General features: G+C 63.8%; 104 protein-coding genes, 5 tRNA genes, 1 pseudogene and 1 CRISPR repeat array (2 of these 111 cut by a window edge). Of the genes and pseudogenes, 42 read left to right on the top strand and 68 right to left on the bottom strand.

Annotated elements, in window-relative coordinates; all coding sequences use genetic code 11:
• On the bottom strand, window positions 1-2,132 hold the 5' end (the start) of the coding sequence (locus ACP8ML_RS11825) for a S8 family serine peptidase (RefSeq protein ID WP_486702949.1). Its footprint begins 3,190 nt before the window's first position; only the first 2,132 of its 5,322 coding nucleotides appear in the window; it begins with the start codon at window positions 2,130-2,132; its stop codon lies beyond the left edge, outside the window.
• Between the two features lie 598 nt (window positions 2,133-2,730).
• Between ACP8ML_RS11825 and rpsF the strand changes: the two genes are divergently transcribed.
• From rpsF to rplI, 4 genes are all read left to right on the top strand, one after another.
• Window positions 2,731-3,021, top strand: coding sequence for a 30S ribosomal protein S6 (rpsF, locus tag ACP8ML_RS11820; RefSeq protein ID WP_016666442.1), 291 nt, complete (start codon window positions 2,731-2,733; stop codon window positions 3,019-3,021).
• A 114-nt stretch (window positions 3,022-3,135) separates the two neighbouring features.
• On the top strand, window positions 3,136-3,726 hold the full coding sequence (locus ACP8ML_RS11815; RefSeq protein ID WP_016666441.1) for a single-stranded DNA-binding protein: 591 nt from the start codon (window positions 3,136-3,138) through the stop codon (window positions 3,724-3,726).
• Between the two features lie 145 nt (window positions 3,727-3,871).
• Complete coding sequence (gene rpsR / locus ACP8ML_RS11810) at window positions 3,872-4,111, top strand: 30S ribosomal protein S18 (protein ID WP_486702948.1); 240 nt, start codon at window positions 3,872-3,874, stop codon at window positions 4,109-4,111.
• Window positions 4,112-4,125: 14 nt separating this feature from the next.
• Window positions 4,126-4,575: a 50S ribosomal protein L9 gene (rplI, locus tag ACP8ML_RS11805; RefSeq protein ID WP_004809776.1), complete on the top strand. Its 450-nt coding sequence runs from the start codon at window positions 4,126-4,128 to the stop codon at window positions 4,573-4,575.
• A gap of 135 nt (window positions 4,576-4,710) precedes the next feature.
• Here the strand turns inward: rplI and ACP8ML_RS11800 are convergent, their stop codons facing one another.
• Window positions 4,711-6,078 carry an MFS transporter gene (locus ACP8ML_RS11800; protein ID WP_486702947.1) on the bottom strand — a complete coding sequence of 456 codons (1,368 nt, stop codon included), beginning with the start codon at window positions 6,076-6,078 and terminating at the stop codon, window positions 4,711-4,713.
• 97 nt (window positions 6,079-6,175) lie between these two features.
• On the opposite strand from ACP8ML_RS11800, the gene ACP8ML_RS11795 reads away from it, so the two are divergent.
• The 3 genes from ACP8ML_RS11795 (at window position 6,176) to ACP8ML_RS11785 (ending at window position 8,802) form a co-directional block, all read left to right on the top strand.
• A complete protein-coding gene (locus tag ACP8ML_RS11795; RefSeq protein WP_486702946.1) occupies window positions 6,176-6,883 on the top strand; it encodes a hypothetical protein in 708 nt (235 codons plus the stop codon).
• Between the two features lie 271 nt (window positions 6,884-7,154).
• Window positions 7,155-7,673, top strand: coding sequence for a ferritin (locus tag ACP8ML_RS11790; protein ID WP_065673122.1), 519 nt, complete (start codon window positions 7,155-7,157; stop codon window positions 7,671-7,673).
• Window positions 7,674-7,947: 274 nt separating this feature from the next.
• Complete coding sequence (locus ACP8ML_RS11785; protein WP_486702945.1) at window positions 7,948-8,802, top strand: undecaprenyl-diphosphate phosphatase; 855 nt, start codon at window positions 7,948-7,950, stop codon at window positions 8,800-8,802.
• A gap of 89 nt (window positions 8,803-8,891) precedes the next feature.
• Here ACP8ML_RS11785 and ACP8ML_RS11780 read toward each other — a convergent pair whose 3' ends face one another.
• The 6 genes and pseudogenes from ACP8ML_RS11780 to ACP8ML_RS11755 all read right to left on the bottom strand — a co-directional run bounded on the left by ACP8ML_RS11780 (window position 8,892) and on the right by ACP8ML_RS11755 (window position 13,806).
• Entirely contained in the window at window positions 8,892-9,308 is a 417-nt protein-coding gene (locus tag ACP8ML_RS11780) for a siderophore-interacting protein (protein WP_256998324.1), read from the bottom strand.
• Between the two features lie 18 nt (window positions 9,309-9,326).
• Window positions 9,327-9,581, bottom strand: a pseudogene (locus tag ACP8ML_RS11775) (siderophore-interacting protein); the annotation flags it as partial.
• Between the two features lie 578 nt (window positions 9,582-10,159).
• Window positions 10,160-11,110 (bottom strand): metal ABC transporter permease, encoded by a 951-nt coding sequence (locus tag ACP8ML_RS11770; protein ID WP_117189508.1) that lies wholly within the window; start codon window positions 11,108-11,110, stop codon window positions 10,160-10,162.
• A 1-nt stretch (window position 11,111) separates the two neighbouring features.
• The gene (locus tag ACP8ML_RS11765; RefSeq protein WP_270236966.1) at window positions 11,112-12,053 is read right to left on the bottom strand and encodes a metal ABC transporter permease; all 942 of its coding nucleotides are present in this window, start codon (window positions 12,051-12,053) and stop codon (window positions 11,112-11,114) included.
• Complete coding sequence (locus ACP8ML_RS11760; RefSeq protein WP_065673127.1) at window positions 12,050-12,799, bottom strand: metal ABC transporter ATP-binding protein; 750 nt, start codon at window positions 12,797-12,799, stop codon at window positions 12,050-12,052. Before ACP8ML_RS11760 ends, ACP8ML_RS11765 begins: the two co-directional genes overlap by 4 nt.
• 56 nt (window positions 12,800-12,855) lie before the next feature.
• The gene (locus ACP8ML_RS11755) at window positions 12,856-13,806 is read right to left on the bottom strand and encodes a metal ABC transporter substrate-binding protein (protein ID WP_270236964.1); all 951 of its coding nucleotides are present in this window, start codon (window positions 13,804-13,806) and stop codon (window positions 12,856-12,858) included.
• Window positions 13,807-13,993: 187 nt separating this feature from the next.
• Here ACP8ML_RS11755 and aat point away from each other — a divergent pair, with 187 nt between their 5' ends.
• The 5 genes from aat (at window position 13,994) to ACP8ML_RS11730 (ending at window position 19,544) form a co-directional block, all read left to right on the top strand.
• Window positions 13,994-14,725, top strand: coding sequence for a leucyl/phenylalanyl-tRNA--protein transferase (aat, locus tag ACP8ML_RS11750; RefSeq protein ID WP_486702944.1), 732 nt, complete (start codon window positions 13,994-13,996; stop codon window positions 14,723-14,725).
• Window positions 14,726-14,769: 44 nt separating this feature from the next.
• Window positions 14,770-15,699: a prephenate dehydratase gene (gene pheA / locus ACP8ML_RS11745; protein ID WP_486702943.1), complete on the top strand. Its 930-nt coding sequence runs from the start codon at window positions 14,770-14,772 to the stop codon at window positions 15,697-15,699.
• 194 nt (window positions 15,700-15,893) lie between these two features.
• Entirely contained in the window at window positions 15,894-16,817 is a 924-nt protein-coding gene (locus tag ACP8ML_RS11740) for a DUF2382 domain-containing protein (RefSeq protein ID WP_065673131.1), read from the top strand.
• Window positions 16,818-16,947: 130 nt separating this feature from the next.
• Window positions 16,948-18,222, top strand: a complete 1,275-nt coding sequence (gene serS, locus ACP8ML_RS11735; RefSeq protein ID WP_117189505.1) for a serine--tRNA ligase — start codon at window positions 16,948-16,950, stop codon at window positions 18,220-18,222.
• The gene (locus ACP8ML_RS11730; protein ID WP_117189504.1) at window positions 18,219-19,544 is read left to right on the top strand and encodes a DUF4921 family protein; all 1,326 of its coding nucleotides are present in this window, start codon (window positions 18,219-18,221) and stop codon (window positions 19,542-19,544) included. Before serS ends, ACP8ML_RS11730 begins: the two co-directional genes overlap by 4 nt.
• A 52-nt stretch (window positions 19,545-19,596) precedes the next feature.
• Here ACP8ML_RS11730 and ACP8ML_RS11725 read toward each other — a convergent pair whose 3' ends face one another.
• Together ACP8ML_RS11725 and ACP8ML_RS11720 are read right to left on the bottom strand one after the other, a co-directional pair.
• A complete protein-coding gene (locus ACP8ML_RS11725) occupies window positions 19,597-20,352 on the bottom strand; it encodes an HAD family hydrolase (RefSeq protein ID WP_171048653.1) in 756 nt (251 codons plus the stop codon).
• A 74-nt stretch (window positions 20,353-20,426) separates the two neighbouring features.
• Window positions 20,427-20,993, bottom strand: coding sequence for a WhiB family transcriptional regulator (locus ACP8ML_RS11720; protein WP_016666425.1), 567 nt, complete (start codon window positions 20,991-20,993; stop codon window positions 20,427-20,429).
• A gap of 363 nt (window positions 20,994-21,356) precedes the next feature.
• Between ACP8ML_RS11720 and ACP8ML_RS11715 the strand changes: the two genes are divergently transcribed.
• A complete protein-coding gene (locus ACP8ML_RS11715; RefSeq protein ID WP_486703075.1) occupies window positions 21,357-23,504 on the top strand; it encodes a cation:proton antiporter in 2,148 nt (715 codons plus the stop codon).
• A gap of 272 nt (window positions 23,505-23,776) precedes the next feature.
• Here the strand turns inward: ACP8ML_RS11715 and ACP8ML_RS11710 are convergent, their stop codons facing one another.
• From ACP8ML_RS11710 to ACP8ML_RS11695, 4 genes are all read right to left on the bottom strand, one after another.
• Window positions 23,777-24,991, bottom strand: a complete 1,215-nt coding sequence (locus ACP8ML_RS11710) for an MFS transporter (protein ID WP_486702942.1) — start codon at window positions 24,989-24,991, stop codon at window positions 23,777-23,779.
• Between the two features lie 100 nt (window positions 24,992-25,091).
• Window positions 25,092-25,556, bottom strand: coding sequence for a DUF4282 domain-containing protein (locus tag ACP8ML_RS11705; protein ID WP_117189502.1), 465 nt, complete (start codon window positions 25,554-25,556; stop codon window positions 25,092-25,094).
• 130 nt (window positions 25,557-25,686) lie between these two features.
• Window positions 25,687-27,114: an argininosuccinate synthase gene (argG, locus tag ACP8ML_RS11700; RefSeq protein ID WP_171048650.1), complete on the bottom strand. Its 1,428-nt coding sequence runs from the start codon at window positions 27,112-27,114 to the stop codon at window positions 25,687-25,689.
• Between the two features lie 262 nt (window positions 27,115-27,376).
• Window positions 27,377-28,378: an NAD(P)H-quinone oxidoreductase gene (locus ACP8ML_RS11695; protein WP_117189501.1), complete on the bottom strand. Its 1,002-nt coding sequence runs from the start codon at window positions 28,376-28,378 to the stop codon at window positions 27,377-27,379.
• A gap of 141 nt (window positions 28,379-28,519) precedes the next feature.
• On the opposite strand from ACP8ML_RS11695, the gene ACP8ML_RS11690 reads away from it, so the two are divergent.
• From ACP8ML_RS11690 to ACP8ML_RS11675, 4 genes are all read left to right on the top strand, one after another.
• Window positions 28,520-29,173, top strand: coding sequence for a hypothetical protein (locus ACP8ML_RS11690; RefSeq protein ID WP_117189536.1), 654 nt, complete (start codon window positions 28,520-28,522; stop codon window positions 29,171-29,173).
• Between the two features lie 428 nt (window positions 29,174-29,601).
• A complete protein-coding gene (locus ACP8ML_RS11685) occupies window positions 29,602-30,069 on the top strand; it encodes a hypothetical protein (protein ID WP_117189535.1) in 468 nt (155 codons plus the stop codon).
• Between the two features lie 298 nt (window positions 30,070-30,367).
• Window positions 30,368-30,450: transfer RNA gene (locus ACP8ML_RS11680), tRNA-Ser, on the top strand.
• A 78-nt stretch (window positions 30,451-30,528) separates the two neighbouring features.
• Window positions 30,529-31,014 (top strand): hypothetical protein, encoded by a 486-nt coding sequence (locus ACP8ML_RS11675; protein WP_016666417.1) that lies wholly within the window; start codon window positions 30,529-30,531, stop codon window positions 31,012-31,014.
• Between the two features lie 232 nt (window positions 31,015-31,246).
• On the opposite strand, the gene ACP8ML_RS11670 is transcribed toward ACP8ML_RS11675, so the two are convergent.
• Entirely contained in the window at window positions 31,247-31,519 is a 273-nt protein-coding gene (locus ACP8ML_RS11670; RefSeq protein WP_081302694.1) for a hypothetical protein, read from the bottom strand.
• Window positions 31,520-31,529: 10 nt separating this feature from the next.
• A complete protein-coding gene (locus ACP8ML_RS11665; RefSeq protein WP_004809715.1) occupies window positions 31,530-33,239 on the bottom strand; it encodes a sodium:solute symporter family protein in 1,710 nt (569 codons plus the stop codon).
• 229 nt (window positions 33,240-33,468) lie between these two features.
• Between ACP8ML_RS11665 and galK the strand changes: the two genes are divergently transcribed.
• Both galK and ACP8ML_RS11655 read left to right on the top strand, forming a co-directional pair.
• Window positions 33,469-34,704 carry a galactokinase gene (gene galK, locus ACP8ML_RS11660; protein WP_117189500.1) on the top strand — a complete coding sequence of 412 codons (1,236 nt, stop codon included), beginning with the start codon at window positions 33,469-33,471 and terminating at the stop codon, window positions 34,702-34,704.
• Window positions 34,705-34,840: 136 nt separating this feature from the next.
• A complete protein-coding gene (locus ACP8ML_RS11655) occupies window positions 34,841-35,818 on the top strand; it encodes a LacI family DNA-binding transcriptional regulator (RefSeq protein ID WP_065673898.1) in 978 nt (325 codons plus the stop codon).
• A gap of 120 nt (window positions 35,819-35,938) precedes the next feature.
• Here the strand turns inward: ACP8ML_RS11655 and ACP8ML_RS11650 are convergent, their stop codons facing one another.
• Entirely contained in the window at window positions 35,939-37,786 is a 1,848-nt protein-coding gene (locus ACP8ML_RS11650) for an LCP family protein (protein ID WP_117189499.1), read from the bottom strand.
• 220 nt (window positions 37,787-38,006) lie between these two features.
• On the opposite strand from ACP8ML_RS11650, the gene ACP8ML_RS11645 reads away from it, so the two are divergent.
• Both ACP8ML_RS11645 and ACP8ML_RS11640 read left to right on the top strand, forming a co-directional pair.
• A tRNA-Ser gene (locus tag ACP8ML_RS11645) sits at window positions 38,007-38,096 on the top strand.
• Between the two features lie 209 nt (window positions 38,097-38,305).
• Window positions 38,306-38,378: transfer RNA gene (locus ACP8ML_RS11640), tRNA-Arg, on the top strand.
• Window positions 38,379-38,505: 127 nt separating this feature from the next.
• On the opposite strand, the gene ACP8ML_RS11635 is transcribed toward ACP8ML_RS11640, so the two are convergent.
• On the bottom strand, window positions 38,506-38,715 hold the full coding sequence (locus ACP8ML_RS11635; protein WP_004809707.1) for a PLDc N-terminal domain-containing protein: 210 nt from the start codon (window positions 38,713-38,715) through the stop codon (window positions 38,506-38,508).
• A 56-nt stretch (window positions 38,716-38,771) separates the two neighbouring features.
• On the opposite strand from ACP8ML_RS11635, the gene ACP8ML_RS11630 reads away from it, so the two are divergent.
• Window positions 38,772-39,497: a glycerophosphodiester phosphodiesterase gene (locus ACP8ML_RS11630; RefSeq protein ID WP_117189498.1), complete on the top strand. Its 726-nt coding sequence runs from the start codon at window positions 38,772-38,774 to the stop codon at window positions 39,495-39,497.
• 112 nt (window positions 39,498-39,609) lie between these two features.
• Window positions 39,610-40,323: a type 1 glutamine amidotransferase gene (locus ACP8ML_RS11625; protein WP_065673225.1), complete on the top strand. Its 714-nt coding sequence runs from the start codon at window positions 39,610-39,612 to the stop codon at window positions 40,321-40,323.
• 53 nt (window positions 40,324-40,376) lie between these two features.
• On the opposite strand, the gene ACP8ML_RS11620 is transcribed toward ACP8ML_RS11625, so the two are convergent.
• Together ACP8ML_RS11620 and ACP8ML_RS11615 are read right to left on the bottom strand one after the other, a co-directional pair.
• Window positions 40,377-42,257 carry a potassium transporter Kup gene (locus tag ACP8ML_RS11620; RefSeq protein WP_065673235.1) on the bottom strand — a complete coding sequence of 627 codons (1,881 nt, stop codon included), beginning with the start codon at window positions 42,255-42,257 and terminating at the stop codon, window positions 40,377-40,379.
• 218 nt (window positions 42,258-42,475) lie between these two features.
• Entirely contained in the window at window positions 42,476-44,371 is a 1,896-nt protein-coding gene (locus tag ACP8ML_RS11615) for an alpha-amylase family glycosyl hydrolase (protein WP_065673224.1), read from the bottom strand.
• Between the two features lie 97 nt (window positions 44,372-44,468).
• Here ACP8ML_RS11615 and ACP8ML_RS11610 point away from each other — a divergent pair, with 97 nt between their 5' ends.
• Window positions 44,469-44,990: a YbaK/EbsC family protein gene (locus tag ACP8ML_RS11610; protein ID WP_021108043.1), complete on the top strand. Its 522-nt coding sequence runs from the start codon at window positions 44,469-44,471 to the stop codon at window positions 44,988-44,990.
• A 56-nt stretch (window positions 44,991-45,046) separates the two neighbouring features.
• Here the strand turns inward: ACP8ML_RS11610 and ACP8ML_RS11605 are convergent, their stop codons facing one another.
• Window positions 45,047-45,790, bottom strand: a complete 744-nt coding sequence (locus ACP8ML_RS11605) for an HTD2 family dehydratase (protein WP_117189497.1) — start codon at window positions 45,788-45,790, stop codon at window positions 45,047-45,049.
• The gene (upp, locus tag ACP8ML_RS11600) at window positions 45,787-46,413 is read right to left on the bottom strand and encodes a uracil phosphoribosyltransferase (RefSeq protein WP_016666407.1); all 627 of its coding nucleotides are present in this window, start codon (window positions 46,411-46,413) and stop codon (window positions 45,787-45,789) included. Before upp ends, ACP8ML_RS11605 begins: the two co-directional genes overlap by 4 nt.
• Before the next feature lie 336 nt (window positions 46,414-46,749).
• Between upp and ACP8ML_RS11595 the strand changes: the two genes are divergently transcribed.
• The 5 genes from ACP8ML_RS11595 (at window position 46,750) to ACP8ML_RS11575 (ending at window position 51,181) form a co-directional block, all read left to right on the top strand.
• Window positions 46,750-47,373 carry a tRNA adenosine deaminase-associated protein gene (locus ACP8ML_RS11595; protein WP_041710344.1) on the top strand — a complete coding sequence of 208 codons (624 nt, stop codon included), beginning with the start codon at window positions 46,750-46,752 and terminating at the stop codon, window positions 47,371-47,373.
• A 36-nt stretch (window positions 47,374-47,409) separates the two neighbouring features.
• On the top strand, window positions 47,410-47,859 hold the full coding sequence (locus tag ACP8ML_RS11590; protein WP_171048652.1) for a nucleoside deaminase: 450 nt from the start codon (window positions 47,410-47,412) through the stop codon (window positions 47,857-47,859).
• Entirely contained in the window at window positions 47,856-49,283 is a 1,428-nt protein-coding gene (locus tag ACP8ML_RS11585; RefSeq protein ID WP_117189496.1) for a lipopolysaccharide biosynthesis protein, read from the top strand. Before ACP8ML_RS11590 ends, ACP8ML_RS11585 begins: the two co-directional genes overlap by 4 nt.
• A 78-nt stretch (window positions 49,284-49,361) precedes the next feature.
• Window positions 49,362-49,446: transfer RNA gene (locus ACP8ML_RS11580), tRNA-Ser, on the top strand.
• Between the two features lie 232 nt (window positions 49,447-49,678).
• Complete coding sequence (locus ACP8ML_RS11575) at window positions 49,679-51,181, top strand: potassium/proton antiporter (protein ID WP_065673220.1); 1,503 nt, start codon at window positions 49,679-49,681, stop codon at window positions 51,179-51,181.
• A gap of 135 nt (window positions 51,182-51,316) precedes the next feature.
• Here ACP8ML_RS11575 and ACP8ML_RS11570 read toward each other — a convergent pair whose 3' ends face one another.
• Window positions 51,317-51,871, bottom strand: a complete 555-nt coding sequence (locus tag ACP8ML_RS11570; RefSeq protein WP_081302622.1) for a LytR C-terminal domain-containing protein — start codon at window positions 51,869-51,871, stop codon at window positions 51,317-51,319.
• A 9-nt stretch (window positions 51,872-51,880) separates the two neighbouring features.
• Window positions 51,881-52,174 (bottom strand): type II toxin-antitoxin system VapB family antitoxin, encoded by a 294-nt coding sequence (locus ACP8ML_RS11565; RefSeq protein WP_004809687.1) that lies wholly within the window; start codon window positions 52,172-52,174, stop codon window positions 51,881-51,883.
• Between the two features lie 88 nt (window positions 52,175-52,262).
• Between ACP8ML_RS11565 and ACP8ML_RS11560 the strand changes: the two genes are divergently transcribed.
• A complete protein-coding gene (locus tag ACP8ML_RS11560) occupies window positions 52,263-53,516 on the top strand; it encodes a MalY/PatB family protein (protein ID WP_249361300.1) in 1,254 nt (417 codons plus the stop codon).
• A 200-nt stretch (window positions 53,517-53,716) separates the two neighbouring features.
• Window positions 53,717-54,595: a PRC-barrel domain-containing protein gene (locus ACP8ML_RS11555; protein ID WP_065673219.1), complete on the top strand. Its 879-nt coding sequence runs from the start codon at window positions 53,717-53,719 to the stop codon at window positions 54,593-54,595.
• A 122-nt stretch (window positions 54,596-54,717) separates the two neighbouring features.
• On the opposite strand, the gene ACP8ML_RS11550 is transcribed toward ACP8ML_RS11555, so the two are convergent.
• On the bottom strand, window positions 54,718-55,782 hold the full coding sequence (locus tag ACP8ML_RS11550) for a septal ring lytic transglycosylase RlpA family protein (RefSeq protein WP_065673218.1): 1,065 nt from the start codon (window positions 55,780-55,782) through the stop codon (window positions 54,718-54,720).
• 293 nt (window positions 55,783-56,075) lie between these two features.
• Here ACP8ML_RS11550 and ACP8ML_RS11545 point away from each other — a divergent pair, with 293 nt between their 5' ends.
• The 3 genes from ACP8ML_RS11545 (at window position 56,076) to ACP8ML_RS11535 (ending at window position 58,988) form a co-directional block, all read left to right on the top strand.
• The gene (locus ACP8ML_RS11545; RefSeq protein ID WP_065673217.1) at window positions 56,076-57,323 is read left to right on the top strand and encodes an alpha/beta fold hydrolase; all 1,248 of its coding nucleotides are present in this window, start codon (window positions 56,076-56,078) and stop codon (window positions 57,321-57,323) included.
• A 346-nt stretch (window positions 57,324-57,669) separates the two neighbouring features.
• Complete coding sequence (locus tag ACP8ML_RS11540; RefSeq protein WP_171048649.1) at window positions 57,670-58,266, top strand: sugar O-acetyltransferase; 597 nt, start codon at window positions 57,670-57,672, stop codon at window positions 58,264-58,266.
• Window positions 58,263-58,988 carry a hypothetical protein gene (locus tag ACP8ML_RS11535; protein WP_117189494.1) on the top strand — a complete coding sequence of 242 codons (726 nt, stop codon included), beginning with the start codon at window positions 58,263-58,265 and terminating at the stop codon, window positions 58,986-58,988. The genes ACP8ML_RS11540 and ACP8ML_RS11535 overlap by 4 nt, the downstream gene beginning before the upstream one ends.
• Window positions 58,989-59,039: 51 nt before the next feature.
• Here ACP8ML_RS11535 and ACP8ML_RS11530 read toward each other — a convergent pair whose 3' ends face one another.
• Both ACP8ML_RS11530 and ACP8ML_RS11525 read right to left on the bottom strand, forming a co-directional pair.
• Window positions 59,040-61,640, bottom strand: a complete 2,601-nt coding sequence (locus tag ACP8ML_RS11530; protein ID WP_117189493.1) for an ABC transporter permease — start codon at window positions 61,638-61,640, stop codon at window positions 59,040-59,042.
• Window positions 61,641-61,646: 6 nt separating this feature from the next.
• On the bottom strand, window positions 61,647-62,483 hold the full coding sequence (locus tag ACP8ML_RS11525; protein ID WP_117189492.1) for an ABC transporter ATP-binding protein: 837 nt from the start codon (window positions 62,481-62,483) through the stop codon (window positions 61,647-61,649).
• A gap of 744 nt (window positions 62,484-63,227) precedes the next feature.
• Here ACP8ML_RS11525 and ACP8ML_RS11520 point away from each other — a divergent pair.
• Window positions 63,228-63,578, top strand: a complete 351-nt coding sequence (locus tag ACP8ML_RS11520; protein WP_063279590.1) for a hypothetical protein — start codon at window positions 63,228-63,230, stop codon at window positions 63,576-63,578.
• A 77-nt stretch (window positions 63,579-63,655) separates the two neighbouring features.
• Here the strand turns inward: ACP8ML_RS11520 and ACP8ML_RS11515 are convergent, their stop codons facing one another.
• Window positions 63,656-63,868, bottom strand: a complete 213-nt coding sequence (locus tag ACP8ML_RS11515; RefSeq protein ID WP_065673211.1) for a 5'-methylthioadenosine/S-adenosylhomocysteine nucleosidase family protein — start codon at window positions 63,866-63,868, stop codon at window positions 63,656-63,658.
• A 205-nt stretch (window positions 63,869-64,073) separates the two neighbouring features.
• Between ACP8ML_RS11515 and ACP8ML_RS11510 the strand changes: the two genes are divergently transcribed.
• Complete coding sequence (locus ACP8ML_RS11510; RefSeq protein ID WP_117189491.1) at window positions 64,074-64,388, top strand: hypothetical protein; 315 nt, start codon at window positions 64,074-64,076, stop codon at window positions 64,386-64,388.
• 125 nt (window positions 64,389-64,513) lie between these two features.
• On the opposite strand, the gene ACP8ML_RS11505 is transcribed toward ACP8ML_RS11510, so the two are convergent.
• Entirely contained in the window at window positions 64,514-65,335 is an 822-nt protein-coding gene (locus ACP8ML_RS11505) for a DUF929 family protein (RefSeq protein ID WP_117189490.1), read from the bottom strand.
• A gap of 49 nt (window positions 65,336-65,384) precedes the next feature.
• Window positions 65,385-65,624, bottom strand: a complete 240-nt coding sequence (locus ACP8ML_RS11500; RefSeq protein ID WP_117189534.1) for a hypothetical protein — start codon at window positions 65,622-65,624, stop codon at window positions 65,385-65,387.
• A 178-nt stretch (window positions 65,625-65,802) separates the two neighbouring features.
• On the opposite strand from ACP8ML_RS11500, the gene ACP8ML_RS11495 reads away from it, so the two are divergent.
• On the top strand, window positions 65,803-66,018 hold the full coding sequence (locus ACP8ML_RS11495) for a hypothetical protein (RefSeq protein ID WP_117189489.1): 216 nt from the start codon (window positions 65,803-65,805) through the stop codon (window positions 66,016-66,018).
• A 1,418-nt stretch (window positions 66,019-67,436) separates the two neighbouring features.
• On the top strand, window positions 67,437-67,916 hold the full coding sequence (locus ACP8ML_RS11490; protein WP_117189488.1) for a hypothetical protein: 480 nt from the start codon (window positions 67,437-67,439) through the stop codon (window positions 67,914-67,916).
• Between the two features lie 9 nt (window positions 67,917-67,925).
• Window positions 67,926-68,931: a CRISPR direct-repeat array (repeat unit 29 nt; unit sequence GGGCTCACCCCCGCGTAGGCGGGGAAGAC).
• Window positions 68,932-68,985: 54 nt separating this feature from the next.
• Here the strand turns inward: ACP8ML_RS11490 and cas2e are convergent.
• From cas2e to rpmB, 19 genes are all read right to left on the bottom strand, one after another.
• The gene (cas2e, locus tag ACP8ML_RS11485) at window positions 68,986-69,330 is read right to left on the bottom strand and encodes a type I-E CRISPR-associated endoribonuclease Cas2e (RefSeq protein WP_065673231.1); all 345 of its coding nucleotides are present in this window, start codon (window positions 69,328-69,330) and stop codon (window positions 68,986-68,988) included.
• A 2-nt stretch (window positions 69,331-69,332) separates the two neighbouring features.
• The gene (gene cas1e / locus ACP8ML_RS11480; protein WP_117189487.1) at window positions 69,333-70,271 is read right to left on the bottom strand and encodes a type I-E CRISPR-associated endonuclease Cas1e; all 939 of its coding nucleotides are present in this window, start codon (window positions 70,269-70,271) and stop codon (window positions 69,333-69,335) included.
• A 3-nt stretch (window positions 70,272-70,274) separates the two neighbouring features.
• On the bottom strand, window positions 70,275-70,940 hold the full coding sequence (gene cas6e, locus ACP8ML_RS11475) for a type I-E CRISPR-associated protein Cas6/Cse3/CasE (RefSeq protein ID WP_065673205.1): 666 nt from the start codon (window positions 70,938-70,940) through the stop codon (window positions 70,275-70,277).
• Complete coding sequence (gene cas5e / locus ACP8ML_RS11470) at window positions 70,940-71,647, bottom strand: type I-E CRISPR-associated protein Cas5/CasD (RefSeq protein ID WP_065673204.1); 708 nt, start codon at window positions 71,645-71,647, stop codon at window positions 70,940-70,942. The genes cas6e and cas5e overlap by 1 nt, the downstream gene beginning before the upstream one ends.
• Window positions 71,644-72,768: a type I-E CRISPR-associated protein Cas7/Cse4/CasC gene (gene cas7e, locus ACP8ML_RS11465; RefSeq protein ID WP_117189486.1), complete on the bottom strand. Its 1,125-nt coding sequence runs from the start codon at window positions 72,766-72,768 to the stop codon at window positions 71,644-71,646. The genes cas5e and cas7e overlap by 4 nt, the downstream gene beginning before the upstream one ends.
• On the bottom strand, window positions 72,765-73,391 hold the full coding sequence (gene casB / locus ACP8ML_RS11460) for a type I-E CRISPR-associated protein Cse2/CasB (protein WP_117189485.1): 627 nt from the start codon (window positions 73,389-73,391) through the stop codon (window positions 72,765-72,767). The genes cas7e and casB overlap by 4 nt, the downstream gene beginning before the upstream one ends.
• Window positions 73,391-75,049: a type I-E CRISPR-associated protein Cse1/CasA gene (casA, locus tag ACP8ML_RS11455; protein WP_117189484.1), complete on the bottom strand. Its 1,659-nt coding sequence runs from the start codon at window positions 75,047-75,049 to the stop codon at window positions 73,391-73,393. Before casA ends, casB begins: the two co-directional genes overlap by 1 nt.
• Complete coding sequence (gene cas3 / locus ACP8ML_RS11450; protein ID WP_117189483.1) at window positions 75,046-77,835, bottom strand: CRISPR-associated helicase Cas3'; 2,790 nt, start codon at window positions 77,833-77,835, stop codon at window positions 75,046-75,048. Before cas3 ends, casA begins: the two co-directional genes overlap by 4 nt.
• A gap of 283 nt (window positions 77,836-78,118) precedes the next feature.
• Complete coding sequence (hutH, locus tag ACP8ML_RS11445; protein ID WP_117189482.1) at window positions 78,119-79,654, bottom strand: histidine ammonia-lyase; 1,536 nt, start codon at window positions 79,652-79,654, stop codon at window positions 78,119-78,121.
• Window positions 79,655-79,787: 133 nt separating this feature from the next.
• Entirely contained in the window at window positions 79,788-80,978 is a 1,191-nt protein-coding gene (hutI, locus tag ACP8ML_RS11440; RefSeq protein ID WP_065673198.1) for an imidazolonepropionase, read from the bottom strand.
• On the bottom strand, window positions 80,975-82,315 hold the full coding sequence (locus tag ACP8ML_RS11435; RefSeq protein WP_486702941.1) for a formimidoylglutamate deiminase: 1,341 nt from the start codon (window positions 82,313-82,315) through the stop codon (window positions 80,975-80,977). The genes hutI and ACP8ML_RS11435 overlap by 4 nt, the downstream gene beginning before the upstream one ends.
• Window positions 82,312-83,514 (bottom strand): allantoate amidohydrolase, encoded by a 1,203-nt coding sequence (locus tag ACP8ML_RS11430; RefSeq protein ID WP_004809660.1) that lies wholly within the window; start codon window positions 83,512-83,514, stop codon window positions 82,312-82,314. Before ACP8ML_RS11430 ends, ACP8ML_RS11435 begins: the two co-directional genes overlap by 4 nt.
• Window positions 83,514-85,520, bottom strand: a complete 2,007-nt coding sequence (gene hutU, locus ACP8ML_RS11425; RefSeq protein ID WP_004809659.1) for a urocanate hydratase — start codon at window positions 85,518-85,520, stop codon at window positions 83,514-83,516. The genes ACP8ML_RS11430 and hutU overlap by 1 nt, the downstream gene beginning before the upstream one ends.
• 187 nt (window positions 85,521-85,707) lie before the next feature.
• Window positions 85,708-86,322: a nucleoside/nucleotide kinase family protein gene (locus tag ACP8ML_RS11420; protein WP_486702940.1), complete on the bottom strand. Its 615-nt coding sequence runs from the start codon at window positions 86,320-86,322 to the stop codon at window positions 85,708-85,710.
• A 27-nt stretch (window positions 86,323-86,349) separates the two neighbouring features.
• Window positions 86,350-86,715: an FKBP-type peptidyl-prolyl cis-trans isomerase gene (locus ACP8ML_RS11415; protein ID WP_486702939.1), complete on the bottom strand. Its 366-nt coding sequence runs from the start codon at window positions 86,713-86,715 to the stop codon at window positions 86,350-86,352.
• Window positions 86,716-86,797: 82 nt separating this feature from the next.
• The gene (rpmF, locus tag ACP8ML_RS11410; protein WP_004809656.1) at window positions 86,798-86,968 is read right to left on the bottom strand and encodes a 50S ribosomal protein L32; all 171 of its coding nucleotides are present in this window, start codon (window positions 86,966-86,968) and stop codon (window positions 86,798-86,800) included.
• Window positions 86,969-86,972: 4 nt separating this feature from the next.
• A complete protein-coding gene (gene rpsN, locus ACP8ML_RS11405) occupies window positions 86,973-87,278 on the bottom strand; it encodes a 30S ribosomal protein S14 (RefSeq protein ID WP_221268452.1) in 306 nt (101 codons plus the stop codon).
• Complete coding sequence (gene rpmG / locus ACP8ML_RS11400; RefSeq protein WP_486702938.1) at window positions 87,278-87,448, bottom strand: 50S ribosomal protein L33; 171 nt, start codon at window positions 87,446-87,448, stop codon at window positions 87,278-87,280. The genes rpsN and rpmG overlap by 1 nt, the downstream gene beginning before the upstream one ends.
• Window positions 87,448-87,684, bottom strand: a complete 237-nt coding sequence (gene rpmB, locus ACP8ML_RS11395) for a 50S ribosomal protein L28 (RefSeq protein ID WP_016666379.1) — start codon at window positions 87,682-87,684, stop codon at window positions 87,448-87,450. The genes rpmG and rpmB overlap by 1 nt, the downstream gene beginning before the upstream one ends.
• A gap of 109 nt (window positions 87,685-87,793) precedes the next feature.
• Here rpmB and ACP8ML_RS11390 point away from each other — a divergent pair, with 109 nt between their 5' ends.
• Window positions 87,794-88,039: a type B 50S ribosomal protein L31 gene (locus ACP8ML_RS11390; protein ID WP_004809653.1), complete on the top strand. Its 246-nt coding sequence runs from the start codon at window positions 87,794-87,796 to the stop codon at window positions 88,037-88,039.
• Between the two features lie 266 nt (window positions 88,040-88,305).
• Here ACP8ML_RS11390 and ACP8ML_RS11385 read toward each other — a convergent pair whose 3' ends face one another.
• The 11 genes from ACP8ML_RS11385 to ACP8ML_RS11335 form a co-directional block, all read right to left on the bottom strand.
• On the bottom strand, window positions 88,306-89,070 hold the full coding sequence (locus tag ACP8ML_RS11385; RefSeq protein ID WP_065673192.1) for a YaaA family protein: 765 nt from the start codon (window positions 89,068-89,070) through the stop codon (window positions 88,306-88,308).
• A gap of 701 nt (window positions 89,071-89,771) precedes the next feature.
• On the bottom strand, window positions 89,772-90,851 hold the full coding sequence (locus ACP8ML_RS11380; protein WP_015581948.1) for an ABC transporter ATP-binding protein: 1,080 nt from the start codon (window positions 90,849-90,851) through the stop codon (window positions 89,772-89,774).
• Window positions 90,841-91,842: an ABC transporter ATP-binding protein gene (locus tag ACP8ML_RS11375; protein ID WP_486703074.1), complete on the bottom strand. Its 1,002-nt coding sequence runs from the start codon at window positions 91,840-91,842 to the stop codon at window positions 90,841-90,843. The genes ACP8ML_RS11380 and ACP8ML_RS11375 overlap by 11 nt, the downstream gene beginning before the upstream one ends.
• A gap of 45 nt (window positions 91,843-91,887) precedes the next feature.
• The gene (locus ACP8ML_RS11370; protein WP_117189476.1) at window positions 91,888-92,871 is read right to left on the bottom strand and encodes an ABC transporter permease; all 984 of its coding nucleotides are present in this window, start codon (window positions 92,869-92,871) and stop codon (window positions 91,888-91,890) included.
• Window positions 92,864-93,787: an ABC transporter permease gene (locus tag ACP8ML_RS11365; protein WP_015581951.1), complete on the bottom strand. Its 924-nt coding sequence runs from the start codon at window positions 93,785-93,787 to the stop codon at window positions 92,864-92,866. The genes ACP8ML_RS11370 and ACP8ML_RS11365 overlap by 8 nt, the downstream gene beginning before the upstream one ends.
• A 71-nt stretch (window positions 93,788-93,858) precedes the next feature.
• On the bottom strand, window positions 93,859-95,526 hold the full coding sequence (locus ACP8ML_RS11360) for a peptide ABC transporter substrate-binding protein (protein ID WP_117189475.1): 1,668 nt from the start codon (window positions 95,524-95,526) through the stop codon (window positions 93,859-93,861).
• A 307-nt stretch (window positions 95,527-95,833) separates the two neighbouring features.
• A complete protein-coding gene (locus tag ACP8ML_RS11355; RefSeq protein ID WP_117189474.1) occupies window positions 95,834-96,373 on the bottom strand; it encodes a type 1 glutamine amidotransferase domain-containing protein in 540 nt (179 codons plus the stop codon).
• A gap of 100 nt (window positions 96,374-96,473) precedes the next feature.
• Window positions 96,474-97,169, bottom strand: a complete 696-nt coding sequence (locus tag ACP8ML_RS11350; protein ID WP_138774617.1) for a hypothetical protein — start codon at window positions 97,167-97,169, stop codon at window positions 96,474-96,476.
• A gap of 297 nt (window positions 97,170-97,466) precedes the next feature.
• Window positions 97,467-97,540, bottom strand: a tRNA-Pro gene (locus ACP8ML_RS11345).
• Window positions 97,541-97,620: 80 nt separating this feature from the next.
• Window positions 97,621-98,523 (bottom strand): metallophosphoesterase, encoded by a 903-nt coding sequence (locus ACP8ML_RS11340; RefSeq protein WP_171048648.1) that lies wholly within the window; start codon window positions 98,521-98,523, stop codon window positions 97,621-97,623.
• A gap of 1 nt (window position 98,524) precedes the next feature.
• Window positions 98,525-101,041 carry a transglycosylase domain-containing protein gene (locus ACP8ML_RS11335; protein WP_171048647.1) on the bottom strand — a complete coding sequence of 839 codons (2,517 nt, stop codon included), beginning with the start codon at window positions 101,039-101,041 and terminating at the stop codon, window positions 98,525-98,527.
• Between the two features lie 294 nt (window positions 101,042-101,335).
• Between ACP8ML_RS11335 and ACP8ML_RS11330 the strand changes: the two genes are divergently transcribed.
• On the top strand, window positions 101,336-102,610 hold the full coding sequence (locus tag ACP8ML_RS11330; RefSeq protein WP_016666370.1) for an aspartate kinase: 1,275 nt from the start codon (window positions 101,336-101,338) through the stop codon (window positions 102,608-102,610).
• Between the two features lie 7 nt (window positions 102,611-102,617).
• Complete coding sequence (gene murJ / locus ACP8ML_RS11325; RefSeq protein WP_117189471.1) at window positions 102,618-104,438, top strand: murein biosynthesis integral membrane protein MurJ; 1,821 nt, start codon at window positions 102,618-102,620, stop codon at window positions 104,436-104,438.
• A 73-nt stretch (window positions 104,439-104,511) separates the two neighbouring features.
• Here the strand turns inward: murJ and ACP8ML_RS11320 are convergent, their stop codons facing one another.
• The 8 genes from ACP8ML_RS11320 to arsD form a co-directional block, all read right to left on the bottom strand.
• Window positions 104,512-106,071, bottom strand: a complete 1,560-nt coding sequence (locus tag ACP8ML_RS11320; RefSeq protein ID WP_429830913.1) for a polysaccharide deacetylase family protein — start codon at window positions 106,069-106,071, stop codon at window positions 104,512-104,514.
• 155 nt (window positions 106,072-106,226) lie between these two features.
• Entirely contained in the window at window positions 106,227-107,159 is a 933-nt protein-coding gene (locus ACP8ML_RS11315) for a permease (RefSeq protein WP_098818988.1), read from the bottom strand.
• Complete coding sequence (locus tag ACP8ML_RS11310; RefSeq protein ID WP_004809637.1) at window positions 107,156-108,022, bottom strand: TIGR03943 family putative permease subunit; 867 nt, start codon at window positions 108,020-108,022, stop codon at window positions 107,156-107,158. Before ACP8ML_RS11310 ends, ACP8ML_RS11315 begins: the two co-directional genes overlap by 4 nt.
• On the bottom strand, window positions 108,019-109,512 hold the full coding sequence (locus ACP8ML_RS11305) for a polysaccharide deacetylase family protein (RefSeq protein ID WP_270236905.1): 1,494 nt from the start codon (window positions 109,510-109,512) through the stop codon (window positions 108,019-108,021). The genes ACP8ML_RS11310 and ACP8ML_RS11305 overlap by 4 nt, the downstream gene beginning before the upstream one ends.
• Window positions 109,513-109,701: 189 nt before the next feature.
• On the bottom strand, window positions 109,702-110,826 hold the full coding sequence (locus ACP8ML_RS11300; RefSeq protein ID WP_486702937.1) for a lysophospholipase: 1,125 nt from the start codon (window positions 110,824-110,826) through the stop codon (window positions 109,702-109,704).
• A 327-nt stretch (window positions 110,827-111,153) separates the two neighbouring features.
• Window positions 111,154-111,708 carry a hypothetical protein gene (locus ACP8ML_RS11295; RefSeq protein WP_202711827.1) on the bottom strand — a complete coding sequence of 185 codons (555 nt, stop codon included), beginning with the start codon at window positions 111,706-111,708 and terminating at the stop codon, window positions 111,154-111,156.
• Between the two features lie 185 nt (window positions 111,709-111,893).
• Window positions 111,894-113,663: an arsenical pump-driving ATPase gene (gene arsA, locus ACP8ML_RS11290; RefSeq protein WP_284950607.1), complete on the bottom strand. Its 1,770-nt coding sequence runs from the start codon at window positions 113,661-113,663 to the stop codon at window positions 111,894-111,896.
• A gap of 26 nt (window positions 113,664-113,689) precedes the next feature.
• Entirely contained in the window at window positions 113,690-114,100 is a 411-nt protein-coding gene (arsD, locus tag ACP8ML_RS11285) for an arsenite efflux transporter metallochaperone ArsD (protein ID WP_486702936.1), read from the bottom strand.
• A gap of 95 nt (window positions 114,101-114,195) precedes the next feature.
• Here arsD and ACP8ML_RS11280 point away from each other — a divergent pair, with 95 nt between their 5' ends.
• Window positions 114,196-114,295, top strand: partial view of an ArsR/SmtB family transcription factor gene (locus ACP8ML_RS11280; RefSeq protein WP_117189469.1) — the start only. The gene runs 245 nt beyond the window's last position; the window shows 100 of its 345 coding nt (coding positions 1-100); its start codon is at window positions 114,196-114,198; its stop codon lies beyond the right edge, outside the window.

Raw genomic sequence — 114,295 nt, 5'->3', positions numbered from 1 at the left:
TTGTGCGGGTTCTTCTCGCCGAAGACCTGGGACATCAGCGACGGTGTCTTGGAGTAGACGGGGGTGTCGATGATGTTCTCGGCGTTCCAGTCGCCGACGAAGCCCATGTAGGGCAGGGTCAGATCGGGCTGGGACGGATCAGTGGACGAGAACTTGAACCAGCCCTCGATCCAGTGGGCGTCACCGGTCTTCGGGGTGACGGTCCAGGAGACGTTGGCGGTGCCGTGGGCCGGAACCGTCACGGTGTTGGTCGCGGCGGTCGCCTTCTCGCTGGTCGAGCACGAGGTCAGCGGGTTCTCACCGCTGTGATCCTCATTGACGACGCAGGTCTGGCTGGTGGTGAAGGTCTGCGGCTTGTCACCGAGGTTGGTGAGGACGACGTTGACCTTGCGGGCCGAGGTGATCTCCTTGAGAGCGGCGTTGGGCTTGCCGTTGACCGTCGCCAGGACGCGGGTCTTGGCGGCACGGTCGACCTGGGCGAGGCCGGCGCCGATCTGACGGGGAGCCAGCGGCACACCGTTGGAGTACGTGAGGATCTCGGCGGTGTTCGACATCGCGGTGCGCAGGGTGGAGTCCGCTGCGACACGGGAGAGGCTAGGGTTGGTCTTTTTGAGGGACTGCAGCATGAGGGCCGACAGTCCGGCGACGTTCGGGGTGGCCATCGAGGTACCCGACATGACGCCGTACTTGTTGTCGTTGAGGGTCGAGTAGACCGATCCGCCGATGCCGGCGATCTCAGGCTTGAAGTTGAGGTCCGGGGTAGCACCCCACGAGGTGAAGCTCGAGGCGAGCAACGGATCGGGGTTGTCGACCAGCTTGTTGGACTTGGTGAGCTGGATCGACACCTCTTTGCCGGACTTCATGACGTCGGCGAGCTTCTGGCCGTCGTCATGTCCCATGCCCGAGACCGGGACGGTGGAGCCTTCGATACCTGCCATGCCGGGGATGTCGTTCCCGCCGCCGGCATTGTTGAAGATGATGACACCGGTCGCACCCTTGGCGACGGCGTTCTTCACCTTGTCGGCGAAGGAGATCTCACCGCGCTCAATGAGGGCCCAGTTGCCCTTGACCTCGGCGGGGACCTGGTCGGGCTTGCCGATGCCGGCAGCGACCAGCGTGTGAGTCTCGAAGTCGGCGGGGCCAGCCTGCTGCTGGTATCCAACCTCGGCGGAGCCGCCCTCCCAGGTGGCCTTCGCGGCAGTGACGACCTTGTGGACGTTGTTGATGGAGGCGACGGACCATGCGGCCGGGGCAGCTGCGGGGCTACCGAGAGCTCCGTTGTCGAGGAGCCCGAGGGCGTCGACCTCGTTGCCCTGGGCGGAGGTCGACAGGCCGTCGTTGCCGGCGGCGACGATGACCTGGACGCCGGCGTGCTGGGCGTTGGCGATGGCGAGGGCCTCACCCTGGTCGGCGGAGTCCACGCCATCGGCCGAGCCGAGGGACATGTTGATGACGTCGGCGCCGCGTCGCACCGATTCCTCGATGGCGGCGACGATGTCATCGGTGTAGGCCGATCCGGACTTGGCGGGATCGTTGGAGAACACCTTCATGGCGAGCAACTGGGCCTCGGGGGCGGCGCCGTTGACGCGTCCATTGGTGACGGCGTCAGCGTCAGGACCGCCGTTGGCGGCCACGATGCCGGCAACGTGCATGCCGTGCTGGGAGGCAGTGGTGTCCTTGGCGTTGCTGTTGCGGTCGGCGAAGTTGTAGCCGTAGGGCACCTTGTCGGTGAATCCGTCGACGGCCTTGAGCTTGGCATTGGCCTTGCCCTCGGCGTCGAGACGCATGTCCTGGTGCTTGATGTCGATACCGGTATCGACGATGGAGACGACAGTGCCTCGTCCGTCGAGTCCGGTTTTGCGAGCTGCGGTGGCCCCGGTCGCCAGGTTGGCGTCGTCATCGACCGGCTTGTAAGCGCGCACCGGCTTGACGGAGGCGACGCCTGGCTGGGCCTCCAGAGCGGGGATGTCAGAGGTCTCCACCCAGGCCGAGAACCCCTTGAGGAGCATGCCGAATCGGCGGTCAACCTTGATCGGGACCTTAGACTGAATGGCACTGATGGTGCGGCTCAGCTCGGCGAGATTGGTCTTCTCAACTCCGCGTCCGGAGGGCTGCCCCTTCAGCAGTACCATGACCTTGACCTTCTCGGACTGTTTCTGAGCCGCGGGAGGGGGAGAGAGGGGCGGTGGTGTTGGACTCGGGGCGGCCATCGCGGCCGGAGTAGCTGCCAGCGCCAGCGCAACAATGCCTGCGAGCAGTCCTCCTCCTCGAGATGTACGCATATGTGTGACCGTCTTTCTTTGACACTGCGGCCGGACCTCCCGGGCTCGCATACGTGGCAGACAGATTGTCCAAAGATCTGGCACAACAGACATGGTGCCCGTATGTCGGATCCTCGGGTGCAGTTCCGGCCGCTTTGGGGAGAACTCTGTCGGATCGCCCCGATGAGCGCGAGACCTCGAAGAAGAAATTGATGAAATCGTTACCAACTGCTTAGGGCGACCTAAGTGGCCTCGCGCTACGCGGATCATGGATTCTGGGCGTCATGGAGGTGAGGCGGCCGGCGATGAGTCCCGAGGATTCGGAGAACGACGACCCAGCCGGTATGCTGCTCAATTGGCTGTCCACAGTGGCGGCTGGCCGGTCGGGCAGACCCCGATCGGTGGCATTCGCCCTCCTGCCACGGGATGTACTCGTGGCCGCTGAGACCAGAGGAGGTGGAGTCAGCGTATGCGTAAGTACGAGGTCATGATCATCATTGATCCGACCGCCGAGGAGCGTCAGGTCGATTCCCTCATGGAGAAGTACCTGAAGGTCATCACTGACGAGAAGGGCACCGTCGACAACGTCGACGTGTGGGGCAAGCGCCGCCTGGCCTACGACATTCAGAAGAAGTCGGAAGGCATCTACGTCGTCATCAACGCGACCTGTGAGCCCGCAACCATCCAGGAGATGGACCGTCTTCTCGCCATCGACGAGAAGGTCATGCGCACCAAGGTCATGCGTCCCGAGATCCACTGAGGATCGAGGACCCGCGCTGTTCGCCGCTGTCCTTCGGGAGATTCCGAAGACTGTCCTAGGTGAGCGGCACACTGGAACCATTGATTCGCAAAACCCCGAACCGCGGAGAGTGACATGGCTGGCGAAACACCCATCACGGTGATTGGCAACTTGACTGCTGATCCTGAGCTGCGCTTCACCCCTAACGGGGTGCCTGTCGCGAATTTCACGGTGGCATCGACCCCGCGAACCTTCGACCGACAGACCAACGAGTGGCGCGACGGTGAGGCAATGTTCCTCAACTGTTCCGTGTGGCGCCAGTTCGCCGAGAATGTCGCCGAGTCCCTCTCCAAGGGCATGCGTGTCATCGTCAACGGCAACCTCAAGGCTCGCTCCTACGAGGACCGCGACGGCAACCGTCGTACCTCCTACGAGATCGACGTCAACGAGGTGGGTCCGTCGCTGAGGTTCGCCTCGGCCAAGGTGGCTCGCAACCAGTCCTCCGGCGGAGGCAACTGGGGTGGCAATGCTGGTGGCGGCCAGGGCGGCAACTGGGGCGGAAACCCCGGTGGCGGCAATGGCGGCTGGTCCGGCGGTAATGGCGGCCAGAGTGGTAATTGGGGTGGAAACTCCGGTAACCAGGGGTCCTATAACAACGGTGATGCCAACCGCGGCGGCGGAGTCGATCCCTGGGCCTCGGCCCAGACCGATGAACCCCCGTTCTGATCGATAGGTCTCTGATCGGGAGATCCGATCCGCCGATCACCGGCGTCATCGATACAAGAAACATCAGGTTCGGTGCCCCGCATGGGGCCACGGACAAGGCACATTCCGGCGAGAGCCGGGCTTTCACACGAAGGAGAGCACCACAATGGCCGGTCCACAGCGCAAGTCTGTGAACAAGAAGAAGGTCGTCCCCGTCAAGACCGTGCACATCGGCGCGGTTGACTACAAGGACATTGCCCTGCTGCGCAAGTTCATCTCTGAGCGAGGCAAGATCCGCGCTCGTCGCGTCACCGGGCTGTCGGTCCAGGATCAGCGCAAGGTCGCCATCGCGATCAAGAACGCCCGCGAGCTCGCACTGCTCCCGTACGCCTCGACGGCTCGCTGAGAAGGGAGAAAGACATGAAGCTCATTCTCACTGCTCCGGTGGCCAAGCTCGGTGTCCCCGGTGACATCGTTGAGGTCAAGGACGGTTACGGCCGTAACTTTCTGCTGCCGCAAAACTACGCCATCAAGTGGACGCGCGGTGCTGAGGCCCAGATCAAGGACATCACCCGCGCCCGCGAGGCCAAGGAGATCAACTCCAAGGAGGAGGCCGAGCAGGTCCGTTCTCAGCTGGAGCACCTGGTCGTCCAGGTGACCGTCCAGGCCGGCGAGAGCGGTCGTCTGTTCGGTGCCGTCACCCCTGCCGACATCGCCCTGGCCGTCAAGAAGGCTGGTGGCCCCGCCCTCGACAAGCGGACCATCGAGATCAGCAAGCCGATCAAGACCATCGGCAAGCACACCGTCGGCGTCAAGCTGCATGACGCCATCAAGGGTCACGTCACGGTGGAGACCGTTCCTGCCGCGTGATCTGATGCACACGCAGACATGAAGGAGGGCACCCATGTGGGTGCCCTCCTTTTGTTGCGTCACCACCGGCGAAAGTCATGACGAAGCCTGACTCCATTGTGTGCCGCGCGGGGGTTACCGCATGGCCACTGGGGGTCAGCGGGCTGCCGGCGGGGGCGTTTCATCGTTGTGTGTCCAGGCGTGCCCTTGCTCGTGATCGAGATGGGTGGCCGTCTTGTTCTTGAGCCCGAAGATGTAGATCAAGGTCGAGATGAAGGTCAGGGTCGTCACGTAGACGATGAACCACGTCACGTTGTCATGTTCCTTGAAGGCCTCGTAGATGAACGGGGCAGTGCCACCGAAGCAGGAGTTGGCGAGGCCATAGCCGAGGCCGACACCGAGGGCGCGAATCTTGGCCGGGAAGAGCTCGGACTTCACTAGGGCGTTGATCGAGGTGTAGCCGGTCAGGATGATGTAGCCGACGAACAGCAGGCCGAAGGCGCCGAAGGGATTGGTGGCCTTGGGGAGGAAGGCGATGAGCACCCACGTGTAGCAGACGGCGCCCACGCCGAAGAAGACCAGCAGCGGTTTGCGGCCGATCTTGTCGGAGATGAGGCCGCCGACTGGCTGCAGGCACATGAGGAAGATCAGCGCGATGAGGTTGACGGTGGTCGCCGTCATTGCCTGCTCCTTGAAGGTGGACTTCACGATGGCGGGGGCATTCACCGAGTAGGTGTAGAAGCAGACGGTGCCGCCCATGGTGATGAGGAAGACCAGCAGTAGCGGCTGCCAGTGATCGACCAGCAGGGTGCGCATCGTGCCGGAATCGCGGTCCAGGCCCGTGCGAATGTTCTCCAGATGCTCCTCGGTGAGGGATTCGTCCATGGTGCGTCGCATCCAGAGCACGACGACGGCCGCGAGGCCACCGATACCGAAGGCGATACGCCAACCCCAGGTGGCGATCTGGTCGTGGGTCAACGTTGCGGTCTCGATAAGCAGGACGGCCTGGGCGATGACCTGGCCACCAACGAGGGTGACGTACTGGAAGGATGACAGGAAGCCGCGACGATTAGGAACAGCCGCTTCCGACATGTACGTTGCGGAGGTGCCGTACTCGCCACCGGTGGCGAATCCCTGGACAATACGGCAGATGATGAGGAGCGCTGCGGCCCACATACCAATCTGGTTGCGAGAAGGAAGGATCGCCACAACCAATGAGGCGGAGGCCATTACCAGAACCGAGAAGGTGAGGGCGGAGCGACGTCCGTGCCGGTCGGCCCAGCGTCCGAAGAACCAAGAACCCAGCGGACGCATGAGGAAGGTGATGGCGAACACGGCATAGACGTAGATGCGCGAGTTCTTGTCCTCAGGGCTGAAGAACTGGTTCTGGAAATATGTTGCGAAGACCGTGTAGGTGTAGACGTCGTACCACTCGACGAGGTTTCCCAGGCACCCTTTGAGGGTGTTGAGTGCAGCCCGTCCGAGGCTGTGTTCCTCACGGACCAGTTGTGTTTCACTTGCCACTGTTGGCGCCTCCTTCGGCATCGTGATCGGAACTATGCCGTAAATGGGTGGAAAGTGTGACGTTGGTAACAGATTTGTAACAAGATTGGGGTGAGGTGTGACAGAAGACAGCGACTGGCAGCCTGGCGTTGTGTTCACTCACACGTTGTCCCTCACCCTCGATGACGAGGCCCAGGAGGTACTTCGTGATGTCCGGAACCAGCTCATGGCAGCGGGGATTCCGGTGCTGCGCGAGCCTGCCCACGTCACGGTGGCGGCGGTCTCGACCATGAATGGAGTCGATTCTGATCTCGTCGACGTCGGGTGGCCGGAGCGAGTGACGCTGACGACCTCGTGCCAGTTGCCGAATTCTGATGGTGTGGTGGCGCTGTGCCCTCACCACCCAACTCGCCCCGACGTCACCCGCCCTGAGGTGGCCTGGTCGGACACCAGCGTCCCTGCCCCCGCCGCTGTCTCCGGCCCCCTCACCCCCACGACGATTTCTGACACCTCGCAGGGAGAAGGTGCCGAATCGTGCTCCTCTCCGGCTGCGGCTGACGTTTTTCGCGCCTCGCGGGTTCCGGAGACGCTCCGGAGACCCCATGAGGCTCTGCATCGTCGGTTGACCGAGGTGGGCGTTACCGCTTTCAACTACTACGGGCCACGGTGGTGGAATCCCCACGTCACGATGGGGTACCAGGTTCCGCCTGAGTTACGGGGCAGAGCAGTCGAGTTCCTGGCCGATGTCGTGCCTCTCGAGGTCGGGGTGATGGGGATTTCCGTCTGGTGCGCCGGGAATGGTCAGACGTACGCCCTGTGGCCTTGACCTGGCGGTGAAAATCGCCGAGGAGTATCAGCCGTCGCCTTGGACGCCTTGTCGGAAGGCATTACCGGGGCTGGCCTCTTCCTGAGGGCTCTCACTGTCCAGAGCGGCAAAGGGGATGGCCCAAGAGGCCGATTCGGCTAGTCCGCGTGACCCGTGAGCACGAAAATTGTCGCGTCAGGTGGGGGGAGATTCACAGCAGTGATGCCCCTTCATCTGGGGTGCCATTTTTCGTCACCCCGGAGCTTTTGGGTGCTCCTCGTAGGCTCGAGACATGAACATGTCCGATGACATCGTCAAGGCCTTCAACGATCAGATCACCCTCGAACTCACCGCTGACATGACTTACCGTCAGCTGGCCATCGAGGCCGACGCCCAGGACCTCTCCGGCGTGGCCACGTGGCTACGCCACCAAGCGGACGAAGAGATTGTTCACGCCAACAAGTTCATCGACCACGTCCTCGATCGCGGAAACCACCCGCGCATCGGAACCATCGAAGCTCCCGAGGTCGAGCCCGGTCTGTCCCCGCTGGAGATCTTCCAGACGGCCCTTGTCCATGAGGAGAAGGTCTCCGAGGCCATCCGTGAGCTCTACCGTTCCTGCACCTCAGCCGGCGACATCGACGCCATTCCGTTGCTCCACTGGTTCATTGACGAGCAGATCGAGGAGGAGTCGACCGTCGGCGAGATCGTCGGTCGGATCGAGCTCATCGGGGACGACGGTCCAGGCCTGCTTCGGCTGGACGCCGAGCTCGGCTCTCGCAATGTGGATTCCACCGAGAACGCTGAATGACGTTAAGTCACGCGGGGTTCGCCCGCGTGATATGACGATGCGCGTGGGTCCATGCTGTTGCAGCTTATGGTCGCCACTGTGAGGAAGTTGTGCGCATGACGACCGTGGTCGTAGGTGGGATGTCTCAGCCCCGACCACGGTCATTGATGTCAGGCGACAGGGTATTTGCACAGCAGAACTGTCGGTATCTCCGTCTATGGTGTGAGCCCGGATGCAGTGACGTGGATCAGCGCCTGCCGCATCCGCACGACCCCCAATCGAGAGGTTTTCATCCGTGAACTGGCTGCACGCCGTCATCCTTGGCATTGTCGAGGGCATCACCGAGTTCTTGCCTGTCTCCAGCACCGGCCATCTCCGTATCGTCGAGAAGCTGCTGGGGTACGACATCCAGGGCGCCGGGATCACTGCCTTCACCGCGATCATCCAGGTCGGCGCGATCATCGCCGCCATCATTTACTTCTGGTCTGACATCGTGCGCATCGTCGTCGCGTGGTGCAAAGGTCTGGCCCACAAGGAGGACCGCAGCGATCCGGATTACACCCTCGGTTGGGGCATCATCCTGGGTTCGATTCCGGTGGGCATCGTTGGTCTGTTGTTCAAGGACGCCATCGAGAACACCCTGAGTTCCCTGTGGGTGGTCGCCATTGCCCTCATCGTCTGGAGTGGCGTGATGTGGCTGGGTGACCGTCAGTCAGACCTCGACCGTGGCATGAAGGAAGTCGGCATCGTCGACGCCACCGTCATTGGCTGCTTCCAGGCACTGGCTCCGCTGTTCCCCGGTATCTCCCGTTCGGGCGCGACGATTTCTGCCGGTCTGTTCCGCAAGTTCGATCGCGCTACCGCAACTCGCCTGTCGTTCTTCATGGGTATCCCGGTGCTCGTGGCTGCCGGTATCTACGAGACCATCTCGGCCGCCAGTGACATTTCCACCGCCAGCGGAGGCGGCAATGCGATTGGTTGGGGGCCGACGATTCTGGCGACGGTGGTCTCCCTCATCGTGGCTTACGCCTCCATCGCATGGCTACTGAAGTTCGTCTCCTCGAACAACTTCACCGGCTTCATCTGGTATCGCATCGTCGTGGGTCTCGTCATGATTGGCCTCATCGTGACCAACGTGGTCACCGCCTGATCATTATCTGACGCGTCGAGGGCCGGCCTGCTTCAAGCAGGCCGGCCCCCGACGCTGTGTGCGTAGATCACCCAGGTTGTGAACCTCCCTCAGTCTCCCGACTCAGCTTCCATCGAGCGGTTGAAGTCCTGCTTCATGGCGCGCCATCCGTCAGCGTCGCGCCCGGCGAACCAGTAGGCCGATAGCTGCACCCTCTCCCTGGGCAGTCCACGCTCGAGGCGCAGATGACGGCGCATGGGACGGACCATCGCGGCCTCTCCATGAACGAAGGTGTGGACGTCGTCGGGTAGGACAAGGCCTCGGACGGTGGCGACAATTCCTACGGGATCGCGGGGAGCCGGCACGATCGTGATGCGGTCGTTCTCGGGGAGGGGGTAATGGTGATGCCCGTCGACGAGGACGACGGTGGCGCGGGCCGATTCCGGCAGGGCAGTGAGGGTATTCGCCACTGCTGGGAGAGCGACCGCGTCGGCGACGGCGAGCAAGTGGGTGAGGTCCGAAGGCATCTGCCAGTGGCCTCCCGGTCCCCTCACTGCAACCTCGTCCCCGGGCTCGACGATTTTCGACCACTGGGATCCGGGGCCGTCATGGGCGTCCGCCTTGGTCTCGGGCCCGAACTGCAGGACATCTATGCCCCACGACCCGTCATCGGACCAGCGGCGGCGGGTGTATGTGCGCAGCAGAGGATAGGAGTCATTGCTGATAGGTGTGCGGAGGTTGGACCCGTCGGACGGCAGGGCGATCTTGACGTGATCGTCGACCGAGGTGATGGGCGGCATGTCACACGGCTCGAAGTCGATCGAGATGACGTTGGGGATGTCGTGGCGAACCTCGCGGACCCGCGCCAGACGCTGGACTTTGACCATGCGGCCAGGCTACATCAATTACGAAAATATGACGTTGCCAAATATGTGCGAGTCCGGTGTCACAGGGCGAGGGGCCGTCATCAGGGGTCCGGCACCGGCATTCCTCGGGGGTTATCCACAGGTTTATCCACCAACTGGGGACAACTCACACAGGTGTAATTCGGCCAGTGTGGTTCGTCATGGGCCTTGCCGAAGGTGCGAAGACTGTCCTCGTGGACAAGGACCACAGCCCCGAGGCATCCCTGCTTCCTAAGGCGGCTCCTTCGTTGCCAAGTGCGAAAAATGTCAGCCGAGATAGGGGAGGGAACACTGGAGTGCCTGGCCTCGACCTCGGCTGACAAAAATTACCGCGCAGTCAACGAGTGCGGGCAGTGGGCGTGACCACCTTGGGCAATTGAGGAGCACGACGGGCTCGGGCAACCGACCCGTGTAACCAGCTCGTGCGAACAACCCGGGCAACCGACGACGATCGTCAGTCGCCCGGCATGACGTCAGGACAGTACAGCGTCGGGAACCGCCTTGGTCGACACTGCCCGACTGTCGCGAGGATGAACCTCGGTCGGGGCTGGTTTCTTGGCCAGGGAACGCTGTCGAATGCGCGTCGCGATGTTCGTACCGGCCAGCACAACCAGGAACACCACACCGGAGACCGCCGACATCATGGACGAGGTCGCCAGGTCCCAGATCTTTGCCAGCTCGAATCCGACAATGGCCGAAACCACCGCCACGACGATGGTCCACCCCACCATCCGACGCAGGGTCTTCGCCATCAAGAGCGCGGTGGCCGGCGGAGCAATCATGAGTGCGACGACGAGGATCGACCCCACCGCGTCGAAGCACACCACCACCGTGAGGGCGATGAGACACATGAGGATTCCGTTGGTCAGTCGGACCGGCAGGCCCATGGTGCGAGCAAGCTGCGGGTCAAAGGTCGCCACCGCGAGCACCCTCCGCATCGCGAAGAGGACGATCGCGGTGATGGCACACACCACGATCTCCTTCCACATCGTGATGGGGCCGATGTCGATCGTCCCGAACACGATGTGATTCACCGATAGTGCCTGCAAGTTGATGTTGCCAGCGAGAATCGTCGACTCGTCGATGTGAACCTCTGTCAGCACCGTCGACAGCAGGATCACACCGATGGAGAACAGCACCGGGAAGATCAGCCCTTGGCTGGCATCGCCGGTGACCAGTCCGGTGCGGGCCAGGCACCCGGCACCAATGACGACCACCAACCCCATGAGGGTGGCGATGACAACCAGCAGCGGGGAGTTCAATGACCCTGAAAGCAGCGCTCCGATGGCGATACCCGGCAGCACCGCGTGGGACATCGCGTCGACGAGCATCGACTGGTGGCGCAGCACGAGAAAGATCCCGGGTACCGAGCAGGTGACAGCCGTGACGATGGCCAACAGCAGGATGGACGTGATGAGTGGCATGTCAGTTCCCCTCTGCCTGTGCCGCCAGTGCGCGGCGCCGCGACACCCGGATCTGGGTCAGTGACCGATGCGGAGAAAAGAGCATCGAGAAGGCGAACACGACGAACAGCACGACGACGATCACCGGTCCGGTCGGCACCCGGCCCATGCACACGGCCAGGTATGAGCCGGCAGCTCCGCAGACCGCTCCCAGGATCGCGGCGAGGACGATCATGGTGTGCATGTGTCGCACCCACAACCGAGCCGCGGCCGCCGGCATGATGGCGAAGGCGATCATGAGTACGAGTCCCACGGTCTTGACCCCGATGACGATGGATGTCGTCGTCACGAGGAACAGAATCGTCGAGACGGTCCGCCCGGAGTATCCGGACATCGTCGCGAAGACTGGATCGAAGATGAAAAGTGTCAGCCCACGCCAGGTGAATGCCGCTACTCCGACCGCGATGAGTCCGAAGACGAGGATGACGATGTTGTCCTCAGTCGTCAGAGTGGCCGCGTTGCCGAAGAGGTAGGTGTTGATCCCCTGACGGTTGGGCAGGGTGGACTGGGCGATGATGCGCAGCCCGACCATGCCACCGCCGTAAAAAAGTGCCAGGCAGATTGCCATCGCCGCGTCGATACTCACACGGGAGTGGGCGCTGATGACGTTGGCCAGCAGGGCCGCGAGCGCTGAGGAGATGACGGCGCCGATGGTCAAGGTGGCCATGGAGCGGCCGTTGACGTTGAACACCGCTGTCGACACGATGAAGGCCCCGACGACCCCGGCTATCGCGGAGTGGCCGATGACGTCGGCCAACAGGGACTGCTTGCGCTGGTAGAGCAGGCACCCCAGCCCGCCAGAGAACAATCCGATGAGGACCGTGCCGATGAGCATCGTCCGATAGGTGTAGCTGCCGAAGAACTCCGAGGCAGGCACGATCTCGGCAAGAATGAGGGCGCTCATCGTGCCCCCGTGAAGATGTCGTCGCTGATGCCGTAGGCGGTGTGTACCGTCTCGGTGGTGAAGGCCTCGGCGAGAGGGCCGACCGAGACCACCTTCCCCTCGGCCAGCAGGCACGCCCAGGTACAGATGTCGGCCACACTAGCGAGATTGTGATGGACGATGACGAGTGTTTTCCCCTCCGAAACGAGCATGTCAAGAACTGACATCAGGGTGCGCTCGCTGGCGGCGTCGACCCCGGCGAAGGGCTCGTCCATGAACAAGAAGTCGGGACGCTGGGCCAGGATGCGTGCCATGAAGGTCCGCTGTTTCTGCCCACCGGAGAGTTCAGTGATGTGCCGGTCGGCATATTTCGCAATGCCGACGGTCTCCAGCGACTCCCGGACGATCTGCTTCTCTGCAGTTCCGGGACGCTTGAACCACCCGAGCCTCCCGAAGGTTCCTTGAGCGACGACGTCCCCCACCGTCGCCGGGTAATCCCAGTCGACGTCAGCGGCCTGCGGCATGTACCCGATGCGGCGACGCATCTGGTTGAGGGGCTTCCCAAAGATCTGGACGGATCCGGTGAGGGTGGGGATGAGTCCGAGAATGGCCTTCATGAGGGTGGACTTACCAGCCCCATTGGGGCCAAGGAGGGCCAAGGCCTCACCTGTGGGCAAGCTGAGGCTGGTGTGGGACAGAGCGATGTTGTCCTGATATGCGACGGTGAGGTCGTCAACCTCGAGGGCTGCTGGTTCGGCTAAGGACATTGGCTTCTCCTTGTGGACAGGTGCCGCCCACCTGCTCATGGGCGGCACCGTTGCGCTCACTTGAGGGCGTTGGTGATCGTTTCGGCGTTGTACTGGAAGACGCCCAGGTAGGTGTCGACCGGGGCCTTCTCGCCGAGGGAGTCGGCGTACAGCGGCTTGTCGGAAACGGTCACGGATCCACCTTTGGCGGCCACGGCCTCCTTGAGGTGTTTGATGGCCTCAGGGTTCTTGAGGTTGTCCTGGAAGATTGTCTTGATCTTCTTGTCGGCGATGAGCTTGGCGAGGTTGTCCATCTGAGCTGCGCTCATCTCGGACTCCGAGGAGACGAAATCGGTGGCGTGAATCTCGATGCCGTAGGTCTTGCCGAGGTAGTTGAAGGCGTCGTGACCGGTGACAAGGATGCGGCGATCCTTGGGGATCTGGTTGAAGAGTTCGCCGGCCTTCTTCTTCCCCTCATCGATCTTCTTGTTGTAGGCCTCGCCGTTCTTCTTGTAGGTGTCAGCGTTGGTCTTGTCGATCTCGCCCAGCTTCTTGGCGGTGGCAATCACGACGTACTTCCAGTTGTCGGGGGAGTTCCACACGTGGGGGTCGTGGCCCTCGATTTTGCCGTCCTCCTCCCAGGGGAGCAGATCGGACTCGGGAATGGACTCAGCGGCGGGGACCTGCTTGTTTCCGAGCTTGTCGAAGTGGTCCATCATGTGGTGTTCCATGTCATGGCCGGTCCAGACCACGGCGTCGGCCTTCTCGATGGCCTCGATGTCACCGGTGGAGAGCTCCTGGGTGTGGGGGTCGCCGCCGGGCTTGACGAGCACCTTGACCTTGGCGTCAGGGGCGATGTTGTGGACGGCGTCTCCGAGGTATCCGGTGGAGGCAACGACGTTGAGAGCTTTCTTGCTGGAATTGCCGGATCCAGAGTCGGACTTCTCGGTGGAACAGCCACCGATGCCGGCGGCCATGGTCAACGCTGCGACGACGGCAGCCGCCGATCGAAGGATGGAGGACTTCATGAGCCTGGCTCCTAGGTTGTGTGAGATGTGTGCTCGTGCGGTTACATGAGCAGACGAGACCTTAGCAAAGGTGAGCCTTACCTAATAGTTGGGGGTGGGGGTTTGTCAGGTGAGCCTCGATTGTCGTTCGCGCTCGATGTCGTGGTGAGGGTGGACAATGGACCCGCGACGACAGGAGGCCAGGTCAGTGACGGTTCCAGAGCTTTTCGGAGATCCGGATCAATGGCCTGACGATGACCTCATCGCGATCACCGGGGCTCTCAGCCCCCACCTGGTGCTGGCGGCACTCCATGAGGGTGTCTTTCCCATGCCCGTCACTGACGAGGAGGTGCCCCCGGAGTTCCAGGGGGCGACAGCGTGGTGGTCTCCCATGTATCGAGGTGTTCTGCTTCCCGGTCATCTCAAGGTCGCTCGCAGTTTGCGCAAGACGACCAAGCACCAGACGACGACCGTCGATCGCGCCTTTGGCGACGTCATCGCACGATGTGCTGACCCGGATCGTCCCTACGCCTGGATCGATGACCGCGTCATCGAGGCGTATGGCTACCTCCATGAGCGAGGCTGGGCCCATTCGGTGGAAACCTGGGACGACAAGGGTCGCCTCGTGGGCGGGCTCTATGGCGTCAGTGTGGGCGGACTGTTCAGTGGTGAATCGATGTTCCACGACCCTCGACACGGGCGCGACGCCTCCAAGACTGCTCTGTTGAGGTTGGTGTGTGAACTCGGTTCGAGATTGCTGGACGTGCAATGGAGCACCCCGCACCTGGCCAGTCTCGGCGTCACCGAGGTTGACCGGGCGGAATACCTTGACCTTCTTGATGATGCCCTGGATCGTCCGGCTCCGCAGTGGACGAGCCCCGATGATCCGGCGTGGGATGGCGTCCAGCTCCTCGATCGGCTGCGAGAAGTGCCCGCCTGACGGAGTCGGGGCCACTGTGATGACCACGTGGATAGTCTGACGGCGTGTACGGATATTTCGGCCCCGCAGGCACTTTCACCCATCAGGCACTCAAGACTCTCGGCCACGTCGACGCTCGCCCCTATGCGACGGTTGGCGCCGCATTGCAGGGAGTTGTCGACGGCGACGTCGAGGCGTCGTTGGTTCCCATTGAGAACTCCGTCGAGGGTGGTGTGAGCGCGACCCTGGACACTCTCGCTGCCCTGGGTGGTTTGCAAATCGTTCGCGAGGTCGTCATTCCGGTGCAATTCAATCTTTACGTTCGGTCTGGGACGTCGTTGGCGTCGATCCGTCACGTCGTGACCCACCCTCATGCCGCGAATCAGTGCCGGGACTGGCTTGCCGCCAACCTCCCGGAGCACGCCGAAATCGCCCAGGGCGGGTCGACTGCCTCCGCGGCGAAGGAGGTGTCGGATCCACGGTCCCGTTTCGATGCCGCCGTCTGCGCCGAAGTTGCTGGAACGATGTACGGATTGACAGCTGTGGCACAGGGAATTGCGGACAATCCGGATGCCGTCACGAGATTCATTTTGGTTGCGAGAAGTGGGCAGATGATTGCTCGGACGGGGGACGATCGCACCACTGTTGTCGTCGTTCCCCCGAGCGATCATCCAGGTGCCTTGTTGGAGATCCTGCAACAGTTCTCTCTCCGCAAAATTAATTTGTCGAGAATTGAATCAAGGCCAACCAAGGATCGTCTCGGTGAGTACTGCTTCTCCATTGATGCCATTGGCCACGTCGCGGATGAGAGGATGGCTGCTGCGCTCAAGGGGTTGTATCGGATCAGCCGTCAGGTGATCTTCCTCGGGTCCTATCCAAACGGCTCTAGAAGGGGGTTTGCGTCGCCTGAGGGTCCTGACGTCATCCGCGGCTTCAGTGATGAGGATTACCTGGCGGCGGAGAAGTGGTTCCAGGGGGTCATCGGGAAATGGTGACGTATGCCTCCTCGTCGCGGTCAGGGACCATAACATATCTAGGTTGCCAGAACAAGAGTTTTGGTTAAATGCGATTAACGCAACATGAGCCGATTTGACTGTGGCCCTCAGGTTCGTATCGTTGAAGGCATCAACCGATTCCGCTCGGCTCTCCGAATGGGATTTGGTAGAAATCTAAACGAAAGGACTTGAGAATGCCGACTGACAAGACGCCTACGAACGCCAATATCGACGCTCTTTACGACCGTACCGTTGTTGACCAGTCTGGTGACAAGATTGGCGAGATCGGTCAGGTCTACCTCGACGACGCCTCCGGCCAGCCGGCTTGGGTGACCGTCAAGACCGGTCTCTTTGGACGCAACGAGACCTTCGTCCCGTTCAAGGGCCTCGAGACCTCTGGTGACGAGATCCGCGCTCCCTACACCAAGGACAAGGTGAAGGACGCCCCGAACGTTGACCCGGACGGCCACCTTTCCGAGGATGAGACCGACGAGCTGTACCGCTACTACTCCGATGCCTTCGCCTCAGAGAAGGACACCACCAAGGACGCCAACCCGGGTTACGCGGGCAACGGTGTGTCCGGTGGAGCTGCTGGTGGCGTTGCCGGCCAGAAGGTCGTCGACAAGGAGGGCAACCCGGGCGTTGCTGGGAATGGTGTTTCCGGTGATCGTATTGCCGACGCCAAGACCGAGAAGGCCGCCGACGCCACGCCGCAGACCACTGCTGACCAGAAGTCCCCGGTGGCCGAGGATGGCTCCGTCGTTCGCCACGAGGAGCGCCTCAACGTTGGCAAGGAGCGTGTCGAGACCGGTCGTGTGCGCATCCGCAAGCACATCGTCCATGACACCGAGACCGTCGAGGTTCCGGTCGAGCGCGAGGAGATCCACGTCGAGCGCGTTCCTCTCGACGAGAAGGTCGCCGGTGACGACGTTAAGCTTTCCGAGGGCGCCCAGGACATCGTGACCCACGAGGAGCGTCCGACCATCGACAAGGAGACCGTCGCCGCCGAGAAGATCAAGATCGGCAAGGAGACCACTCAGGACACCCAGACCGTGTCCGGCAAGGTCGCCAAGGAGCAGATCGACATCGATCAGGCCAAGCAGCCGAAGAACAAGTGACGTCGAGGACTCAGGCGATGACGTGATCGCTTGACGACAACGTCGGCAGGGCCCGGGTGGAATCACCCGGGCCCTGCACGTCTCTTGGCCTCTAACTCCTCGCAGGCTCCTGACCGGTAGGATCGGCGACATGATCGATCCCAAGCTCCTGCGAACGGATCCGGATGCCGTTCGCCGCTCCCAGGTCGCCCGCGGCGAGGATCCCTCGGTCGTCGACGACATCGTCGCCGCTGACGAGGCTCGCCGTGAGGCCATCGCCGCCCACGAGAACCTGCGTGCTGAACAGAAGGGGCTGGGCAAACGCATTGCCAAGGCGTCCGGGGGCGAGAAGGCCGAGTTGCTGGCTCGCACCAAGTCGATTGCCAGCGAGGTCTCCGACCTCAAGAAGGCCGCTGACGTGGCTGACGCCAAATTCATCGAACTCGCCAAGACCCTCGGCAACATTGTCATTGACGACGTTCCCGCTGGTGGCGAGGACGAGGGAGTCATCAAGGAGACCGTCGGTACCCCACGTGACTTCGTCGCGGAGGGATTCGAGCCCAAGGACCATCTCGAGATCGGCGAGTCCCTCGGCGCGATCGACATGGAGCGAGGCACCAAGATCGCCGGCTCCCGTTTCTACGTCCTCACCGGCGTCGGCGCCCAGCTGGAGTTCGCCTTGCTGAACCTGGCGATGTCCAAGGCGGCGCAGTGGGGATTCACCCCGATGATCCCGCCGGCCCTCGTCAAGCCCTCGGCGATGGAGGGAACCGGGTTCCTCGGCCAGGCCGCCGACGACGTCTACTACCTGCCCAAGGACGACCAATACCTGGTGGGAACCTCCGAGGTTGCCCTGGCCGCGTTCCACTCCGACGAGATCCTCGACGACGCCGAGCTCCCGAAGCGCTACGTCGCCTTCTCCCCGTGCTACCGACGCGAGGCCGGCTCCTACGGCAAGGACACCCGCGGCATCTTCCGCGTCCACTGGTTCGACAAGGTCGAGATGTTCGTCTACTGCCTGCCCGATGAGGCGGAGGGCTGGCACGAGAAGCTGCTGAGCTTCGAGAAGGACTTCATCTCGGCCCTGGAAATCCCGTTCCAGGTGCTCGACGTTGCCTCCGGTGACCTCGGCCTCTCGGCTGCTCGCAAGTACGACTGCTACGGCTGGTTGCCGACTCAGAGCCGTTACCGCGAGATCACCTCGACCTCGAACTGCACCACCTTCCAGGCGCGTCGTCTCTCCATCCGCCATCGCGGACCTGACGGGGTCGAACCGTTGGCCACCCTCAACGGCACCCTGTGCGCGATGACCCGCATCATCATCATGCTGCTGGAGAACCACCAACAGGCTGACGGTTCGGTGCGCGTGCCCGAGGCGCTGCGTCCCTACCTTGGTGGGCGTGAGTTCATCGAGCCGCCGAAGTGAGCGACGGGCCGTACTACCGGGAACTGCCCGACGGCACCATCAAGCAGGTCAACCCGTTCACGGGTACGAAGGTGTGGACGGTGCCTGGTCGTGGGGCCCGCCCGCTGAGCAAACCGGCCACGCAGACCCGGGAGCTGACCGGGCACGATCGTCAGGCGGCCTGCGCCTTCTGCTCGGACAACCTGCTGTCGACCCCTCCGGAGAAGACTCGGTTGGTGAAGCGGGAGGGCGGTCTGGTGCGGGGCCATGACCTCATGCGCCGTGTCCCGGCTGATCAGCTCGACGACACCGTCCCGGAGTTCCGACGGATCCCCAATCTCTTCGAGATCCTGTCCTGGCAGTACTGGCAACTCAACTGGGGAATGGACCTTCCGCGGGCCTCGCGCGACTGGCAGGAGGAATACCTGTCGAATCCGCGGGGAGAGGCCCATGTTCGGTCGGTCCTCAACGCCAAGTTCAAGGCGATGGGGTCGGACCAGCGCGGTGAGGACCTCGGCCCTAAGGAGCTGCGGGAGGCCTCTGCGGCCTTCTTCGCCGGGGGACACGACGTCATCGTCGCCAGGCGGCACTACACCGACGAGGGGACGACGACGGCTGACGTCGCGGGATCGGCGAGCCTGACCGTCGACGAGCACCGGGCGTTCATGGCCTTGACCGTCGACTCGATGGTCCAGCTGCACCGACACAACGAGCACGTCCGATACGTGGTGGCCTTCCAGAACTGGCTCAAGCCGGCCGGGGCGTCATTCGATCATCTGCACAAGCAGCTGGTGGCCATTGACGAGGTGGGAGCCGACAACGAGTCGGTGCTGCCCAAGGCCGTCCTAGACCCGGGCATCTTCAATCGCTGGGGGCCAGATTTCGCGGTCGAGCACGGACTGGTGCTGGCCCGTAACGAGGGCGCTGTCATGACTGTCGGTTTTGGTCACAGGTACCCCTCGGTCGAGGTGTGGTCGACGGGCCGCGCCGACCAGCCGTGGCGCGTCGACGATGACGGGATTGACGCCATGTCGGACCTGTTGCACGCCGCCCACGTGGCCGTCAGCGATGATGTGCCGGCCAATGAGGAGTGGCATTACCGTCCGATAGGGACCGGGGTACCGGTGCCGTGGCGGATCATCCTCAAGTTGCGCATCTCTACCCTGGCCGGGTTCGAGGGTGGGACGAAGATTTACGTCAACACCATCTCACCGACGACTCTGACCGCGATGCTGTTGCCGAAGCTCTTTGAGGCGCGGGCGACCGGACGAATTGCCCCGATGGACCTCGGGGCGGAGTGTCACATCGAGCCGGGGGTGCTGCGTGCAGGGCGGATCGACTGAGGTCGGTTCCCGATGATCGAGGGTAGCCGGCCTGAGTGGCCGGGAGACGATTTCAGAACCAGCGCCCCAGCTCAACCGCGGTGCCACCGTCGGCAAAGCAGGGAGCGACGTCGTCGGCAATGGCCTTGACGGAGTCGGGCGCATCGCCGACAGCGACTCCGCGTCCTGCCCACTGCAACATCTCGACATCGTTGTTGCCATCGCCGATGGCCAGGACGTCCTTGGGATCGATGCCCTTGAGACGGCACAGGGTGTCAAGGGCAGAGGCCTTAGTCACACCCTCCGGAGTGATGTCGAGCCAGGCCGACCAGCCGATGACGTAGGAGACGCTGTGCAGGTCGAGGCTGTGGGCGAGGTCGCGGAAGGAGTCGGCATAACCGTTCGGATCGCGGATGATGACGCGCGGGGCCGGGCGGGAGCGCAACTCGTCAATGGTCTCAATGTGAAGTTCGCCCTGCAGTTCCCCGGCGGGGAAGAGCTGGTTGAGGCGGTAACCGACGCCGACCTCCTCGACCGCGATGAGCGCCTGCGGGTAGACGTCCATGACGTGATCGATGATGGGTCGCGGATCAAAGGTGACTTGGGACTCGATCTCGACGGGGGACATCGTCGCGGTGACAGCTCCGTTGGACACCACCGCGTGTCCCCCCTGCAGACCGAGGGCCTCATGGACGGGGATCGCTCCGAAGAGCCCTCGCCCGGTCGCCAGGACGACAGGGACGTCGACCTTGGCGACCGCCTTACGGACCGAGTCCGGAAGTTCGCCCTCAAAATCGACGAGGGTCCCGTCGATGTCGAGGGCCACCATACGAGGATTGAATGTCATGTCAGCCAGCCTGCCACCGTGCGATGATCATGCGGTGAACAGAGCGTGACTTTTTCTCAGGCAGCCAACCTCGCGCGGCTCGGGTGCGGGCGCCCGGTCACCGACTCGTATGCGGCGGCCAGGCTGGTCGTCTTGACCTTCGCAGGAGTCTTGCGGCGCGGGGCCGAAGAGGTGTCGCGAGCCCGACGCAGGTGCCGCTTCACGGTGGACAGCGAGCAACCGAGACGGTCTGCGATGAAGCTCAGTGGCTGGTCGGGGTGAGCCTGACGGAGGCTGACGACGTCCTGGGTGGCCACCTGATGCCCGCGAGCGATGACCCCGGCGAAGGATTCGAAGTCGTCGGGACGAACCCGAACCCCCAGGCAGGAGCGAATGCGAGAACGCTGACGCGGGGTTGTGCCAGCAGCGAATCCCGCGACGTCGTGGTCGAGGATGGCGTTCTCAAGGCACTGTTCGAAGAGAGAGCAGGCGGAGCAGGCAGCTCGAGCGCGAGCCTGCAGAGTGCGTTCCAGGCGCTGTTCGTCGGGTGTGGCGGCAGTGCTGTCACCCTCGAGCAAGGGATGCTGGAAGACCGTTCTGAGGTTGGCGCAGGACGGGAGGGCGCAATCGTTCGTCCGATTCACGATGGCTCCTTTCCAATGGGCCAAGGCGGCGTGTTTCAACGTCAACGGCCGTGATGTTACAAGTGCTTTTCGGGCCTCGATCTGACGTTGACGGTGACCAAATTGGACGTCCAAAGAGGCTTGTCAAGCGGATGTGCACGTACTCATTTCAGGGTTATTTGTCGTTGGGGATGGATTGCGGGGGAGACTTCCGGGACAGCCAGATCTGTACTTTCGGACAGCTCGTCGTCGATCCATTCGACTTTCGTCTACATCCCACGGCATCCACGGGGTTGCTGGCCCCGGCGCTCAGTGCCCACGCTTCCCGCGTGGGAAAACCGGCACTGTGCCGGTTAGAGTGCCCGGGTGGATGCAGCAACATACATGGCGCTCGTACTCGCACTTGCGGTCGGTGCCCAGTGGCTCGGATGGCGGTTACGCCTCCCCGCGCTGCTGTTCCTCCTGGTGATCGGTTTCGCACTCGGACAGTGGGTTACCCCCGATGAGATCTTCGGAAGACAACTCCTGTTTGACGGTGTCAACCTCTCAGTGGCAATCATCCTCTTCGAAGGGTCACTTGGGCTCAAGCTCCGCGAAGTTCGTGACCTGGGACGGCCAATCCTTCGGCTGTGCACCGTCACCGCAGGGATCGCGTGGGTTCTCATCACCCTGGCCGCGATGGCATTGGGGTTCGACGGTCGTGTTTCCCTGCTGCTGGGCGCGATCCTCATCGTCACCGGTCCGACGGTCATCAACCCGATCTTGCGTCAGTTGAGGCCCACCCGACGGGTGAGCGCCCTGCTGAGGTGGGAGGGCATCGTCGTCGATCCGCTGGGCGCGATCCTGGCCCTGTTGGTCTACCAGGCCATCAGCAGCATCGGTGGGTCCTCGATCGGACACGGTGTGCTGGACCTGGCGCTGACCCTATTGGTCGGGTTGCTGTTCGCAGCGCCGATCGGGTGGGCCGTCACGGCCATGATGAGGCGTCACCTCATTCCGGACTTCCTGCAGGGCGTGATCTTCGTCGGAGTCGCCGTCGGTACCTGCGTCGGGGCGAACTTCCTGCGTGAGGAGTCCGGGCTGGTCGCCGTGACGATGTTGGGCATCTACCTGGCAAACCAGCGCAATCTCGAGCTCGAGCCCGTCATCGAGTTCAAGGAGCATCTGCAGGTGCTGCTCGTCGGGGTGCTGTTCATCATGCTGGCCGGACGAGTGACGCCATCCCAGATCGGCGACATCCTTCCTACTGGCCTGATCTTCGTCGCCCTGCTCGTGCTGGTCATTCGGCCGGTGTCGGTGATGTTGGGGCTGACGCGAACCGAGACGACTCGTCAGGAGCGGATCCTGATGGCATTCATGGCTCCGCGAGGAATCGTGGCCGCGTCGGTGGCGTCGATCTTCGCGATGGAGTTCAGCGAGTCCGCCAGCCATGTCAGGGAGCAGGCCGAGGAGATTGCCGAGTCTGACCCCGAGCGGGCGAAGCAGCTGGTGTCGTTCGCTGACCAGATGGCGGGGATGGCGAGCCAGGTCGACCGGCTCGTGCCGCTGGTGTTCCTCGTCATCGTCTGCACGGTGGCCATTTACGGCCTGGGTATCGGCAGGCTCGCCGAGAAGCTGGGGCTGGCGTCGGCAAGCCCGCGCGGAGTGATGTTTGCGGGGTCCCCGGCCTGGAGCATCGATACGGCGAAGACCCTGCGCGATTTGGACGTCCCCACCCTCATCGTTACCCGGCGTGCCTACGACCTCTACGCGGCTCGGAAAGCGGGGCTCAGGTGTGAGGCGGCGGACTTCCTGTCCGAGTACGCGACCGAGGACATGGACCTTGCGGGAATCGCGTCGATGGTGGCGTGTACCCCTGACGACGACACGAACTCCATCGCATCGGTGCATTACCGGCGTGCGTTGGGGCGGGCTAACGTGTTCCAGCTCGAGCGTCTGGATGAGGGCGACGCCGAGGACGCGACCACCGGTACCGCGCAGATTCTCAAGGCGAGAACAGCCTTCGACCCGCCGACAACGCACTCGGCGATGGACAAGATGTGGCGCAGTGGGAAAAGGGTGCGTCGGGTCGAGCTGGACGAGAATCGGACCTGGGAACAGTTCCGCCAGGCCATGCCTGAGGCAGTCGTGATGTTTGTCGTCAAGCCGTCGTCGGTGAATGTCGCGAACGTTGACATGAACGGCCCGAAGGACGGCGACACCATCATTTACCTGGGCGATGAGTGGAAGGATGCTCCGGAACCTGCACCTGTCGAGGATGAGGAACCGAAGCGTCAGACGATGTCGGTTCCGTCCTCGGAGGAGGCAGTCCGGGACCGCATCGACGCCGATCGCAAGGCGGCAGCGGAGAAAGCGGCTTCTGCAGGATCTGACGGGTTCGGTCCATCTGGTGCGACCCCGGGCCACGCGGAAAGGGCTGGGCTCGGGCCAACTGTCGATGTGCGTGATGAGGAACCCGTACGGCCCCATGCCGAAGAGTTGAGTCCTGGAAGACCGTCGCCCATGTCGGCGGACTCGCCGAGCGAGTGGTGAGGGAGAAGGGCCTGAGGGGGTTGTGTCGCCCTTGGGCTCTTCTCCGTGATGGGACCTGTCGTCCCCTGCCCGTTCCACCGACTCCGTTTAGCCCCTCTTCCTTTCCCCGCTTCCCGCCCTTCCGTTCCCCCCGTGGTCATTCCGGTCGCTTGTGGGGCTGGCGCCCTCTGTTGTGGCAGCGGGGTAGCCCGCTTGCAGGATCACCACGATGGTTCGGGGTGACAGTGATCGGGAAACAGTGGGGTGGGCCTGTCGGACAGGCGGATCAGCGATTACGCGGCCTGGCGCTTCCTCGCCATCCTGACAGCCGTCCACACGAGTGCTCCGATGATGGCGCTGGTGATGCCAGCGACGAGGAATCCCCACTGCCACCCGTGAGAGTCCATGACGGCGCCAATCAACGGGGCTGCCATGGCCGTGCCTCCGTTGAGGCACGATCCCTGCCATCCGATGATGGTTCCTCGAGAATCCGCCGGCACCAAGTCGGTCAGGGCATCGACGGAAGAGGTAATCGTCGGTGCGCAGAACACACCACCGACGAACAGCAGGATGGCAGCTGACCCAGGGCCGCTGGACATGGAGGGCAATGCGGTCGTGGTGCCCAGGAAGACGAGGAGAAGCGCCGTGGACGCCCCTCGCGGCAGGGCGCCGTACAGCACGCCACCGATCGCCGACCCGAAACCGGAGGCTGCGAGTATCCACCCGATCATCTCGGGATGGCCCATCGACCTCATCGCTGCGACGGTCGTCAGTTCAATACCGCCCAGGCAGAATCCGGTCGCAATGACAGCCAAGAGGATGGATGCCGACCGGGGGGACAACCATGCCATTTTTTGATTGTGAGGGGCTTGAACGACCGGTGCCGCTGACGCTGGGGTCCGTGCGGCGGGCGGTACCGGGTCGGCCTCGGACGGCTCCGTGGTCGCCGGGTTGAGGATCATGAGCCCTGCAGCGCCGATGGCAGCGATGAACCCACACGCCGTGATGGTGATCTGGGTTCCGATGGTCGTCGCTGCAATGATGGCGACCGTCGGGCCGATCATGTAGCAGATCTCCACGGTCACCGAGTCCAGTGACAGCGCGGCACGGCGTCGGGACGTGGGCACGGCGACCATCAAGACCTGGCGTGGGATAGTGAAAATCGGGTAGTTCCACAGGCCGCCTATGGCACACAGTGCGAGGAGCGGGAAATACCCCAGCCAAGGCGATAGTCCCCAGGTGATCGTCGTGATGATCAGAGAGGGAAGCATGGTTCGCCGCAGCCCTTTGCGGTCGACCATGCTGCCTCTCCACGGCCCGGAAATCATGGTTGCGACGGTGACGACGGTCGTCACGGCTCCGGCCCGTACGTAGTCCAGGTGCAGTGAGCTGACAACGTGGACACTCATGACGATTCCGAGGCTGAAAATCGGAATCCGGATGAGAGCCGACAAGAGGAGGGTCGTCCACACCTCCCGGATGGCGATGACATCCCGATAACCGTGCATTCAAGCACTCTATAACGATCTCGCTGGGTAGTGCCGCCGGCGAGTCCGGGCATGGAAAGGGCCGTACACCGTCAGGGATGTGTGGCCCCTCGAGGCTGGGTCAGCGATTCAACGTCCGGCGGAGAGCAGAGGTGTTCTCACTGGTCTTGATGAGGGCAATGACGAACTCGATCTGCATCCTCACGCCAATGATGAACAAGAATGCCGGGATCCATCCCAGGAGAATCGCGAACACGACGAGTACGCCGCTGCCACCGGAGCTGTCGTTAGCGGCTTCCCCGATGGCACTGCCGACGCCGCCAGCTGTGATGATCGCGCCGATCCACATCGCGACGCCGCAGATGATCGTCAGAATGTAGACGATCTTCGCGATCTTAGGCGTCACGTAGTAGTTGAAGGACATGTCGAACAGGGATCCGAAGAATCCCTTCTGGTCATTGTCAGACGGCGATGGGCTGGAGCCAGCGGGCCCATAAGGGTAAGACGGCTGGTTGTTCTGTGGGTAGGGCTGTGAGGGGTAATCGGAGCTATTCCAGTCATTGTGCGGCGTCGTGTTGTTGCTCATGGCAGTAGTGTGCCAGCTGAGGGGGGACTCTGTGCAAGAGCCCACATTCTGAATACTGGGTAACGGCTGGCGTAACTCATTCGGGCCGTCCGAGGTAACCCCGGACGGCCCGAACTCAGGAGGCCAATGATCAGTCGACACCGAATTCCATTGCGGCGGCGTCGAGAGCCTTCTGGCTGTCGTCATCGTCGTCATATCCATTGGACGCGATGGCCGCCGCGCCGCCAGACTCCAGCTGTCCGACGAGGTCGGCATGGCTGGTGAGTTGGCCCTGGTCGGAATAGAGCTCCAGCTTCTCGCGGGTGTCGGCGATGTCGAGGTTGCGCATGGTGAGCTGACCGATACGGTCGGTCGGTCCGAATGCGGCGCCCTCGACGCGCTCCATCGACAGCTTCTCGGAATGGTACGAGAAGTTCGGGCCCGTGGTGTCGAGGATGGAGTAGTCCCATCCGCGACGCAGCTTGAGGGTGACTGACCCGGTGACGGCGCTGGCGACCCAGTGGGTCAGCGACTCACGGATCATGAGGGACTGCGGGTCGAGCCAGCGGCCCTCGTAAAGCAGTCGTCCGAGACGACGCCCCTCGTTGTGGTAGGTCGCGAGGGTGTCCTCGTTGTGAATGGCGTTGACGAGCCGCTCGTAGGCGATGTGCAGCAGGGCCATCCCCGGGGCCTCGTAGATGCCGCGGGACTTCGCCTCGATGATGCGGTTCTCGATCTGGTCACTCATGCCGAGCCCGTGACGACCACCGATGGCATTGGCTTCCAGGACGAGGGCGACCTTGTCGTCGTACTCCTTGCCATTGATGGCGACGGGCATGCCTTGTTCGAAGGAGATCGTCACTTCCTCGGTGTCGACCTTGACGTCAGGGTCCCAGAACTTGACGCCCATGATGGGCTCGACGGACTCGATCGAGACGTGCAGGGACTCAAGCGTCTTGGCTTCGTGGGTGGCGCCCCAGATGTTGGCGTCGGTGGAGTAGGCCTTCTCCTTGGAATCGCGGTAGGGCAGGTCGTGGGCGGTGAGCCAGGCGCTCATCTCGTCGCGGCCGCCGAGCTCGGCGACGAATTTTTCGTCGAGCCAGGGCTTGTAGATGCGCAGCTGCGGATTGGCGAGCAGGCCATAGCGGTAGAACCGCTCGATGTCGTTGCCCTTGTATGTGGAGCCGTCGCCCCAGATGGAGACGTTGTCGGTGTGCATGGCGCGGACCAGCAGGGTTCCGGTGACGGCCCGTCCGATCGGGGTGGTGTTGAAATAGGGGCGCCCGGCGGAGCGGACGTTGAAGGCGCCGCATGCGATGGCGCTCAGGCCCTCCTCGACCAGGGCTGCCTTGCAGTCAACGAGTCGGGAGATCTCGGCGCCGTAGTCGAGGGCGCGGCCCGGCACTGACGCGATGTCGGGCTCGTCGTACTGACCGATGTCGGCGGTGTAGGTGCACGGGATCGCGCCGTTCTCGCGCATCCACGCGACGGCTACCGAGGTGTCGAGACCTCCGGAGAATGCGATGCCGACGCGCTCGCCGACGGGAAGCTGAGTGATGACCTTGGACACGTCGCTCACTCTAGCGCATATATATGCAGCCTTTCAAATGGATATGTGATTTGGTGGAGGTGGTGGAGATTCTGGTGCTGATGGTGGGTGGTGCCATCTCAGCTGGCAGAGACCGTAGGCATTACCCCGATTGCCACACGGGAGCGGGGGAAGGGTTGCGTTGAGGCGAGGGGGTGGGTGGCCGAGTGAGGGCGCGGGAACGAGATGGCCGGGTACACAAAACGACCTGCCGCAGCCGAAGTCGTGGCAGGTCGTTCTCTGTTGAAGGGGCTCAGAGGGTCAGCGCGACTTTTCCGAGCACCTCGCCGGACTCCAGGCGAGCGTGAGCCCTGCCTGCCTCGGGCATGGCGAAGGACTCGACGGGGGCGGGCTTGATGCTGCCGTTGCTGTAGAGCGGCCAGGCGATCTCACGGACCCGCTGGCAGATCTTGGCCTTCTCCTCCAGGGGACGTGGGCGCAGGCTGGTTGCGGTGACGAAGGCGCGCTTGTTGAGGAGCTTGCCGATGTTGAGGTCTCCCTTGATGCCGCCCTGCATCCCAATGATGTCGAGGCGGCCGCCGGTCGCCAGGGCGTCGACATTGAGGCCAAGATACTTGGCACCCATGACGTCGAGGATGACGTCGACGCCGCGGCCATCGGTGGCTTCCTTGACGCCGGCTACCCAGTCCTCGTGGTAGTCGAGGGCGACGTCGGCGCCGAGGTTGCGGCAGAACTCCTGCTTCTCGGCGGTGCCACAGGTGGTGATGACCGTGCAACCGAGGGACTTGGCGTACTGGATGGCGAACTGTCCGATGCCGCCGGCGCCACCGTGGACGAGGAAGGTCTCGTCCTCGGACAGGCTGACGTGGTCCATGTTGGAGATGACGGTGGCCGCGACCTCGATGAGGGTTGATGCGGTGACCGGGTCGATGCCTGCAGGGATGGGGAGAAGCTGGCCGGCCGGGACGATGACGTACTCGGCATATCCGCCGCCGGCGAGCAGGGCGACGACCTCGTCGCCTTCGGACCAGCCGTCGACATCGGTGCCGAGGGAGGAGACAGTCCCAGTGACCTCGAGGCCCATGGTCTCGGAAACGCCCTTCGGTGGCGGGTAGAGGCCTTGGCGCTGCAGGAGGTCGCCGCGGTTGATGCCTGCTGCCTTCACCTTGACGAGGACCTCGCCCGGACCGGGGTCGGGTGTGGGGACTTCGGTCCATTCGATGCACTCCGGACCGGGGCGATGGCGGCCCTTTGAGTCTGTCTTGTCAGTTGGGCGGACGGTGATCGCATGCATACTTCAAGCCTGCCACAGGGCGGGAGTGACGCTGGGATTCTTCACATCACCCATGGGTTGTATCCACAGATTTTCGGGGTTATCCACAGATTTCGGATGCGAGGGTTCTCAACGGTTGTGCGGACCTTCAGGATTGTCGCCATGGTGATGAATGGTGAGCACGGCGGACGCTGTCGACGGCATGTGGCGACGACAACAGCCCTTGTCGTGGCGGTTTTGGGGACGGTTTCCTGTGGTGGTGCTGGGGACACTCCGGGCTCGATGGGCGGAGTGACGCCAGCCCCGAGCGTGGTGACGACGAATTCGACCGCGACTCCGGGTTTGGATGGGCCGAGGTTTGTGAAGGCGACGGCGACACCGGTCCCGGGGACGAAAGAGGATGCGTTGTTCCTGGAGGCGAAGAAGGTTTATGAGACGTACTTGGACGAGATCTACAAGCTCGAGGTGGAGGGTGTGGGTGATTCCTTGTCACCTGAGCTCAAAGAGATTCTGAGTGAGGACGGCGCAGATGCTACGTTCAAGGCGTATATGGAGGCGGAGAAGCGAGGACATCGAGCTTTACCGCTCGATCGTCCGTTCCGTGATGTCAAGATTTCGAGAGTCGCGGGAGAAAATGATTTTGATATCACGATTTTGGGGTGTGCTGACTTCTCCGATTGGAGATTTAAGGACTCGAAGGATGACAAAGTGATATCGGGTCGTATTCGAAGAGATAAGCTTTCAATGGACGATGAAGGCCATGGCCTAATTGTGACTGATGCTGAGTCGGGAGAGGTCGATTCATGTCACGCGTAAAAAACGTCTTTGCGATAGTGATCCTCTCGATTCTGTGTACTGAAGCTCCTGCGTTTGCGGAGAGTTCTGGTGGAGTCAGCGAGGATTCGAAACGGGGATCAATCAGCGTCAGGTACAAAGGCGGAGGTTCCCACCGAAAGCCTGGCATCAATATCGATCGGGGCTCCAAGCACGGCACCCCAGGTCACCGGGGCTCCCATCACAAGCGCCGTCATCCCCATGTCGACAAGCACCGTGATCCCGCGTCACCAGGATCGCCCGAGCCACGCAAGCGGTGGGGGAGTGACGCATACATTGATTCATCCATATTGAACCTCAACCGAATACCATATTTGCCAGGGTTGAATACGCGTGACGACAAGCCGAAGCCTGGTCGTCGAGCCCCGCGTCCTGCACCGACGAGACCTGCTGGCCCCACACCTGACGAGATCAGAGCCTGGTCCATCGACATCGCGACGGGCATTCGATTGGCGAAACCCGTCATCGACATCGAGCCGCGTCCCTCGGCCAACAAGTGGAACATCACGGCCGTAGGGCAGCCATTGTGGTTCCACAACCCAGGGGTTGAGCGTCACACCGCGAGCGACTCCGCACATAGAATCGTCGTATCACTCGACGCACAGCGAGTGGATACCGTTTACGAAACCGGTGAGAAGACCATCCGCTGCACTCACTCGACCCCTCGTCCCGCAAACGCCGATCCGCGCGCCCAATCCCCACATTGCGGCTACATCTACCAGCATCCGGGCAATTACACCCTTCGCATGACTGAGGTCTGGAAAGTCGGGTGGCAATCGGGTGACCAGTCGGGCGAGATCGTCACGACGCGGTCGTCCTCCAAGCCACTCAAGGTCAACGAGCTCATTGGAGTGCTGACAAAACCGGGAGTGCGGTGAGAGCAGGCCCAGGGGCTCGCGGTTCCGATACCCGCGTCAGTGCCCCGATGGCTGGATGCCACCGGAGGTGGTCCTGTTGGGGGCAAGTGTTCCGTGTGTGGGAGAGGAGGGGGAAGGAGGAGCTTCCGAGCCGGACGTTCCGGGGTGGGTGTTGTCACCGTGAATGTTCCGGGCAGCGCCGGAGAACCAAAGCGCACATCAATGGCCATGTGCAGGCCTCATATCCTGCCGTTGCCCGAGACGGTGGGTAGTACCGCCGAATCATGGCTAAGATGTGACCACCGGGCAGAGCTCGGTTGGCGAGATCGCATAGTGGACGAGTGCAGCCGCCTTGAAAGCGGCCGAGGGCAACCTCCGTGGGTTCGAATCCCACTCTCGCCGCTATGAGGTCAGCCCCTCAGGCCTGGCACCCGGGGGCCGAGCCCTCACAGATCAACCTTGCAGCGACGGGAGATGGGGATGGCCAAGAAGAACCTCACGGATCTTCCGCCTGGCACGACCCGGCACGTCATGTCGCCGGAGCCTCCGATCCGTGGCTTCGTCATCGCCGGCATCCTTTCGATCATTGGTGCTGTCCTCATGATCATCAGCATCGCCAACAACTGGCATGAAGCCGTGACCATCCTCTTCATTGCCGTTCTCGCATGTGGCATTGCCCTCGCGGTGACGGCAGCCTGGTCGATGCTCCATATGAAGCTGTACGTCGACCTCGATGACACGGGCTACCACATCCATGGTGCTGGGCAGGATCGCCGCGGCACCTGGGACAAGGTCACCAAGGCAGCCCTCACGGAGTCGCGTTCCCGTCTCACCCTCTACCACGGCCAAGTCGGGCGCACTCACATCGTTCGTCCCGGCGTCGGGAACCCTCAGGAAATGGATGATTTGGCCGTCGACGTCGCACACCGCCTCGACAACTCACGCGGTTACCGTCAAAGCGTCTGACCCCAATCACCGCCCAAGAAGGCCGTGGCATTCCAGAAGTAGTTCGGTATGCCGCGGCCTTCTTGCGTGTCCAACGTGTATGTGGAGAGGAGGGGACGAGGACGTACGATGCATTCCCTGGACCAGGACGGGATCGGTAGTGTGCGAGGAAAGCGATGGTAAATGACGACGTGGCCGGACCGCGTTACCCACGGCCCGGCCACGCCTCAGCACGAAGTTCAACCAGCTGGTGTCAGCTCTCCTCATGCTTTCCAGCATCCGCCTCGCTGAGATCCTCCGGCACCTCGATGGGGCGAACCTTCACCCACAACAAGAACGCTGCCCCGGCGATGAGCAGGCAGATCCCCGCCCACACATCAGCTCGAGCGTCTGCCCCCCTGACCAGACCAGTGATCGTCAGAATGGCTCCGTAGAGCGCAAGCAAGTCACCAATGACGGTACGAATATCCATCGCGCGGGCGACCTTGCGACGATTGCGACGGGCCGTGGAAGTTCCGTTCGGCATGACAACCTCCTCAGAAAATGATGTTGAGAACGACAGTGATGGCAAGCACGGTCATGCCGAGCGGAACCGTGCGTCGATACCACGGGAGGCTCTTCTCGTGCGGATCGACGAAGCTCTCCTTCGGCGTCTCCGAATACACCAGACCGACGAGTTCCGCAGCCGGCTTCGGCGTCGTGAACAGCGAAACCACAACACTGACGATGATGTCGGCGAGGAAGCCGACCGTGGCAGCAAGGAACGCGGTTCCCTGACCTGGCAAGGTGAACACACCAGTCAGACTCATGACCCACACCGTCACGGCGCTGAGAGTACCGACGACGAGTCCCGACCAACCGGCGTGAGGTGTCGACTTCTTCCAGAACATGCCGAGGACGAACGTCGCGAACAACGGAGCGTTGAAGAACCCGAAGAGGGTCTGGAGGTAGTCCATGATGTTGGAGAAGCCGGACGCCAGGAACGCGGTCCCAATCGCGACGACCGTGGCGACGACCGTGGCGATTCGGCCAACCTTGACGTAGTAGACGTCAGCCTTGTCCTTGATGACGTAGTGCTGCCAGATGTCCACGCTGAAGACGGTGTTGAACGCCGAGATGTTCGCGGCCATACCGGCCATGAACGCCGCCAGCAGGCCCGTGATCGCGACACCCGTCAGGCCGGTCGGCAACAGGTTGCGAATGAGGAACAACACCGAGTCGTTGTATTGGACGACGTTGCCCGACGCGCCACCGGCGATCTTCTCGCCCGCCTTCATCCGAGCGATCTCCGGCACGAGCACCGCAGCCAGCATGCCTGGCAGCACGGTGAGAAACGGCACCAGCATCTTCGGGAAAGCGCCGATGATCGGAGTCTTGCGCGCCGACGACAGCGAGTCGGACGCCATGGCGCGCTGCACCTCGACGAAGTTCGTCGTCCAGTAGCCGAAGGACAGCACGAATCCGAGGCCCAAGGTGATGCCGATGACCGACATCACCGGGTCGGTGAATCCCGACAGCGCCTGTCCAGGCCAGGAATGCAACTGTTGGGCAGCCGGGGTCACGGCGTCAGGATGGGCCTCCGCTGCGGCGGTGATCTTGGCCTTGAGCCCATTCCATCCGCCGACACGGTGCAGACCAATAATGACCAGCGGCAGCAGGGAGGCGACGATGACGAAGAACTGCAGCACCTCGTTGTAAATGGCTGCCGACAAGCCACCAAGGCTGATGTAAGCAAGTACGATCACCGCAGCAACGATGAGGGCAACCCACAACGGCCATCCCAGTAGGGCGTGGACGATCGTCCCGAGCAGGTAGAGGTTGATACCGGCAATGAGCAACTGGGCTAGTGCAAAGGAGATCGCGTTGACCAAGTGCGCAGCCGGCCCGAATCGTTTGAGCATGAACTCCGGCACCGAGCGCACCCCAGAGCCGTAGTAGAAGGGCATCATGACGATGCCGAGGAAGACCATTGCCGGGATGGCTCCGATCCAGAAGTAGTGCACGGTCGGGATGCCGATCTGGGCTCCATTTGCCGACATACCCATGATCTCCACGGCACCGAGGTTGGCTGATACGAATGCCAACCCCGTTACCCACCCGGGCAGGCTTCGCCCGGACAAGAAGAAGTCAAGGGAGTCGGACACCTGGTGTCTGGCAGCCAGCCCGATTCCGAGAACGAACACGAAATAGATGAGCAGGATCAGGTAGTCAACGAATCCCGCGTTGATGAGCGTCTCCAACGGCATTGTGTGGGGTGGTCCTTTCTGTCATTACGAGGGCAGTGACGGCGTTGTGGGCACCGCCCCCTCGGGGAACCATAGGCTCCCGACGTGGCAGGGTCACACCCCGACCCGCTATTTTTGAGTACGTAAACATTATGAGTGAGCGAAGTGCCCACCGAGCCGTTGCCATCGTCGGCAGCGGCGGTACGGTCTTCCTCACTGACAACGGTTTTGACGGGCAAAGGAGCCACTTATGTCGCAGACAACTGACGCCTTCGCGGCGGATCCCGAGGCCACCACGATCGGCACGGCGTGGTCGACTGAGGATGGCGCAGGCCGCGCCCGTGACCTCTTCGCTGAGCACATCGGCGGCACTCCCGACGGCGTCTGGGCCGCTCCCGGACGCGTCAACGTCATCGGCGAGCACACTGACTACAACAATGGCTTCTGCCTGCCGATCGCCCTGCCTCACCGCACCTACGTCGCCGCCCGACGTCGAGACGACGACAAGGTTGTCCTCGTCTCCCAGCTTGCCGACTCCATCCTCTCCTGGGAAGGAACCCTCGACGAGATCGCTCCCGGGTCGGTCAATGGCTGGCAGGCCTACACCGCCGGCGTCGCATGGGCCCTGCGTGAGGCTGGCCACGAGATCGGCGGGTTCGAGGCCGCTCTCGTCACCTGCGTCCCGTTGGGGGCAGGTCTGTCCTCGTCGGCAGCCGTCGAGTGTGGTGTCGGGCTGGCTCTCGCGGATCTCTACGACCTCGGCCTGTCCGACTCTGACGCTGGCCGCACCGACCTCGTCAATGCCGCCCGCGCCGCGGAGAATGAGGTCGCCGGAGCTCCCACCGGGGGCCTCGACCAGACGGCGTCCCTGCGTACCACCGACGGCCACGCCCTCCTCCTTGACTGCGACGACTGGTCGGTTCGTCAGGTTCCCTTCGACCTCGACGCCGCCGGCCTGGAACTCCTCGTCATCGACACCCGAGCCTCCCACCGCCTCGTCGACGGTCAGTACGAGGCACGACGTCGCGCCTGCGAGAGCGCCTGCCGCATTCTTGGCGTCGCCAGCCTGCGTGAGGTCGGCGACCTCGGCGCCGCATTGTCAGCCCTCGACGACGAGGAGATGGCCAGCCGCGTCCGTCACGTCGTCACCGAAAATGACCGCGTCACTCAGTTCGCCAAGCTCGTCGACGCCGGACGCATCCGCGAGGTCGGACCGCTCATGGACGCCTCCCACGACTCCTTGCGTGACGACTACGAGGTCACTTGCCCCGAGCTGGACACCGCCGTTGACGCAGCCCGCGCTGCCGGGGCCCTCGGCGCGCGGATGACCGGTGGTGGATTCGGTGGTTGTGCCATCGCCCTGGTCGACCGCGACGTTTGCAACGACGCTGCCAGGCAGGTCGTCAAGGCCTTCCGCGACGCAGAATTCACCCACCCTGATCTCTATGTCGTCACCCCGGGTCCGGCCGCGCTCCGGGTGCAATGATGTGGGGCAGAATTCGCCAGTTCCACGCCCGTCCGACGGTGGACGCGGTGGCGAGCCGGATGCGGGCAGATGGCCCACTGTCGTGAAGGGTGTTGTGATGACCGAGCAACAGCGTCGTGGATCGTCCCGACCCTCGATGGGCGATGTCGCCGCAGCTGCCGGAGTATCTCAGCAGACTGTGTCACGCGTCGTCAATCACTCTGACGCGGTCCGACCGAAGACCGTCGAGAAGGTTCTCCAGGCCATGGCCGAGGTGGGGTACTCGCCCAATTTCGCCGCTCGCAGCCTCCGCTCGGGGCGCACGAGTGCCATTGGCGTCCTTGCCACGGATCTTTCTCGCACCGGCGAGCTGCGCACTGTTCAGGCCATCGTCGACGCCACCCGGCGTAGTGATTTCGCCGTCGTCCTGGATCGCCTCGAGCCCACCGATGACCTCGTCGGGGCCTACGGGCACGCCATGAAGCGGATGTCGGGGCGGGTCGACGGTTTCATCATCGAGGGTCTTGAGCTCGATCGACTTGACGAGCTCGAGGTGCCGCCAGGCGCCCCGGTTGTCGTGGCCGGTCCGACGTGCAGCCGATTCTCGACCGTGGGGTGCGACCAAGCCGCTGGGGTGCGCGCTGCTGTCGACTACCTCCTGGCGTTGGGGCACCAAACCGTCCACCTCGTCAGCGGGCCGGCCTACTCCCGCCAGGCCGCGGTGCGTCGTCAAGCCTGGCAGGAGTGTTTGGAGACCAACGACTGTGATGTTCCCGACGTCGTCGTCGGAGACTGGACGGCTTCGTCGGGATGCGAGGCCGCTCGCCACCTCAAGGCCGCCGGCGCGACCGCAGTGGTGGCCAGTAATGACGAGATGGCGGCAGGCCTCATCATCGGTCTGCTGGACATGGGGGTCCGGGTGCCTGAGGACGTGTCCGTGGTGGGATTCGATGACATCCTGGGCAATCTGGTGTGGCCGACGTTGACGACGGTGCGTCAGGATTTTGCCGCAATCGGTCAGCGTCTTGCCGAGGAACTCATGGCTCAATTGCAGGGGGCTCGTCATGAGCCCACCTCGGAGATGGTGTCGGCTCCGCTGGTCGTTCGAGGGAGTACTGCGGCCCCACACCACTGACGACGGCGGGCCTCACCCGCTCAGGTCACCCGCCTGCGAGGCTCTAGCCGACTCACCCGCCTGCACGGGGGCAGCCAGCGAGGTGTGCAACCCAGGGAGATCCTGCCCAAGCGCCGCTCGTCACGGCTCCTGAGGGTTGTAGGCGCAGGCGTCAGTCACCGACTGCGAGACGTCACGGTTGGTCGACGCGGAACTTGGGGTGGCGCTGTGCGAGGACTTCTTCGGCTCGCTCCGGGCCGGTGTCGGCGTAGCCGTCTTGCTGGGCTTGGCTGCCGAGGCTCCCGTCACCGGCTTGTTCTTGTTCCTGGACTCTGAGACGCCATGGATGGCGGCATCCACCTGCTTGCGGACGAGGTCGTAATCCGGATTGGCCGAGACGAACCCGTGCTTGCCATTGGTGAAGACGACGCGGTTGATGTTGGCGTCACGCATGTTGATGGCCAGGTCGACGAAGGCCGGCAACATGCCCTGCGGGATGTCGGAGACGACCATCTGACCGGAGGCGTCAGCAATCGACTCGAAGCGCGTCAGGACGGTCTGCGGGCTGGCCTGGTCGAGAACAGCCTTCATGAGGCAGGACTGACGTCCCATGCGGTCGTAGTCGGTGCTCTCCGACCGTGACCGGGCGTACCACATGGCGTGGTAACCGTCGAGGTGCTGGTCAGGGCCAACTTTGAGGTAGCCGTCGGGCTTCTTGCCCTCGGTGTTGCCAGCGATGGGCAGACGCTCGTTGACGTTGACGGTCACGCCGCCAAGGGCGTCAATGAGCTTCTGAAGGCCGTCGATGTCGAGCATGACGAAGTAGTCGATCTTGAGGCCGAGAGCCTCACCGGTGGCCAGCTTGAGGGCGTCAGCGCCGGGGTAGTCGGTCTCGCCCATGCGATCGACGTGGTGGGCCGACACCGTCGACCAAATCTCGTTGGCCATGTAGTCGGGGTTGCTGCCGTCGCCGTCCTTCCCGACAAAACCATCAGGGAAGTCCTGGTGGAGTGGCGAATCAGCCGGGAAGGGCATCTTCGCGGTGTTGCGGGGGATCTGGAAGATGGAGGTGTCACCGTTGGAGGTGTTGATCGACGCCACCATGATCGTGTCGGTGTTCATGGAATTATCGGCGCTGTAGTTGCGCGCCTTGGTGTCGTCAGCTCCGACGAGCAGAACGTTGACCCGTGGTTTGGAGGCCCAAATGGCCTTGACGTCCTGGTTGTAGTCGATGGAGGGACGAGTGCCGGAGCGCTGGTCGGTGAAGATCCGACCGAGCATGTGTGCCCCGTCGTAGGCATAGCGCCCGGCGACGGCCAAGGGGGTCGCGATGGTGGTACACAACGCGGTGACGAGGACGGTCGAGAGCCATCGCTGGCCCTGGGTGATACCGCGGGGGCGGAGGTCCAGGTGGGAGAAGGTGAGCAGAGCGACCAGGACGATGGCCAGGATCGGCAGGCCCCAGGTCAGCGCGGTCAGCAGCTTTGGACGTACAACGACGGTTGCTGCGACCGTCGGGTTGGTCAGGATGAAGAAGACGGCGATGGTTAGCGCGATGAGGAGGAAGCCGGTAACCGTCAGTCCCGCGACCCGGCGACGTGGGGTGCGGCTGCGAGACAGGGTCAGGCCGGGAACGATCGCTCCGAGAACGGTCCATCCCAGACAGGTGCGGAAGGCATGATTGAGTCTGGCCTCCTCGTTCCACCGCAATGGGGTGTGCCGACCTCTGCTCGCCGGTGATGACGACGCGGCGCGTCGGGCCGGGGTGGGACATGGTCTTGGCTCGCGGGGCGGCTGCGGGGCATTGATGGGGGGCTCGGTGGCTGAGCGACGTGGACGGGGAAAGGACACGGGTCCTCGCGCTGCGGCCTCGAGGTCCGCGCGACGCAGGACATGGGTGTCCTCGTTGGCCTCCGGGTCGTCCATCCAGTCCGGTCTGGCGGCGTGACGTGGAGACGGCGAGTTGGCGCCGTGTGACTCGTCAGCCATGCTCGTGCCTTTCCGCAAATGTCGATGGGGCGGACCCCATCGTAACCGCTGGCACCAATGGGACGTGGGACCGGCTGGCCAAGGGTCTGCAAATCGCGACACGCGGGGAGACAGCCGCGAGCGGCTGCTCTTGTCTGGGGCGCCGTGGTGTTGACGCGGATGCGAAAAGGGGCCGGAATTGGAGGGATGGGGGTTGAGACGGTAGGCTGACACGGCACTTGGAGGTGTCGCCTAGTCAGGTCTATGGCGCCCGCCTGCTAAGCGGGTTTGGGAGGTAATCCCATCGCGGGTTCAAATCCCGCCACCTCCGCGGATGCCCGGTGACTCCTTTTTGGAGGGCGCCGGGTGCGGTGCTTTCCTGGAGTGCTACTGCCAGGTGCCCATTGGGGTGCCAGACGGCAGTTCGGGTGCCGATGGCTCTCAGATCCGTTGTTCAAGCGGGTTGGATGGGGTTGGAGGTCCTCAAGTTTGCGTTGCAGGATCGAGCGTTGTAACGTTTAGCAACGCGCGCAGCGCCAAGCGCCCGTGGCTCAACGGATAGAGCATCTGACTACGGATCAGAAGGTTGGGGGTTCGAATCCCTCCGGGCGCGCAAGATCGAAACCCCGCCCTCGTGGCGGGGTTTCGTGGTTCTTGGAGGAGTGTGGCAAAGACGCCGGATCAATGCTCCACGGACGTCCATTGGCACGGCGTGTACACCATGTTCCCTGGTTGGGAACTCAGCTCAACGCCATGTTCTTCCCGGCGATGAACCACACGATCGGCCCGATGATCGGGAAACAGAAGCACACCACGATCCAGATCAGCTTCCCGGCTCCCGTCAGCATGTCCGAGCTGAGGATTGACAGCAGGGCGAGAATGAACAGCGCGAGTGGGACAGCGACGGCCAGGATGCACAGAATGGTGAACACGATACCGGTCATGACCATGCCATCCAGCGTACTGGCGCAGGCACCCTGGTCAATGCCCGTGGCATCATGACCACATGACCACCGTGTGGGCCCACCGCGGCTCGAGCATGCAGTTCCCGGAAAACACCCTTCCCGCCTTCCAGAACGCCATCGACCTCGACGCCGACGGCATTGAACTCGACGTCCAACTCACCAGCGACGGCCACGTCGTCGTCTGTCATGACGAAACCGTCGATCGCACCACCGACGGACACGGCCCCATCGTCTCCATGGCCCTTGACCAGGTCCGTTCCCTCAACGCGGCCGCCAACACCGACCACCCGCCCGCCCAGGTCCCCCTCCTCGACGAGGTCCTCGACCTGCTCGTCCCCACCACCCTCGGCCTCAACATCGAGCTCAAGAACAGCGTCGAGCGCTACCCGAGCCTCATCGAGGCCGTCGCCCGTGCCATCGACACCCACCACATGGCCGACCGCATCGTCATCTCCTCGTTCAACCACCGCTGCATGGCCGAAGTCGCCGAGCGCACTCACAACCGGGTCGAACGCGCCATCCTCTACGCCGACGACATCGTCGATCCCTGGGACTACGCCCGCCACCTCGACGTCCAGGCCGTCCACCCAGGAGCCCATCTCCTCGCCGATCGCGATGACGTCCCGACGTTCCACGACGCCGGCCTCACGGTGCGCACATGGACCCTGGACACCCCCGACCACCTGCGTGTTGCCCGGGCCCTCGACGTCGACGCCGTCATCACCAATGACCCGGCAACTGCCCAGCGAGTCCTGGCGGAGGACTGACCCCAGCACCAGCGCGCCATAACCGAGAACCCCTCCGACACGTCACGATCCGCACACGGTTCGCAACAGCTCTGACACACGGCGGTGACAGAAAATCCGTAGTCTTTCCGCCATGACGCGGATCCTGGTCATCGTCCACGAGTCCTCCTGCAACCTCGGCAGGCTCGGACAGCTCTGGCGCGACGCCGACGCAGACGTCGTCGAGGTCAATGCCTGGGACCACCCGGTGCCACCCACCGTTGACGCCGACGCCCTCGTGGTGCTGGGCGGATCCATGGGCTGCCTGGATGACGTCCAGGCTCCTTGGCTCGCGCCCACCCGAGAACTCATCGTGCGCACCGTCCACGCGGGCATCCCCTTCCTGGGTGTCTGCCTGGGTCACCAGCTCGCCACCGTCGCCCTGGGAGGCCGGGTGTGCACCTCAGACCATCTCTGCCTCGGACCGGCCGAGATGCACCTCACCCCGGACGGGGAGAAGGACCCGTTGCTGTCGGTCTACTCCGGCCACCGTGGCATCCACTTCAACAATGACGTCGCCGTCGTCCTGCCCGAGGACGCCGTGCTGCTTGCCCGCGATCCCTCCGGACAGATCGAGGCGGTCCGATTCGCCGAACGCGTCTGGGGAGTCCAGTTCCACCCGGAATGCACCCCGGAGATTTTCGACGGCTGGACCATCGGCCACACCGAGAAGGAGTGGAAACAGCGTCTCCCCTGGTCAGAGGCCATCTCGGCTGCCGAAGCAGTGCGTCGTGACGAGGACGTCGTCACCGCCGAGAAGGCCTTCGCGGTGCGGTTCCTGGAACTCATCGCCCCCACAACGGCGTGATTCCCCGGGGCCCTCGAGCCCCGGAGAATCACACGGACGTCAGCGCCGGATCGTTACAGATCGACGGCCTCACCCATGACCACTGCACGGGTGCGCGGAATGCGGAACACTCGCGTCCGGTCGGCCTGGTTGCGTGCTAGACCCACGTAGAGCACCTTGCGCCAGGCGGTCATCTTGGCCCCCTGCTCCGACTCGGAGCGCTTCACGTCGACCAGCGACAGGTAATAGATCGCGTCGTCAAGGTGCTCCTTGAGCACCGGGCACTTGTCTGCCGCCAGGGCCAGTGCCTTCGGGACGTCCTGGGAGTCGGCGAATCCGACGTGGCAGGCGATGTAGACGATGCCGTCGGTCGGCTTGCCGAGATCGACCTTCTCGATGCGATTGACGTGACGCACGTGTGGGACGTTCTCCACCACCATCGAGATGATGACGTTGTGCTCGTGGAGCACATGATTGAACTTGAGGTTGTTCAGCATGGCCAACGGGGTCGTCGCCCGTCCCGGATGTGGGTAGATCGCCAGTCCGGGCACGCGGGTCGGCTCCGTCTCATGGACCCAGTCGAGGAAGTCGTCCAGCGGACCCTCGTCGTTCTGCCGCTGCTTGGCGATGTAGGCGGTACCGCGTCGCCAGGTCGTCATGATGGCGATGATGATGGCCGCGAAGACCAGCGGAATCCAGCCGCCGGACGCGATCTTCAGCAGGTTGGCGGCGAAGATCGACAGCTCGACGCCACCGACGACGACACCGAAGACGATGAGAGCCCACATGGGCCAGTGCCACGCCCGATGGGCCAGCACCAGGAACAGGCTCGTCGTCAGCAAGAAGGTGCCGGTGACGGCCAGGCCATAGGCGGTGGCCAGCTTCGTCGAGGTCTGGAAGATGAGGATGAGCGCCAGCACGCCGACGAAGAGGATCCAGTTGATCTCCGGGATGTAGATCTGGCCGCCTTCGGACTTCGAGGTGTGACGCACGCTCAGACGTGGCAACAGTCCCAGACGGGTCGCCTCCGAGCTCATAGAGAAGGCGCCGGAGATGACGGCCTGGGAGGCGATGACGGTGGCCATCGTGGCAATGACGACGAGCGGGATCGTCGCCCAGCCGGGTGCCAGCCGGAAGAAGGGATTGTCGATCCAGTCGGGATGCTCAAGGATCATCGCTCCCTGCCCCAGGTAGTTGATGAGCAGACACGGCAGCACGACGGCGAACCAAGCCAGTCGGATCGACGGGGCGCCGACGTGACCCATGTCGGCGTAGAGGGCCTCGGCGCCCGTGATCGTCAAGACGACAGCGCCCATCGCGATGAAGGCCATCCCGGGTCGCTCGATGGCGAAGAGGATCGCCCAGTGCGGGGACAGGGCCGTGATGATGAAGGGCTTGCTGATGATCCACGGGATGCCCAGGGCGGCCAGGGTGAGGAACCAGATACCCATCACCGGCCCGAAGGCCTTGCCGATGACTGCCGTCCCTCGTCTCTGCACGATGAACAGGATCGTCAGGATGACGACCGAGGCTGGCAGAACGATCATCTCGGCGCCCGGATTGGCCACCGTGATGCCCTCCACCGAGCTCATCACCGAGATCGCTGGGGTGATGAGGGAATCTCCGTAGAACAGCCCGGCGCCGATGATGCCGAGCAACATTGCCGTCATGCCAGTGCCCTTGCGGCTGGCCATAAAACGACGCACCAAGGCCATAAGCGCGAGGATGCCGCCCTCACCGTCGTTGTCAGCACGCATCACGAAGATGACGTACTTGACGCACACCACCAGCAGGATCGACCAGAAGATCATCGAGATGATCCCCATGACGTCACCGTGGGTGGGGCGAACGGCATGGTTCTCCATCGAGAACATCGTTTGAAGGGAGTAGAGCACCGAGGTTCCGATGTCACCGAAGACGATTCCCAACGCAGCCAGGGCCAGCCCCGGCTTCATGGCTCGGATCGGTTCAGGATCACTGATCGGCTGGGTGGCCTTTGCCACTGCCTGCCGTCCATGTCTGCGACTCACTCCAGAAAGTATGGACCTCATGGTCTCAACTGCAAGTCGAATAGAGAAGGAAGTTCGGATGTGGGAGGAGCGGGGGAAATCGTCCTGACTTCCCCCGCTCCGGTGACGCTGTTCTCGTCACACGTGTCGGTACGTCGGCGACCTCAGGCGCGCGACAGGATGACCACACTGTAAGGCGGCAGAACCAGGGTCACGGATGCCGGGTGGCCGTCGTAATCATCCTCGGCTGCGACAAACCATTCGGGGACGTCGACCCCGTCGAAGGCGTCCGAGTACACCTTCGCGTCGGAATTGAACCTGGTCACCCAGCGGCCGGCAGCCGGCATCCCGATGGTGTACTCGCCCCAGGCCTTGGAGTCGAGGTTCACCGCCACCACGACGTCGTCGTGCGGACCACCGTCAGCCCAGCGGTGGAAGGCGTAGACGTGGTTGTCCGTGTGCAGGTGCAGGGTGTCGACGTTCTGTCCGGTGAGGCCCTTGGTGTGGCCCTCCTCGTTGAGACGCAGACTGACGAGATCGCGGTACATCCTGAAGATGCCCTTGAACTGAGCGCCCTGATCCCAATGCAGCGGGACGGTGTCGCGGAACCATTCGCCCTCCAGGAGCTCCTGGCCCTGGAAGATCATCGGCAGACCCGGTGAGGTGAGTACCAGGGCCGCTCCCAGGGTGGAGCGCTTCTGGGCGTAGTAGCCGGTCGGATCGTCGTCGTCGACCTCCTGGGGGACGCGGGCCGAACCGTTGGCGACCTCGTCGTGGGACTCGGTGTAGATGACGCGGGAGAAGGCGTCACCGTAGGAGAACTCGACGGCATCGCGCACGGCGTCCATGTCACGAGCCTCGTCGGAGGCGGTGATGACAGCAGCGCGGATCGGGTGGACGAAATGGTTGTCCCACTGGGCGTGGAAGGCGGCACCGTCGTCAGCGGTGGAGACGACCTTGGGCTCACCGTGCAGGTCCTCGGCGATGGTGATGGCGCGTGGGAACTTCTCGCGGATCTCGGTGTTGATCCAGTGGGTGAGGCTCCAGCCGTCGGGGATGTTCATCTCACCGGCATCGACACTGCGCATGTACGGGGTCATGTCGTAGCGCAGGCCGTCGGCGTGAAACTCTTCCAGCCACATCATGGCGTTGTCGCGAATGAACTCGCGGACCTCGCCGCGGCCGTAGTCGGGACGGGTGTCGCCCCACGGGGTCGAGGACTTCCAGTCGTTGTAGAAGTAGATGCCGCCCTTGTCGTTCTCGCTCCATCCGTCGAACTGCCACAGGTCGAGGTCCGAGGGGCCGAAGTGGTTGTAGACGACGTCGATGATGACCGCCAGGCCGTGCTTGTGGCAGGTTTTGACGAGGTCGCGCAGCTTTTCCGGGCCGCCGTAGGCGCTCTCGACGGCGAAGATGTGGGCCGGGTTGTAACCCCACGAGTAGTCCCCGGCGAACTCCATGAGGGGCATGAGCTCGACGGCGTTGACGCCCAGGTGGACGAGGTGGTCGATCTTCGACTCGACGTCGGCCAGGTCGGCGGGCTTGTCGTCGTCAGGATCCTTGTCGAAGAAGGTTCCGACGTGCATCTCGTAGATGACGAGCTCGTTCAGGGTCGGGGGAGTGAAGTCGTCACCCTCCCAGTCGTAGGCGCCGGGATCGGTGATGATGCCATTGCCGACCGAGCTCGTCACGTGGCGGGCGTAAGGGTCGATGCGGGAGATCACCTGGTCACCGTTGATGAGGACGAAACGGTACTCGTCGCCCACCGTGGCACCGGCGGCCTGGCCGTACCAGTAGCCGTTGTTCTCGCTGACGAGCTGGAACTTGGCCGAGCGAACCTTCTCGGCGTCGTCATTGTCTCCCCTGGGCTGGGCTGCCCAGTCGTCGAAGGTTCCGGTGACGGCGACTGTCTCGGCGTGCGGGGCCCACACGCGGAACGCGGCGCCACCGTCGATGAGCGAGACACCCATGCCCTTGGCACGGCCGGCGTAGTCGGTGGGAATTGGATCGTTGGCATTCGGGCGGGATTCGCCGGTCGCTTCCTTCGTATCGTCGGTCATCGTTCTCCTTGTCGTCGAAACAACCACGGTCAACGGTATCCGTCCGTGGTGTGAGAGGTGGTCCCATCGTGTGATCACGGTGACTACGGTGGGTCGCATGTACGACTCCGTTGAGCACCTGCCTGCTGCCGATCACCCTGAGCTGCTGGCCGCGACGGTCGCCGGACGAGCCGCCGAGTTGCCCTCGGCAGTCGTCTTCAGCATTGATCCCGAGATCGCGGACACCGACGCCTTGTGCGAGGCCTTCGGTGAGGGTCCCGAGACGTGTGGCAACTGCGTCATCGTCAAGGGAAAGCGCGGTGACGTCGAGAAGTACGTCGCCTGCCTGGCCCTTGCCACGACGAGGGTTGACGTCAATAAGGTGGTGCGCAAGAAGCTCGACGTCCGCAAGGCGTCCTTCGCGCCCATGGACGAGGCCGTCAGCCTGTCCGGAATGGAGTACGGCGGGATCACCCCAGTGGGCCTGCCCGCTGAGTGGCCGATCTGGATTGATCCGCGCGTCGCCGAGGCCCAGGCCGTGTGCATCGGATCGGGGCTGCGCAGCTCAAAGCTCATCGTCAGTGGTGCTGATCTGGTGTCCCTGCCAGGAGCTGAGGTCGTCGAGGGACTGGCGAACTGAGTTCGCTCCCTGCCTCATGGGATTGCGGCCCAGGAAGTCCGAACGGGGCGCCTGGGTCAGAACTCCTCGAGGGTTGCCGTCGCGGTGACCGTACCGTCGGGGCGACGGACTTGGGCCTCGCCGTCCTCGATGCCGACCGTCAGTCGGGTCGGGGCGGTCACGGAGGCGCGGAAGCGGTAGGAGAACTCCTTCCCGACGAAGGTCTCGCATGGGAAGGCTTGCGCCATGAGGAGGGCCTGCAGCGGTCCGTGGACGACCAGTCCGTCGTGGCCGTTGCGACGGCAGAAGTCGCGGTCCCAGTGGATGCGGTACGGGTTGGCCGTCAGGGCCGAGAAGGTCACCAACAGAGGCTCGGTGGCCAGGAACCCGTCGCCGTCGGTCTGCCCGGCACCCGCGGGCGAGGGATCGGAGGACTGGATTGGCAGGAAGACGTATTCCTGCTCGTCGACCAGGCAGTCTTGGCCGTCCTGTGCCCAGGTGGATCTCATCGTCACGAAGTGAAGAGGGCCGCGACGCCCCTGCCTGTCGGTGACCGAGGCGACCTCAGTGGTGCGGGTGGTCTCGCGGTTGAGGGCCAACGGGGCCGTGGTGCGCACCCGACCGCCGGCGAACATCCTCGTCATACCCGGTTTCGGGGTGCTCGGGGAGCCGATGGTGTACCCGTCCTCGTCGAGGCTGGCGGGGTTGACCGGGTCGAGGAGGAGGACCCAGTGCCAGCACGGCGGGACGACCCTGTTGGGTTCGGGGGAACCCAACAGGGTTGCCAGACCGCGCAGGTCGTCGGGGCGCAGTTGCGTCATTCGGCCAGGCCGTACAGACGGTCGCCGGCGTCACCGAGGCCGGGGACGATGTATCCGTGCTCGTCGAGGTGATCGTCGACGCCAGCCACGACGAGGTGGCAGGGGACTTCGAGATCGCTGACGAGCTTGCGGAAGTTCTCGATGCCCTCTGGGGCGGCCAGGATGCACAGACAGGTGATGTGGTCGGCGCCGCGGCGCACCAGGAACTCGACGGTGCCGCCCAGAGAACCACCGGTGGCCAGCATCGGGTCGAGGACGTAGCACTGACGGCCGGAGAGGTCCTTGGGAAGACGCTCGGCGTAGGTCATCGGCTGGAGGGTCTCCTCGTCACGGGTCATGCCGACGAAGCCGACCTCGGCCGACGGGACGAGGCGCATCATGCCCTCGAGCATTCCCAGGCCGGCGCGCAGGATCGGGACGACGAGCGGCTTGGGGCGGGCCAGGGCGACACCCTCGGTGGTGGTGAGCGGGGTGGTGACGGTGGTCGGCTCGATGCGCACCTCGCGGGTGCCCTCGTAAGCCATGAGGGTGACGAGCTCCTCGACGAGCTGGCGGAAGACCGGGCTGGGGGTGTCCACCGAGCGCAACAGGGTCAGCTTGTGGGAGACGAGGGGATGATCCATGACATTGAGTTCCACGAAACCAACCTTCGCACATGAGGAGTAACTGGCGGCACTCGGCCACCAGATTCGGGGGCCGAGGAGTGAATGGGTGGGGGATGTGCGGCGCCGGTGTACGGAAGTAACTGCTGTCGGGGAGCCTGTCGGTAGGGGGTGACGCTGCCATGGCTAGATTCGGCCAATCCTCGGCGAATTTCGCCGATAACGGCAGGTACAACACCGTCCACACTGCCCCGGACCTTCCTTCCGTCGAGAAGTTCGCGCTCAAATCGGCCCTGCGACTGTTTCCGCGGCCAGATGTCTGCAACGATGGAGACGTTCGCCCCCAAGGAGGTCGTCATGTCCCGGTTCAGCGATGACGAGTTTGTTCCCGACGATGACGTCGATGACTACGACAATCTCGATGAGTACGACGAGTTGCCCGATGACGAGGACGACTACGACGACGATGATGACGATGACTATGACGACGATGATCTCGAGGACGCAGGCGAGGACGAGATCGACTTCGTCGTAGCTCTCTACAACGATGATGGCGAGCGGACCGCGGTCCCCATGGAGCCTATGCTCGCCAACGATCTCGACGAGCTCATCACCCAGCTGCGCCGTCTCCCTGGCGACGCAGGAGCCGTCGGTATGGTCTCGATCGACCACCAGTTCTACGTCATCGTCCGGGTTCGCGGCCGCAACGTGCAGGTCTTCCTGTCCGACTCCACCCAGGCCAATGACTGGCCGATTGCTCGCGACGTCGCTGACTTCTTGGGCGAGGACATTCCTGACCCCGACGACGACCCCGAGACAATGGGCGACGGCGACATGCTTGCCGACGCCGGAGTGGGTGAGTTCGACATGGAGGCCTTCGCCGAGGCCGACGAGGACTCCGACGAGATCCTGGCCGACATCGCCGCCCGGGTTCACTTCGGGCCGCAGTTCGAGCGGGCGGCCAACACCTCGGTGCGCTGACCCGTGGCTGGCCCGATGCCGGGTTGGCGTCAGGCCATGGCCCAGGCCCTCGCCGTGGCGCGTCGTGCGGCGCAGTGGGGTGACGTCCCCATTGGTGCGGTGATTCTCGGCCCTGACGGCGAGGTCCTCTCCGAGGCGGGCAACGAGCGTGAGCTCACCGGTGACCCGACCGCTCACGCCGAGGTGCTCGTCATCCGTCGAGCTGCGGAGGCCAGGGACGGGTGGCGTCTGGATGACTGCACCCTCGTCGTCACCCTGGAACCGTGCACCATGTGCGCCGGGACGATCATCGCCGCGCGGATCCCGAGGGTGGTGTTCGGAGCCTTCGATCCCAAGGCCGGAGCTGTCAGTTCCCTCTTCGACGTCATGCGCGATCCGAGGCTTCCGCACCGTCCCGAAGTGGTCTCCGGTGTCATGGCCGACGAGTCGTCCGCCCTGCTGCGCGAATTCTTCGGCGGTCATCGGGCCTGTACCGTGGACGGGTGACCAACACCCCAACGGAATCGACGCCGTCGGAATCCGGGGAGCAGACGCCTTCCGGAAATGCCGCGGCGGCCGAGGAGAAACGAGTGCGCTTCCCACGCGCTCACGCCTACATCCAGAGTCATGAGTTTCTCGCCTCGGTGACGAAGGTCATGAGCGGGACCGGCCTGGCCCAGTTGATTGCTGCCCTGGCTACCCTCTACGTCACCCATCACATTGACCCGTCTGACTGGGGTATTTATGGCGCCATCATGGCCGTCTCCCAGTTCGTCATCCCTGCTGCAGCCCTGCGCTACGAAATGGCCATCGTGCTGCCGCGGGACAACTCCGAGGCCAAACGGGTGCTCCGGTTGGCGACGCGGATCAATGCAGTCGTCTCGACGTTGGCGATGCTGTCGATGATTCCCCTGGGCGGATTCCTCAGTGGGCTGCTCGGCAAGCCGCAGGCCCGGTGGTGGTTGTTGGCGGTCGGCCCGATCGTCTTCGCCTACACGCAGGTCAACGTCGTTAATTACTGGGCGAACCGACGCAAGCAGTTCGGCATCATCGGCACCAACGCGCTGTGGTGCCAGTCGACGACGGCGGTCGGACGTATCACCTCGTGTGCCATCAATGCCGCCGCCTTCGGTCAGGTCATCGCGACCTTCCTAGGCAAGTGCTTGGCGCTCAACAACTTTCGACGCCGTTTGGGTCCTGACCTGCGCGCCATCGAGGAATCCGACATGCCGATGCGTGCGGTGATGCGCAAGTATCGGCAGCTCCCTCTGCTGACGGCTCCGAACGCCATCGTTGACGCCATCCGGCAGCAGGGCGTCAACATGATCATCATGGTGAAGTTCTCGACGGCTGGCTACGGTCGATTCAACATCGCCTGGGCGTTGATGCAGATGCCGGCGTCCGTCATCAACCAGGCACTCTCCCAGGTGTTCTTCCAGAAGCTGTCGGTCTCCGACGCAGGGAAATTCTACCAGACCGTCAAGAAGTCGGTGGTGAGGTCGTTCCTCGTCGGCATCGTGCCTTTCGGGTTGCTGTATGTGCTCATCCCGCCGGTGCTGCCGTGGCTGTTGGGCGCGAAGTTTCAGCAGTCGGCTGACATTGCGGTGGCTCTGGTGCCGTGGCTGTACGTCAACTTCGTCACATCGCCGATCTCGAATATGTTCATCGTGACCCGCAACAACGGGATCGCCTTGGTCTTCGCGATCATCTACGCGGTCGTGCCACTGACCTACCTGAATCTCAGCGACCTCTCGATGGTCGGGACGATCTACCAAATGTCCTTCATCATGGCTGGGTTGTTGGTGTTCTACATCGGGCTGGCACTCGTGGTCGCCAAGAGATTCGACAACAAGAACACGAAGGTGGACCCGGCGGTCGAGGCAGCCGAGGAGGCTGAGGTCAGCAGTGAGGACGAGGACAGCCGCCCCTGACACGCTCTGACACCTGATCGTCGTGTCCCCGACACTCGAATTTTGGCCAGAGGTGATGGATTCGCTACCCTTGTTCACGGTGACGTGTCTGAGCGGCCGAAAGTGCCCGCCTCGAAAGCGGGTGTAGCGAGAGCTACCGAGGGTTCAAATCCCTCCGTCACCGCCGAGAAGGCCCCGGGAGCTGGGAGGCTCCCGGGGCCTTGTGTTTAGCGGGTTGGGGCATAGTCCGAAAGAGAGACCGCCCCGGTCGGCTTCGGGAGCAATCCAACACCGAGCAGTACCCTCCGGAGTTCACGACCGTCAACGGCCCCTCCGGATGTCCGCTTCTCGCGAGACGGCGTTCCCCATGGTGTCCAGATCCATGACGGACGTCGTCCTGCTGGAATAATGACCTCGTGCAACCCTCTGACCTCGCCCTGTTCATCGGCGCCGTCGTCGTGTTGCTGGCCGCCTTCGCGGCCCGGATCGGCACCCGTCTGGGACTGCCGGCGCTATTGCTGTTCCTCTTGGTCGGTATGCTGCTCGGCCCCATCGGTTTCGGCATTGACTTCAACGACCTGGGTGCCGCACACGCCATTGGTTTCGCTGCCCTCGTGCTCATCCTTGCCGATGGTGGATTATCGACCAACTGGAAAGACATCCGACCGGCCCTGGGCCCAGCTGCCTTGTTGGCGACCGCCGGGGTTGGCGTCTCCTTCGGCGTCATGGCTCTGCTGGGCCACTACGCGCTCGGCCTGCACTGGAGCGTTGCAGCCCTTCTCGGCGCGGCCACCGCCCCGACTGACTCTGCTGCCGTGTTCTCCGTGCTTCGGGGGGTCTCCCTGCCCAATCGGCTCAGATCCGTGCTCGAGGCTGAGTCGGGCCTCAACGACGCCCCGACCGTCCTCGTCGTCATCGCACTGACCGGGGTCGCAACTGGGGAGTCGACGATCGGCGTACTCCCTCTTCTTGGGTCCATTGCCCTTGAACTCATCGGTGGTATCTGCGTCGGTCTGGGCGTTGGGTGGGTGGCTGTCAGGATCGGGCGACGCATCAACCTGCCATCCGGAAACCTCTACGCCATCGCTGCGATGGCGTGGGCCGTGACCGCCTACGGTGTCGGTGTGTGGATCGGCGTGTCCGGATTCGCCGCGGTTTACGTCGCCTCCGTCATGATTGGCAATGGCGACCTGCCCTATCAGCACACCACCCGATCCTTCTCTGAGGGCATCGGCTGGATCTGTCAGATCGGCCTGTTCGTCATGCTCGGTCTGCTGGCCAACCCCGACCGTCTCACCTGGGTCTCCGTTGGCTCCGGTGTTGCTGCCGGCCTGCTGTTGACCTTTGTCGCGCGCCCCTTGGCAGTCCTCGCCTGTACGACATGGTTCGGGTTCCGCCGCAACGAGCGGTTCTTCCTGTCCTGGGCCGGTCTGCGCGGGGCTGTGCCGATCATTTTGGCGACGATCCCGATGGCGTCCCACATGGAGCGCGCCGACAAGTTCTTCGACGTCATCCTGGTGCTCGTCGTCGTCTTCACCTGTATCCAGGGCCCGACCTTGCCGGGCGCGGCGAAGCTCCTCGGCGTCGTCGATCCGCAGATGGCCAAGGACGTGACGATCGAGGTTGCGCCCCTTGACGAGATCGCTGCCGACCTCCTGCAGGCTGACGTTCCCGAGGGATCGAGACTGTCCGGGGTGACGGTCCGCGAGCTGCGGCTGCCGCGTAACTGCGTCGTCTCGCTCATCATCCGTGGCGACCGTTCCTTTGCTCCGCGCGCGGAGACCAAGCTGGAGCAAGGTGACGAGCTGCTCATCGTCGTCCCCCAGGGGCAACGGCGGTACGTTGTCGAGAGGCTGACCGAGATAGGCCGGGGAGGCCGGTTGGCGCGCTGGCACGGGCTGCGCGTCCAGGCCGAGTGACCACACTGACGAAGCCGCTGAGAAAGCTGACCAGAACCCACTGGGCAGGCCAACCAACCCGGCTGACCAAGAAGACGAATAGGGGCAGGCCACGGATCTATGTGGGTCCGTGGCCTGCCCAACGGTTGTTGATGGTCAGGGCTGCTTTTCCCCTGGCGTCGCCAGCATCGATGGGGTCGGTGACGGTGACGGCAGGCACACGGGCCCACCAACCTTCACGAACTTTGGTGCATCCGTCTTGAAGTTCGGGTCACGATCGCCGAGCACCACTTCAACCTCATGGTCGACTCGTTTGGGATCCGACTTCAGCACTGCTGCCGGGAAGTAGCCGGCAACCAGCTTCACCTCAGGATCCTTGGCGTTGTGGCCGATGACCGTCACCCCCTTGACCATGGGCTCACGGTTGGCCACCGAATCAATGACGAACCCAACGTTGGCAAGCTGCTTCGATACGCTACCCGCCAGGCCACGGGTGTGACCGGAGTTGTACACCGAAACCGTGACATCCTTCGTCGTCAGCTTGCCCTTGACGTCCTGATTGACGCAAGGGGTGATCGGTGGCGGGGGAACGGGGGCACTGACGGCCTTCCACCCGGCGCGGATGGCCACCGCGATGAGGATGACGAGGGCCAGCAGGGTGATCGGGGTACCTGCCATCCTCAGATAGTGGCGACGTTCATCAGGAGTCATGACGGGGCATCAGTCCAGTTCGAGGACACGGGCATGGAGGGTCTGACGCTGCTGAAGGGCAGCACGAAGCGCGCGGTGCAGGCCGTCCTCAAGGTAGAGGTCGCCATGCCAGGCCACGACGTGGGCGAAGAGGTCCCCGTAGAAGGTGGAGTCGTCCTCGAGAAGGTTCGCCAGGTCAAGGTTGCTCTTCGTCGTGACGAGCTGGTCCAAGCGCACCTGCACGGGCGCCAGCTGGGACCACTGCTTCTGCGTGTACCCGTGGTCAGGGTATGGGCGGGAGTCACCGACACGTTTGAAGATCACACGACGATCCTACAAGCTTCTCGACGGCAACCCCGGCAGACGTGCCCGGTGGTATGTGACAAGCTGAGACGAAAGGGCATGTGGTTTCATGTCACCGACCTGCAGCCACATGCCCGGTGAACGGGCGTTGCACCGGGACAACGCCCCGGTCGAGGACTATGGAAGGACGGCAATGACTGGTTTCGACTTCGACAGCCCCACTGTCGAGTGGTTGCGTTCACGCGGAACGGCCAGGTGGGAAGACGTCGCCGAGGGGGTCATCCCGCTGTGGGTGGCCGAGATGGACTTCCGGGTTGCCCCGCCCATCCAGCAGGCCATCGAGGACATGGTTGCGAAGCACGCCTACGGATATCCGCGCGACAACGGATTGCGGCACTCCTGGGCGGCATGGACGAAGAAGGTCCAGGGCCTGACGGTCGATCCGCTCAAGGTGCGTTATCTGCGCAATGTCCTGTCCGGAGTCCAGCTGGCCATTCGCACCTACAGCGCTCCCGGAAGCCCCGTGATCGTCCCTTCCCCGGCATACATGCCGTTCTGGAAGGTGCCGGGACTGGAAGGACGCGAGATCATCTCGGTGCCGATGGTCGACTCCGACCTGGGCTGGACCCTCGACCTTGACGGCATTGACGCGGCCTTCACCAAGGGTGCCGGGTCGATCATCCTCTGCCAGCCCTACAACCCACTGGGTCGCGTCTTCACCGCGGACGAGCTGCGCGGACTGGCCGAGGTCGTCGAGCGTCACCACGGGTTCGTTATCTCCGACGAGATCCATGGACCTCTCGTCCCGGCCTGCGAGAAGCGCAAGGCCTCGGTGCCCTATGCCAGCGTCAGCGAGCAGGCGGCCGCTCACTCGGTGCTGGTGTCCTCGGCGTCGAAGTCGTTCAACATCCCCGGCCTCATGACGGCCTTCATCTCCCTCTTCACCGATGAGCAGGTCAAGCTGTGGGATCAGAAGGTCCATCCGCTCGACGCCGAAGGGGCCACCACGATCGGCATGGCTGCCAACAAGGCCGCCTTCGACTCTGGTCAGGAATGGTTGGACGCCGCCAACTGCTACATCCATGACAACGCGGTGTGGCTGTCGGAAACCTTGGCCGATCAACTGCCGGGAGTGTCCTACCGGATTCCTGAAGGCACCTACCTGGGCTGGCTCGACTTCTCCGCCTACGAGCTTCCGGCCTCGCCAGGGGAGTGGCTGCTGCGTCACGCCCGTATCCGTCTCAATGACGGTCCCACCTTCGGGCCCGGGGGTGAGGGGCACGCACGTATCAATTTCGCCACCCCACGCTATCTGCTCGAGGAAGCCGTCGACCGGATGATCAGCGCGATCAACGACCGTTGACTCTCGGACTGCTGATCGTCAGACCGTTGGTTTGACGAGCTCTGATCCTCCGGCCAAGGCATGTTAACCCGATCCGGGCAGGTGCTCACTTCGAGACGCGCCCGGATGCATTGCGCCAGTTGGCGCCTGCACTGTGAAAAGCTGAGGCGAAGAGTGCGTGTATGCGCGTACGTTCCAGCCCCCTAGCGAGAGGTCGATACATGGACATCAGCGCCATGGATCCCAAGGACATTCCCGGACTGTTCGACGCCGAGGTCGTCGGACCGGATGGTGAGAAGGTCGGGACGATCCAGCAGATCTTTGCCGACGAGGTCACCGGTGCCGTGACCTTCGTGACCGTGCTTTCGGAGGGCCACGAGCACTTCATCCCGGTACGCGGCGCCGATTACTCCACGAGCCACGTCAGTGTGCCGTTCAACCGCGACATCATCGAGACCGCCCCTGAGGCGTCCGAGGAGGACGATCTCTCGCGTGACCGTGAGGCCGAGGTCTACGGCCACTACGGCATGGAGCCCGCTCGTCGTTCCGGGCTGGAGATCGATGATGACGACATCGTCATCGCCCAGCCAGGACGCGGCGCCGTCAGCAATCCTGACGTCGTCGACGCCGAAGAGATTGACGACGACTCCCATGAGGAGGCCGTCGAGACCCAGCTCGTCGACGATGACGAGGTCGGCCAGGACACCACCGTCACTCCGGTCATCGTTCCGGCGGCTCCCCGTGACGAGGACAACGAGGACTTCCCGGTTGCTGAGGATGGCGAGGAGGACGACGAGAACCGTCCTGAGGTGCTCAGCGATGATCACTCCGAGGAACACTCTGATGATGAGGTTCTTCCGGTCGCCGAGCCCGTGCCCGCCATGGGTCTGCCGGCTGGTGCCAAGCTGCGCCGCTACGTCGTCACTGATCTGGTGACCGTGCAGATCCCGGTGCGCCGCGAGGTGGTGTGCTGGGAGGACGCAGAGGGCAATGTCCACGAGCTCGACAAGGTCGAGGCACCGGAGGAGGCCAAGAATGCCGGAGTTCCCGGACAGGCCACCTGGTGGTTCAACGACGGTCCAGAGGCTCCTGCCGGTTGATCCCTGGGCCAGAGACCTTTGGCCTGGCCTGAGAAGTCGTGAACATGACGTCAGCCCCCGATCCGCAATGGATCGGGGGCTGACGCTGTACGAGGACGCCACATCCTCGACGTCTGGTGAACTCAGGAGACCTTCTCGTAGGTGACGTCGGCAACGCCAGCGCTGGGCGACGAGATCTGGTTGAAGGCAGCCGGAGTCAGGTCAAGGCAGCGACCGGAGACGTAGGGTCCACGGTCATTGATGCGCACGACGACGGAGCGTCCGTTCGTCTTGTTAGTCACCTTGAGGCGGGTGCCGAAGGAGTAGGTCTTGGAGGCAGCCGTCATGGCCGAGGAGCTGAAGGACTCACCGGAGGCGGTCTGCGAATCGGTGTAGAAGGAGGCCCCGCAGCTTCCGGCGACGCCACTGGTGGAGACGTCGGCGGCGCTACGGTCCGTGCGCTCGGAGGAACGGGAGGTGCGCGAGGACTTCTCGGAGTGACGCTGCGTCGGCTCCGGAGCGGCGGCCTTCTTCTGAGGAGCAGCCTTCTCGGTCTCGGCAGCCTTCTCGGCCTCGGCGGCGCGCTTGTAGCTGGCCTTCGAGCGCAGCAGGCTCATGGTGACGGCGTCGGTGACGCCGGTCTGCTTGAGAGCATTGGCCTTCTGGAACACCTTGACGGCGTTGGTGGTGGATGGACCGTAAGGCAGTCCGACCCACTTGCCCGGGAAGTAGCTGAGGGTCGAAAGGTCGCGCTGAACAGCCTTGGTACGGGCATTGTGGTCGCCTCGCTGGGCGAAGATGCCAACCGGGCGGGTGACCTTGTTGATGTAGCGGGTGGCGACCCAGGAGGTCTTGCCACGGTAGTTGACGGGGGTCCAGCCCTGAACGTCCTTGCCAACGATGAGGAGACGGTCGCCGGGGTGGATGAGACCGTGACGCTTGTACGCGGTGCCACGTCCGGAACGAACGTTGAGGTGGACGCGGGACTGCGCGAACTGGGTGGTGTACGGGGTGGCGCGCTTGGCCTGCTTGGCCGGCGCTTTCTTGGTCTGCTGGGTGGGAGCCTTCTCCGCATGGGCCCCAGGGGCACCGGTGGGGGCGGCGTGGGCCTCCTCGGCGATGGTGCCCATGACGGCGAGTCCGGCCGCAGCGGTCAGAGCGACGGTGCGCTTGAGAGCCGTCCCGGCGTTGGTCGAGGTGTTGGTCATGTGATGTTCCTTCCGAGCGTTGCCGCAGGTTCAGGGGCTCGTTGAACTGTACGTGTTCCTGAGAGATTCTCAAAATCGGTTCAGTGTAGATGAGTGGGTGTCACCTCGGGGATGCGCTGCTGATGGACCTCCGAATCTTCTGGACAAGCCGCGACGGTAGTTGCGGAGGATGGGACAACATCGTGTGAAAGCTGAGAAAATACTGAGGGTTCTGGATATGGCAAGCCTCGCGCCGCCGGGCGAGGAGCGACGGAGTCGACTCGGTCTGCCTCCGGACCTCGTAGGCTGATGCCATGACGTGGAACCGCAACATTCCTGGCCTGCTGACCGACGACATTCGCCTCAGGGTCCCGTTGGACCACAACAACCCCGAGGACCTGCGCACCGTCGAGATTTATGCGCGTCTGGTCGCTGCTCCTGACGGCACCGACAAGCCGTACCTCGTCTTTCTGCAGGGTGGCCCGGGGTGCGAGTCTCCGCGTCCGACGCTGTGGGATCCCGGATTCCCGGGCTGGCTGGCCCGGGCCCTGCAGGACTACCAGCTCGTGCTGCTGGACCAGCGCGGCACTGGACTGTCCTCGCCGGTGAGCGAGCCGGTGGGGGACCCGGCCAGCCAGGCGGAGTACCTCACCCACCTGCGTGCCGACGAGATCGTCGAGGACTGTGAGGACATCCGTCGTCACCTTGGTGTTCAGAGATGGGCGGTGCTGGGCCAGTCCTTCGGCGGATTCACCTTGCTGAGGTACCTGTCCACCTACCCGGAGTCGCTGTCGGCCGGTTACTTCACGGGTGGTCTGTCGGCAGTCGGACGTTCTGCTGACGAGGTCTACACCGCCTGTTACGACCAGCTGCGCGCAAAGTCGCTGGAATACTACAAGCGATTTCCGGAGGATCGGGTGCGGCTCGCAGAGCTCATGGCGCTGGCCGAGAAGGGCGAGATCACCATTCCGAACGGTGACATCGTGACGCCGTCGCGGCTGCGGTCGTTGGGACACCTGCTGGGCGCCTCGGGTGGGGCTGAGAAGCTGCACTACCTGCTGGAGTATCCGCACACCTCACGGTCGTTCCGCCATGATCTTGCCGGGCTGCTGCCTTTTGGCGGACGCAACCCGCTGTACGCCGTCATCCACGAGTCATCCTATGCCGACGGTGTGGTCACCGGCTGGTCGGCCGCGCGGATGCTGCCCGAGGACTTCCAGCAGGATCCGACCCTGTTGACCGGTGAGCACGTCATGCCGGAGTGGTTCGACACCGACCAGGAGCTGCGGCCGTGGAAGGAGGTTGCCAATCTCATTGCGGACCATCCGTGGCCGAAGCTGTATGACGCTGACGCCCTCCGGGCTGCCGAGGTGCCCTGTGCTGCGGCGGTGTACCACGACGACGCCTATGTGCCGCGCCAGTTTTCCGTCGAAACGGCAGCCTTACTGCCGCAGATGCATGCCTGGGTGACGACTGAATATGAGCACAATGGGTCGAATGCCTCAGGCGGTGCGGTTCTCGACCGTCTCATCAAGCTCGTCAAGGGAGAGCTCGTCAGGTGAGGTTGCGGGGCGTCCGGGGTACCGGGCGCCCCTTTTTCCCGTGACCTTCATTTTCAGCTGCGCCAGCTGTGTCCCCCCGTCAAGATCTGCTGGCACAGGGGACACAACTGGTACAGGTGGACGTGGCAGGGCGGGGATTGGCCCAGGTGGCCCAACTGGGTGATCCCCGGGGCGCATTCCTCTCACAGCCTCGCTGCACGGCCTTCCACTACACGGAGCTGCCAAAAAACGCTCCGAAAACCCGATGGCAACGTCACCATCCAGGTTTTCTGGCAGCTCTGTGTAGTACTAGCCGGTATTCGAGGTTCAGGGGATGCCTTCATGCCCTCCCGATACCGTTGACCCCATGACTGACCACTTCGCAGGGGACCCCCGCACGAACCGGGAACGGATGCTCGCCGGGGACCTCTACATCGCCGACGACCCGGAGAGCTCCCGGATCGCCGAGCGCGGGGCCAGGCTGGCTGACGCCTACTACCGGGCCTTCCTCAACGATCCGGACAGCGCCATCCCTCTGCTGGCCGAACTCCTCGGAGAACTCGGAGAGGATGCCGTCATCAAGCCGCCGCTATACGTCGACTACGGTGAGAACATCCACTTCGGCGCGCGCAGCTTCGCCAACTACAACCTGACGGCTCTCGACGTCGCCGAGATTCGCATCGGCACCGACTGTCAGATCGGCCCGAACGTCCAGTTGCTGACTCCCACCCACCCCATCGACCCGGACCTGCGTTGGGAACGCCTGGAGGCTGCCAAACCCATCACGATCGGCAATAATGTCTGGCTCGGCGGAGGCGCGATCGTCTGCCCCGGTGTCACCATCGGTGAGGACAGCGTCATCGGAGCCGGAGCGGTCGTCACCAAGGACATCCCGGCCGGATCCATCGCCGTCGGCAATCCGGCGCGCGTCATCGGATCGGTCTATGACAGGAAAGGCGAATGACCATGAACGACATCCCGGATCTCCCGGTCAACTGGTGCGATCCTGACTCCGTCGGTGCCGAGCTCCCGGAGACCGACGACGTCGAGGCCGATCCGCAATCCGTGCAGATTCCGCCGGCCGAGTCCTTCGAGGTGTTGCGCCGGGCCAGCGAAGAGGAGCTGCGAGCCCAGGAGCGCGGTGAACAGATCGACCCACTCGAGTCCGGACGAGCCGCGATCGCCATCGCCCTCACCCCGCTCTGTCAGCTCGAGGGCGCGATCATGCTCGGCGTCAGCCTGCTCGACGCCGTGGTCAAGCGGGTCGAACAGGTCGACGATGACACCGTCGAGGTGTACCTGCCCGACTGGCTCTTCGACCGCGAAGGACTCGCCTCTGACGAGGTCCCCGGCCTGCTGGTTGAGCGGGTTCGCCGCGACATGGCCGACCCGGTCGTCGTCTCCACCATGGGGGAGGAGGCCGTTGAGCAGCTGCGCAGTGGTTTGTCGGCGATCCTGGCGGCACAGCAGCACGACGCCGCCGAGTTCTCCCGTCACGTCAACCCGGACGTCGACCCCGAGTGGATCATCGACGGCTGCCAGGAGATTTGCGTCGCCCTGGCCGCCCACGTCGCGACCATCGGCTGGCAGCGTCCCGAGGTGGATGTCTCCAACGTCTTCGCCACCCTTGATATGGCCGACGATCCCGACCGCGTCCGCACCTTGCTGAGGCAAGCTCGCCGATGACAGGGCCGCTGGCGACCGCCGCCAGGTGTGTGGAGGACCCGCCGGCAGACCTCACTCGGTGGCGATGGCCTTGAGGATGTTCGTGCGGGCCGCCCGGTGCGCCGGCCACAGCGCGGCGAGCACCCCGACGAGCGCCGCGGCCACGAGGAAGGCCACGAGTTGCAGCCACGGGATCGAGAGTTTGTCGATGCCCTGGTCGGCGAGCAGACGTTGCAGCACCATGCCGAAGACGGTTCCCAGACCGACCCCGACCACCGCACCCAGCAAGGCGATGACGACCGACTCCAGGGTGATCATCCGGCGCACCTGCGGGCGGGTGAGGGCGATGGCACGCAACAGGCCCAGTTCCCGGGTGCGCTCGATGATGCTCAGACCCAGGGTGTTGACGATGCCGAGCACGGCGATGACGATGCTGAGCCCCAGCAGTGCGTAGAGCAGCGCCATGGTCCGGTTGACGTTGACGAGGATCTGGTCGGTGTACTGGCCAACGTCCATGACGCTCACCAACGGCATGTCGGCCAATGCCGCGTCGAGGGCCCTGTGGGCCTGCTCGTGGTCGGTGCCCGGCTTGAGGTAAATCGACAGGAAGGCGTCCTTGTCGCCCAGACCGGCCGAGGTGAGGGTGCTCGTCGAGACCCACATGGTGGCGATGGGCTGTCCCTTGCCGGTCGTGTAGATGCCGACGACGGTGAGCGTCATGGGACGCTGAGCATCCACTGACCACAACCGGTAGGACGACCCCACCTTCAGGTGATACTTCTCTGCCGCCTTCTCGTCGACGATCATCTCGCCGTCGGTGCGGAACATGCGTCCCTTCGTCACCTTCTGGGGGAACATCTTGTCCAGCGAGGTCGCCTCCATGCCCGCGATGCCGCGCGTGTGACGTCCCGTGGCGTCGGTGAAGTACTCCTTGGGCGGGGTCGTGTGGCCGGCGGGGATCTCGAGCATCTGCGCCATCTTCATGGCGTGGACGTCCTTGACCTGCGGGACGGCGGCCACCTTGGTGCGGACCTGGTCGGGAAACCCCTCGAATCCCTGTCGGCCGACCATGAAGTCGCCACGGAGCGTGTCGGTGACCTGGCTGGTCACCGAGCGCGTCGAGGAGGCCCCGAAGACGGCCATGAGGGAGACCAGGGTGAGCCCGATCATGAGGGCCGATGCGGTCGCGGCGGTGCGTCGGGGCTGACGGATCGAGTTGAGTTCGGCCAATTTGCCGACCTCGCCGAAGGTCGCTCGGTACACCTTGCCGACGATCCAGATGACCGGACGGCCGAGCAGGGGCGAGGCCAGGGCGACGCCGATCATCGTCAGGGCCATGCCGGCCCCGGCCCAGGCCACCGGTTTGCCCACGACGTCGAGCATCCCCAGAACGATCCCCACGACGCCCACGGCGGCCATGACGGAGCCGATGACGGCCCGTTTGCCCAATCCGACCTCGGACTCGGTTCGGGCCGAGGTCATGGCCTGGACCGGAGAGATGCGGGTGGCCCGGGCAGCCGGCAGCAGGGCGGCGACGAGCGTGACGAGGATGCCGGTGACGAGCGAGGCCACGATGGCCTTGACGCCCAGGGTGAGCGTCGTCTGCCCGATGTCCCATCCGGTTGCGGCCATGATCGCCTTGATGGCCACGGCCAGACCGAGGCCGCCGAACAGACCCAGGACTGACCCGACGGCGCCCACGACGAGGGCCTCGACCAGGACGGTCGCCCTGATCTGACCGCGACTGGCCCCCATGGCCCGGTACAGCGCCAGCTCGGAGGAGCGTTGGGCGACGAGAATGGTGAAGGTGTTGACGATGAGGAAGCTCGCGACGAGCAGGGAGATGCCCGCGAAGACGAGCAGGAAGATGTCGACGAAGCCGAGGGCCTTGCCGATGACGCTCATCTGCTCATCGGCGACGACCTTGCCGTCCTTGGCCTGGTATCCCTTCGGCAGGACCTTCTGGACGGCCTTGGCGACGGTCGCCCGGTCGGCGCCCGGTTCGACGACCGTGGCCACACCGGTGAATGCGTCGTGGCCCTTGAGGAAGAGCTGCTGGGCGCGGTGCGTCGTGAAGAACACGTAGCTGGCCCCGGCGGACCCACTCTCACCGACGGTGGCGGTGCCCACGAGCTTCGCCTGGACGGTGCCGGCTCGGCTCGTGATGACCTTGACCCTGTCGCCGACATGATGGCCGGACTTGTCGAGGGTCTGCGGATCAACGACCACCTCGTCGTCGGTGCGCGGTTCGTGGCCCGACACGACGTGGACGCCCTGCTGGCCGCCGAGGGCCGGGGTCGTCTGCCAGCTGAAGCCCAGTTGGGGCGGCCCGAAACTGGTGATGGCCTTGCCGTCGCGGTCGATGAGGACGGTTCCCGTCTCGGTGACGGTGCCCTGGGCGTCCTTGACACCGTCGATCGTGCGAATCCTGTCGACGACGGCCGGTGTCAACGGGTACGGTTTCGTCGCGTCGCCCTGCACCGCGTCCTCGGTGTTCTTGGACACCTCGACGTCCGAGACGGACCCCGAGACGATGGAGTTGAAGGTGGACCGGAGCATGTCGCCGAAGACGAACGATCCCGAGACGAAGGCGACGCCAAGGACGATGGCCAAGGTGGACATGAACAGCCGAAGCTTGCGGCTCCACAGGGAGGTGAAGGTGGCCTTCCACATGGTGGTTCAGGGCCTTTCGACACGGCGGGCGGCCGGCACGTGCTCGCCACCGGTTGTCTTCGCCCGATGCGGGGACGGGCCGTCGTCCGGCCCGGAGTCGATCGACGGGTTGCGGCGCGGGTCCAGGCGGCTCATCGTCGTGAGCACGGCGTCATGGGTGGGATGACAGATGTCGTCGACGATGCGCCCGTCGGCAAGGAACAGCGCCCGGTCGGCATACGAGGCCGAGACGGGGTCGTGGGTGACCATGACGATGGTCTGGCCGAACTCGTCGACCGACCGGCGCAGGAAGCCGAGCACCTCGGTGGCACTCATGGAGTCCAGATTGCCGGTGGGCTCGTCGGCGAAGATGATCTCGGGTCGGCCCACGAGGGCGCGCGCACAGGCGACGCGCTGCTGCTGCCCACCTGACAGCTCGGAGGGCTTGTGGTCGAGCCGGTCGGCCAGTCCGACGACGTCGATGACGGTGTCCCACCACTGCGGGTTGGGCTTGCGTCCGGCGATGGCCAGGGGCAGGAGGATGTTCTCGCGGGCCGTGAGGGTTGGCACGAGGTTGAACTGCTGGAAGATGAATCCGACCCGTTCACGTCGCAGCAGCGTCAGCTTCCTGTCGGTGAGGGTGGCGACATCGGTCTGGCCGATGAAGGCGCGGCCTGAGGTGGGGCGGTCGAGCCCGGCCATGCAGTGCATGAGCGTCGATTTGCCCGATCCCGACGGACCCATGACTGCGGTGAGGGCACCGGCCTCGACGGTGACGCTCACCCCGTCGAGGGCCTTGACGACGGCATCTCCGGTTCCGTAAGTCTTGACGAGTTCATCGGCGGCAGCGGCGGTCGGCGCCATGACGGTCTCCTGTGACTGGATGAATACTGGATGAATGACGCGGAGTGACGTCAGATCACAGTGTATACGTGTGCCACGATGAGCCCGCACATCTCCGTGTTCACGCTCCCATCAACGCTGTCACTATCGGCGAGAGCGGGGAGTGCACTAGGTCGATTCCCGCAACCGGGTGAGTGACACCATTCTGGGTCTGCTCGTCATCACCGAGGATGCCACTGCGCTCGTCCAGTGGCTACTGGGGCACCGCGGGCGCCTATGGCCTCAAGAAGGAGAAGTACGAGATCGCCAAGGCGGGTCGGGCATCCGGTTGAGCTGGTGCGCTACGCGCTGGAACTGTCGGACAACCTGAAGCTCTGAGGACCTGTCCAGAGCACGTGCTGGGCACTTGACTTGGCTGGGGATCCATAGCTGAATACTACGGAGAATCATTCTCAATAAGAAAGGATGTCTGTCCATCCGTAAGTTCCTCCCCGTCGTCGGTGCCCTCTCGCTGCCCCTGGGTGGTGGGGTGGCCCAGGCGGCGACCGGCGGTGAGTCCACTACCAACCCGGGCATCGTCGCGCTGAGTGCGCTCGATGGTGAGCACCGCTGCAGCGCGGTCCTGGTTGCCCCGAATGGGCGCTGACCTGGTTCGACACTGCTCGGTGCGGGAAGAGCACCGAGGTCGTCGACGGATCCGGTCATCGGACCGCGATCACCGAGCGCCACTACTTCACCCCCAATGATCCGTCCAAGAGCCAGGCCATGTTGATTCACTTGGCCACCCCGGTCAAGGACACTCCGGTGGCGAAGCTCAGCCCACAGGCCCCGCGCGAGGGTGAGAAGCTCAGCGTCGTCGCCTTCAATGGCCCGCGTGGTGCGGGCCACTTGGCATCAGTGGGCCGTGCCGAGGCCACCGTCGAGGGCCATGGTCACTGGATCAGTTGGTTCTCCGCGCCCCAGGGCATGGAGTTGCAGAAGTCCGACGCCGGTGCCCCGCTCATGCGTGGTGACGAGGTCGTCGGCTTCCTCGGCATCGCCGGTGCAGACGGGGGCGATGCCGAGGACATCGCCAACGTCCACCAGTGGGTGAAGCAGCTCACCCAGCAGGGCTGAGGCGCCAGGAGGGCGAGAGCCGCGTGCCGCCAGGTGCGCGGCTCTCGTGGTGCCGTCGGCCCTGGCTGCGTCCTCTGTCAGGACTCGGTCTCCAAGAGCTCCACCACAATGCTGGCGGCGCGCTCACTCGCACCCTCGACGCGTTCAGGGTGCTCCTCGTTGGCAGCCGGCCCGCACAGGTCGGAGATGCCGCGGATCGATGCGAAGCCGACATCAAGGGAGCGGCAGACCTGAGCGATCGCCGTCGATTCCATGTCAACGGCGACCGCATCGGGGCAATCGGTCAGCATGGCATGAGTCGGTCGCCCTGCATGAAGACGTCACCCGAGGCGAAGGGCCCCACGTCCACGCCGCGTAGGCGGGGAAGCCCCGATTCTGAAAGATGCACCTAGCGCGACGAAAGGCTCATCCCCGCGTAGGCGGGGAAGACGTGCCCGCAAGGATTGGGCGAGGGAAACCGAGGAAGCCTCGCGGCCCTATGCCGCCAGGATTTGAATGAGTACTTACGGCGATCTGAAGAAAGCGTGGGCTCGCCTCCGCCGCGAGTACCTGGACGGCAAAGTGCTCGACGCGGTGGTTATACCTTCCGGCACTGGCGTGCGGTGGGAATGCCCCGTGTGCGGCGCCGTCGGCACCGACGTGACCAGCAGCCGACTCGCTACGACAGCCGGACGCAACCACGCACAGACCCACATCAGCGCCGACGACCGCGCCGCCCTGGACGCCCTCAAAGTCACCCATATGCCCGAGGCACTACTGACGCCCTCCCTGACCAGCTCCAGACTCGACCCGATCAAAACCACCGCGTAGGCGATGGGGTCACGGCCTGAGCCACACCCCCTCAACCTCAAGCCTGCACTCACAGAGACCCCTCCTGAACTGGACTTGCTCAGGAGGGGTTTTGCCTTGCTCTGCGCCTAGACCAAGGTTGCGAGTCACTTCAGTTTTTTGGCTGCTGCCTTCACGCCAGGCGACGTGCAGACGTTCGTAGGTTTGCTACCAGTCCTGGAGCAAATCTCGGCAGTGAAGAGATTCGCCCCTCCTACGATCGCTTGCGCTTCTTTTGAATTTGGATTAGAAAGAGCTTTTACCACGTTTTTCGGATCTTCCCTCGCCATCCAAGGCGTGTAGCTGGGATTCGATGTGGTGATGTCGCCCCAGTAGGCGAAGGGGATGCCTCCTTCTGGGTTATACTTGCTAAAGATATTTTTCTTAGATTCCGGCAAGCTCGCTATTTGTCGACCTTCTCTATCGGCTAACTCATAGGCATCCAAGTCAACATACTTGCTGCTGTACTTGTAGTTCCTAAAAGTAATCGTAGGAATGTTGGAAAGCTCCTTTTCTGTCGGGCTTGACAGGGTGTCTTCTAGCCCGCTGAAGGTTCCGAATCGAGACAAAGCTGCCGCGAGAGGGAGCCTTTCCATCGCGCAGAAGGGACAGAATTCTGACCCTACATAGAAGAGCTTTACCTTGCCGTCTCTGTCAGGTTTATTCCCAGTCTTGGTGACCTGAAGCTCCGAAGAACCGGGGCCAACCTTGTCATAAACGCTTTTAGGGATGGAGACAATCGCCTTGGAGATCGTACCCTGGGAAGTCTCTATAGCGGGACCCTGGCGGGACTTATTAATAGCAAGTACCGTGCCAACGATAATAAGGGAGAGGGCCAGTACACCCACGGCGACATAGGTGATCTTACGGCGCTTCATCTTGAGTGATTCGCGCTCTTGTTCCCTACGAAGAACGTCTCGTTTGCTCATAAATTTATCAGTCCCACAACGACTCCAAGCGTCTCCGCATCGTGAATCCTTAGCCGGCGTTGAGGGTCTGGGTGACCTCGCGGGTGAGCGCTTGACGGGTCCACGCGGATACGGTCATGCCCTGCCGAGACGCATCCCGTTCGATCAGCCTCCACACGCTGGCACTGACCCGGATCGTGCGAGGTTCCAGGGGCTCAGTCTCCACGTCCTCCCAAGCTCGGCCCTCGAACGGCTCGACCTGCAACCCCTCAAAACCCGACTCGGCTTCACTTGCCCACTGGCGAACCATCTCGTCGGTCACTCGAACACCATTGTCGGCAACAAACTCACTCATTTCGCCCTCCTCATCTGAGTGAGAAACCCCGGCTCAACCCCGCGTAGACGGGGAAGACGATATCAGCTCCGACCTGTCAAGCATCCGAAACGGCTCACCTCCGCGTAGGCGGGGAAGACGGCGAGGGTGGCCTGTGGTACAGTCAGAACTGGCCGGGGAGCCTTGGGAGTCCAAGGAGTTTCCCCGGCTTTTTACGTGCCCGAAGCGGGATCTGATGGAGGACTCCCCGGCTGTGAACCCACAGCTCATCCAGCGGCAGGTGTCTTGGACCAAGGTTGTAGGAGCCCAGAAGGGCACCGAGTTCGCCGGTGAACTCCCGGTTTCCGAGGTCCACGATCTCACGCCATGATTCCTCCACGCCTTGGCTTGGTCCTTGCTGATCATGCTGACAATGCCACCGCCGGGCTTGTCTGGCTTCGGTGATTTGAGCTCGAAGGCGTGCCCACGCCACCAGACATCGCTGGATGGGAGCGTGACGCCGCCAGGGCGACGCTCGCCTTTGGGGAGGTACCTCAGACGGTGACGCCGATGCGGCTCATGCGCTCCAGAAACACGGCTTCGGCTCTAGTAGGCGCATCTCCGCTGAGGTTGTATCAGGTCGCTTCGAGTCTGGTGTGCCATGTCTGGGTGTCGGCGAGCTTGTTCCACTCGTCGAGGCGCGGTGGCCTGTCGTGTACCCAGTGGGAGGGCGTGCGCTGTGACTCGGGGAGGATAGGCCCGACGTGGAAGCTGTCGCGACAGTCTTGGCGTAGTCGGCTCACCCCCGTAGGCGGGGAAGACAGACCGATCCCACATGAGGGATGGTGCGGTAGGGTTCGTCGATAAACGCCACGAGTCCGGGACGGTTTTCACAGAGGGCGGCCGCCTCGTAGTCTTCCAGACTCCATGACAGTGGTTGGTTCATTGACTTCTTCCTGTTTCCGGTAAGGTGAGGCACAGGTCCTGTCTACCCGGGGATCTTATGTGAGTCTCGTCGGTCGCTTGACAATGGCGTACCTGGGTAGCTATATCGATGTGTAGGAACAACGGAGTGGGAGTCTGCGGATTGCCCACACGGCCCCCGGTGGGATGTCCAGCGTGATGCGGACCGAAGCCGGGGGATCCTTATTATATCGGGCCTCTCCGAGAGTGGAGGGGTCCTTTTTGTGTGTGTGCTGGTGTGTCACAGGTGCCGGGCGAGGCGGTGTGTGGGCGCGGGTTGGCGGTTGTGTTGTCCTGCGTTGATCGCGGCTGCGATGGCGTCTGTGCGTCGTTGGTCGACTGTCTGGGCTGCGTGGGCGGCTTTTTTGAGGTCGGACAGGTCGGCGCGGATGTCGCGTTCGGTGCGGGCGATGGCGAGGGCTTGTCGGTTGTGCGCCAGAACAGCAGGTGAGAGTTCGGCTCACCCCCGCGTAGGCGGGGAAGACGGGTGGGCCGTCCTCGGCCGAGGAATGCGCGGCTGGCGCGCGCGGCGTCCTCGCCCCGGAACACGGGGCTGGTCTGCGGGGTGTGGGTCGCCTCGTCACTCTCAGCCCACTCGGCCAGAGCGTCGAAGTCGAACCCGGCAGGGGTGGTGCTCATGCTCGCTCTCCATTCAGCTTGGCGATGGGGCTCACCCCCGCGTAGGCGGGGAAGGCATTCTTCAAGAATCCGATCCCGATAGACCGTGAGGCTCGCCCCCGCGTAGGCGGGGAAGACCAACTACCCAAACAGGGTCCACCACAACGCTCACCTTCCCCGTAGCATCACTTCTAAGATTAATTATGGCGGGGAGGAAAAGGAGAAATTATGTCTGGTACGCAACTAGCGTTGCTGGTTATTGGCGGGATCGTCGCCCTCATGTTTATTTTGATCTCCCCAGTGCTGGTGGTGGGGCTGGTGGTGTCGGCGATCAGGCGGGTTGGGTCGTTGCTGGTGTCCATCGGTGGTTCTTTTGTGGCCGTGGTGCGCGGCAGTATGACGATACGTCAATGCCTTGTAGAGCTGACGTATGCCGTATCTGCGCTCGTGGCTGCGGGGTGTCTTGGGTGGGCGTCGATTCAGACAGTGATCTTGTCGAAGAATCACTGGGCCGAGTGGCGTCATGGCGGCAAATATGACGTCTTCATGTGGGCCGGTGGTGGCGTGGTCGCCGCCATCGTCTCGTGGGCGTGTTGGGTGTCGTCGACCCGTGCTCTCGACAGGAGAGATGCCCAGTGGGCTGAGGACGAGGAAGTCGAGCGCCAGGTGAGGATTCATCAACGGCTCAAGGAGCGCGGGGTGCTATGACCTGCCGGACGGCTCACCCCCGCGTAGGCGGGGAAGACGGTGTCGGCTACACCCCCGAGGAGGTGCTGGACGGCTCACCCCCGCGTAGGCGGGGAAGACGGATTTGGGATTCCACGCCCATGGCAGCCAAGGGGCTCACCCCCGCGTAGGCGGGGAAGACGTGAACGTGGCTTCGTCGAGTGATATGCCGTAGGGCTCACCCCCGCGTAGGCGGGGAAGACGAGCGTGCCAGCGTCGAGCGTGGAGCGGTCGAGGGCTCACCCCCGCGTAGGCGGGGAAGACGCCACCTCAGCCCGCACCGCAGAAATCCAGGTGGGCTCACCCCCGCGTAGGCGGGGAAGACCTCGTGTCGGGTCAGTCGGTGACGGGGGTGTGGGGGCTCACCCCCGCGTAGGCGGGGAAGACACCACCGAAGCGTTCTCGTTCGTGACCGCCCTGGGCTCACCCCCGCGTAGGCGGGGAAGACCTGTCAGTGGCTACCTCGTTGGGCGCCGTCGAGGGCTCACCCCCGCGTAGGCGGGGAAGACTCCTCAATGCGCACTACCCAGGCGCGCCCGTGGGGCTCACCCCCGCGTAGGCGGGGAAGACGGCCATCGATCGAATGATCGAGCTTCTTGCGCGGGCTCACCCCCGCGTAGGCGGGGAAGACAGGGGAAGACTGCCCTCACTCTCAAAGACAGAGGGCTCACCCCCGCGTAGGCGGGGAAGACGCGCACGCCGGTGACGCCTCCTCAGTGGACCGGGGCTCACCCCCGCGTAGGCGGGGAAGACTGATATGACCTCACCTCGGGGATGCAAATATGGGGCTCACCCCCGCGTAGGCGGGGAAGACTCGGTGGCCTCGGGGTTGACCGCGCCGCCCTCGGGCTCACCCCCGCGTAGGCGGGGAAGACGGCGTAGCCCGTTGCTGACTAGGTCGGTGGTGGGGCTCACCCCCGCGTAGGCGGGGAAGACTCACGGCCGGACAGGCCTTCTTGGTTCCTCCTGGGCTCACCCCCGCGTAGGCGGGGAAGACACCAGCCGACTACGGCTGATGCAGGAGCTTTGCCTAGATACAAGTGTACTCGATCTAGCGCTTGGCCGTCCTACGTCGCCGCGCGGCTGAGCTCCATCCTGGCCGCAGTGTCGAGGTGTGTGCCCTATTGTTTGGCCTCTGCATGAGTTTCAGCCCGTCGAAGTCGACGACGTCCCAGTCATGTCGATGCACGCGGAACTCGAAGTGCTGCTCGCCGCGCACCGAATACACGAGGATCGCCCGCCCGTCGTGGCACATTTCAACGACTCGGCTCCAGAGGGCATCCCTGATCCGTGCAGGAACATGCCCGACGAACACGCCGGGACTGATCTCGAGCAGCCACCGCGTGAGATGACCGCGCAGCCCTGCAGGGCAGGCAGTGAGGACGAGCACGACCACGGCTATGCCCACGATCTCCCTGAGGCGACCGTACCCACGCGGTCGTCCCACAGGTCGACGACGTCCCACCCGTATCCGTCATCGGGATCTCCCGGAGCGTCGAGAAGGGTATGGATGTCTTCCACGCACCTGCTCAGGAGCTTCGACTCGTGAATGGCGTCGCGCATGGCTCGTCGCGTCGCGCCAGGGATGTCGTCAACGTCCCCGTTCGCTGCACATTCGAACGCGACTGGTACCGCCAGCGACGTCTTGTACAGATCGGCGACGTCATAGACGAGCGACCGATCATGGCCCGTGTGCACAAACCCGAGCCCGGGGGACAGCCCCAGCGCCGCGATGACGGAATGGACGACTCCGTAGAGGCAGGTCGTCGCTGCGGTGAGAGCCTGGTTCGCCGGGTCGGACGACTCGAAATCCTCCACCTTGTAGCTGCGTTTGTCCCAGTCGACGCCGAATCGGATGGCCGCATCCCGGTAGGCCTGCCGAACTCGGGCCCCTTCATGTCCGCGCAGTTGTTGCAGGGTCAGGCCCGTCGCCACGTCGTCGGGAAACCGCATCTCGTACATGCGCCGAGCGACCGCAAGCCGCTTCGTGCGGTCGGTGACGGCTTCGGCCTGCAGGTCGAGTAGTCGGGTCGTCCGGGCCAGTGGTCGGCCATGGGCGTAATACCGGACTCCGTGTTCGCCGACCCACAGCGTCGTCGCGCCAGACTCGGCCAGCAGCACCATCGCCTGGTGGGTGACGTTCGTTCCCGGGCCCAACAACAGCGCTCCGATCATGGACGCCGGAACATGCACGGTGCCCTGCTGATTCGACGCCGTGATGGCATTCGAGTCGCGGTTGACGATGCAATGCTCCATGTAGATGAAGCTGAGCCGATCCTGGGCGCGCGCCAACTCCTGGACCTCGGCTGGCCGTGCGCCCGGGATCGATTTGCCCATCGCTCAACTCACGACCGGTGCCAGGGTCATGAGGCCACAGCCGTATCCCTTGGCCGGACCAATCCCGCAGGTCAGCGCCCCACGGGCGGCATCGGCGTCAGCCACATGGATGACGCCGTCCACCTGTGTCACCGCCAGCGTCACCATGGATCCCCGACGACGGAATCTCAGGACCTCCCGACGGGTCACGCGCGCGGACGGCGTCCCGTCAGGGGTGACGGGCACTGACAGTCCGTGGCGTTCGGCACGACCGAGGAACCAAGCCAGTTGCTGCTCGGCCGTCACCTCTGCAACTCGCTGGCCGCGTGACCCGGCTGTCCTGCGCACTGCGGTCGTCGGGTTGACCGCGCACCTGAATCGCCAGGCGGAGCCGGGCCGGAGACCCCGCAGGAAGGGATCGTAGTCGGCCGACCGACCCGACACCCCCGTCGACCATCCGGCCTGCTCGTTGAGCACGGTGAGGTCAGGTCTCAGCGGGCTGACGATCATGAGTTTCGCCTCATGGGGAGTCGGCCCACGGTCCAGTCGCCACAGGGTTCGGCCTCCGTCGGACGTCGACTGGCCAGGCGGGAACGAGCTCAGCACCGCAGCATGGAGTCGCTCCGGAGATGCCAACAGACGCACGGCGTCGCGGCGGGCGACGTTGACGTCGAACTGGGTGAGAAACATCACTCTCCTTCCAGGCCCGCGAACCAGTCGGGCTCGTCGTTGCCGTCGGGGTTGTCGACGACGACAGTCGTCGAGGCGACGTCGCGCCACCCGTACTCGCGCCGCTCCGGGTTGAAGCTCAGCGGAAGGTCTCGGACGGTGTCTCCGAGCTGGCCGGGGGCGGCGTCGTAGGCGATGGGCAGGTGCACCGAGCGGCCCAAACGGCGTCGATGCCAGGGCTTGGCATGCCACGGTTCGGTCTCCAAGGCAGACAGCATCTCGTCGTCGCGGATACCCAAGGACACCTGTCCCTCCGTGGGACATGCGCGGCGGCCCAGATACAGGGGGAACGCCGGTTCTCCGATGGCCTCGTCGAGGGCCTCGAGCAGCGACCGATCTCCCCCGACCGCTGCGACGAAGACGGCGTCGGCCAGGTAGTAGCGGTTCGACAGGGGCATGGCGTTGACGCTGCCGTCCTTCTTGGGGTGCGCCCAGTCCATGGCCGTCTGGAAGTCACGGACGACTGAGCCTGGCTGGTCGGTGCGTACGCCGAACCGAAGCGTGAGAAGGTCCTCGATGCTGTCGGTACGACGTCGCCCCTGCGCCGCCGCCAGCAGCCCGATGACACCGGATTTCGTCGGTTCGCGGCGCGTCGCACGAGTCGTGAATCGGCTCGAGTCTCCCCAGGACTGCAAGGGCCCGGCGAGCCGCAACAGCAGGACGGTCACGATTGCGCTCGCAGGACGGTGGCGACCTGGTCTCTCACCGACGAGACGAGCTCGTCGATGGGCATGGCAGTGCCCATGTCGCTGACAGCCTCGGTACGCGTGCCGACCCGGGTGACGAAGGAGGCCACTGGTGCCCCGAGGAAGGCTTCCTCGCAGTCGTGCGCATAGCTGGCCAGCGCCTTGCACGATGCCTCGACGAAACCACCTGTGGTCGACGTGATGGCGTCCTCGAACGCCCCGACGAAGCTGGACGACCGGCCCTTGCGGATCTGGACGACGACGGCGTCGGGCAGGGTGTTGTTGGCGAAGGTGTTCTGCTTGCCGGTTGGCATCGACACGACGAACCCGCGGACGAACGCGGCGGCGGCGTCGGCGGTGAGATCAACGTCTCCCAGGTTGTCCTCGAGGGTCGAGACAGCCACCGTGGCGAACCGGTAGAGGGTCTCGGAGGTGAACTCGACGGTTCCGATCATGCCGACTCCGGCGTCGTCCTCATCGAGCTTGTAGTCGTCGACGGCGGTGAAGTAATCGGACTCGATCTCGACGGCGTGGGTGCTCAGCGCGTGGGCGACCTGCACGGCCGAGTCGACGTTGAGGTCTTTGGAATCGGCGACCATGCGACCGAACAACGCGACCTCGATCCCATGATCGGAATCGGCGGCCTTCTTGGCGTCGGAACTGGGGATCTTGCCCTCCGAGGTCGCCGCGAGCTGCGCCAGGCGATCGAGCTGCTGGTTGGAGTAGAAGACGAGGTACTGGGTGCGCTCGACGCCCTCGTGGCCCGAGCCGTCCTTCACTCGAGGTTTGTCGGCCTTGAGACCGAGCGCCTTGACGACCGCGAGGGCCTTCTGTCGAGCATCCTCCTGCGCCAGTCGGTAGGGATCGGCGGTGAGGCGGTTCATGAGCAGTTCGACGACGCGCAGTGTCCGCGCGCCGGTCTGGGAAGCGGGCAGGAAGTCCTTGAAGGACGTTCGCACGGCCTTCTTCCATGCCTGTGAGCTGATCCTGGCCCGACGGACCCCGCCGTACAGAGCTGATTTCGGCGCCCCGGTGTCGTCGCGGTTGACGTTGGACGGCGGGACGCTCTGAAGGACGTGGATGTCGACGTAGTACGAACTCATTGGGATTCTCCTCGGTTTGTGCTCTCGGTGGTGGTTGGGGCGTCGGATGGGAGGTGGTGGAGCTGGCGTCCCCAAGCTAGGAGGACGCGGTCGGATGCCGAGGTCTGCAGTCGCCACAGGTCGGCGGCGAGTCGGCCGTAGTCGAGCGGGACGTCCTCGGATCGCATGAGAGTGACGAGCCCTCGGATGTTTTCGAGGCGGATGGCCCACTGCTGGGCGCGGCACAGGTGCTGGAACCGGGAGACCGTGCCGGGGTCCCACTCGGTGCTCGTCGAGCGTCGCGCCGAGAGCATCCGAGCCGCCTGGCCCAATCCGATGCCGGTGGCGTGCATCGGCCCGGGCCGGGACTGCTGATGGATGGCGTAGAGGACGACGGCGGCGTGGACGGCTCGTTCGGCGTACGTCGCCGGCGATGCCCCGTGGCCCACCAGATCGTCCGGAAGGTGGCCCAGGGTCACCTCCCAGAGATTCGGGTCGGTTCCCGGCCGAGTCACATCGGCATGGCGCAGGGCTGCCAGAGTCCGTACCGCCCACGGATCGCGCGGCGTGGCGAGATAGCCCCGTTGCAGGTGGGTGACGGCGCCAAGCGTCGCTGCGCTGACGTCATTCCATGGTTCTGGCATCACTGCTCCTTCGAGGATGACTTGGTGTCGCGTTGAGGATCGTCAGATAGGGGGGCGCTGGCGCGCATCCGGGAGAGGAATCGCTGCCAGGCGCGGGCGAGGTCCATGAGGTCGTGTCGCTCGGTGTTGGGCACCGGGACCATGCGTCCGGTGAGGGCTGCCGACCCGGCGTCGCGGCAAAGCTGGAGGCCCACCTCGCGCACGATCCGCCGTGCCCTCCGGCGCCATGCCAGAGTCGCGGCATCGACGTCGGTGGTGCCCGTGAGGCGACTGAACCACTCCCGGTAGGCGGGGTCGAGGGCCGAGAAACCGGCTTCGGCAGCTCGGGGACGGACCCCCTCCGACTCGTCGCCGGTCGCGGTAGCCAGATCGGAAGCGAGGTTCTGCAAGGCGAACACCAGGGACTCGGCGGTATGTGCGCAGCCGACGGCGAGCCGTCCCAGCTGCTCGTTGGCGATGACCGCCAAGGACGTCGGCAGGGAGTCATCGATCGTCGTCGACACCACTGAGCTTTGTGATCCATATTCCATGCCGATGGTCCGCATGCGAATGAGATGATCGTCAGGCAGGGCGCCATCGCTGGTGAGGGTTGCGAGTTGCTCGAGAATCTCCGGCCGTAGCCACGCCCTGTCGGGCTCTCCGGCCTTCTTCCTGCGCCTGTCTTCGGGTGATGGTTCGTGCGCCAGTAAAGGCTCCAGTCCGCGCCACATGGCCTTGGTGGAGTCGTGGCTGCGGGGCATGTACACGATCTCCCCGGCCGCCTTCGTCTGGGGTGCGCTGAAGCGCCACGCGGTCGACGGGTCCTTGTGTAACAGATACTTCCATCCGACCTTGTCGCCGTTGCACAGGAGGACGTCGACGACGTGGTCCGCCTCGGTGATGAGACGCACGCGCCGGCTCTGCCAGGTGAAGAGATCGGCGCATCCGGTGGGAACCGGGTGCTCGGCGTCGGGGGCTGCCGTCTGCGGTGGACGCTCCCAGACCGGGACATCGGCCTGCGGATCGTCCTCGAGGAAGAGATTGAGCAGGATCGTCTCGGCAAGACTGGTGCCTTCGATGACGACGATGCCCATGGGACCACTGATGCCCGTCCCGATGGGGAACCCCCTGCCACCCTTGACACGCGGATCGCCGACAGCCCCCGACTTGATGCCCGAGATGTCGAAGGCCTGGGCATGGACGAGCCACCGGGCGGCCTCGGCAAAACCCAACGACGAGATACCGGCACCATCCCTTGTCGTGAAGAACTTGTCGTTCGGCGGCACCTCGCTGATGATCTTGGTCAGGCCTGAATACCCTCCTTTGCTGGTGTGCAGATCAGCGACTTGCATGAAGGGCGTGTGGCCGTCGACGAGAAAGAATCGATCGTGACAGCGGTCCAGATATTCGTCGATCTCGTGCAGTGGTAGCCCGGACTCCCACCACTGCGCCCAGTCGTCGATCTTCTCGTCGTCACTGCGGTACTCAGCGGTGGCCCGGATGGCGATGGCGAGGAGGAGGCGCAGGACGGCGGCCTCCTGGGTGGGGATCTCCCCGGCCAGGCCGCGAAGACTGCTCGCTTGGTGGAAGGCGTCGCGGATCGACACCTCGATGACGACGTTGTCCGGGCGTCGCACCGCGATCCATGGCTCGTCGATGAGGTTGAAGGCGCTCGTCATACCGGTGCTCCGTTCTGGGGAAGGGGCTCGACGATGAGCCCCTGATCGCGATCGTAGTGGAGTGGATGTCCCAACAATGTGGAATTGCCATGGACGTCGAGGACGAGGACGAGTTGTCCCCGAAGCCACGGGGATGTCTGCCATGAGCTGAGGTCGATCGGCGCGGCCTCCAGCTCGGCGATGGTCCTGTCGATGTCCCATGGGTTCGACAGTGACCGGGGAAGGGTGACGGTGCACGATGCGACGGCTCGGGCCAGATCGCCGTCAGGGGCACCGAACAGCGGCAGCTCTGTTCCGGAGTATTCCCCGATGTCGTCGAGCAGCCGATGTCCGGAGCCCGACTGCTGGACGACAATGACCTCGATGGAATCCTCGGAGTCGCGCACTGACGCGTGGCCGCGGGTGTTCTCGGGATCGGAGGAAGCCATGTCGGTGAGCCCCTTCATGAGGCTCGATGCGCCGAATGGATCGGCCAGACGGAAGGCCATGGCGCGAGTCGCTGCCAACTGACGATTCGACCTGGCATCGAGTGCGGCCTTCTCGCCCCCGGCCGTCCAGGCATCAGGCCAAGGGAAGGGCTCCTGATAGGCCTGTCGGACGAGTCGAGGGATGTCCTGCGGGATTGAGATCCCACCGGGCAGCAGATCGTCGAGGAGGGCCGCGGTGCGCATGAGGGCGTCCGGTTCGTAGACAAGGTCGACTCCACGGCTGAATCTCGGACCGGCGTCATCCCAGCTGTCGACGCCGGTGACCAGACAGACGGCGTCACGAAGTCGGGGCGGACGTGCGCGGTCGTGTCGGTGCAATCGACCGATGCGCTGGAGGAGGAGGTCCATGGGCGCGATGTCGCTGACGAGCAGATCGAAGTCAACGTCGAGGGACTGCTCGAGCACCTGGGTACCGACGACGACGATGCGATGAGGACGGGTCTGGTCAGAGCGTCCAAGACGCCTGACGAGGTCGGACTCCCGACGGGCACGCTGTGGTGCGACGAACCTGGAATGAACGAGGACGACCTCGCAGTCGAGACGCTGCCGGAGTACGTCGAAGGTCTCCTGGGCTCGTGCAACGGTGTCGCGGATGATCCCGACGCAGCCGCCCTCGGACGTCTGCTCCTCGAGCCGAGCCGCGAGATCGTCGAGGGAGTCGGTCATCGTCTCGACGGTGATGCCGCGCGCCGGGGCCGTGACCGATGTGCCGCGTTGGGTGATGTCGTCGGTGACGCAGGTCATGAGCGGGTACTCGTCTGAGGTGGGCAGCGCCATGGTGGCACGCTTTCCATGGCGCCCTTTGGCGTAGGCCAGAGCAAGTTCCTCGCGCTGGGCGGGCGGTAGGGTTGCGGACATGAGGATGACGGGCGTGCGGTAGGCGCCGAGCCACTCGAGGACGACTTTGAGGTACTCGCGCATGTAGACGTCAGCGGCGTGGACCTCGTCGATGATCACGACCTTGCTCGCCAGACCGAGGTGGCGCAGGACGACGTGCTTGGCCTTGAGTCCGGTGAACAACGCCTGGTCGATGGTGCCGATGACGTGATCGGCCAGGATCGCGCGTTTTCGGCCGAGGAACCACTCGTGGACGATCGCCGAGGCTTCGCGCTGTGAGGTGCCCTCGTCATAGACGGCCATCGACGCATTCCAGGGCATGAGCTGCTGGTAGTCATCGTTGAGCCCGGCCTTCGAGTGGGCCAAAGTGATGCTGGATTGGTCCTCAGCTGGTACGGCGTCCAGCCATTCCCGGACGCGACCGAACATGGGATTGGATGTGGCCATCGTCGGCAGACCAAAGAAGATGCCGCCGAGCCCGAATTTGTCGGCGAGTACATGGGCGCACATGAGAGCTGCTTCAGTCTTGCCCTGCCCCATGGGGGCTTCGATGATGAGCAGGCCGGGCTCCACCATCGAGGATGCGGCTTCGACTGCTGCACGCTGCATGGCGTTGGGTTCTCCGTGGACGAGGGAAGGGAAGCTGGTGTGGAACAGCTCGTTCACGGAGTTGGGGCAGGGGTAGGGCTGCCAGGGGCGAGGGAGCTGCAGCCTGGTGATGGCTCGTCGGACTCGATCCGGTGTCGGTGTCGTGAGATCGTAGGGAAACAGTGATTCCGAACTGGCGATCCAGTCAGCGACTATGACGAGCGCCTCGGAGATCACCTGCGTCTGGATGGGGATCGGGGTGCTCATCCAGCTGGGTAAGAATTTCTCGGCACCGGTATGCGCGGCTGCAGTGTCGAGGATCTCGTCGCGGGTGGTCTTCCAGAGGCGGTCCTCGCGATCCAGGGACAGCTTGAATTTCTCCATGTCCGCGGCCGTGGGATTTGACCCGTGGTGTCCTCCGATGATGGAGGCGATGTTGCGAGCGTGACGGCGTGCCTTGGGTGCATCAGGGTAGCGATTCACCAACCAGCTAGTGACGTGAGCCTGTCCCAGGGCGCCGTGGGGGATGGAAGCGTCCGGCTTCTCAATGACAAACCCCTGCCGTTCCATCTGATCGCACAGGTAGCTCGTTGATGTTCCGTTGGTGCGGGGGAACCGCGCTTTGTGTGCGAAGTCGGCGCTGACCTTTCCGACGTCATGGATCCCCGCTAGAAAGCATTCGAACGTTTGGGCGGCGCGTTCTCCGCCAAGGCTGTCGGCTAGGAGTGATCGGATGGATCGCGGTTGGAGGCTCCATATCTCGGCCATGACACCGGCGGTGTCCTCCAGATGTTGGACGACGGGGAGCCAGTCGGCTTCCTCGTTCGTCTTCCCCCAGCAGGACCGTGCTGGGGGAGACCACGTGTTGAGCATTGTCGCTTCCTTGCGGTTGATGTTGACAAGAACCTTAACATAAGAATGTGACTCAACTGAACAAGTTGGAAAATAACTGCAGGACGCCCACAGTTGATCACCGACCCCCGCAACGGCGGGGAGGATCGGGCCAGAAGCACGTCCTGCCCTACGCCCGCGCACCCCCGCAACGGCGGGGAAGGACATCCGAGATGCGGACGACACGCAACTCAACAATGGCTCACCTCTGCATGGGCAGAGCACACCCCACGCTACAGGAGTCATGTACACGAATCGTGCGTGGTCAACTCACCTCCACCTGCTGACGCACCACCTCGAGGAGCTCACCGGAAGTTACCAAGCGGTGCGCTTCGTCGATTTCGGGGGCAAGGAAGCGGTCCGGTCCGGGACCGGGAATGGTCTGGCGCATCCGAGCAATGACGTCGGCTACCGGCTTCGACGGCTCCACACTCCGCATCTGGATAGCCTTGGCGGCGGTCAGGATCTCGATGCCAATGACGGCTCCCAGACCGTCAATCCCGCGGCGCAGCTTGCGGGCGGCCGACCATCCCATCGAGACGTGGTCTTCCTGCATGGCCGATGTCGGAATGGAGTCCACCGACGCCGGGACGGCCAGCCGCTTCATCTCCGAGACGATGCCGGCCTGGGTGTATTGAGCAATCATGTGACCGGAGTCGACACCGGGGTCGTCGGCGAGGAAGGGGTGAAGGTCGCGGTTGCGTGTCGGATCGAGCATGCGGTCAGTGCGGCGCTCGCTCATCGACGCGAGGTCGGCTGCGGCAATCGCCAGGAAATCGAGCACATATGCCACCGGCGCACCGTGGAAGTTGCCATTGGACTCCACGCGCATGTCGTCGGTGATGACCGGGTTGTCGACGGCCGAGGCCAACTCGACTTTCGCCACCTGAAGGGCGTGGGCCATGGTGTCGCGCACGGCTCCGTGAACCTGCGGGGCGCACCGCAGCGAGTAAGCATCCTGGACGCGCTTGACGGCGCCCTCCCGACCGGCCTGGATGAGGTCGGACCCCTCCAACAGGGCGAGGATGTTGGCAGCTGAAACCCCCTGTCCGGGGTGGGGACGCAAGGCCTGCAGATCGGGGGCGAAAACTCGGTCGATGCCGCACAGGGCCTGAACGGTCATCGCTGCCGCCAGGTCAGCCGTCGGGACGAGGACGTCGAGGTCAGCCAGGGCCATGATCAGCTGGCCGAGCATGCCGTCAGTGCCATTGATGAGGGCCAGCCCCTCCTTTTCGCGCAAGGAAATGGGCTTCAGCCCGACCTGGGCAAGACCGGTGGCGGCGTCGACCTCACCACCGTCGGGGGTCAGGACAGTCCCTTCTCCGGTGAGGACGAGGGCACAGTGGGCCAGCGGGGCGAGGTCGCCCGAACACCCAAGGGACCCGTATTCCCCGACGATCGGCACCAGCCCAGAGTTGAGCAGGTCAGCGTAGGCAGTGACGACCTCCGGGCGCACTCCGGTGTGGCCAGATGCCATGGTCTTGAGACGCAGAGTCATCATGGCGCGGATGACTTCGGTCTCCACCCGTGGCCCGGTCGAGGCGGCGTGGGAACGAATGAGGGAGTGCTGCAGGGCCACGCGATGGTCACGGGGCACTCGGGTGGAGGCCAAGGCGCCGAAGCCGGTGGAGATGCCGTAGTGGGGCTGGAGGTCGTCGGCCAGGCTCTCGACGAGGTCGGAGGCTCGCTTCACCCGCTCCATCGCGTCGTCTCCGACCGTCACCTGGGCTCCTGATCGGGCGACGGCGATGATGTCGTGGGGAGTGAGCGGGGCACCGACGTCAATGGTGGCTGGATTCATGGTCGTCCTTCCTTGTCGTGAGTGCCACGGTGTCGTGGCGATCGCGTGTATTCGGGTATGTCTTCTGGGCAGTCGCCATGGCTGACCTCGTGTTGAGCACGAATGGGGTCAGGGGCGACGGTGGTCGTGCCGGTCAACCGTCGAGTCTCAGCCGTGGTTGGGTCAACGTGAGCAGTCGTCCGCTCCGGCAAACCTTGTCGATGAGAGGGACTCCTGGGCGGTACATGAGGTGCAGCCACGACGGGGCCGCCAAACCCACCAGATCCGCACGGGCTCCCGGCTTGATGACGCCGACGTCGTCACGGTGAAGGGCGGCTGCGCCTCCCGCCGTCGCCGACCAGAGGGCCTGCTCCGGCGTCATGCCCATCTCCCGCACCGCGATGGCAAGGCAGAACGGCATGGACGAGGTGAAGGCGGTGCCCGGATTGCAGTCGGTGGCCAGCGCCACCGTCACTCCGGCGTCGAGGAGTCGTCTGGCATCGGGGTAGGGCTGTTTGGTGCTGAACTCGGCGGCCGGAAGCAGAGTAGCCACAGTGTCGGTGGCCTTCATGGCGTCGATGTCCTCATCGCTCAAAAACGTGCAGTGGTCTACTGAAGCCAGACCCAGCTCGCAGGCCTGCGGAATGACCTCAGAGGGCCCCAACTGAGCGGCATGGAGACGAAGCCCCAACCCGGCATCCTTGCCTGCGCGCAGGATCTCCATGGTTTGGTCGGGGTCGAAGGCGCCGGTCTCGCAGAAGGCGTCTATCCAGCGCACATAGGGACGTACGGCTTGCAGCATTTCCCCGCACACCAGACGGACGTACTCGTCCGGCTCGTACTCGGGCCCGACGACGTGGGCGCCCAGGAAGGTCACCTCGTCGGTGTGAGAACTGGCCACTTGCGCCAGCTTGACCTCCGTCTCAATGTCGAGCCCGTACCCCGTCTTGGCCTCAACAGTCGTCGTTCCACCGAGCGCCATCTCGTCGAGGATCCCGGTCATGACGGCATCGAGCAGCCCGACGGACGCCTCCCGGGTGCGTCGAACGGTGCGCAGGATTCCGCCGGCCTCGTACTTCTGACCGTTCATCCGTGCGTCGAACTCGTCACTACGATCCCCTGCGAAGACCGGATGGCTGTGGGAATCGACGAAGCCGGGGATGATGCAGGCTCCCGTCATGTCGGCCTGGTAATCGGCTGCGGGAGCCTCGGCACAGCGCCCCACCCAGACGATTCGATCTCCGTCGATGACGACGGCTGCGTCACGGATCTGTCCGAGGCCATCACCGCCGACGGATGGATCGTTGGTGACCAGCAGACCGATGTTGTTGATGACGACGCTCACGAGTCACGACCTCTCAGCTCGTTCAGTACATGGCGCAGATCCTCGGCGGTGGCGTCGTCGCGTCGGATCCACTCGCCCGCGATGATGGTGGCGGTGACGTCCTCGGCGGTTGCCGCCAGCGGCCAGCGTGTCGGGTCCACCCCGGCCAGGCGAGCCGACGACGGATCGACGACGACGACGTCAGCAGGATCACCCACGCTCAGCCCGGCGAGGTCGGAAGCGGGTGTGGAAACTTGGTGCGGGCGTGGTCCCGCTGCCGGGCGCAGGCTATCCACCCCGTATCGAAAACCGATCTTCCACAGGGAGTTGCAGCCGATGACTCCTCGGGTCCCGGTGGCCAGCCGAGCGGTGGACTCGAGCAGGCGCAACTCGGCGAAGGGGTCGGTGACGACGTCCTCGTCGGTGCCGATCGTCAGACGCACCTCGGCGTCGAGCAGATCCTTGACCCGCGCGATGCCGTCACCCAGATCGGCCTCGGTGGTCGGGCACAGCGAGACGATGGTGTCCGTGCGAGCAATCATGGCGATGTCGTCGTCGCTCAGGTGTGTGGCATGGACGACGGTGGTGCGATCGGAGAGCACTCCAGCACGTTCCAGGACGGCGGTGGGCGTCAGCCCGTGGGCGGCCAGACACTCCTCGTTCTCACGGGGCTGCTCGGAGACGTGGACGTGGATCGGGGCGCGGTCCGGCAAGCCCGAGACAGCTGTGGCCATCTCGTCAGGACTGACGGCTCGCACCGAGTGCAGGGCCGCTCCCGGCGTCACCAAGGGGGAATCCGGCAGGGCATCAGTGAGAGCGTGCCAGCGCTCCAACCATCCCTTGACGCTGCCGTCACTAAACCTCGTCTGGTCCTCGCCGAGTGGAGCTCCCGGTCCGGCGTGCAGGTAGCAGGTGTCGAGCAGGGTGATCCGGATACCCGCGTCGGCGGCGGCGTTGACAACGGCCAACTCCATGTCGTGGTGCGGGTAAGGGGTGCCGTCGGGCCGGTGGTGGACATAGTGGAACTCGCCCACGCTGGTGTACCCGGCAGCCACCATCTCGGCGAAGGCCGCTCGTGCCAGGCGGTGGTAGGAGTCCGGGTCGAGGCGGTTGGCCAGCCGGTACATCTCGGTCCGCCAAGACCAGAAGTCCTCACCCTCCCCGGCTCCTCGCAACCCGCGGTGGAAGACGTGGGAGTGCGTGTTGGCGAATCCCGGGACAGCGACGCCGCTGAAGCTGTGGCGATCTTGCTGGGCGTCAACCGTGACTTCGGTGATGACGCCGGCATCACTCGAAACGCGCACATTGTGCGCAACCCGCCCCTCGACGAGAGCCTTCGGGAAGAACCACTCACTCACTTGACCAGCTCCTCCAACACGGCCCGCAGAGCCTCCGCTCCCGCCTCGCAGTCCTCGTCGCTGGCTGATTCGGCCGGGCAGTGGGACGCTCCGGTGGGATTGCGGACGAAGAGCATCCCGGTGGGCATCGTCGCGGCCAAGGTGGCAGCGTCGTGACCCGCTCCCGTCGACAGTTGCGGGGTCTCCTCACCGAGGACCTGCAGCATCCGATGACGCAGGTCGTCGTCGAAGGCGGTGCGGTCGGTCCATGACTCACGGGCCCAGACGACCTGGCACCCCTGCTTGTCAGCAGCCTCTGCTGAGATCTTCTGGATCTCCTCGACGACTTTGGTGACGGTGTCGGGATCCTCGGCTCGGCAGTCCAGCCACATCGTCGTGGTCGAGGCGATGACATTCGTCCCGCCTGGCTCGACGTTGATCCGCCCAACCGTCGTCACGCAGCCCTCCCGCTCAGCGGCCTCGCGGGACGCCAGAATGGTTTCGGCCACTGGGATGACGGGGTCGTGGCGATCGGGGATGAGGGTGGTCCCGGCATGGTTCCCCTGCCCGGTGAATTCGGCACGCCAGCGACCGTGCGGCCGCACCGCCGTGGCAATCGCGACCGGGTGGCCGAGGTCAGCCAGCCCGCGCCCTTGCTCGACGTGCAACTCGATGAAGCAGGAGGCATCGAGCAGGACATCGTCAGGCTCGATGAGATCAGGATCCAGGCCGGCCTCCCGCCAGGCGTCCGGCAGACTCTGTCCGTCCCGGGCGACGAGCCTGCGGGCGTCGTCCTTGCTGAGCTTGCCCGAGGCCAAGCGTGACCCCAGACAGGGCATGCCGAATCGTGCGCCCTCCTCGTCAGCCATGGCGACGACGGCAAAGGGTTTCGACGGCTCGACCCCGGCTTCCTTCATCTTCGCCACGGCCACGAGGGAGGAGACGACGCCGAGCGGCCCGTCATAGGCGCCGCCGCCAGGAACTGAGTCCAGGTGGGACCCCGTCAGGACGGCCTCCGGGCCCGGCATTCCCCACCAAGCCCAGATGTTGGCATTCATGTCCGTGACGATCGTCAGAGCCAACTCGGTGGCCTTCGCGACGAACCATTCCCGCAAGGCCACCTCGTCAGGGCGAAAGCAGAACCGCGAGTAGGACCCGTCTTCGTTGCGTCCGATCCCGGCGATCTCGTCGAGCAGGGCTGCCGCTGTCCAGGTCGTCATCACTTCACCAATCCGTCGATGAGGGCGTCATCGACCAGGTAGGGCAGGGTGATCTGGGCGTCGTCGTGTTCCTGGTTGAACTCGGTGGCCGTCTCGATGGAGTGGTCGTTGCGGGCCCAGCCGCGTCGGGCCACACCGCACATGACGTCCCACAGCAAGGAGCTGCGGATGACGGCGTCGACCCGCTCGGAACCATCCAGGACCAGCCCGAACCCGCCGTTGATGGCATTGCCGATGCCGGTTCCTCCGCCGTTGTGCAAGGTCACCAGGCTCATGCCGCGAGCGGCATTGCCAGCGAAGCACTGGGTGGCCATGTCCGCCATGACGTTGGACCCGTCCTTGATGTTCGCGGTCTCGCGGAAGGGGGAGTCGGTGCCCGAGACGTCATGGTGATCCCGCCCGAGCATGACCGGTCCGATCTCGCCGTTGCGCACCATCTCGTTGAATCGCAACGCGATGTCCCTACGGCCCTTGGCGTCCTGGTAGAGGATGCGCGCCTGGGTGCCGACGACGAGGTCGTTGGCCTCGGCGTCCCGGATCCAGATGTAGTTGTCGCGATCCTGGCCGCGGCGATTCGGGTCGATGCAGTCCATGGCGGCATGGTCGGTGGCGATGAGGTCCTCGTGCTTGCCGGAAAGACAGACCCAGCGGAAGGGGCCGTAACCGTAGTCGAAGAGCTCGGGTCCCATGATGTCCTCGACGTAGGAGGGCCAGATGAACCCATTTCGGGAGTCCCCGTCCTTGGCGATCTCGGTCACCCCGGACTCGAAGACGGTCGCCATGAAGGCATTGCCGTAGTCGAAGAAGTAGGTGCCACGCTCGGTGAGGGTGCGGATGAGTTCGAAATGCTTGCGCAGGGTCTTGTCGACGCGGCGGGCGTACTCGTCACGGTCACGGGCCAGCAGCTCGGTGCGCTCCTCGAAGGTCAGGCCCTGCGGGCAGTAGCCGCCGTCATAGGCGGCATGGCAGGAGGTCTGGTCGGACAGCAGCGGGATGTCGATGTCGTTGTCAACGGCGTACTGCAGCAGATCGACGATGTTGCCGTGGTAGGCGATCGAGATCGGGGTGCGCTCGTCGATGTGCTTTTTGGCCAGGGCGAACACCTCGTCGAGATCCTCGGAGACGTGACCCACCCAGCCCTGGTCGAGACGGGTCTGGATGCGCGACATGTCGACCTCGGCGATGATTCCGACGGCGTGGGCGATCTCGGCAGCCTTGGGTTGGGCCCCGGACATTCCGCCCAGTCCCGACGACACGAAGAGCACTCCTGAGAGGTCACCGTCAGCGGGGATCCCGAGACGGATGCGCCCGGCGTTGAGGATGGTGTTGAAGGTGCCGTGGACGATGCCCTGCGGGCCGATGTACATCCAGCCGCCGGCAGTCATCTGGCCGTAGTTGGCGACTCCCATCTCCTCACAGATCTCCCAGTCCCTCTGGTTGTCGAAGTGGCCGACCATGAGGGAATTGGTGATGATGACGCGGGGTGACTCCGGGCGGGAAGGAAACAGTCCAAGCGGGTGGCCGCTCATGACGACCAAGGTGGTGTCCTCGGTGAGCTGGGCGAGGTATTTCTTGATGAGTCGGTACTGCAGCCAGTTCTGGCAGACGCTGCCGGTTTCGCCATAGGTGACGAGCTCGTAGGGGTAGAGGGCGACGTCGAAGTCGAGGTTGTTGTCGATCTGCACTTGGAAGGCCTTGCCCTCGGTGCAGCGGCCCTCGTACTCGTCGATCGGACGGCCCTTGAGGTGACCAGCCGGACGCCAGCGGTAGGCGTAGATGCGGCCGAAGGTGCGAAGTTCCTCGAGGAACTCGGGTGCGGCCTTCTCGTGCAGTTCCGGGGGAAGGTAACGCAGGGCATTGCGCAGCGCGATCTTGGTCTGATCAGGGGTGAGGTGGAATCCACGTGAGGGTGCTCGTCGTATGCCGGGCCGGAAGACCGGGTCGGGTGGGAACTCGGCGTCGAGCTTGATCGTCATGGCTGCGGCAGTGCTGCTGTTGTCGTACATCGGTGGTGCTCCCAGATGCGTACTCATGCGGATGTGGTGTCGCCATGGCGCGATGACGCCTGCGAGGGAGCACGCGCAATTGCCAGGGCTGGGGCGAATCGCGTCGGTGTGATCGCCGTGGGTCGTCTCGCCAAGGAGACATACCGACGGTATCACCACGGGTGGTGCGCAGGGTGAGACGTCGTCGTCAGTTCATCAGGACGACATCATCGGCACGGGTCCTCGTCGTACGGATGAGCGCAGCATTGCGTTCGTCAGGGCCATTGGCCCACGTCAGGGCATATTCCGGGGGTTTTCCTGCGGCGACGTGTCGTCGGACGAGTCGTTCCATCCGTAGTTGAGGATCGACGTCGACGTACCAGGTCTGGGTGAACAGCGGCGCCAGCAGAGACCACGGCTCCTCGTCGAGGAGGAGGTAATTCCCCTCAACGATGACGAGCGGCACCTCCCGTGTCACTGGGATCTCCCCGGCGACGGGTTCGCCGAACCCGTGTTGGTACATCGGTGCGTAGACCACTGGTTCGTCGGCGGTGGCCAGGCGACGCACCAAGGACAGGAATCCCCACCCGTCGAAGGTGTCGGGAGCTCCCTTGTGGTCGGCGCGACCGAGTCGTTCGATCTCGGCCTGGGCGAGGTGGAACCCGTCCATGGGGACGACGGCGCATGTCTCTCCCAATTCCTCGCTCAGAAGGTGGGACAGGGTCGTCTTGCCAGCTCCTGGTTCGCCACAGAGTCCGAGCATGCAACGACGCCCGGACCCTGCGAGGGCCCGGGCGCGCGCGATTGCTTGATCCGGGGTCACGTCAGATGGCGCCGTCGAATGACGCCCTCAGATGATGTTGACGAGGTCGCAGACGAAGACCAGCGTCTCACCGCCAGCGATCACGCCGGGAATACCCTGCGGACCGTAGGCGAGGTGGTGGGGGATGACGAGCTTGCGTCGTCCGCCGACCTTCATGCCCTGAACGCCTCCATCCCATCCGGGGATCACCTGGCCGAGTCCCAGCTGGAAGGTCAGCGGTTCTCCGCGGTTCCACGAGGAATCGAACTCGCGACCATTGCTCAGGGCCACTCCGACGTAATGCACCTCGACGAGGTTTCCGGCGGAGGCCTCGGGGCCGTCGCCGACCGTGATGTCCTCGATGGTGAGGTCGTCGGGGGCGGAATCGGGCAGGGTCACTTCGGGCTTGCTCATGACGACAACCCTACGGGATCAAGGCTTCTCGGGTGATCAACTGACCTGAGCGGCCACATTGGACCGCTCAGGGTGCGAGGATTCAGTCCTCGGCGTCAATCAGCCCAGAGTGGTAGGCCTTGACCAGATTTCGGGGGACCCGCAGGACCTTGCCCTCAACGCGGATCTCAACCAACTGTGTTGGCGTGGTCTTCCACTGGGCCCGCCTATGACGCGTGGTCGAACGGGACTTCTTACGCTTCGGTACTGCCATGGTCTCACCAGCTTGACTTCGTGATTCCGGGGAGTTCGCCGCGGTGGGCCATCTCACGGAAACGGATACGGGACACACCGGCCTTGCCGACATAGCCACGGGGGCGTCCGTCGACTTGGTCACGGTTACGCAGCCGCACGGGGGATGAATCGCGCGGCAGGGTAGACAGTTTACGCGATGCTTCCATGCGTTCGTCCAATGAGGCGGTCGGAGACTTGATGATGGCCTTGAGTTCGGCGCGTCGTTCCGCGTAGTGGGCGACCAACTTCTCGCGCTTCTTCTGGGCGACGATCTTGGATTTTTTGGCCATCAGCGGGTCTCCTTGAACTCGACGTGGCGACGCACGATGGGGTCGAACTTCTTGAGGACGAGACGGTCCGGGGTGTTGCGTCGGTTCTTGCGGGTGACGTAGGTGTAGCCGGTTTCGGCTGTCGACCGCAGCTTGATGATGGGGCGTAGTTGTGTGGACTTCTTGGCCATCAGATCTTCTCTCCTCGAGCGAGCATTTCGGCGATGACGACGTCGACGCCACGGCGATCAATCTCTTTCATCGCCTTCGGGGTCAGGGTCAGGGTGACTTTTCTGCCCAACGACGGCACCCAGTAGCGCTTCTTCTGGATGTTGGGATTCCAGCGGCGCTTCGTGTGGCGTTGGGAGTGCGAGACGTTGTTACCGAATCCTGGCTTGGTGCCGCGGACCTGGCAGCGTCGTGACATGGGTATCTCCTGTGATCGTTTGCACGTGAGAATCATTATCATATACTGATGCTGACGAGATGCGAACTCGTCGTTTGGACAGGCACGCGCCAAGGCCGGAAGGAAACCGATGAAACAAGGCATCCACCCCGACTACCACCCCGTGGTCTTCAGGGACATCTCGGCGAACATGACCTTTTTGACGAGGTCCACCGCCACCAGTTCCAAGGAGATTGAGTGGGAGGACGGGAACACCTACCCGGTCATCGACGTCGACATCACGTCGGCCAGTCATCCCTTCTACACAGGCAAGGCCAAGATCGTCGACACCGCTGGGCGCGTCGAGAAGTTCAATCGCCGCTACGGCAAGAAGTGAGACCGCGGGGTCGCGCACAATGCGTATCCCGGAATGAACGACGAACAACGAGTTGGAACTGGGGGTGATTCATTGACTCGCTGATGACGCAGGTCGACCTGGACCCGATCGGCAGTGAAGAGTGTGCCGTTGCTGATCGATGTGCCGACTGATCCCTGGCATCCGTCCGGTCCCTGAACGCGGCACCCGTCACCCTGGTGATCTTCGGGGTGGCGGGTGCCGCGCGTTGTCAGCAGGTTGGTGGATCAGGCTGCCAGGATCCAGGATCAGTCGAACTTGCGGAAGACGGGGATGTCTGAGGAGGACACCTCGTCGCAGTACTCCCAGCCTTCATGGAAGTCAGTGAGTGCCTTGACCGTGCGCACACGGTTATGGATTATCCATCCGGCCATGAGGCCGCGGGCCGTCTTGGCGGTGAAGGAGATAACCTTCCAACGTCCTTGACGGTCCCGGGACTCGAAGCGCGGGGAGATGATCTTCGCGTCGATCCCCGCGACGGCCTGGAAATACTCGGCCGAGGCCAGATTGACGATGACCTTCGGGCCGGGGGACTCCTGGAGGTCGGCGGAGACGAGATCACGGAGCTGGTCTCCCCACCAACTCACCAAGGTGTTGCCGCGGTGGGTACGCAGGGCGGTGCCCATCTCGAGGCGGTAGGGCTGGATGCGGTCGAGGGGACGGAGGACGCCATAGAGACCGGACAGGATGCGTAGTGACTTCTGGGCCTCGGTCCAGTCGCGGGTGTCGAAGGACTGCGGGTCCATGCCTCGGTAGACGGCCCCGTCGAAGGTGACGCCGGCGGGACGCGCGGTCTCGGGGGTGCCCGGCTGGAAGTCGCGGTAGCGCTCGACGTTGAGGGTGGCGATTTCTTCGGAGACCCCCATGAGTTTGCGCAGGTCAGCAACCGATTTGCCGGACATGATCTCGGCGAGCTTGGCGGTCTCGTCGAGCAGGCGAGGCTCGGTGGGCTGGTTCCTTGGGGTGGGGCTCTCGAGGTCCAGCGACTTGGCGGGGGAGATGAGGGTCAGCACCCGGACAGCCTAGCCGGGCGGCGATATCCCGAGGCGTCGACGAACTCTGTCAAGGAATTGGCGTCGGCGGTGCCGTTGGGTTTCGGGGGCCAGGGCGTGGCAGATCTCGCTGGACTTTTTGGGGGATTCTCGGCGTTCCGAGGCGTCTCGGGGTGTCGCGGGGCGTCGTGGGGTGAGCCGGCGCTGCTAGTTGCGCCACCTCTGCCCAGCTGCGCCATCCCTGAGCACCTGCGCCCCAAAGCCGCCGTCCAGCTGCGCCATGTACGTGCAGTTGCGCCAGAAAATGGCGCCGTCATCGTCGTTCCCCCGGCCTCTGAAGGCCAGTTGCGCCTGTTTTGTGCAGTTGCGCCGTGTATGCGCGGCGCAACTGCACACTTATGGCGCAGGTAGACGACGTAGGGGTGGCGCGGGGGACGGAGGGCAACTCGCAGACGGCTGGCGGCATGGATGCCACGGCGGGCTGAGGCGCAGGCGGCATATGCGGGCGCAGCTGGGCAGAGGTGGCGCAACTGCATAAAACCGGCGCAGCTGTACCGAACAGGCGCACCTGGCAGATAGCGGCGCGCTACCCGTCCCCGTCTCTGCGGCAGGCGTCCTCCGGCCGCCAGGAAAAGCCCATGGCGACGAGGACATCGCCACGTTCAGGCAGTTCTTGGCAACTGCGTGTCGTAGCCCGGATGGCTGACCCAGTCAACGGACAACTAGGCGGTCAGGTCACCGGGTTTGACGTCGTCCGAGGCCTTCTCGAAGATCTCCGCGAAATGGCATCGGCAGGCATGCTCCCCTTGTCCATCGGCGTGCATGTTCAAGGAGGTCTCTTTCTCCGAACACAGCGGCTGAGCCCGCCAGCACCGCGTGTGGAAGCGGCAGCCGGTCGGCGGATTGGCGGGGGAGGGCACATCTCCGTGCAACAGGATCTGATGCCGCTGCCCGCGCAAGGACGGGTCGGGTACCGGAACTGCCGACAGCAAGGCCTGGGTATACGGATGGGTGGAGCGCTCGTAAATCTGCTCCTCGTCACCCATCTCCATGATCCGCCCGAGGTACATCACGGCCACCCGGTCGGAGATGTGACGCACCACCGACAGGTCGTGGGCGATGAAGATGTAGGCCATTCCCAACTCCCGCTGCAGCTTCTGCAACAGGTTGACGACCTGGGCCTGCACCGAGACGTCCAGAGCCGACACTGGCTCGTCACACACCAGTACCTTGGGCTGCAGCGCGATGCCGCGGGCAATACCGATGCGTTGACGCTGGCCCCCGGAGAACTCGTGCGGATAGCGGTTGATGTGCTCGGGGTTGAGGCCGACGAGGTCCAGCAGTTCCTTGACCCTCTCGGTCCTCTTGCCGCGCGGAACGGCGTCAGGGTGGATGCGGAAGGGCTCGCTGACGATGTCTCCGACCGTCATACGCGGATCCAACGAGGTGTACGGATCCTGGAAGACGATCTGGATGTCACGGCGCAGCTTGCGCATCTCCGATCCCCTGAGGTGGGTGACGTCACGCCCCTCGAAGGTGATCGTCCCGGAGGTCGGTGGCTCGAGGGCCACCAACAGCCGCCCCAGGGTGGACTTTCCGCAGCCGGACTCCCCGACAACACCGAGGGTCTCGCCGGGGTAGAGATCGAAACTCACGCCGTCGACGGCCTTGACATGGCCGACGGTGTGACGCACCACCCCGGACTTCAGCGGGTAATGCTTGGTGAGGTCGCGAACTGACAGGATGGGTTCTGGCCTCGTCGCAGCGGTTGCGCTGGTCGAGGTCGTCGTCTCAGCGGTCACGGTGGAGCACCTCCTCGGTGTGGTGGCAGGCAGCCCAACGTCCGGGCTCGACCTCGACGAACTTCGGTGCACCGCCTGCGCGGCATTCGTCGGTGGCCCAGCGGCAACGTGGGTGGAAGGAACACCCCGACGGCAGATTCGTCAGGGATGGCGGCAGGCCGCCGATGGCATACAACTCGCTGCCCCTCTGGTCCAGACGCGGAATCGAGTCCAGCAAACCCACGGTGTACGGGTGAGCCGGGTTGTCATAGAGACGGTGGACGTCAGCATGCTCGACGAACCGGCCGCAGTACATCACCGCGATGTCGTCAGCCACGTCCGCCACGACGCCGAGGTCGTGAGTGATGAGGATCAGACCCATCCCGGACTCGTCCTGGAGCTCCTTGAGCAGGGTCATGATTTGTGCCTGGACGGTGACGTCGAGGGCAGTCGTCGGTTCATCGGCGATGAGCACCCACGGGTTGAGCGCGATGGCCATCGCGATCATGATGCGCTGACGCATACCGCCGGAGAATTGGTGCGGGTAGTTGTCGGCGCGCTCCTTGGCCGCCGGAATGTGCACCCTCTCCATGAGGCGGATGGCCTCGGACATCGAGTCGGAGCGGTTCATACCGCGGTGAATACGGAACATCTCGGCGATCTGCCACCCGACCGGGAAAACCGGATTCAGTGACGACAAGGCGTCCTGGAAGATCATCGAGATGTGCTCGCCGCGGATCTGACGACGCTTCTTTTCGGGCATCGTCAGCAGGTCAACCCCGCAGTACTCGATCTTTCCGCCGGTGATCTTGGCCGGAGGGGAGTCGAGGATTCCCATGATCGCCTGGGCCGTCACGGACTTGCCCGACCCGGACTCGCCGAGAATCGCGAGGGTTTCCCGTTCGGACAGGGTGAAGCTCGTGCCGTTGATGGCCTTGGCGACACCGTCTCGGGTGCGGAACTCCACGTGTAAGTCGTCGACGTTGAGAAGCAGCCCGTCGACCGGCTCCAGGTGAAGACGGGCGCTGGTGAGTGCCTTTCGTGCCATGTCGAAACCTCAGTGCTGTTTGGGGTCGAAGGCGTCCTGTGCCGCCTCGCCGAGGAAGATGAATGCCAGCACCGCCAGAGACAGGAACAGCGACGGGAACAGCAGCATGAAGGGCGCCGATCGGACGTAGCCCAGACCCGAGGCGTCGGAAATCGACACACCCCACGAGATGGCCGGTTCCTGCAGACCGATGCCCAGATAGCTCAGCGTCGCCTCGATGGCGATGTAGGCGCCCAGGTTGATGGTGGCCACCACGATGACCGGGGCAATGGCATTGGGCAGGATGTGCTGACGGATGATCCGCCACGACGAGGCGCCCAACGCCCGAGCGGCCTGGATGTAATCGTGGGGCAGAACCTGCAAGACCGACGACCTCATGAGTCGAGCCAACGACGGCCAACCCAGGATCACGATGGCTCCCACCACTTTGAGCACCATGACGAGATACGGAGTGCCCGGCTCATTGGGGAAGGTGTACAGAATGATGATGCCGCCGAGCAACAGTGGGATGGCGTAGAAGACGTCACCAGTCCGGCTCAGCAGAGTGTCGAGCCAGCCGCCCCGGAACCCGGCGATCAAGCCGATGAAGGCACCAAGGAGGGTCGTCCCCAAGGTGGCGAGCACGCCGACGAGGATCGACGATCTGGCTCCGTAGACGGTCCGGGCGTAGACGTCACACCCCTGGATGTCAGTGCCGAACCAGTGCACACCGGAGGGGATGTGACGAGCGGCTGACAAGTTGCAGTCGGTGGGATTCTTCGAGGTGAAGATTGCCGGCACGGCCGCCATCAACAAGAAGATGACGATGAGGGTCACCGAGATCCAGAACAGCGGATTGCTCTTGAGGGAGTCCCAGGCGTCATTCCACACCGAGCGTGGCTTGGAGTTGCCGAGGACGTCGTTCTCGCGGGGGGCGGCAATCGGCTCGGCCAGGGCCTCTGGGCCGCCGGCCTCCAGCGGGGAATCGGGAAGGTTCGTGCGTGGTTCAGTCATGGCTGATCCTCGGGTCGAGCACCCCGTACAGCAGGTCGACGAGGAGGTTTGCGAACAAATACACCAACACCAGGCAGGTCACCGACCCGACCACCGAGACGCCGTCGCGCTGGTTGATCGATCGATACACATAGTTGCCGATTCCATTGATGTTGAAGATCCGCTCGGTGACGATCGCACCACCCATGAGGGCGCCGAAGTCGTATCCGATGAACGTGATGACGGGGATGAGTGAGTTGCGCAAGGTGTGCACGTTGACGATGCGGCCCGGCGACATGCCCTTGGCCTTGGCGGTGCGCACGTAGTCGGCTCGCTGATTCTCCAGCAGGTTCGACCTCGTCAGACGCGCCACATAGGCCACCGACAACGCTCCCAGCACCAGGCCCGGCAAGATGAGCTCACCCCACGATCCGTCGCCGGCCGTCACCGGGAACCACCCGAGTCGCAGGCCAAAGATGAGCTGGGCCAGCGAACCGATGACGAAGATCGGGATGGAGATGACGATCAGGGAGGACACGAGGACGAAGTAGTCGACGAACTTGCCGCGTCGCACACCGGCCCATACACCGGCCAGGATGCCGACGATGATCTCGATGAGCACGGCGATGAGAGCCAGCTTGATCGTCACGGGGTAGCGAGCACCGAGCTCGGAGACGACGGTGTTGCCGTAGTAGTCAACGCCGAGATCGCCGTGCAACAGCTTCGACAAGTACAGGCCGTACTGGACGAGGAGTGGCTTGTCGAGGTTGTACTCGGCTCGGAAGGCCGCGACATAGGCGGGCGGACAAGGACGTTCACCACATCGACCGGCCGTCGGGTCGCCCGGCAAGGCGAAGACCAGACAGAAGATGATGAACGTCGTCCCGATGAGCACCGGGATCATCTGAAGTGTGCGTCTGACGATATATCTGAACATGGTGTTCCTCACGACACCGTCGGTCCGCTGGGCAACTTCAGCGGACCGACGGATGCGTCATCAGGGATGGATCACTTCACGCTGACCGACTGAAGGTCAATCGAGCCGAACGGAGTGAGCTTGACGTTGGCGACCTTGTCCGACCACGCGAACGGGATCGAGGTCGTCCACAGCGGGACGGTCGGCGGGGTGTCCGCCAGCATCTTCTCGGCCTCCTGGTAGAGCTTGTTGGCCTGCCGGGAGTCCGTAGCGGCAGCGGCTTCCTTGAGCTTGGCGTCGAAGGCCTTGTTCGAGTAGTCGTTGTCGTTGCTGGAGGCGCCGGTGGCGTACATCGGCGTCAGGAAGTTCTCGATGGACGGGTAGTCCATCTGCCATCCGGTACGGAAGAAGCCGTCGACGGACCGCTTGTTGACCATGTCGCGCAGGGTCTTGAAATCCGGGGTGACCTTGAGCTGGCACTTCAGACCGAGGTCGTTCTTCCATCCGTTGCAGATGGCTTGCGACCAGGCCTTGTGGTCGCCGTCACCGTTGACCGCAATGGTCAGCACGCCCTTGTACCCGCCGGACTTCTTGTAGAGTTCGAGAGCCTTGTCTTTGTCGTACTTGCACATCTCGCCGCACTGGTCCTTCTTGTACCCATCGACCACGGGGGAGACCCAGCCGTCGGCGGGGGTGCGGGAGCTGGCGAAAATCTGCTTGGTGATCGTTTCGCGGTCGATGTCCATGGCAAGGGCCTTGACGAGGTCCTTGTTGTCGGCCAGCTGCTTGTCCTTGCCGGAGTAGGTCAGGGTTTGGGTGACACCGGACTGACGGATGCCCCAACGGTTGGCCAGGTCGTTCTTCCACTGGTCGTTGGTGAGCTGGTCGGTCGGGATGAGGTCGTTGACGTCGAGGTGGTTGGCGACGGTGTCGTTGTAGGCCGGGCTAGCGTCGTTGTAGATCTTGAAGGTGACCTTGTCGACGTGGCCCTTGTACTTGCCGGCGTAGTGGTCGTTCTTCGAGACGGTGATGGCCGTGGCCGTGTTCTCAGTGACCTTGTACGGTCCGGCGCTGATCGGCATCTTCTCCCACTTCTTGGCGGTCGGATCTTTGAGGAAGGCATCCGGCAGCGGGGCGAAGGCGGTGTAGCCCAGACGCACCTCGAGGTTCGAGACCTTCTCGGTGGTCTTGATGGTGAAGGTGTGGTCGTCGACGACCTTGAGGCCGCTCATCGTCGTGGACTTCGGCTTGGTCTTGCAGGCTTCATCGTCACACTGCTCGTCGGCGTAGCCCTCGATCGGCTCGAAGAAGTAGCCGGACTGCTGGGCGTTCGGGCCGTAGGCAGCCCAGTTCCAGCCGTCGACGAAGTTCTTGGCCTTGACCTCGGTGCCGTCGGAGAACTTGTATCCAGGCTTGATCTTGACGGTGAAGTTCTGGTTGTCCTTGGTCTCGATGGACTCGGCGATGTCCATCTCCGGCTTGGCGGTGTCGGAGTTGTAGTGGATGAGACGAGCGGTGACGGCGTCGAGGACGTTTCCGCCGCAGGTCTCGTTGGTGTTGGACGGAATGAGCGGATTCTGCGGGGTGCAGCCGCGAACGGTGATCGAACCCCCATCCTTGGCGGGGGCGCTGTTGTTGCTGCCTCCCGTCGCCGACGAACCAGCGGCCGAGTCATCCTTGGCCGCAACGTCCTCGCCACAAGCTGACAATGCCATCAAGCCTGCGAGGGACAGCGCAATGAGTGGGCTCATTCGACGCATGGTGCCTCCTTCTCACGTCTCGTCGGCGGTTACCCGACGATCCCAGGTTGTTCGGGACACCATGCCACCCGTGAGACCCATTCAGCGCTCGTCTCATGACGGTGAGACGACATCGTGACCAAATTGAAACATAGGCAGAGTCGTCCTCATAAGTGGACGCGAGTCTCACGCTGCGGCGAGAGTGGGGCCTATGGACCGCTGTCTGACGCGGCTTCCTCCCTCGCCGTGCCGCCAGAATGGACGTGGGAAACGTAGTAAGGGCCCCCACCCGAGGGTGAGGGCCCCTACTACGAAGCTGGTGTGAGGATCAGGCGACCTCGTCGACCAGCGCCTTGGTGAAGACCGGGAGATCGTTGGGGTTGCGCGAGGTGATGAGCACCCAGTCGTTGCCCGGGCAGCGGACGAGCTCCTCGTCCACCCAGTTGGCCCCGGCGTTCTCAAGATCCGGACGGATGGAGATGTAGGAGGTCATCTTCTTGCCCTTGGTCACGTCGGCGTCAATGAGCACCCACGGGCCGTGGCAGATCGCTCCGACCGGCTTGCCGGCCGACGAGAACTCCTTGACCAGACGACGTCCGTCCTCGTCGACACGCAGGGTGTCCGCATTGACGGTGCCACCAGGGATGACGAGCAGGTCGTAGTCGGCCGCCTTGACGTCAGCCAGCTTGGAGTCGGCGTCAACTTTGGACGCCCAATCCTTGTCGCCGGTGACGGTCTGGATGGCGTCACCGCTGTTGGAGGCGACGGTCACCTCGATACCAGCCTTCTTGAGGGCGTTGATGGGCTCGACGATCTCGGCCTCTTCGACGCCGAAGTCGGTGACGGCGATGAGTGCATGTGTGGTCATGGTGCTCCTCCTTGTTGCGTACGAGTGGTGGAACGCACGACCGATGGGTTGGTATTCCGCCGCATGCGCCGCAGGACGTCAAGCCGTCACCGCATCGGCGTCACGAGCAGGTGTTCGTGACCACGAGAGGCGTGATGAAGGAGGCGTGTGCGCCCTTGGACTTGCAGTCCTTCCAGCCATACGCCAACGTGAACCCCGTGGTGTCGGTGAGGGTGACATCGGCGTTCCGGGCATCGGGTTTGCCGTTCCCGTAGATCTCGACGGCCTTCGAGTCGAGTTGGGTCGTCGTTGTCCCGGAGTTGTGCGAGGTGTAGGTGGCGGAGCCAGTCATCGTGCGGATGATCATGTCCTCGCTGTGCGAGACGTTGTACACGGGCACCGTCACGCTGTCCATCGGCTCGCTGAAGGTGAACGTGTACCGCATGTACGCACTCTCGTCGTCCACCGCACTCGGCGTTGCCTTGCACCGGGCGCTGTCCTCGGAGATCGAGCTGCTGAACTGGATCGTGAGGCCCGTGCTGCTGTTGATGAAACCTGTCTCGTTCTCGGGGACGTAGTACGTGGTCGGTTGGAGTGTCGCTGACATCCACGGGCCGCTCGTCGGCTGGGAGAGGGTCGTGACGCCGGTCGTCAGGTCGTAGTAGACCGGCGTGCCGTCGAGGACGAGGTTTGTCTTCGTGCTCCCCTGACCGAGGGCGCGAAGATCGTCACGCATCTGCGCCCAGTTGACCTTGATACCGACCTTGGAGCAGTTCGGGTCAGGGCTGCTTGCGAATGCGGGGAGGGTGGATGCCACGGATACCGCCGGGACGGCCCACGCCAAGCCCTTGGCTATGCTGCGTCGGCTGACCTGCTGGTTCGGGGGGGGGGTGTCATTGGAGTCTTCTCCTTGCGGCAGGCGTGTGTTTGTGTCAGGCGCGACCCGTCACCACAGGCCACGCGGGCAACTATAGTTCGTGGTCGGCCAGTTCGCGTGGGTGTCTCGTGAATCACGTGGACTGCGCGGACACCATCGCACGGTGTCAGCGCCAGGTGGAGCATCACATGGGAGGGCATCTGTGCAGTGACCGAAGAGGGCCACTGCACATGTGAGTCGGGGTGACAGGATTTGAACCTGCGACCTCTTCGTCCCGAACGAAGCGCGCTACCAAGCTGCGCCACACCCCGCGACCACGGTCAGCCTCCTCAACAGGAGGACCGACGAATACTCTAACGCAGCTTGATTGAAAGCGCCAAGCCGACCCCCGTCATGACCGGGGAACAAGCGTCAACAGCGTCACTTCCGGCCGGCAGAATGTCCGGTACGGGGCGAAAGGAGAGGACCCTAATCCGGCCGAGACATGAAGCCATCCGGTGCGCCCACCGCTGCTGTGCTGTGAGAGCCCCTTGACGCGGTCGGTGTCGAGATCACAGTTGGTGATGATGGCTCCCTTGACGGGCAGACACACCTGTCCGCCATGGGTGTGGCCCGCGAAGATGATGTCCATCTCGTCCCCGACCATGGCGTCAAGGATCTTGCGGTAGGGCGCATGGGTGACGCCGATGTTGAGGTCTGCGTCTCCATTGTCAGGCCCTGCGACCTTCTCGTAATGGTCGCGCTCGTGGTGGGCGTCGTCAGTACCGCGGAACGCCACTTGCTGGCCAGCCACCTCCAACGTCCCTGACTTGTCGTTGAGGTCCAACCACCCCGCCGCGGTGAACGCTTGGCGCAACTCCTCGTGGGGGAGCTCCGGTATCGGCTCCTCCGACGCGCGCGAACGGCCCCGCAGTAGATACGAGAACGGGTTCTTGAAAGCCGGCACCAGGTAGTCGTTCGACCCGAAGACGAAGGCTCCCGGACGCTTCAAGAGTCCTGCCATGTCGTCAAGGAGGGGCTGCAGGGAGTCAGCCGAGCAAAAGTTGTCCCCGGTGTCGATGACGAGGTCCGGCTCGAGGTCGACCAACCCACGGATGAACTCTCGCTTGGCCTTCTGGCGAGCCAGCATGTGGAAGTCCGAGATGTGCAGCACCCGAAGCGGTGAACTGCCGGGCTCCAGCACCGGCACCTCGACACGGCGCACCACGAACCGATGGGCCTCCACGACCCCATAGGCCAGGCCGGCGACGCCGACTCCAACCAACCCGGCGGCCGCCTTCATGAACGCCTTCATGTCAGCGATGCCTCGTCGTGGCCGGCGGGTTCTGCTGGCCGCCGCCATTTCCTCGGCCCTGTCTTTGGCCGTTGTTTCCCTCGGTGTTGCCACCGGATCGGTTGTGTTCGCTCGGCGGGTTCTGCTGATTCCCAGGCTCGCTGGTGCGCGGGTTGTCCGGCTGGCGTCGTGGTGGTTCCGGTTGAGTGTAAGTCGGCTCAGGTGCGGGCTCGGGACCCTTCGACACCTTCAGCGCGACGGCTTCTCCGGAATGGGCCTTGCCCTCAGGATCCGAGCCGAGATAGGTCCCCGGCTCCGAGTCGTCCCAGACACGCCACATCTTGGTCCGGAACCCAGCCTTGCGGATGGCAGCCTTGGCCTGGGAATAGGTCATGCCGTCGGTGTTCGGGATCTGGATGAGCTTGCCATAACGGATCTCGTCCGTCGGTGAGACGAAGTCCGTCGGAGGCTTGTCCTTGAGGGCGCCTGCCATAGCGGCGCGATAGATCTTGCCGGCGTCGCTACCACCGGAACCATTGAGGTACACCCCGGTGGAGGTCCGGATTCCCTTGATGGAACGAGACTTGTCGCCTCGGAAGTAGGGGTTGCTGCCGTCAGCGGCGATCATCGCCACACCAGCGGCCTGTGGGGTGTAACCGTCGAACCAAGCAGCCTCGTGGGCGTCAGTCGTACCGGTCTTACCGGCCTGCGGGTAGCCCCCGGGAATGGTGGCAGGCATGCCGGTGGCGTCCATCACCCCGGACAGCACTGAGTTGACGCCGTCGGCGACCTTTTGCGGCATGACCCGCTTGCAGTTGCCGGTCGGCACCTTGATGGCAGAGCCGTTACGGTTCTTGATCGATTTGAGGATGATCGGATCGCACCGGACACCTCGAGACGCGAAGGTTGCGTAGGCCGAGGCCATCGACAGCGGGGAGACGTACGCAGTACCGAGGGTGAACGACGGAACGTGCTGGAAGGCGGTCACGATGTCCTTGCCGCTGGAGAGCTTGACTCCTGCGTTCTGGGTCATCTTGGTGACCTCACACATGCCGACGTCCTGCTCCAGCTGGACGAAGTAGGTGTTCACCGACCATGCCGCGGCCTCACGCAGACCGATGTTCCACGAGTGACCGGTGGAGTTGCGTACCCGGAAAGGGCCTGACTTGAAGGCGCCCTTGCAGTTGGTGAACCTCTCTCCCGTGAAGTCCATGGGGGACGACGCGGTGTAGTGCTTGTTGATGGCAATGCCCTTCTCGAGGGCTGCGGCTGTCGTGAAGGCCTTGAAGATCGAACCTGCCTGGAAACCAGTGGCACCACCCATCGAGGCGGGAGCCATGTAGTTGTAATAGGTCTGGCCGGACTTGTCGCCCATGACAGGACGCGACTGCGCCATCGCCAGGAGCAAGCCGGTGCCAGGTTGGACGATCGCGGTTCCGGCGAGAACTGGATCCTTCGGGCCGACGACGTCGGAAACAGCCTTCTGAGCAGCGTCTTGGACCTTTGGGTCGATATTCGTCTGAATCGTCAGTCCGCCACGCTTGACCATCTTGGCCCGTTCGGACGGGTTCTTGCCCAGGCTCGGCATTTGGAGCAGGCTCCGGTAGGCGTAGTCGCAGATGAACGGGTACTTCGAGGAGATGCAGCCATTCTTCGGGTAGACGACCTTCGACTTGTCGAAGACGACCGCCTCCGCCTTCCGGGCCTCGTCAGCGCTGATGAGCTTGAGCTGAGCCATCCGGCCAAGCACGATGTTCCGGCGGTTCATGGCGGCCTCAGGATGGTTCACCGGGTCATAGGCGACTGGGTTCTGCACCAGGCCGGCGAGCATCGCCGACTGTGCGAGGTCGAGGTTGGCGGCCGTCGTCCCGAAGTAGTGACGGGCCGCGGACTCGACGCCGTATGCGCCGTCACCGTAATAGGCGATGTTGAGGTACCGCTCCAGGATTTGCTTCTTGGAGAGCTTCTTCTCCATCGCCACCGCGTAGCGCAGTTCCTGTACCTTTCGGGTGATCGTCGGCTCCTGGGCAGCTTGCGCGCCCGCCTCGTTGCCAGCTGCGACGGCGGCCTCGATGCGGATCTGCTTGACGTACTGCTGGGTCAGGGTCGAACCGCCCTGACGAGCTGATCCGGCGACATTGCCCACCAGGGCTCGCGCGGTGCCCTTGAGATCGATCGCGCCATGGGAGAAGAAGCGGTTGTCCTCAATGGCCACCTGGGCGGTCTGCATCTCCTTGGAGATCTTCGACAACGGGACGTACTCGCGGTTCTCGTCGTAGAAGGTGGCCAGTACCGACCCATCTGCCATGAGGATGTGGGACTTCTGGGCCTGCGGGGTACTCATCAATTCCGCAGGCAGGTCATCCATGCTGTCAGCCACCATCGTCGCGGTGCCACCGGTCAGAGCAGCGACGGGCACGACGAATCCGGCTACCAGCAATCCGGCCAGGATGCTGACGATTCCGAACATGGCCAAGGGGTAGAGCTTGCCGTGCCTGTCTGAGCGCATGGTCCCAAGGATACGTGAGGGTCCGGACATACCCGAGCGGCACAGGCCGTGGCGGTGGTGTTGACGATGTGGTGAGGCTGTGAATTGTGACGTTGCGGACTGCATTGGAGGGGGCTTGGGATGAGATGCCGCCTCGATGCCGCTCCACAGGCCGGTCCTTCGCTGGTTTACCCCTTGCTCCTACTATCGTGGCAGTCGCGCCTGACGGTCCCGGTCGCGTCACGGTGGTCCAGCAGCAGGCCGGGGCGCTCCCGTCCTGACCACGGAGGGGTCGCTATCTGAGGCCGGTTAGACTTTGGTCTGCCGAGCCTGGCAGGAGGGTTGATGACGCGAGTCGTCCAGAAATTCGGTGGGTCCTCGGTGGCCGACGCCGCATCGATCAAGCGCGTGGCGCGTCGGGTTGCCGCAACCAAACAGGCTGGTAATGACGTCGTCGTCGTCATCTCCGCCATGGGTGACACCACTGACGATCTCATGGATCTGGCCCTTGAGGTTTCCCCCCAGCCGGCTCCGCGAGAGCTCGACATGCTCCTGACGACCGGTGAGCGTCAGTCCGCTGCGTTGCTGGCCATGGCCCTGTCCGACCTGGGCATCCCGGCCCGCTCGTACACCGGCTCCCAGGCTGGTGTTATCACGACTGCTGCCCATGGCAATGCCCGCATCATCGACATCACTCCTGGACGCATCGAGAAGTCCTTGGAAGCTGGTGACGTCGTCATCGTCGCGGGATTCCAGGGTGTTTCGCAGACGACGAAGGACGTCACCACCCTCGGGCGTGGAGCCTCCGACACCACCGCGGTCGCGCTCGCGAGCTCGCTGGGTGCCGATTTCTGCGAGATCTACTCCGACGTCGACGGAGTGTTCACCGCCGACCCGCGCATCATCACGGGGGCTCGTCGCATCCCCGAGATCTCCTACGAGGAGATGCTCGAGATGGCCGCCTGTGGCGCGAAGATTCTTCACCTGCGTTGCGTCGAGTACGCCCGCCGTGAGGACGTGCCGGTTCACGTGCGCTCCTCGTTCTCCGACAAACCCGGCACCTGGGTCAAGGACCTTGCCGACATCACGAAGGGATCTGACATGGAAGAGGCCATCATCTCGGGTGTGGCCCACGACCGCTCGGAGGCCAAGATCACCGTCGCCGGGATCCCCGACGCGGTGGGGCGGGCTGCCCAGATCTTTGACATCGTCGCGCGCGCCGACATCAACATCGACATGATCGTCCAGAACGCCTCGCGAGTGATGAACGGTCGCACCGACCTGTCCTTCACCCTGCCGATGAGCGATGGCCCGACCGCCGTCCATGCGCTGACGGCTGCCAAGGATGAGATCGGGTACGAGCAGATTCTCTACAACGACCAGATCGGCAAGGTGTCCGTGGTCGGCGTGGGTATGAGGTCCCACCCCGGCGTCACCTCGACCTTCTTCCGTGCCCTGGCCGACTCCGGTATCAACCTGCAGATGATCTCGACCTCCGAAATTCGGATCTCGGTGGTCGTCGATGCCGATCAGGTCGACGAGGCCGTTCGTGTCGCCCACACTGCTTTCGGACTGGACGCTGAGGGTGAAGCCGTCGTCTACGCCGGAACCGGCCGCTGAGGCGACGATGCCCCAACCCCACGACGACGTTTACGATCTCCTCCACCTTCCGGAGGCAGCCCCGCCGGTCGACGTCTACGACAGTCTCGACATCGACGCCGTCACCTTCGGTGCCGATGTCTCGACCCGCGCGCTGACCCATCTGGACGCCGATGAGGACGTCGATCGCACTCGGGCCATTCCTCGGATCGACGCCCAGGTTCGACCTGCCACCGGCAATGCCCCCGCCGAGGGGTCGCTGCGTCGCGCCAGCATGGTGATGGCGGCCGGAACGATGGTCTCGCGAGTCCTCGGATTCGTGCGTACTTACCTGCTCACCGTCATCGCCGCTGGTACCTCACTGGCTCTTGACGCCTTCCAGGCCGCCAACACACTGCCGAATGTGGTGTTCATCCTGCTCAGCGCAGGAGTTCTCAACGCCATCCTCATTCCGCAGATCACCAAGGCGATGAAGCAGCCTGACGGTGGCCAGGAGTTCGTCGACCGATTGCTGACGGTGTCATTCGCGTCGGTCCTCGTCGTCACGGTGTTGGCAACTGTGGCCTCGCCGTGGCTGCTGGATCTCTACTTCTCCTCCAGCGGGGCGACCCGTCACCTGACGGTCTTCTTCGGTTTCATCTGTATGCCGCAGATCTTTTTCTACGGCCTTTACGCGATCCTCGGGCAGGTCCTCAACGCGCGTAACCAGTTCGCCGCGTTCATGTGGAGCCCGGTGCTGGCGAATGTGGTGCAGATCGCTGGTCTGGTGTGGTTCTTGGTGCAGTTTGGTGCTCACCCGGATCCGACCACCTGGACGTCGGAGATGGTCTGGGTGCTGGCTGGTACGACGACCCTGGGCATCGTCATTCAAGGGTTGTTCCTTATCATCCCGTTGCACCGCGGTGGTTTCCGCTGGCGGCCTCGCTGGGGTGTTCGTGGCTACGGGCTGGGAGCGGCCGCTCGTATCACAGTGTGGACCTTCACAGCACTGGTGATCGCCCAGCTCGCCGGCATCATCATGAAGAAGATGCTGTCCCATGTGCGCTTGGTGCACCCCGAGGTGTCGTCGTCGATCAGTGCCTACGACAACGCCTTCCTCATCTTCATGCTGCCGCAGAGCTTCATCACGACGTCGATTCTCACGGCTCTGTTCCCGCGGATGAGCCGAGCCAATGCCGACGGCAATGACACCGCTATGAAGAAGCTGCTGCGACAGGGATTGGAGATGCCGGCCCTGGCGATCATTCCGTGTTCCCTGGCGATGGTCGTGCTGGCTCGCCCCGGCATCCAGACGGTCTTCTCCCTGGAACCCAGCCAGATCGATGCGCTCGCCTGGGCCGTGGCGATCATGGGTATTGGTCTGCTGCCCTTTGGCATCACGACCCTGCAGCAGCGCTACTGCTTCGCCCGTGAGGACGGCAAGCTCAACCTCATCATGCAGACAGTCACCACCGTCACCCAGCTCGTCATCCTGGTGACGATGTTCATCTTCCCGCCGCAGGGAGCCCTGCTCGTCGTGGCAGCGGCCCAGACCATTGCCAACCTCGTGGGAGCGACGGCGTGGATCGTCGTCGCCTCTCGTCAACTTGGCGGGATTGGCATGGGAGAGGTCCACCGGCTGTGGTTCAGGCTGTCCCTGGCCTCCATCGTTGCCGCCATCCCGACCTACTTCGTCGCCCATGGCATCGACGCTGCCGGACACGGCGCCTGGGTTGGCCATGCCGGTGGAACTTTCGTTGGTGGGGTGCTCTTCGTCGCCATCGTTCTCGGGATGGCAAAGGTGCTGCACATTGACGAGGTCATAGACCTGCTCAGGCCTATCGTGCACAAGGTTCTCCGCAAGGCCTGAGCGAATCAGAGGGGTGCGAGGGAATCCGAAGACGATTCGTGGCCTCAACTAGCGGTTGATGGTGGTTTGTGCCTCAAGAAGCTGCGCAGCCGAAACCGCTCTGGTTGACGGCAGTGCCTCGGCAGTAGGTCTTGCCGCCCTCCAGGCCACCGGTGTTGACCGTCAGCTCGGAGACGGTGACGAGGGTCATGCCCTTCTTGCGCAGGGCGTCGATGAGGCCGCTGGTGGCGTCAGCCGTCGAGGAATACGTGTCGTGAAGCACGATGATCGGCTGGGTGTACGCGGTCGCATATTCGGTCACGGTCTTGATGATCCTGGCCGCGTCGCGGTCCTTCCAGTCGTTGGAGTCCGCCGTCCAGTTGACCATTGCGAGGTTCTGCTCGGCCATGGTCGCATCGACCCGCTCGTTGTGCGCGCCGTACGGAGGACGGAAGAGCATCGTCGGACGACCGGTGAACTTGCTGAGGACGGTTGCCGCGTCAGTGATCTCGGAGGCTCTTCCCTTGGGACCGAGCTTCGTCAGGGTCTGGTTGCTCGTCGAGTGGCTGCCGACCTCAAAACCTGAACCGGCAAGGAGCTTGGTGGTGTCCGGGTGCGCGTCGACGTTGGTTCCCAGTTGGAAGAAGGTGGCTGTCGCCTTCGCTGACGACAAGCTGTTCGCGACCTTGCCCGTGGTGTCGGCGGGGCCGTCGTCGTAGGTCAGTGCGACGCACTTCTCGACGATGCAGTCGACGCCGATCGCCGTCGAAGGATGCGTGGGCTTACCGGTCGACTTGGTGCCCGGGCCGCCCGGAAGGGGTTTGGTGTTGGGGGAATCAGCCGGCTTCGGGCTGGTCTTGAGCTTGGCGAACCAGGTCGCGTCCGCGGACGCCGTGCCGGTGAAGGGGGTCGGGTGCAGGGATGCTCCCAACGCCTTCTGGCCGAGCCCGCTGAGCATCGGGGAGATCGTCTTGGAGTTGATCATGACGGTGCGCTGCACTGCGTCAAGGGCTCCGGCGGGGAAGCGGACGAGCATGTCCCCCCTGCTGTCGAAGGACAGGGCAGGCCCAGTCCCGTAGGGAGCCTGCGGCTGCTGAAGGGCGGCCTCTGCCTTCTTCGCGTCGAGCCCGTCAGCCTTGGCTACCTTGACGACCTGCTGGCTGAACTTTGGCCAATCGGGCCAGGAGATGAGGGCGCTGGCAGACAAGGTCTGCTTCATCGTGGCGTCGTACCACAGGGTCGTCGTTGCCTTGGAGGTCTTGTTGTCCTTGGTGATCTCAGCTTGGAGTTCCACTCCGAGCAGATCAGTCGTCGACGAGATGAAGTGGCCCGTCATGGTCACCTTGGACGCCGACTGCCACGCGGCTCCGCGCAGGGTGCGCTCACGGACGACCTCGATGGCCTGGCTGAGATTGCGTGCCTTGGTGATGGTTGGCACCTTGACGGAGATCTCGGACGGTTTTTCCAAGGACGTCGCCGTCATGGACGCCCCGGACACGTTTCCGGTGGCGACCGAGGTGGACTTCAGGTTGGAACGAATGTCCGAAGGGGCGGCGCCGGGCGCGTCGTCATTGTGAGAGCAGGCTCCAAGAGGGAACAGGGCCACCAAGGCGATGGCCAGGGCTCGAATCGAGCGGCGCGGGGAGGCACTCACGCTCTTAGATTAGGGCGGACTTCATGCGGGAAAGAAACACAACGCCGGGCGTGCCTGACATTCTAGGTGAGTTCTTTGGATTCTCAGCTGATCTCGCCTCCTTGTGCACAGTGTCCCGTTCGGAAGAGGCTGCGGTGAGCATCAGCGCAAGGCCCTCAGGAGGGGAAAAGCACTGTGCCGATGAGGAGAGCCGAGAGGAAGCAGCAGCACGCTGCGAGGGGGACGAACCGCCTCAGGAACCCGGCTCCGAAGGCTCCACCCTCCATCGCCATGAGTTTGACGTCGACGACCGGCCCGATGGCCAGGAAGGCTAGCTGAGCGGTGGGGGAGAAGCTCGTCAGGGAGACGGCCATGAAGGCGTCGGCCTCCGAACACAGTGCGACGATGACGGCCAACAGGCTCAGCACAGCAGCCTCGAGCAGGACATTGCTCGTCAGGGCCTGCATCCAGGCAGTTGGGACGAAGACCTTGACGGTGGCGGCGATGGCGGCGCCGATGACGAGGAATCCGCACGACTGGATGAAGTCATGGGCCAACTCGCTGCGGAAGGTCTCGGCCATCGTCGACAGTGTGCGACGTCCCGGGGCATGGCCATGGATTCCGCAGGAGGCTTCCTCCACAGCTGATCCTGCTGACCCGTCGTCGACTCCGCGTAGTGGACGTCCCAACCAGATCCATCCCAGGCCGATGAGGACGGCAGCGAGCAGCCCGGCCATGAACCGGGCCAGGGCCATCTTGGGGGTGACGGTGTAGGCAATCGCGGTTGCGGTGATGACGACTGGGTTGATGGCGGGGGAGGCCACCATGAAGGTCAGCGCGGCGGCGGTCGGGACCCCTGCCCTCACCAGGGACCTGGTCATGGGTACGGAAGCGCACTCACAGGCAGGAAGAGCAATACCGGCGAGACCAGCGACCGGAACGGCCATGGCGGTGCGGCGTGGCAGGAAACGGGCCAGGGTGTGTGGTTTGAGGAAGGCCGTCAGCGTCGACGAGATGACCGTCCCGAGCAGCAGGAAGGGCAGCGCCTGCAGCCAGATGCCGACGAAGATGACGAGCCAGGCATTGGCCTGGGGTGGCAGCTCGCTCATATGTAGGGGTTCTCCGGGACGGGGATCTTCTCGAAGCGATCCACCTTGAAACGGGTGTCACCGTTGGCAGAACTGGGCAGATAGGTGCCGGTGACGCGGATCCACGAGCCGCCGGCAGGACGCGACGGGGCATCGACCATCGTCGTCATGAAGGGCAGGGCGTCGGCGACGCAGCACCACATCTTGAGCCGGGCGAGGACCCAGGCGTGGTCGGGGTCCTCAGGTGCGGCGCTGACGAAGCCGATCATCGTCAGCTTGCGGCCCTTGAGAGTGGCGATGCCGCGAGAATCGTCAGCTCGTTGCACGTAGTCATAGATGGTGAGCTCGGCCGGATTGCCCTTGAGAGCAGGCCAATGCTGTGGCGGTGGGCCCATCGGGCCGTTACGGTCCGAGCCGATGTTGTCGCCGCCGTTGTCGTATCCGCCGACGGTTTTTCCGGTCTTGGGATCGATGGCCACCGGGGACACCGACTTGGGTGCCTTGGGCGGTCCGTCGTTCCACGAGTCCGAGAAATCTTGGTCCGGGGATGGGCTGGCACTGCGGACTGCCGGACGGTAACTGGCGGCCCCCAGCAAGGACAGCGGCTGCAGCGGGACGAACATCCCCAGCGCGACGGGGGCGACGATGAGCATGCCGATCCGATTTCTGTGGTGCCCGGCAGTGTTCGGGTGGCGCACTGCCCGGACGAGGGTCCACAAACCCATGATCGTCAGGATGGGGCATGCGATCCACAGCAACGTGGTGATGATGGTGCCCACGAAGAGGTGCACCCGGCCACTGATGAGCAGCTGGAATCCGAGCGCGGCACAGGCCAGCAGGGCGAGGCCCTCCCAAGCCGTGCGCGCTCCCGGTTGGATTCTCATCCCTTGCAGTTGTAGCCGCTCTGTTCCTTGACCGTGCCGTTGCAGTAGGCATGGCCAGCCTGGTAGCCGCCGGTATTGAGGGAGATCTCGCTGACGCTGACGATCGTCTTGCCCTTGGCCTCCAGATCCTTGTAGATCCGCGGGGCGGCGTCAATCGATGCCTTCTGGATGTCGTGCTCGAGGACGATGGGTGCGGTGTAGGGCAGAGCCGTCATGACATTCTTGTACGTCATGCCAGGGTTACGGTTCTTCCAGTCCTCGCTGTCGATCTGCCACTGCATGATCGCCATGCCGTTCTCCTTGGCGACCTCGTCAACGGTGTCGTTGTGGGCGCCGTAAGGCGGACGGAAGAGCAGTGGGGTGGCACCCGTGAACTCCTTGATGAGCCGGGAGTTGTGCTCTAACTCGCGACGAATACGGTCCGGGGTCTTCACCGGAAGGTTCGGGTGGGTCACTGTGTGGTTGCCGATCTCCATGCCAGCGGCGGCCACCTTTTGTGCAGTTTCCGGGAGGGCCTTGATGCTGTTGCCCATCTGGAAGAAGGTGATCGAGAGCTTGAACTTCTTGATGGTGTCGAGGAGCTCCGGGGTCATCGCGCTGGGGCCGTCGTCGTAGGTGACGGCGACGCAGTGCAGTACCCGACAATCTGGGCCGACGGCCGTAGAGGGGCGAGTCGAGGTGTCGGTGGACTTGAGGGACTCGTCGACTGGCTGCGACGTCGTCCCAGTGAACTTGCCGGGATTCGTCGATGCCTTTTGGGCCTGGGTACCGAAGCTGCTGAGCATTCCTCTGGCCTTGTCAGACGGTACGGCGAGGGTGATGGGATGGTCGCTGAGGACGCCCGAGGCGAAGGTGGCCAGGAGGTCACCGTCATGGTCGAAGCCGAGGGCGGGGCCGTTGCCGTACGGGGCGGACTTGGCCTTGGCGGCCGCGGCGATCTTGCCGCCGTCGAGGGACTTGTCCTTGCCAGCATTCTGCAGGGCCGTCGTCAGGTTGGCCCACTGGTTCGCCTTGACGAGGGCTGGGGAGGAGTACGACTGCTTCGCCGCCGTGGAGTACCAGACGGTCGCCGGGATCGTCTGCTTCTTCCCCTTGACGGTGGTCGTGTTGGTCACCAGAACCCCGAGAACGGCGTCGCTGGAGGCGATGACCTGGGAGGTGACGTTGACGTCGGAGGCGTCCTGCTGCCAGGAATCGCGCAGCATACGGCCCTTGATGACCTCGACCGCCATGCTGAGGTTCCGTGCCTTAGCGAAGCGGGGGTAGGTGGCCCTGACCTTCTCCGGGGCGGCCTTGAAGGTGATGTCAGTTGCGCCGGCACGCGCTGCGGGGATCTTCGTCAAGGTGGCGTCGACCGAGCCGGAGCTCGGGGATCCTCCTGACTGGGCAGAGTCCTTGGGCCCATCGTTCGAGGAGCAGGCACTCAGGGTCAGGCATGCCGTGAGTGCGACGGCAGCGACTCTCTGAGTAAGGGAAGGCTTCAGCAACATGAGGGAGACCTTACAGCGTATGTTCGGGTCCCCGAAAATGGGCTTGCCGTGTCGCGGGGAAAAGGGTCAGACTGCGCTGTGACGCCACTGTGAGGGTGATCCGTCACTAACATACGGGCTGCACGGAGACAGCGGTTGGGTCGGTCTTGTTCCGGCCCCAACCGCTGTCAGGAAATCACAGGATGAAGGTCACTTGTTGTGGGCGGCAATCCAGTTGATGGCCGTGTCGATGACCTGATCCTTGACCGGCTCGTTGATGGTCTCGTGCATCAGGCCCTTCCACTGGATGACCTTCTTGTCGGTGGATCCAATGGCGTTGTACCAGTTGGTGTCGAAGAAGGCTGGGACGATGCCGTCGTTTGCGCCGTGCATGATGAGGGTCGGCTCGGTGAAGGACGGAGCGTTGAAGGCGTTGTAGGTCTGGGCCACGCCCATCTGCTTGACCATGCCGAGGCTCATGTACTTGTTGTTGTACGGATCCTTCTTGTAGTCCTCGACGACGGCAGGATCGGTGCAGACACCGCCCGACAGCGGGTTCTTGAACTGCACGAAGGCCTCAGCGGTCGTGGAGGGCAGGTGGATCGCCTTCGGATTGCGCACGGCCTGGGTCAGCAGGACGTCGTTGAAGCTGGTGATCTTGTCCATGGGCAGCTTCTGGCTGAGGGTTGGGTCGGCGTTCTTCTCGGCCTCGGTGAGGTCGTGAGCCGTGATGATCTCGGGCTTCTCGGTGTCCTCACCCCACGGGTTGACGGCGATGCCGCCACCGTTGCTCACGATGCCGTCAACGGTGCCCGGGTACTTGGCGCCGTAGGACTGAACGGCGAAACCACCCATCGAGTGGCCGAAGAGGAAGACCTTCTTGCCCTGGTTCTCCTGGTGGGCAGTGTTGACGAACTGGTGGACGTCATTGACGAGGTTGTGCCAGTCGTCGATGTTGCCGCGCGGGATGGTGTTGTCTACGTAGGGACGAGCGCTGCGTCCGTGTCCGCGGTGGTCGAAGCGGTAGGTCGAGTAGCCGGCGTCATTGAGGCGCTTGGCCAGGTAGTCGTAACGGCCAGAGTGCTCAGCGGCGCCATGGACGATGACGACGGCTCCCTTGGCGTTCGGGACGATGTTCTTTCGGAAGAAGAGCTTGGTGCCCCAGTGGTCGGTGCTGGTGACGTATCCGGTGATCACCTTGGGCTGGGCGGAGACTGCGGCGGCCGGTGCCGGGGCGTTACCGGAAGCAAAAGCGGGAGAGGCGGCCATGGAGATTCCGGTGATGGCCATCGTGCCGGCGATGGCCATTGCGCTCATTTTCTTTGTGAAGGTCATGTCCAAGCTCCTTTGCTGTGAAGTGCTAGCGGCGCTGCTTATGGCGTAAGACTAGGGGAGTGCAGGTTGATTCGTCAGGCTTGTGAACGTGTGCACGTCTGGAGTTGGTCAGATAGCCGCGAGGTGAACGTGGCTCATGCACAACCGTGCGGACGCTGGACGGTTGAGCTCTTGGTGGGCAGGGATGGTGGATCGTGGTGACGAAATTGTTGATGGCAACGGGTGATGATGTGACCAGATGGGGTTGCAGGATCATCCTGCAACCCCATCTACGCCAGGCGACATGAGTCACACGGTTGCCTGGCTCAAGTTATTCACAGTTTGGATTCAGCGCACCTGGTTGGCGGGAACCCAGGCAGCGGTCTGGATGTCACCGAGGTGGCCGACGTGCTTGGTCTTGCCGGGCAGGTTGATGGTGAAGCAGACCTTGGCCTTCTTGAGGTTGGCGACGATCTCCTGAGCCAGCGGCTTCAGATCACCAAGGTCGGAGGTGTCGCCGAAGGCCTTGCGCGCATTGTCAGCAACGATCTTGACGACCTTCTTGACAAGGGCGGTCTTGTCGGTCAGCAGGGCCGGGTTCTTCAGAACGGTGCTGACGATCTCCTTGGCGGAGTCGACGGCCACGGCCTTGGTCTTGGCGGTGCCATTCTCGATGAGGATCTTGGCGATCTTGATCTCGGTCTGGTGGCGCTCGTGGGCGTTGTTCTTGAGGCAGTCGAAGTCGATCTGGATCGGCAGCTTCGAGGTGTCGATGGCGGGGGCGGACGGAGCAGGGGTCGGGGCGGGGGTGGCGTCGGCCGCGTGGGCCGGGACGGCCATGAGAGCGGTTCCGGTGGCGAGGGCGGCAGCTGCGCTAGCGGCGACGAGGCGATTCTTGATCATGGGTGTCCTCCTTGCGTTGGTCGGCACCTGGTGGGGTGCACGTGCCGGCTGAGTCCGGCTGACACCAAAAAGGGTAAGAAGTCACGCCCCAGTCGGTCCACTGCGCGGCGAGGTTGTTGCACTTTCGTCTGAGGAGGGGAAACGAATGGGCATCGAGATGGGTGGAGAGCCTGGACAAGTGGCCGTCAGGAAGGATCCTCCGACCCTGAAACGAGAGCCGCAAGGTGTGCCTGGCCAATGGGTTCGCTGGCGAGGGCTGGTACGACAGCCCAGCGGGCGGCCTGTGCGGTCACGTTCTCAATCTGGGCCACTTCGTCTCGGGCTCGACGTCCCAGGAGGGCGCTCGTGGGGTGGGAGGCTGCCAGCGAGTTGTTGATGACCCACGCCCAAGGGTGGATGTCGGCGCGGGCAAGGTCCGTCACGAGTGCCGTCGCCTCGAGGACCGGCGTGGTGTCGGGCAGGGTGACGATGATGATCTTGGTGTGCTCGGGATCCTGCAGACGCATGAGCGGGGTCGTCGCATGGAGACGTTGCGTGGCATCCATGTGACGCAGGACATCCCGGTGGTACGAGCCGGTGGCGTCCATGAGGAGAAGGGTGTGGCCGGTTGGGGCGGTGTCCATGATGACGAACTGATGACGAGCCGTGTTGACGGCGTGGCTGAACTCCTGGAACACCGCTATTTCCTCGGTACAGGGGCTGCGTAGGTCCTCGGCAAGCGCGGCCCGGCCCGCCTCGTCAAGACCGCTTCCTCGGGCCGTCATGACGCGCTCGCGATAGGCCTGCGTGGCCCTTTCGGGGTCAATGGAGTCAACCGTCAAGCCAGCCCCCTCTCCATCCAGTGTCGCGGCAAGGTGAGTTGCCGGATCACTCGTCGTGAGAAGCACCTTCTTCCCGCGGCGAGCCAGTTCCGTCGCGATGGCGGCAGCGATTGTCGTCTTTCCGACACCGCCCTTGCCCATCGTCATGACGAGGCCGTGATCCTGGCTGGCGAGATCGTCGATAAGTTGGTTGAGACTTGGCTGTTCGGGCAGGTCGACGATGACGTCATCGTCACGGTGATCTGCCTCGTCCCCGGCAAACATGTGGGACAGGGCATCGACGCCGATCATGGTCGTCGCCTTGAGGGGTATGTCGTCGCGTCGAAGGGCAGCGAGGTCGGCTGGCATGGCCTCCAGGGCCGCGTGTTCGCGTTCCTCAATGGCGCGGTGGAGGGGATCGGCGTCGTCGGCATGGGGGAGAAGGCCGTTGATGACGAGGTGAGAAGCGTGGATGCCGGTCTCGGTGAGCTCTGTGAGAGTGCGGTTCACTTCGTGCAGGCTCGACGGCTGGGCCCGTGCTACGAGAACGAGTCGGGTGACATCGGGGTCCGTGAGGGCCTCGACTGCAGCTCGGTAGGTGTTTTTGCTCTTGTCCAGACCAGACATCGGGCCCAGGCAGGAGGCATCGCCCTTGCCGGCATCGAGGTAGGCGGTCCAGTCGCCGGGTAGCTGGAGGAGGCGGATGGTGTGGCCGGTGGGTGCGGTGTCGAAGATGACGTGGTCGTAGCCGGCGGTACGAGACGGATCAGCCAGCAGGTTGGTGAACTCGTTAAACGACGCGATCTCGACAGTGCATGACCCGGAGAGCTGTTCGGTGATCGTGGCGATCTCGCTGGGGGGAAGGATGGCGCGCACCGGGTCAATGATCCGATTGCGGTAGGCCTCGGCCGCTTGCTCCGGATCAATCTCGAGGGCGTCGAGTCCGGGGACGGTGTCGATCGGGGTGATGCGGTTGCCGATCGTCTGGCCAAAGACGTGACCGACATTGCTGGCAGGGTCGGTGCTGACGAGGAGGACTCGTTTGCCGCGGCGTGTCAGTTCGACCGCGGTGGCACACGCGACGCTCGTCTTTCCCACCCCGCCCTTCCCGGTGAAGAAGATGTGACGAGGGGCATCGTCGAGGAACTGGACCATCGTGACCTCCTGACGTTCTGGTGCGGTCAGCAGCAACCGGAGGACCGCTGGGAGTCCCCGCAGCAGGACGTGGATGCGCCGTGATCGGAGCAGCAGTCCTCAATGACGGGAAGCTCGACATGTGGCGAGGTGTCAGTGTGGCCGGCCCAGCGCAGCATCTCGTCGCGGCTGGGGTGACGACCGGTGAGGACAGTGACGTCGTCGACGAGGGTGAGGGGAAGGGCCTCGGAACCTGCGGTCTGGAGGAAAGTGACGACGACTGGGTTCTCAGTGAACCGAGTTGGGTCGGTGGCGAGGTTGGCTCGCTGCACGTCGATTCCCTGCGCCTGGAGGGCGTTGACATCGGCGGTGAAGGTCACGAGTTCCTGGTCGACATCGGCGCCGCATACCCCGGTGTTGCAACACAGTGCGGGCTCGTAGACACGGATGGTGGACATCTGGACCTCCTGCGATCACATTGATGAGCGTCTATACGTTAATAGTAGGAGGCCGTATTGATGGGCGTCAATATGGCGACGGTAGGATTATCGGCATGAAGACGACGCTTCCAGTTGTGTCGGCCGACGATGTGTGTGAGCCCGACTCGTCACCTCTGCCGGTTTCGCGTGCCGAGGAGCTCTCCGTCGTTGCAA

This window comes from Cutibacterium sp. LaCa_255, assembly GCF_057458005.1.
Note: the sequence above shows the minus strand (reverse complement) of the source record. Positions and strands in the feature narration are given on the sequence as shown.

Excerpts from the sequence above, each read along its gene's own strand:
- rpsF (WP_016666442.1), top strand. The coding sequence starts at position 2,731 with ATGCGTAAGTACGAGGTCATGATCATCATTGATCCGACCGCCGAGGAG.
- ACP8ML_RS11815 (WP_016666441.1), top strand. The coding sequence starts at position 3,136 with ATGGCTGGCGAAACACCCATCACGGTGATTGGCAACTTGACTGCTGAT.
- rpsR (WP_486702948.1), top strand. The coding sequence starts at position 3,872 with ATGGCCGGTCCACAGCGCAAGTCTGTGAACAAGAAGAAGGTCGTCCCC.
- rplI (WP_004809776.1), top strand. The coding sequence starts at position 4,126 with ATGAAGCTCATTCTCACTGCTCCGGTGGCCAAGCTCGGTGTCCCCGGT.
- ACP8ML_RS11790 (WP_065673122.1), top strand. The coding sequence starts at position 7,155 with ATGAACATGTCCGATGACATCGTCAAGGCCTTCAACGATCAGATCACC.
- ACP8ML_RS11780 (WP_256998324.1), bottom strand. The coding sequence starts at position 9,308 with ATGCCTTCGGACCTCACCCACTTGCTCGCCGTCGCCGACGCGGTCGCT.
- ACP8ML_RS11770 (WP_117189508.1), bottom strand. The coding sequence starts at position 11,110 with ATGCCACTCATCACGTCCATCCTGCTGTTGGCCATCGTCACGGCTGTC.
- ACP8ML_RS11765 (WP_270236966.1), bottom strand. The coding sequence starts at position 12,053 with ATGAGCGCCCTCATTCTTGCCGAGATCGTGCCTGCCTCGGAGTTCTTC.
- ACP8ML_RS11760 (WP_065673127.1), bottom strand. The coding sequence starts at position 12,799 with ATGTCCTTAGCCGAACCAGCAGCCCTCGAGGTTGACGACCTCACCGTC.
- ACP8ML_RS11755 (WP_270236964.1), bottom strand. The coding sequence starts at position 13,806 with ATGAAGTCCTCCATCCTTCGATCGGCGGCTGCCGTCGTCGCAGCGTTG.
- ACP8ML_RS11740 (WP_065673131.1), top strand. The coding sequence starts at position 15,894 with ATGCCGACTGACAAGACGCCTACGAACGCCAATATCGACGCTCTTTAC.
- serS (WP_117189505.1), top strand. The coding sequence starts at position 16,948 with ATGATCGATCCCAAGCTCCTGCGAACGGATCCGGATGCCGTTCGCCGC.
- ACP8ML_RS11725 (WP_171048653.1), bottom strand. The coding sequence starts at position 20,352 with ATGGTGGCCCTCGACATCGACGGGACCCTCGTCGATTTTGAGGGCGAA.
- ACP8ML_RS11715 (WP_486703075.1), top strand. The coding sequence starts at position 21,357 with ATGGCGCTCGTACTCGCACTTGCGGTCGGTGCCCAGTGGCTCGGATGG.
- ACP8ML_RS11710 (WP_486702942.1), bottom strand. The coding sequence starts at position 24,991 with ATGCACGGTTATCGGGATGTCATCGCCATCCGGGAGGTGTGGACGACC.
- ACP8ML_RS11705 (WP_117189502.1), bottom strand. The coding sequence starts at position 25,556 with ATGAGCAACAACACGACGCCGCACAATGACTGGAATAGCTCCGATTAC.
- ACP8ML_RS11695 (WP_117189501.1), bottom strand. The coding sequence starts at position 28,378 with ATGCATGCGATCACCGTCCGCCCAACTGACAAGACAGACTCAAAGGGC.
- ACP8ML_RS11690 (WP_117189536.1), top strand. The coding sequence starts at position 28,520 with ATGGTGATGAATGGTGAGCACGGCGGACGCTGTCGACGGCATGTGGCG.
- ACP8ML_RS11675 (WP_016666417.1), top strand. The coding sequence starts at position 30,529 with ATGGCCAAGAAGAACCTCACGGATCTTCCGCCTGGCACGACCCGGCAC.
- ACP8ML_RS11670 (WP_081302694.1), bottom strand. The coding sequence starts at position 31,519 with ATGCCGAACGGAACTTCCACGGCCCGTCGCAATCGTCGCAAGGTCGCC.
- ACP8ML_RS11665 (WP_004809715.1), bottom strand. The coding sequence starts at position 33,239 with ATGCCGTTGGAGACGCTCATCAACGCGGGATTCGTTGACTACCTGATC.
- galK (WP_117189500.1), top strand. The coding sequence starts at position 33,469 with ATGTCGCAGACAACTGACGCCTTCGCGGCGGATCCCGAGGCCACCACG.
- ACP8ML_RS11655 (WP_065673898.1), top strand. The coding sequence starts at position 34,841 with ATGGGCGATGTCGCCGCAGCTGCCGGAGTATCTCAGCAGACTGTGTCA.
- ACP8ML_RS11650 (WP_117189499.1), bottom strand. The coding sequence starts at position 37,786 with ATGGCTGACGAGTCACACGGCGCCAACTCGCCGTCTCCACGTCACGCC.
- ACP8ML_RS11635 (WP_004809707.1), bottom strand. The coding sequence starts at position 38,715 with ATGGTCATGACCGGTATCGTGTTCACCATTCTGTGCATCCTGGCCGTC.
- ACP8ML_RS11630 (WP_117189498.1), top strand. The coding sequence starts at position 38,772 with ATGACCACCGTGTGGGCCCACCGCGGCTCGAGCATGCAGTTCCCGGAA.
- ACP8ML_RS11625 (WP_065673225.1), top strand. The coding sequence starts at position 39,610 with ATGACGCGGATCCTGGTCATCGTCCACGAGTCCTCCTGCAACCTCGGC.
- ACP8ML_RS11620 (WP_065673235.1), bottom strand. The coding sequence starts at position 42,257 with ATGAAGCCGGGGCTGGCCCTGGCTGCGTTGGGAATCGTCTTCGGTGAC.
- ACP8ML_RS11615 (WP_065673224.1), bottom strand. The coding sequence starts at position 44,371 with ATGACCGACGATACGAAGGAAGCGACCGGCGAATCCCGCCCGAATGCC.
- ACP8ML_RS11610 (WP_021108043.1), top strand. The coding sequence starts at position 44,469 with ATGTACGACTCCGTTGAGCACCTGCCTGCTGCCGATCACCCTGAGCTG.
- ACP8ML_RS11605 (WP_117189497.1), bottom strand. The coding sequence starts at position 45,790 with ATGACGCAACTGCGCCCCGACGACCTGCGCGGTCTGGCAACCCTGTTG.
- upp (WP_016666407.1), bottom strand. The coding sequence starts at position 46,413 with ATGGATCATCCCCTCGTCTCCCACAAGCTGACCCTGTTGCGCTCGGTG.
- ACP8ML_RS11595 (WP_041710344.1), top strand. The coding sequence starts at position 46,750 with ATGTCCCGGTTCAGCGATGACGAGTTTGTTCCCGACGATGACGTCGAT.
- ACP8ML_RS11590 (WP_171048652.1), top strand. The coding sequence starts at position 47,410 with ATGGCCCAGGCCCTCGCCGTGGCGCGTCGTGCGGCGCAGTGGGGTGAC.
- ACP8ML_RS11570 (WP_081302622.1), bottom strand. The coding sequence starts at position 51,871 with ATGACTCCTGATGAACGTCGCCACTATCTGAGGATGGCAGGTACCCCG.
- ACP8ML_RS11560 (WP_249361300.1), top strand. The coding sequence starts at position 52,263 with ATGTCACCGACCTGCAGCCACATGCCCGGTGAACGGGCGTTGCACCGG.
- ACP8ML_RS11555 (WP_065673219.1), top strand. The coding sequence starts at position 53,717 with ATGGACATCAGCGCCATGGATCCCAAGGACATTCCCGGACTGTTCGAC.
- ACP8ML_RS11550 (WP_065673218.1), bottom strand. The coding sequence starts at position 55,782 with ATGACCAACACCTCGACCAACGCCGGGACGGCTCTCAAGCGCACCGTC.
- ACP8ML_RS11545 (WP_065673217.1), top strand. The coding sequence starts at position 56,076 with ATGACGTGGAACCGCAACATTCCTGGCCTGCTGACCGACGACATTCGC.
- ACP8ML_RS11540 (WP_171048649.1), top strand. The coding sequence starts at position 57,670 with ATGACTGACCACTTCGCAGGGGACCCCCGCACGAACCGGGAACGGATG.
- ACP8ML_RS11535 (WP_117189494.1), top strand. The coding sequence starts at position 58,263 with ATGACCATGAACGACATCCCGGATCTCCCGGTCAACTGGTGCGATCCT.
- ACP8ML_RS11530 (WP_117189493.1), bottom strand. The coding sequence starts at position 61,640 with ATGTGGAAGGCCACCTTCACCTCCCTGTGGAGCCGCAAGCTTCGGCTG.
- ACP8ML_RS11525 (WP_117189492.1), bottom strand. The coding sequence starts at position 62,483 with ATGGCGCCGACCGCCGCTGCCGCCGATGAACTCGTCAAGACTTACGGA.
- ACP8ML_RS11520 (WP_063279590.1), top strand. The coding sequence starts at position 63,228 with ATGTTGATTCACTTGGCCACCCCGGTCAAGGACACTCCGGTGGCGAAG.
- ACP8ML_RS11515 (WP_065673211.1), bottom strand. The coding sequence starts at position 63,868 with ATGCTGACCGATTGCCCCGATGCGGTCGCCGTTGACATGGAATCGACG.
- ACP8ML_RS11510 (WP_117189491.1), top strand. The coding sequence starts at position 64,074 with ATGAGTACTTACGGCGATCTGAAGAAAGCGTGGGCTCGCCTCCGCCGC.
- ACP8ML_RS11505 (WP_117189490.1), bottom strand. The coding sequence starts at position 65,335 with ATGAGCAAACGAGACGTTCTTCGTAGGGAACAAGAGCGCGAATCACTC.
- ACP8ML_RS11500 (WP_117189534.1), bottom strand. The coding sequence starts at position 65,624 with ATGGTTCGCCAGTGGGCAAGTGAAGCCGAGTCGGGTTTTGAGGGGTTG.
- ACP8ML_RS11490 (WP_117189488.1), top strand. The coding sequence starts at position 67,437 with ATGTCTGGTACGCAACTAGCGTTGCTGGTTATTGGCGGGATCGTCGCC.
- cas1e (WP_117189487.1), bottom strand. The coding sequence starts at position 70,271 with ATGGGCAAATCGATCCCGGGCGCACGGCCAGCCGAGGTCCAGGAGTTG.
- cas6e (WP_065673205.1), bottom strand. The coding sequence starts at position 70,940 with ATGTTTCTCACCCAGTTCGACGTCAACGTCGCCCGCCGCGACGCCGTG.
- cas7e (WP_117189486.1), bottom strand. The coding sequence starts at position 72,768 with ATGAGTTCGTACTACGTCGACATCCACGTCCTTCAGAGCGTCCCGCCG.
- casB (WP_117189485.1), bottom strand. The coding sequence starts at position 73,391 with ATGCCAGAACCATGGAATGACGTCAGCGCAGCGACGCTTGGCGCCGTC.
- casA (WP_117189484.1), bottom strand. The coding sequence starts at position 75,049 with ATGACGAGCGCCTTCAACCTCATCGACGAGCCATGGATCGCGGTGCGA.
- cas3 (WP_117189483.1), bottom strand. The coding sequence starts at position 77,835 with ATGCTCAACACGTGGTCTCCCCCAGCACGGTCCTGCTGGGGGAAGACG.
- hutH (WP_117189482.1), bottom strand. The coding sequence starts at position 79,654 with ATGAATCCAGCCACCATTGACGTCGGTGCCCCGCTCACTCCCCACGAC.
- ACP8ML_RS11430 (WP_004809660.1), bottom strand. The coding sequence starts at position 83,514 with ATGACGACCTGGACAGCGGCAGCCCTGCTCGACGAGATCGCCGGGATC.
- hutU (WP_004809659.1), bottom strand. The coding sequence starts at position 85,520 with ATGTACGACAACAGCAGCACTGCCGCAGCCATGACGATCAAGCTCGAC.
- ACP8ML_RS11415 (WP_486702939.1), bottom strand. The coding sequence starts at position 86,715 with ATGAGCAAGCCCGAAGTGACCCTGCCCGATTCCGCCCCCGACGACCTC.
- rpmF (WP_004809656.1), bottom strand. The coding sequence starts at position 86,968 with ATGGCAGTACCGAAGCGTAAGAAGTCCCGTTCGACCACGCGTCATAGG.
- rpsN (WP_221268452.1), bottom strand. The coding sequence starts at position 87,278 with ATGGCCAAAAAATCCAAGATCGTCGCCCAGAAGAAGCGCGAGAAGTTG.
- rpmG (WP_486702938.1), bottom strand. The coding sequence starts at position 87,448 with ATGGCCAAGAAGTCCACACAACTACGCCCCATCATCAAGCTGCGGTCG.
- rpmB (WP_016666379.1), bottom strand. The coding sequence starts at position 87,684 with ATGTCACGACGCTGCCAGGTCCGCGGCACCAAGCCAGGATTCGGTAAC.
- ACP8ML_RS11390 (WP_004809653.1), top strand. The coding sequence starts at position 87,794 with ATGAAACAAGGCATCCACCCCGACTACCACCCCGTGGTCTTCAGGGAC.
- ACP8ML_RS11370 (WP_117189476.1), bottom strand. The coding sequence starts at position 92,871 with ATGACTGAACCACGCACGAACCTTCCCGATTCCCCGCTGGAGGCCGGC.
- ACP8ML_RS11365 (WP_015581951.1), bottom strand. The coding sequence starts at position 93,787 with ATGTTCAGATATATCGTCAGACGCACACTTCAGATGATCCCGGTGCTC.
- ACP8ML_RS11360 (WP_117189475.1), bottom strand. The coding sequence starts at position 95,526 with ATGCGTCGAATGAGCCCACTCATTGCGCTGTCCCTCGCAGGCTTGATG.
- ACP8ML_RS11355 (WP_117189474.1), bottom strand. The coding sequence starts at position 96,373 with ATGACCACACATGCACTCATCGCCGTCACCGACTTCGGCGTCGAAGAG.
- ACP8ML_RS11340 (WP_171048648.1), bottom strand. The coding sequence starts at position 98,523 with ATGAAGGCGTTCATGAAGGCGGCCGCCGGGTTGGTTGGAGTCGGCGTC.
- ACP8ML_RS11335 (WP_171048647.1), bottom strand. The coding sequence starts at position 101,041 with ATGTCCGGACCCTCACGTATCCTTGGGACCATGCGCTCAGACAGGCAC.
- ACP8ML_RS11330 (WP_016666370.1), top strand. The coding sequence starts at position 101,336 with ATGACGCGAGTCGTCCAGAAATTCGGTGGGTCCTCGGTGGCCGACGCC.
- murJ (WP_117189471.1), top strand. The coding sequence starts at position 102,618 with ATGCCCCAACCCCACGACGACGTTTACGATCTCCTCCACCTTCCGGAG.
- ACP8ML_RS11315 (WP_098818988.1), bottom strand. The coding sequence starts at position 107,159 with ATGAGCGAGCTGCCACCCCAGGCCAATGCCTGGCTCGTCATCTTCGTC.
- ACP8ML_RS11310 (WP_004809637.1), bottom strand. The coding sequence starts at position 108,022 with ATGAGAATCCAACCGGGAGCGCGCACGGCTTGGGAGGGCCTCGCCCTG.
- ACP8ML_RS11305 (WP_270236905.1), bottom strand. The coding sequence starts at position 109,512 with ATGTTGCTGAAGCCTTCCCTTACTCAGAGAGTCGCTGCCGTCGCACTC.
- ACP8ML_RS11300 (WP_486702937.1), bottom strand. The coding sequence starts at position 110,826 with ATGACCTTCACAAAGAAAATGAGCGCAATGGCCATCGCCGGCACGATG.
- ACP8ML_RS11295 (WP_202711827.1), bottom strand. The coding sequence starts at position 111,708 with ATGATCAAGAATCGCCTCGTCGCCGCTAGCGCAGCTGCCGCCCTCGCC.
- arsA (WP_284950607.1), bottom strand. The coding sequence starts at position 113,663 with ATGGTCCAGTTCCTCGACGATGCCCCTCGTCACATCTTCTTCACCGGG.
- arsD (WP_486702936.1), bottom strand. The coding sequence starts at position 114,100 with ATGTCCACCATCCGTGTCTACGAGCCCGCACTGTGTTGCAACACCGGG.